The organism is Paenarthrobacter sp. TA1.8 (assembly GCF_048595705.1).
Classification (GTDB): Bacteria; Actinomycetota; Actinomycetes; order Actinomycetales; family Micrococcaceae; genus Arthrobacter; species Arthrobacter nitroguajacolicus.
In genome coordinates this window covers 1,886,839-2,001,436 of record NZ_CP184287.1, presented here as the reverse complement: position 1 = coordinate 2,001,436, position 114,598 = coordinate 1,886,839, and the positions used below count along the sequence as shown (strand labels likewise).

Sequence of the window (114,598 nt, the reverse complement as noted above, 5' to 3'; positions counted from 1 at the left end):
ATCGCATCTCGGACGATGGAGTTCCTCCGAACGCGAAAACTTTGGACTCAAATTTCTTCGGCTCGGCTCCCGTGGGATGGCTGAAGGTGACCCGCGACGAGGAACCCAGCCCTTTTCGCTCGCACGGTGTTCTCCGGAGCAACGGCGAGTCCGTTAGTTCCTCTGCACTAAGCGGCGACATCGTGGCCGCCATTGCACGTGGGATTGCGGAGATGCGCAGCGAGGACCTGGCCATGGAGTACACGCCCGAAGCACTCATGGTTGCCGCAGCGGAGGAAATAGGTGCCGACATTCTTGTCACCCGCCGGCAGGGGCTGCACTCACTGCGTTCTTCTTTCGTGCGCGGGCTCACGATTGTCGACGTGGCGGACGCTATATCGATAGGGGGACTGTTCCTCCGCTCTCGCGGCGAGTACTCGCGGGCGATCTTTCCGCAAATCACCGTCGATTCCAACAAGACAATATTCTACGAGTCTTCTGCCTCTCTGTTCCTTCCTCACCAATTAGAGATTCTCCGCCGGAGTCAACTCCTGGCAGCTGACCGCGAAGAGCCGGAATCGGTTCGCCTCGCCGCTGCTGCATTTCGCCGAATAAGCCGCAGCATCGAGCGGCGAGATCAGATCTGGCAGCTGATATGCGGCCTTCAGGACATTGACACTGCTGAAGACTTGCTTGCACTTTACGAAGCACTTCTCACGTCATTAATGGGTGCTATCGACGCAACGGCGCGACTCGCGAACACGATCTATCAGCTGCCTATACCCATGTACTTGGTCGCTTGGCAAAAGAAGGACTGGGCAAAAAAGCTAAAACTTAGCGCATCCCAACTTTGGAGTGCATACTACGAACATGCTGAACACGAGTCTGTATTAACCATGCTGCGGCTTCTCAGAAATACGATCCATGCTGAAGGTCTGGAATCCGTCGCTGTGAGCGAGAGGCACCGAGTCGTAGCCACTTGGATCGAAATCCCACCTAGCGAAGGAAAGGAAATCGCAGAAACTGCCTCTCGAACAGCGAATCCAAACGAATGGTCTATTCAGACCACAGATGGTGGCCGTTTCTATGCTGACCCCGGTCCTATGATGGACCGACTGATTCTGTCCGTATTGACGCTCCTAGCCGATGTGCAGTTAGTTCTTGTCGCGGATCTACGTAATCTTACAGTGACGCCTCCTATGAAGGATGATACATTTTTGGACGTTGAAGCCGTCGACCAAGCCCACCGTTGTCTCTTAGGACTTGGGCCTGTGTGAGAGCTATTCGCCAACCCTTCGTTCATATGTCTGAACATGATCCTCGATGGAGGTGGCCCTTCTTTCTGGTCGGCTGCTGAACACGGAATGCGGGGTGATGGTGACGTCGGAGGGCGGCCACAGTCACCGCGCAGCGCATATATTTCCATTTCATCATGTCCGATGCCAAGAACTCTGAAATGAACTGTCACGGCTAACAAACCGAATGGGCGGACTCACATGGACATGGAATTCTTCGAACCTGCTGAAGCCGCAGCCCTTATGCGCTGCAGCGAAGGATGGTTGCGCGATGGCGCGGCAGCTGGGCGCTTTCCGCACGCTTGCTGGGGCAAAGGAAAAATCGTGTTCACATCTGAACATATCGCAGAGATAGCCAGGCTCAGCGAGATCCTGCCAACTTCCCATCCGTCATCTACGTCGCACGGCGCCAGTACAACAAGCACCCGCCTCATCGGCACGCGCGCACGCAACCGCCTCGTCTCCTAAGAGACCAGAACAGCATCACCGCATAAACGCCGCGACCTGCCGCTCCGTCGCATCGGCCCCAACCTGCAGCGCCTCCGGCATGAGGTGCCCGTAGACCTGCTCAGTGGTCTTGATCGAAGCATGCCCAAGGCGCCGGGAAATCGTAAAGATCGGCACCCCGTCCTGGATCAGCCACGACGCATGTGTATGCCGCAGATCGTGGATACGAGGATCCTTCCTCAGCCCACGAACCTGCGCGGCCTTCACCGCGGGCACCCAGTAGTGGTGCCAGTAAAGCTTGTGCACGATCCGCTCCCCCTTTGGCGTCGTGAACAGCAGATCGCCGCTTGGCCGGCCAGCCACCAGCGGAATCAACAATTCCACCAGCGCAGGGTTCAACCCAATCGTCCGCTTACCAGCACCGGTCTTAGTCGGCCCAATGTAGAACTGATTCTGGCCATCCCGCTTCCAGGCCTTATTGATGCGGGCAGTCGCCGGCTTGCCCAGCAGATCAATGTCGGCAACCGTCAGGGCAGTAGCTTCCCCAAACCGCGTTCCAGTCATCACCAGGAAGTTCGTAAAGTCTCGGTACCGCTCCCCCATGTTCTCCATGATCAGGCTAAACTCCGCATGGGTGAGGAACATCATTTCGTCCTCGGCCTTCTCGACGCTCGGCAGCTGCACCCCGCGGCAAGGATTGCGCGTGATGTACCCGAGCATCTCAGCGGTGTTCATCGAGGCCGAGATGAGTCCATGCACATTCTTGATGGTTTTGGGCGACCGGCCCTTGACCATCATCGACTTCACCCAAAAGGCAATGGCGCGGTAGTCGAGCTTGTCGACCGGCAGCCCGCCGATGACCTTCTTCACATGCAGATCCAACATGGTCTGGTAGGTCTTCACGGTACCGCTGGATGGTCGAACCAGAAGGTCGATGTGTTCCTGGATAACCTCAGCAACCGTCGGCACGCGCTTGGCGTTCTCGAGGATCGCATGCTGCGCTACTTCGAAGTTTTGGCCATTGGCATCGAGCAACCGCTTGAGAGTCTCGGCTTCAGAATGAGAGACGAACGTGAGCCCTTGCGCCTTGCCAGTTTTGGGATCCCGCCAGCGGACCATGAAGGACTGGGAACCGTCCTTTTTGAGTCGGGTGGAGATGCTGGCCATAGATAAAACGCTACGCCGCTGTACACACTTTTAGGGGTTTTGTACACAGTCAGGGGCCATATAGGCCCCTGACCTGCAACAACATCGTGCCCGAGGTGGGACTCGAACCCACACACCTTTCGATACTGCATTTTGAGTGCAGCGCGTCTGCCAATTCCGCCACTCGGGCGCGGATTACCGGGAGGTTAAATCTCGCTGACTGCTCTCATTTCTGTGAGCAACGCGATCCTTTCCCAGCACGCGAAACTACTCTACATGCAGATAGGCTGATTCAAAGAACCGGGCGCGCTGATGCAACAAAAACCAGCCATCAAAGAGTCCACACTAAGATGGACATGAACCCGCCGAACCTTTTCAAGGAGATCCCGTGACCGAACAGACGGAGTCCACGTCCACAGCCCAGCCGGCCCGACGAGTTGTCGTAGCCGAGGATGAGACCCTCATCCGCCTGGACATTATCGAGATTTTGAAGGGCGAAGGGTACGACGTCGTAGGCGAGGCGGACAACGGCGAGAAGGCCGTGCAGCTGGCCGAGGAACTCAAGCCTGACCTTGTCCTCATGGACGTGAAGATGCCTGTCATGGACGGCATTTCGGCAGCTGAGAAGATCGTCAAGGCACGCATTGCACCTGTTGTGCTGCTGACCGCTTTCAGCCAGAAGGAACTGGTGGAGCGCGCACGCGACGCCGGCGCCATGGCTTACGTCGTCAAGCCCTTCTCCCCTGCAGACCTGATCCCGGCCATCGAGATCGCCCTCTCCCGTCACGAGGAGATCAAGGCGCTCGAGAACGAGGTTTCCGATCTCCAGGAGCAGTTCGCCACACGCAAGCTTGTAGAGCGCGCCAAGAGCCTCCTGACCACCAAGATGGGCCTGACGGAGCCGGAAGCTTTCCGCTGGATCCAGAAGACCTCCATGGACCGTCGCCTCAGCATGCGTGAGGTTGCCGAAACCATCATCAACCAGGTCAATTAACCCAAAGCAACACACGACGGCGGCCGCTCACCTCACGCGAGGTGGGCGGCCGCCGTCGTCATCACCACAAAACAAAGTGGGCCCCACCGCACGGCGGGACCCACTTCGCAAAACAAAACTGAAGAACTAGCTCTTGGCCTTGGACTTCTTTTCAGGCCACGGGCCAACGGGTTCCTTGCGTGAACCGTCGTCGGTCTTGGAGGTGTCGGCGAGGTCGCCTACCTTGTGGACCTTCAGCGAGTTCGTGGAACCGGCCTGTCCTGGAGGGGAACCGGCAGCGATGACCACCAAGTCGCCTTCGTCCACGAGATCCATTTCCAGCAGGCTCTTGTCCACCTGTGCAGTCATCTCGTCGGTGTGGCCCACGGAGGGAACCAGCACCGGCTGGATGCCCCAGGTGAGGGCCAGTTGGTTCCAGACGTGCTCAACCGGTGTGAACGCGAAGACCGGCTTGACCGGGCGCAGGCGCGAGAGGCGTCGTGCCGAGTCGCCGGACTGGGTGAAAGTACAGATGTACTTTGCGTCCAGCTGGTCGGCGATTTCGACGGCGGCACGGGTGATGGCGCCACCGCGGGTCTTGGGCTTGGTTCCCAGCGGGGGGACGCGCTCAAGGCCGTGGACTTCGGTGGATTCGATGATCCGGGCCATGACCTTGACGGTTTCGATGGGGTACTGGCCCACAGAGGTTTCGCCGGAGAGCATGACTGCATCGGCGCCGTCGAGAACTGCGTTGGCGCAGTCGGAAGCCTCGGCGCGCGTCGGACGCGGGTTGTCGATCATGGATTCCAGGACCTGGGTTGCCACGATGACCGGTTTGGCCCAACGGCGTGCCAGTTCAATGGCGCGCTTCTGGACGATCGGCACCTCTTCGAGCGGCAATTCAACACCGAGATCGCCACGGGCAACCATGATGGCATCGAAGGCGTCGATGATTTCGTGGAGCTGCTCCACGGCCTGCGGCTTTTCGATCTTGGCGATCACCGGCACACGGCGGCCTTCTTCATCCATGATCTCGTGGACGCGCTTGATGTCAGAGGCATCACGCACGAACGAGAGGGCAATGAGGTCGGCGCCGCGCTTGAGGGCCCAACGGAGGTCGTCCTCGTCCTTTTCGCTCAATGCGGGGACGTTGACGGCAACACCGGGCAGGTTGATGCCCTTGTTGTTGGAGACCTTGCCGCCAACCGTGACGGTGGTGACAACCTTGACGTCGTCAACCTCGAGGGCTCGCAGAGCCACCTTGCCGTCGTCAATGAGCAGGGCGTCGCCCACGTTGACGTCTTCGGTGAGGCTCTTCAGCGTGGTGGAGCAGATGTCCTTGGTGCCCGGGACGTCTTCGGTGGTGATGGTGAAAGTGTCGCCCACAGCCAGCTCGTGCGGGCCGTCAACAAAGCGACCCAAGCGGATCTTGGGTCCCTGGAGGTCGGCCATGATGGCCACGGGCTTGCCAAGCTGGGCGGCGGCCTTGCGGACGTTTTCGTAGGTGGTGTCATGCACGGAGTAGTCGCCGTGGCTCATGTTCATGCGAGCAACGTCAACGCCGGCCTCCAGCACCGCGAGGGTGTTCTCGAAGCTGGAGATTGCCGGGCCGAAAGTTGCCACAATTTTCGCGCGTCTCATATACCTACCCTAAGTAGTCATGCTGATTGAGTAAAAGAAGTGTTCCTGCCGGCGCTATAAGACCGCTATCGCCCGGTCGGTGGGGGCGACCGGTGCCGGGAGGATGGTGCTTCCCATCAGGAACCTGTCCACTGCAGCCGCGCACGCACGGCCTTCCGCAATGGCCCACACAATCAGTGACTGGCCACGTCCGGCATCACCGGCAACAAACACTCCCTCAGTGTTCGTCATGTAGTAGCCGTCGCGGGCAACGTTGCCCCGACCGTCGAATTCTGCACTGACCTGCTCCGTAATACCTGCCGGCTCAGCACCGGTAAAGCCCAGGCTCAAGAACACAAGGTCAGCTGGAATGATTCGTTCTGTACCGGCCTTGGGCAGGCGTTTGCCATCCACGAACTCGGTTTCAGCAACTTTAACGCCGGTGAGCTTGCCGTTTTCTCCAACGAACTCAACGGTTGATGCAAGGTAGGTACGTTCGCCGCCTTCTTCGTGGGCGCTGGCGACCTCGAAAAGGGTGGGGAACGTTGGCCACGGCTGGTGGGTGGCGCGTTCGGCGGGCGGCTGCTTGCCGATCGCGAGCGTGGTCACCGAGGCAGCCTGGTGGCGGTGGGCGGTGCCGATGCAGTCAGCACCGGTATCGCCACCACCAAGGATGACAACGTGCTTGCCGCGCGCATCGATGTGGTTCTCAGGGTTCTCCCCCGCCACCTTGCGGTTGGACGGAACAAGGTAATCCATGGCGAAGTGGACACCCTCAAGCTCACGGCCCGGGATGGGCAGGTCACGCGGGACGGTGGCGCCGGTGGCGACAACAACGGCGTCGTAACGGCGTCGCAGCTGCTCCCAGGTCACATCAGTACCCACAGCGACGCCGGTCCGGAAGCGCGTGCCTTCGGCCTTCATCTGTTCCAGGCGACGGTCAACCTGTTCCTTCTCCATTTTGAAGTCGGGGATACCGTAGCGGAGCAGGCCGCCGATCTTGTCGTCGCGCTCGTACACGGCAACAGTGTGGCCCACTCGGGTCAGCTGCTGTGCCACGGCCAAGCCGGCGGGACCGGAACCAACCACAGCCACCGTCTTGCCGGTGAGGCGTGTGGGCGGAAGGGGCTGAACCCAGTCGTTGTCGAAGGCCTGGTCGATGATCGAAACCTCAACCTGCTTGATGGTCACGGCAGGCTGGTTGATCCCCAGCACGCAGGACGCTTCGCAGGGTGCAGGGCAAAGACGGCCGGTGAACTCCGGGAAGTTGTTCGTGGCATGAAGGCGCTCAATAGCTTCTTCACCCTTGTCCCGCCACACGAGGTCGTTCCACTCGGGAATGAGGTTACCCAGCGGGCAACCCTGGTGGCAGAACGGTACGCCGCAGTCCATGCAGCGTCCCGCCTGGCTCTTCAGGACGCCCTTTTCCTGGGCTTCGTATACTTCTTTCCAGTCCATGATGCGGACGGGAACGGGACGGCGTGGCTGCGTCTCGCGCTGCCGGACTTTCAGAAATCCGCGTGGATCAGCCACCGGTTACCTCCAGGATTCGAGACCATACTTCTTCGCCATCGGGGTCAAGGCCCTCTTCGATGGCGTCGAGACGGGTTTGCAGGACTGCGGCGTAGTCGCGCGGCAGTACTTTGGTGATGCGGGCGGCGGTGTCGTCGAAGTTCTCGAGCAGACGGCCGGCCAGGACGGATTCGGTTTCCTCGACGTGCTTGGTCAGCAGGCCGTGAACGATGTCGCGGTCCTCGGCGTCGAGCTCCAGGAGCTGGAGTTCACCGGTATCGAGGGCCATCTTGTTGACGCGCTCAGGCTGCAGGTCCAGTACGTAGGCAGTACCACCGGACATGCCGGCACCGAAGTTGCGGCCGGTACGGCCGATGATCAGCGTCTGGCCACCGGTCATGTATTCGCAACCGTGATCGCCAATGCCTTCGACGACGGCGGTCGCACCGGAGTTGCGGACCAGGAACCGTTCGCCAACCTGGCCACGCAGGAACATTTCGCCGCTGGTGGCACCGTAGCCGATCACGTTGCCGGCAATGACGTTGCGTTCAGCCTGGAACACGTTGGTGCGGTCCGGACGGACGATAATGCGTCCACCGGAAAGGCCCTTGCCTACGTAGTCATTGGAGTCGCCGAACATGTGCAGCGTGATACCGGCAGGCAGGAAAGCCCCGAGGGACTGGCCAGCAGTACCGTTCAGCGTCACATCGATCGTATCGGTCGCCAGCACATCGGTGCTGAACGTCTTGGTCACCACGTGGCCGAGCATCGTACCCACGGAACGGTCCGTGTTGATGACGTCCAGGGTGATCTTGACGGGCATGCGGTCGCTGAGTGCTTCCTGCGCCATGGTGATCAGCCGCTGGTCAAAGTGCTTGTCCAGCTCGTGGTTCTGGCCGGTCATGTTGCGCAGCGGCACGTCGTCGTCGAACTCGAGCCCATGCAGGATGGGATCGAGGTCCAGCCCTTCGGCCTTCCAGTGGTTGATCGCTTCGCGGGTGTCCAGGACTTCGGCGTGGCCGATTGCCTCTTCCAAGCTGCGGAATCCGAGCTCGGCCAGGATTTCGCGGACTTCTTCTGCGAGGAACTCGAAGAAGTTGACCACGAACTCGGGCTTGCCGTTGAACCGGGAGCGAAGCTCGGGGTTCTGCGTGGCAACACCAACAGGGCAGGTGTCCAGATGGCAAACACGCATCATGATGCAGCCGGAAACAACCAGCGGTGCAGTCGCGAAGCCGTATTCCTCGCCACCCAGCAGGGCAGCAATGACAACGTCGCGTCCAGTCTTGAGCTGACCGTCAACCTGAACCACCACACGGTCGCGGAGACCGTTGAGCATGAGGGTCTGCTGGGTCTCGGCGAGGCCAAGTTCCCAGGGCACGCCCGCATGCTTCAGCGAGTTCAGCGGCGAGGCGCCGGTACCGCCGTCGTGACCTGAAACAAGCACGACGTCGGCCTTCGCCTTGGTGACGCCGGACGCCACCGTGCCGATCCCGACTTCCGAAACCAGCTTCACGTGCACGCGGGCCGAAGGGTTGGCGCGCTTGGCATCGTAGATGAGCTGCGCGAGGTCTTCGATCGAGTAGATGTCGTGGTGCGGGGGCGGCGAAATGAGACCGACGCCGGGTGTGGAGTGACGCGTCCGGGCTACCCAGGGGTAGACCTTCTGGGCCATCAGCTGGCCACCCTCGCCGGGCTTGGCACCCTGCGCCATCTTGATCTGGATGTCATCGGCGTTGGTCAAGTACAAGCTGGTGACACCGAAGCGGCCGGAAGCGATCTGTTTGATGGCAGAGCGGCGCTCCGGGTCCAGCAGGCGGTCAACGTCCTCGCCACCTTCACCGGTGTTGGACTTGGCGCCCAAACGGTTCATGGCAATTGCCAGGGTCTCGTGGGCTTCCTTCGAGATGGAGCCGTAGCTCATTGCACCCGTGGAGAAACGCTTCACGATGCTGGAGACAGGCTCCACTTCCTCGAGCGGAACAGCCGGACGGACACCGTCCTTGAACTTAAGGAGCCCGCGAAGGGTCATCAGGTTCTCGGACTGATCGTCAATGCCCTTGGTGTAGGACTTGAAGATGTCGTACCGGCGTTCGCGGGTGGCGTGCTGCAGGCGGAACACCGTCTCCGGGTTGAAGAGGTGGGGTTCGCCGTCGCGGCGCCACTGGTATTCGCCGCCTCCGAGCAACGGCTGGTGCGGGTGCTCGATGCCGCCTTCCGGGTACGCCATCTGGTGGCGTGCCGAAACTTCCGCGGCGATGACGTCCAGGCCGACGCCGCCCAGTTGGGAGTGCGTGCCGGAGAAGAATTCGTCCACGAGCTCCTGGGACAGGCCCAACGCTTCGAAGGTCTGGGCGCCCGTGTAGGAAGCCACAGTGGAGATACCCATCTTGGACATGATCTTCAGGACACCCTTGCCGAGGCCCTTGATGAGGTTGTAGACACCGTCTTCGGCAGTGACGCCTGTGACGTCGCCGTTGGAAATCAGCTGTTCAACCGATTCCATGGCCAGGTACGGGTTGACGGCAGATGCACCGTAACCAATGAGTACCGCCACGTGGTGCGTCTCGCGGACGTCGCCGGCCTCAACCACGAGCGCGGTCTTGGTTCGGTTGGCGCTGCGGAGCAGGTGGTGGTGGACTGCGCTGACCAGCAGGAGCGAAGGAATCGGAGCCCACTGCGCGTTGGAGTCACGGTCGGACAGCACAACGTACTGCACGCCACGGTTGATTGCACCGGAGACCTGCTCGCAGATCTCGGTCAGGCGTGCACGCAGTGCCGCCTCTCCACCCTCTGGGCGGTAAAGGCCACGGACCTTCATGGCGATGCGGTCGCCGTCGGGGCTTTCAATGTTCGCGATCTTGGCGAGCTGGTCGTTGTTGATCACGGGGAACGGCAGGGAGATCTGCGGCTGGCGGACCTGCTTGCCATCCAACAGGTTGCCGTTGGGACCGATGGCGCACTTCAGTGAGGTGACCAGCTCTTCGCGGATGGCATCAAGCGGCGGGTTGGTGACCTGGGCAAAGGACTGCACGAAGTAGTCGAACAACAGGCGCGGACGCTTGGAGAGCACAGCAACAGGAGTGTCTGAACCCATGGCGCCCAAGGGCTCAGCGCCGGTACGGGACATGGGCCCGAGCAGGATCTTCAGCTCTTCGGTGGTGTAGCCGAAGGTCCGCTGGCGAATGTTCACGGACGCAGCCGTGTGAACGACGTGCTCGCGCTCGGGGAGCTCGTTGATGTCGATCAGGTTGTCCTTGAGCCACTCAGCCCACGGGTTTGCTGCAGCGACCTCGGCCTTGACCTCGGTGTCGTCGATGATGCGTCCGGCCTCAGTGTCCACCAGGAACATCTTGCCGGGAGCAACGCGTCCCTTCTTGACCACGTTGGAAGGCTCCACCTCGATCACGCCAACTTCGGAGGCGAAGATGATGAGGCCGTCTTCGGTGATCCAGTACCGTCCCGGGCGCAGGCCGTTGCGGTCCAGCGTTGCGCCGACGAGGTTGCCGTCGGTGAAGGAGACAGCGGCCGGGCCATCCCACGGCTCCATGAGCAGTGAGTGGTACTCGTAAAACGCACGGCGGGCGGGATCCATGGTGGCGTGGTTCTCCCACGCTTCCGGGATCATCATCATGATGGAGTGCGTGATGGGGCGGCCGGACAGCCAGAGGAGCTCGGCTACCTCGTCGAAGGAAGCGGAGTCCGAGGCACCAGGGGTGCAGATCGGGTACAGCTCTTCGGGGACCGAGCCCAGCAGCGGGCTGGCCAGCTGGGACTGGCGGGCACGCATCCAGTTGCGGTTGCCCTTCACCGTGTTGATCTCACCGTTGTGGGCGATGGTGCGGAAAGGCTGCGCCAACGGCCATGACGGGAACGTGTTGGTGGAGAAGCGCGAGTGGACGATAGCGAGCTTCGTCTTGAAGCGCTTATCCGAAAGGTCCGGGTAGAACGGCTCCAGCTGGGCGGTGGTCAGCATGCCCTTGTACACAATGGTGCGCGAGGACAGGGACGGGAAGTACACGCCGAACTTGTTCTGGGCACGCTTGCGGATACGCCAGGCGCGGGAGTCCAGCTCGTTGTGCTCAAGCTGCTCACCGGTGGCGGAGGCAAAGAACGGCTGAGAGAAGTACGGCATACAGGCCCGTGCCATGGCGCCTACGAGGTCGGCGACCACGGGAACCTCACGCCAGCCGAGAACCGTCAGGCCCTCGTCAGCAGCAAGTGCTTCAATGCCGGCCTTCGCAGTCTCGGCTTCACGGGACTCAGCGGGAAGGAAGGCGGTGCCCACCACGTACTGGCCCGGGGCTGGCAGTTCGAATTCGGTGACGGCCCGGAAGAACTCGTCGGGAACCTGCATGAGCAGGCCTGCACCGTCGCCGGTACCTTCATCGGCGCCCACGGCGCCGCGGTGTTCGAGATTGCGGAGGGCGGTCAATGCCGCTTCCACGATGTCGTATCCCGGTTCCCCGCGGAGCGTGGCAATAATAGCCAGGCCGCAGGCGTCCTTCTCCTTGTCAGGGTTGTAAAGACCCTGAGCCTCCGGGAGCGCGGCAAAGCGCTTGAATGGAGACATGGCACCCTGAGGTTCGATATTTTCGGACCAACCGGGGTTATGAAGATGGGTCATGGGAGACGTCCTTCCTCGGAATCGTGCGTATGGAAGGGACAACGTTGGCCCCACCTTGCCTGCCCTGTGACGGGCACAACAAAGCGCTAGTAATTGGAATTGTAGGCCAGCCGATCCAGCGCAACGAACAGTTACGCAGACCTCTGGCCCCGGCTTGACCAGTGAACATCGGTATGCTGCGATCCGGTTTCCGGGGTGCCACGACGCTGTGGACTGGGCCCTACGAGCGGTGACTCTGTTGCCCCTTTACCGAACGCGACTACTTGGTGTCGTCTGCCTTCGGCGTGGATCCGGGGGCCTTCCTCGCGGCAGTAGCAGCAGATGTGGAACCGGTGCCGGACATGCTGTCCTTATCCCTGTCCCCTGCTGATTCCTGCGGCTCGTCAACGTGGCCCGGATCGCTTTGGTTATCTGGGAGATTACCACGCGAACCAGTATCTGAGACAGATGCGTCCACATCATGACTGGTGACGCTGGTCACCGCGGCAGGGTCTTCTTCCGCCTTCTTTTCCGGCTCCCGGCCCGGCAAATAAGGAGTGTCGGGCACCGGACGGCCCCGCCTGCCAAGGATGAAGAAGATCGCCAGCGCGCCAATAAAGACGAAGATGCTGGTCCACACATTGAGCCTGGTGGTGATGCCAAAAAGACTGATCTGTTCGGCATCGTCGATGCGCAGCGCTTCAATCCACACACGGCCCAGGGTGTAGTAGACCGCGTACAGCCAGAACAGGCGTCCGTGCCGGAACCTGAACTTGCGGTCCAGGAGAAGCAGGATGGCGACGCCAACGAGGTTCCACAGCATCTCGTACAGGAACGTCGGGTGGAAGAGCGTACCCGCAGCCATATCGGGTGGGAAGTTGGCATTCGCGGGATCGATTTCGAGTCCCCAGGGCAAGGTGGTGGGCGCACCGAAGAGTTCCTGGTTGAACCAGTTCCCCAAGCGGCCGATGGCCTGTGCCAGCAACAATCCAGGAGCAGCGGCGTCGAGGAAGGCAGTCAACTTGACGCCGGCCCGGCGGCAGCCGATCCAGGCACCTACCGCACCTAAGATGACGGCACCCCAAATGCCCAGGCCGCCACGTTGGATCTGAGGGATCAGGGAAAGGTCCCCCGTGCCGTCAAAACCCGGGCCGAAGTACGCATCCGGTGAGGAGAACACGTGGTAGAGGCGGCCACCGATGATGCCGAACGGGATAGCCCAGATGGCAATGTCCCACAGGCTGCCTTCGGGCGTCCCGCGGCGCTTCCAACGGGTGGAGGTCAACCACAAGCCCACGATGATGCCCGCCAGGATGCAGAGGGCGTAAGCGTGGATGCGCAACGTCCCCCACGGCAGCGGAATGTCGAAACCGGACCACGACGGGCTCGGGATACTCATGGGGACCATTGCCGCAGCGTGGAGGACGGTCTGCATTCGTTTCGCTGTTTCCTTTTCCTAGGCTTCTGCAGCTGCGCGGCCCAAGCCGGCGCTGAGGTTCTTGGTGAGTTGTCCAACGGCGTCCACGCCGCCATCGCGGAGGGCCGCCACCAAAGCGGTGCCGACGATCACGCCGTCCGCGTAGGCGGCGATTTCGCGGACGTGGTCCGGGTTGGAGACGCCCAATCCGACGCAAACGCGCTCGGCGCCGGCCGCATGGGCACGGGCCACCACATCTTCAGCACTGCTGCTGACGGAGGTGCGTGTTCCAGTAACACCCATGATGGATACGGCGTAGACGAAACCACGGCTTGCCTTGACCGTCATGTCCAGACGCTCCGGGGTGGACGAGGGCGCCACGAGGAACACCCGGTCCAAACCGTACTTGTCCGAAGCTTCGAACCATTCCTGGGCCTCGTCGGGTACCAGGTCCGGTGTGATGAGTCCTGCTCCCCCGGCTTCGGCCAGCCTTCGGGCAAACTCGTCGACGCCCATGCGCATGACAGGGTTCCAGTAGGTCATGACCAAAACTGCCGCATCAGTAGCGGCCGTAATGCCGGCAACCACGTCAAAGACATTGGCAACGCGGAAGCCGTTGGAGATCGCTTCTGTGGTAGCGGCCTGGATGACCGGTCCGTCCATTACGGGATCGGAGTACGGAATCCCGATTTCGATGAGGTCGGCACCGTTGCGTGCCAAGGCTATGCCGGCCTCAATGCTCTCCTGGACCGTGGGGTAGCCCGCGGGAAGGTAGCCCACCAGGGCAGCGCGTCCTTCTGCTTTGGCACGATCAATGGCGACGGCGGATTTGCTGGCGAATTCTTCAGTCATCAGTTCTGGTCCTCGTTGACGTCCACGGCTGCTTCGGACGTGCGCTCGGCCGGTCCTTTGGGCTTGCGTGTGGAGAGCGTAGTGCCCTTGACATGCCCTTCGTCGTCCAACATGTTGAACCAGGCAGCGGCAGTTTCCACGTCCTTGTCTCCACGTCCGGACAGGTTGACAATCACCGTCACGTCCGACGGCGTGTCCTTGCCTTCGGTGAGCCGCTTGCCGATCTTGATGGCACCGGCCAGGGCGTGGGAGGACTCAATGGCGGGGATGATGCCTTCAGTCCGGCACAGCAGGCTGAACGCATCCATGGCCTCGGTGTCAGTCACGGCCTCGTAGGTCACGCGCCCGATGTCGGCCAGGTACGAGTGCTCCGGACCAACACTGGGGTAGTCCAAGCCGGCCGAAATGGAGTGGGATTCGATGGTCTGGCCGTCTTCGTCCTGCATGAGGTACGAACGGGCACCGTGGAGTACGCCTGGACGGCCCAGGGAGATGGCTGCAGCGTGGCGGCCTGTCTCTACACCTTCGCCGCCGGCTTCAAAGCCGTAAATCTTCACGGAGGCGTCATCGAGGAACGCGTGGAACAATCCGATCGCGTTCGAGCCACCACCGATACATGCAGCGATGGCGTCGGGAAGCTTACCCGTTTGCTCCAGGATCTGGCTGCGTGCTTCTTCACCAATGACTTCGTGGAAGTAGCGGACCATGGCAGGGAACGGGTGCGCACCAGCTGCAGTGCCCAGAAGGTAGTGGGTGTGCTCCACGTTGGAGACCCAATCCCGGAGGGCATCGTTGATGGCGTCCTTGAGGGTTTGGGAACCGTTGGTCACCGGAACCACCGTGGCGCCGAGCAGCTGCATGCGGGCCACGTTCAAGGCCTGCCGACGGCAATCCTCAGCACCCATGTACACAACGCACTCGAGGCCCAGCAGGGCTGCGGCCGTGGCACTCGCAACGCCATGCTGACCGGCACCGGTCTCGGCGATAACGCGGGTCTTGCCCATGCGCTTCGCGAGGAGTGCCTGGCCCAGCACGTTGTTGATCTTGTGGGAGCCAGTGTGGTTGAGGTCCTCGCGCTTGAGGAAAATACGTGCTCCCCCGGCGTGCTCTGAGAAGCGCTTGGCTTCGGTCAGCAAGGAAGGCCTGCCGGAGTAGTTCTTGTTGAGGTCCTTCAGCTGCGCGATGAACTCGGGATCAGCTTTGGCCTTCTCAAAAGTGTCCTGGACCTCGTCAAGGGCGGCGATGAGCGACTCGGGCATCCAGCGTCCGCCATAGCTGCCAAAGTAGGGTCCCGATGCGTTCCGCAGCGAAGGGCCACCTTGCAGGAACGCGTCCGCCGCATTCTCTTCTGAGCCGGCTGTTGGCGCGTCGACCATCAGTCTCACCGTCCTGTTCCAGTTAGTTCATTGGGTAGTTCCACGTGCCACAAGGCAGCCGCAGGCTTATGCCCGGGCTGCCCTGCAACTATTCGCCGTGATTCAGTTACTGCCTCAGTTCCTGACGGCGATGGCGGCAGCTCCAGCTGCCTTGAATTCAGTGATGCGTTCGCGCGGTGTGGAGTCGCTGACCAGCGCCTCCCCCACCAGGATGGCGTTAGCGCCACCCGCGGCATAGTGCGAGACGTCCTCGGGACCCCTGACGCCGGATTCCGCCACGATGACGGACTCAGCCGGAATCAAACCGGCCAAAGATCCGAAAACGGAGCGGTCGACGTCGAGCGTCTTGAGGTTGCGGACGTTGATGCCGATGATCTTGGCCTGTGCCGCAACCGCGCGCTCGATCTCTTCCTCGGTGTGCGTTTCCACCAGCACGTTCATCCCGAGCTCGTGGCTCAGCGCACTGAAGTCGGCAAGCTCCGAGTCGGACAGTGCCGCTACGATCAGCAGGATGAGGTCGGCTCCGTGGGCACGGGCCTCCCAAATCTGGTACTCGTCAACGGTGAAGTCCTTGCGCAACAACGGAGTTTCGACGGCGGCGCGCACCGCATCAAGGTCCGCCAGCGAGCCGCCGAACCGGCGCTGTTCGGTGAGGACGCTGATGACGGAAGCCCCGCCGTCGGAATACTGCACAGCGAGCGACGCAGGATCGGCGATGGAGGCCAAGTCACCCTTGGAGGGGCTGCGGCGCTTGATTTCAGCGATGACTTTGAGGTCGTTGCGGATGGATGACGGGCCGCCAAGGGCCGCCCAGGCATCACGAGCGGGAGCAGCGTTTGCGGCGCGCGCCTTCAGCTCCGCGAGGGACACGAGGCCTCGGCGGGCCTCCATGTCCTCCTTGACTCCAACAATGATGTCATCAAGAACGGTCACGATTAGTGGCCGTTGTTCTGCAGCTTGCTGCCGCCAACTCCGTAGCCTGCCTTACGCATGACGAAGCCCACGATCAGGCCGATAACCATGACAACCAGTCCGCCGACGAAGATCGGGGTGCTGGCGATGACGAACGCGATGGAGGAAATCAGGGCACCGACCAGCATCACAAGTACGCACGTCCAGGCAGCCGGGCTGTTTCCGTGGCCGATGGCGTCAGCGTGGCTGGCCATGGTGGATTCCGCTTGGTTGTTGGACACTGTGGTTTTGCTCATGTGAAATCTCCTCAGGATGAATACTGCTTACATTCTGCCATTTATTGACGACGGCCGGGACATCGCCGGACGTCAGGACGGCCAGTGTCGGCTTTGTTGCACCGGACCTGCATAAAAGTCCGCTGTACTGCCTACGTCGGGTCTTCACCGCGCGAGAGGCTGTCCCAACTGTCGATCTCGTCCACGGGTTCGCTGCCGCTCTTCTTTACCCTCGCCGCGGCGTCGTACTTGGTTCGTGAGGTCCAGTGGCGTCCGGCCAGCGGTAAGACAATTGCGCAGACCGCCAGGAGGCAACCGGCAACGATGGCAACCACAGGGAACGCAGTTACTGCTGCGTCGGCTTGCCCGCCCGAGACTCCCGTGGCCGCAGCAATGGAACCTTGTGCGGCTCCCAGCGGATCGAGTATCACGGTGACAGCCGCGAGGACGATCCCCGCGGCAGACAACGTGATAAGGACAGCGATGATCCAGCGGGCGATCTTTCCGGCAATGGATGCGGCCAAACCGCCGGCCAGAGCGACGACGGCCAGCGCCGTGACTGCTGTGGCGGCCTTGCTGCCCTGGACATGGAGGTCGCTGTTCGAAGCACCGGCGGGGTCCAGGCGCACCTCGATCCAGGTCTGCGTCGTGGCTCCGAAAACAGCCAACGCAAGGATGGTGGTGGCAAGGACAATCGTGGATTTCCGCGCCCAACGCGGCGACTGCCTGACGGAAGGAGCTGATGCAGCCGTGCTCATGTGGCGGGAGTCCCGTCGTCGGAAGCGTCCGCGTTCCGCACGGTGTCCGCGGCGATGTTCTGCAGCGACCCTGCTGTGTGGACTGCCCTTAGCGGCGCTGCGGCCTTGTTCACCGTCTCCAACGCCTCGGAAGGCTTGTGCGAATCAGCCACGATTCCACCGCCGGCCTGCACGTAAGCGCGGCCTTCACGGAGAAGTGCGGACCGAATCGCAATGGCCATATCCATGTCGCCGGCAAAGTCCAGGTAGCCAACCACTCCACCGTAGATTCCGCGCCGGTGGGGCTCGAGTTCGTCCAGGAGCCTCAGCGCCCGGGGCTTGGGCGCTCCGGACAACGTACCGGCCGGGAAGGTCGCTTTGAGGACGTCGTAGGCCTTGGCATGGGGGGCGAGCTCGCCAACCACAGTGGACACGAGGTGCATGATGTGGCTGAACCGCTCCACTTCCATGAACTGCGTGACGTCAACCGTTCCGGCTACACACACCTTTGAGAGGTCGTTGCGCGAAAGATCAACCAGCATCAGGTGCTCGGCGCGCTCTTTCTGATCGGCCAGCAGTTCAGTAGCCAGGGCCTTATCGGCTTCAACAGTCTTACCGCGGGGGCGTGAACCGGCGATCGGGTGGGTGATGACTTCCTCACCGGTCACCGTCACCAGGGCTTCGGGTGATGAACCAACGATCGAGTACTCGCGGCCGTCCGCATCCTGCAGGCTGAAGAGGTACATGTACGGGCTTGGGTTGGTATTGCGCAGGACGCGGTAGACATCCAAGGGGTCGGCGGCGCACTCCATTTCGAAGCGCCGGGAGATCACTACCTGGAAAACCTCCCCGTCAACTATGGCTTCCTTGCCGCGATCAATAGCCTCCAAGTACTTGGCTTCATCCCAGCGTTCCTGCACGCTGGAGGCGAAATCCAAGGCTGCAGTTTCCAGCACGGAAACCGGCTGGGCAACGGGAGTGCTGATCTGGTCCAGCAACCCCTTCACCCGGGCTACGGCGTCGTGCCAGGCGTCATCCACACGCTCGGAACTGTCATCAAAGTTGATGGCATTGGCGATCAGGAGGACGGTACCGTCCACATTGTCGTGCACCGCCATGTCGGTGACCAGGTTCAGTGCCATCTCCGGCAACTGAAGGTCATCCTCGGGCGGGGAAGTCAGGCGCTCCCAGTGCCGCACGGCTTCCCAACCAAGGAAACCGACCAGGCCGGAGGTGAACGGCGGCAGGCCGTCGAAGCGGTCCGTCTGCAGCGCAGCAATGGTGTCTCGAACAGCTTCCACCGGGTTACCTGAAACCGGCACGCCGACGGGCGGCTCACCGATCCAGTGCGCTTCCCCGTCCTTGGTGGTCAGCGTTGCCCGGGATTTGGAACCAATGAAGGAATAGCGGGACCAGGCGCCGCCAACCGCTGCGGACTCCAGGAGGAAGGTACCCGGCTGCCCCTTGGCCAGCTTCCGGTACAGGCCAATGGGGGTCTCGGCGTCGGCCAAAACCTTGAGTCGGACAGGGATGACACGGCTGTGGACGGCGAGTTCGCGGAACTCTTCCAGGCCCGGGCTGATGATTCCAAGGTCCTGCATGGCTATGTTCTCCGCCTTATTGTCTGAGGTGGTGCGTCAGTGGAAAGTGGTGGGTGCCTTATTCGCGGTGGCCCGTAACGACGGTGAAGTCGCGACCATCGAAGCAGGTCCGGGTTCCGGTGTGGCAGGCTGCGCCGATCTGGTCCACGCGGATCAGGAGGGCATCGCCGTCGCAATCAAGGGCGACAGACTTCACGAACTGTACGTGTCCGGAGGTGTCGCCCTTGCGCCAGTACTCCTGGCGTGAGCGGGAGTAGAACGTGACCCTGCCGGACGTCATGGTGCGGTTGAGTGCCTCGTCATCCATCCAGCCGAGCATGAGGACCTCGTTGGTATCGTGCTGCTGAACGATCGCTGCGACAAGGCCGGAAGAATCCCGTTTGAGGGCGCTGGCGATCTCCTGCGGCAAGGGGCTCGCGGGGTCGCTGGAAAGCTCCGCGGCAGGAGTTGGGCTGGGGGCGGACTGCTCTGACATCAGATCAAGTCTAGTGCCTTCGGAGGGAGCAGGATTCTGCGGCGGTTCCAGTGCGCAAGAGTGCTCCGATCGTGCTAGTTTCACAAGTGATGCATTTCGTCGATCCTTCCCGAGAAGTACTGGCCGAAACCCTGCTGGCGGCCGGGCCTGACTCCCCCACGCTCTGCGAAGGGTGGTTGACCCGGGATCTTGCCGCGCACTTGTACCTGCGCGAACGGAAGATCGCCGTGGGCCTGGGGCTCCTGATCCCCAGCCTGGGCAAGGCCTCCGAAAAAGCCACCTCCAAACTCGCTGCCAAATTGAAGAGTTCGGACGCCTACGCGGACCTCATCAAGACGTTCCGTGCAGGTCCCCCGGCCCTTTCCCCCTTGAAGATCAAGGCGCTGGATGAGACGTCAAACCTCATTGAGTACTTTGTGCACACCGAGGACATTCGTCGCGCCGGCGACCGCTGGGCGCCCCGGGCCTTGGACGAAGCCTATTCGGACGCCCTTTGGGACGAACTGATCAAGCGTGCCGCGTTCCTGTACCGCGGCGTGGACCTCGGCATCGTGCTTGTGCGCCCCACCGGCCCCCGCCACGTAGCCAAGCGTGCCCCCGTCTCCGTTGCCATCGTTGGCGAACCTGGCGAACTGCTCATGCACGCCCACGGCCGCACCAGCCAGGCCCTGGTCACCTTTGAGGGCCAGCCGGACGCCGTCGCTCTTTTGCAGTCCGCGGACATTGGCCTCTAACCACTAATCGGGCTTAACAGCAAGGGAGGGTCACCTGCACGGTGCCCCTCCCTTGCTGTTAAGCCTGAAAGCTAGCGGACTTCGAACCCGGCGTCTCGAATCGCAGTCTTGACCTGGGCAATCATGTCGTCCGGGCCGAAGTGGAACACGGATGCCGCCAGTACTGCGTCGGCGCCTGCCTCCACAGCAGGCGGGAAGTGCGCAGGCACTCCTGCCCCACCCGAAGCGATGATCGGAATGTTCACCGCGGCACGAACCAGGCGAATCAATTCGAGATCGAATCCGTCCTTGGTGCCGTCCGCGTCGATCGAGTTGAGCAGGATTTCTCCCACACCCCGATCGGCTGCTTCCTTGGCCCAGGCAATGGCGTCGATTCCGGTCCCGGTGCGGCCACCGTGGGTGGTCACTTCGAAACCGGACGACGTCGGCTGGTCGCCTTCGCGCGTACGGCGCGCATCCACGGAGAGCACCAGCACCTGCGAGCCGAAGTGGCGGGTGATTTCGTCAATGACATCGGGCCGGGCAACGGCAGCGGTATTGATGGACGCCTTGTCCGCACCAAAGCGCAGGAGCTTGTCCACCTCGGCAACACCACGGACGCCTCCACCCACGGTCAGGGGAATGAAGACTTCCTCCGCTGTACGGCGGACGACGTCGAACGTGGTTTCGCGGTTTCCGGACGATGCTGTGACATCAAGGAACGTGAGTTCATCGGCCCCGCCATTGTCGTATCGGTGGGCAAGCTCCACCGGGTCTCCGGCGTCGCGGAGTCCTTCAAAGTTGACGCCCTTGACGACGCGGCCGGCGTCGACATCCAGGCAGGGTATGACGCGTACGGCTACAGCCATGTGCTGCTCCTCAGTTCTTTGTGCTCAGCTGTTGTTACGCGGCTCAAATACGGCAGGCGTGGATGCTGCTGACCAGGATGGCGCGCGCGCCAAGGTCGTACAGCTCGTCCATGATGCGGTTGGTTTCCTTCTTGGGAACCATGGACCGCACGGCAACCCACTCGGAATCGCGAAGCGGCGAGACCGTGGGTGACTCCAAACCAGGGGTCAGGGCTGCTGCGTCTTCCACAAGGTCCTTGCGGATGTCGTAATCCATCAGCACGTACTGGCGTGCCACAAGAACGCCCTGCAGGCGACGAATGAGGATCTCGATTTCCTTGGCCGTTCCGTTGGCGGCGCCACCGGAGCCGGAGCGGCGGATCAGCACGGCCTCGGACTTCAGGATGGGATCGCCAAAGATTTCCATACCGGCAGCCTTGAGGGTGTTGCCTGTTTCAACGACGTCGGCAATGGCATCCGCCACGCCGAGGCGCACGGAAGACTCCACGGCTCCGTCCAGGCGGACTACCTTGGCGTTGACGCCTCGCTCGGCGAGGTAGTCGCGCAGAAGTCCGTCATAGCTGGTGGCCAGGCGCTTGCCTTCAAGCTGCTCGACGCCGGTGAAGTCACCTACGGGACCAGCAAACCGGAACGTGGACGGGGCGAAGCCCAGGGGAAGCAGCTCTTCGGCTTCCACCTTGGCGTCAAGCAAGAGGTCGCGGCCAGTGATGCCGACGTCCAGGGTTCCCTGGCCTACGTAGACAGCGATGTCGCGGGGACGCAGGAAGAAGAACTCAATGTCGTTGTCGGGATCAACCATGACCAGTTCGCGGGTGTCGCGGCGCTGGCGGTAACCGGCCTCGGACAACATTGCCGAGGCGGCTTCGGACAGGGATCCCTTGTTGGGGACTGCTACACGGAGCATTGGGAGACTTTCTTTTTGGGATGGAGGTTTTCAGGCACGTTGGCCACGCAGGGGGCTCCGCAAAAGGCAGGCGGAGTGGCGTGGCTAGAGATGCTTGTAAACGTCCTCCAGGCTGAGGCCCTTGGCGAGCATGAGGACCTGCAGGTGGTAGAGCAACTGGGAAATTTCCTCAGCAGCGGCTTCGTCCGATTCGTACTCCGCGGCCATCCAGACTTCGGCGGCCTCTTCGACCACCTTTTTGCCGATGCCGTGGATTCCGGAGTCCAGTTCGGCAACCGTGCGCGAGCCTGCCGGGCGGGTCGCTGCTTTCTCACTCAGTTCTGCGAACAGCGTCTCGAAATTCTTCACGCCCTCCAGACTACTTGCTCGGGGGCGACCACCGCTTGTTGGGGCGTTGCATGACGAAGGGGATGTGAGTGAAGACACACCCACATCCCCTTCGAGCCAATGCTTCTAGCTGAACTGCTTGAGTGTCACAGCCGTGGCCAAGGCAGCGGTCACTGCTTCGTGGCCCTTGTCCTCCTTGGAACCGGGAAGGCCTGCACGGTCGATGCCCTGCTGCTCGGTGTCACAGGTGAGGACGCCGAACCCGACCGGTACGCCGGTGCGGACACTGACGTCGGTGAGGCCCGACGTCGCGGCCTGGCAGACGTAGTCGAAGTGCGGCGTTCCGCCGCGGATAACCACGCCAAGTGCTACGACGGCGTCAAAGTGCGGCGCGAGCCTGGCCGCAGCAACAGGAAGCTCAAAGCTGCCCGGAACCCGCAGCAGCGTGGGTTCGGCAATGCCGGCTTCCTTGGCTGCGCGCAGGGCGCCGTCAACCAATCCGTCCATGATCTGCGTGTGCCAGCTTGCCGCCACAATGGCGAGCTTCAGCTGCGAGGTTTCCTCGGGGTTGAGGGTGGTGAGGTCAATAGTGGGTGCGCCGTGGCCGCTCATGTTTGCTGTGAATCCGATCAGTCTTGGTTGTTGTCAAAGGGGTTGGGTGCCGGTGTCTTGCCATTGCTGACCGGCTCGACATCGAGCGTCAGCCGGTGGTCCATCCGGTCCTTCTTGGTCTGCAGGTAACGCAGGTTCTGTTCACGGGAAGGCACTTCGGTGGGCACCATCTCCACAACAGTTACCCCGGCCTTGTCCAAGCGGTGCTGCTTATCCGGGTTGTTACTCAGCAAACGGACTTCGTGGAGGCCCATCTCGGCCAGGATCTGACCTGCCGCAGCGTAGGAGCGCGCGTCAACCGGCAAACCCAGCTGCTCATTGGCTTCAACAGTGTCGAAGCCGGCTTCCTGCAGCGCGTATGCCTTGATCTTGTTGGCCAGCCCGATGCCACGGCCCTCCTGGCCGCGCAGGTAGAGCAGGGTTCCGCCCTCTGCGTGGATGAGTTCCAGTGCGAAAGCCAGCTGTTCTCCGCAGTCGCAGCGGTAGGAACCGAACACATCACCGGTAAGGCACTCGGAATGCAGCCGTACCAAGGGTGCGCGGCCTCCCGCGGGCGGGTTCGGGGAACTCACGGCAAGGTGCTCGTGCCCGGTTTCAAGGTCCGTCCACGCCTGTGCCACGAAGTCACCAAAAGCCGTAGGCAACTGCACAATCGGCCCACCGGACACAGGGTGCGGCGCGGGGCCGGTGTGGTCGCTGTTGCGTGTGGTCGATGCGGTCATCGCTTCTCCTCGTCCTCCTGTGAAACATGTGCCGACTGGGACTCTACCGCCTCAACATACGACACCAGGTCCTCGATCGAGATGAGGGGGCATCCATGTTCAGCGGCAAAATCTCGCAAGCTGTCCAGCCGCATCATTTCACCGTCGTCATGTACCAACTCTGCGATCACACCCACCGGAGCCAGCCCGGCAAGACGACACAGGTCCACGGCAGCTTCCGTGTGACCTGGACGTTCACGCACTCCCCCGTTAACTGCCCGCAACGGGAAAATATGCCCGGGGCGGGTGATCGATGCCGGAGTACTGCTTGGATCTGCCAGAATCCGGGCCGTCAAGGCGCGGTCAGTGGCTGAAATTCCGGTGCTGACTCCGATCGCGGCGTCGCAGGAAACGGTGTAGGCGGTTCCTTTGGCGTCCTCGTTGATCTCCACCATCGGCGGCAGGATCAGGGCGTCCGCACGTTCTCCGTCCAACGGAACACAGATGACGCCGGATGAATACCGGATGGTCCAGCCCATGAGGGCCGGAGTGGCATGTTCCGCTGCGAAGATAATGTCGCCTTCATTCTCGCGATCTTCGTTGTCCACCACGATCACGGCCTGCCCAGCGGCCATCGCCGCGATAGCGGATTCAACAGGATCGAGACCGGTACGATGCGTGCCGGCGGGAGTTGTCTTGGCGGGCGCGCTCATCGTGCGCCTCCCTGGACAGGCGCGAAGGACAGCAGTCGTTCGGTGTACTTGGCCAGAACATCAACTTCAAGGTTCACGCGGCCGCCCACCGCTTTGGCCCCCAAGCCTGTTTCTTCCAGCGTGGTGGGGATCAGTCCCACTTCAAACCACGGTGCCGTTTCGGCCGCAGGACTGACGGCGGTCACGGTGAGCGAAACACCGTCGACGGCGATCGAACCCTTTTCGGCGATGTACCGTGCCAGCGGGGCCGGCACTCCAAACCGCAGCCGGTCCCAGTTTCCCAGCGGCTCGCGCTCCAGCAATTCACCCACACCGTCCACATGGCCCTGGACAACGTGGCCATCCAGCCGCCCGCCGGCCGGAACGCAGCGTTCCAGGTTCACGGCATCTCCCTGCGCGAGCTCGCCGATGGTCGTCCGGACCAGGGTCTCCCCCATGACATCCACGCTGAAGTCCTGTCCGTCGATCCGGGTGGCTGTCAGGCAAACTCCGTTGACGGCGATGGAACCGCCCAAGGGCAATCCCTCCGCGGTGGTGGGCGCTTTCAGCCTCAACGTTGCGCTGGTATCGCCGTCGTGCTCAATGCCCAGCACAGTGCCTTGCTCAGCAACGATTCCCGTAAACATCAGTGTCCTCCCGTGACATATTCCGCAGCTTCACTGTGTGAAGCCAAATTCTTCTGCGGAACCGAATTCTTGATAGTGCTGGCGGCCCCTCGTGGGGACCGCAGATGGAGCCGAAGGTCATTGCCGAGGATGCGCACAGCGCCACCGCCGGCTTCATCCCAAGACCAGTGCTGGGCGTCCTCCAGCGTGGTGATACCGAGGTCGTTCAGAGCAGGAGTTCCGGATCCCAGCAGCGTCGGGGCCAGGTAGACGATCAGTTCGTCCACCAGGTCTGCGGCGAGGAACGTGCTCAGAATCGAAGAGCCGCCTTCCACCATGAGATGACGGACCCCCTGCTCGAACAGCATGCCCAACGCTTCCGCCGGATCCCGCGTGGGCAGGTGGACGAAACGCCCATCAGTTCCGCGGACCGCAGCGTCTTGGGGGACGTCCCGCAAGCCCATGACGGCTCGTATTGGCTGATGAGGTGAAAGTTCGCCGTCCGGGGTTCGGGCCGTGAGCCGCGGGTCGTCGACCAGCACGGTCCCGGTGCCCACCAGGATCGCGTCAATGAGTCCGCGCAGTCCATGGTTGTCGGCAAGCGACTCCGGACAGGAGATCCACTGGCTGGTGCCATCCACCGCTGCGATGCGGCTGTCCAGGGTCTGGGCGATATGCAAGGTGACGAACGGACGCTTGGCCGCGACGGCGTCGAACCAGTCACGGTTCAGGTCCAGCGCCTTTCCGCCTTCCAGTCCCGAGCTGACCTCAACACCGGCGGCCGTGAGCGTACGCGCACCGCCCGCGGCGGGGTCATGGGGATCGTCGACGGCGTAAATCACCTTAGCGATTCCCGCGGCAATGATCGCTTGGGCGCAGGGTCCGGTGCGACCCACATGGTTGCAGGGCTCCAGAGTGACCACCATGGTGGTTCCGACGGTGTCCATACCCTTCTTGCGGGCTTCGGAAATCGCGTCCGCTTCAGCATGGGCCGTTCCGGCTCCCCGGTGATAACCAGTTGCCAGATGCTCGCCCTCAGGACTGAGGATTACCGCCCCGACCAGCGGGTTGGCTCCACGGGGACCCGCCAGCGCCGCGGTCAATGCGGCCTCCATGGCCGCTTTTTCGGCGGCGGTATAAGGCGTGTTGGCGAAGCTCACAGGATCGCTCCCGCAGAAACGGCAGCTGCCGGGATGGCAGCGCGGACGGCGCGTTCACGCTTTTCTGCCCGCCACCATACGAAGAACCCCGTGAGGGTGAAGAAGCCGTAGAACAGGTACATCACCGCGCTGGCGTAGTAACCAGCGCTGAACAGGAGCGGCACGCCCACAATGTCTACGGCCACCCAGATCAGCCAAAACTCGGTCCATCCGCGGGCCATACCGTATGTTGCCAGCAAGGAGCCCATGAAGGTCCAAGCATCGGCCCAAACGGGCGGGTAGGAGCCAAGGGCGTCGAACAAGGGCGTCAATGCTGCCGTGCCGGCCACCATCGCACCAATCAGCGCGATGCGGACCTTATTGCTGGCCCAACCGGGGACGATGGCGCGCCCTTGGGTGCTTGATTGCCGGCCCTGCTGCCACCGGTACCAGCCATAGATGGCGACGGCGATGAACATGATTTGGCGTGCGGCTTGTCCCCACAAGGTGGCTGGCGCTGCTGCGCCGAAGACGTTGCCCAGGAAGACCGTGAGCAGGAGGATGTTACCGACGATGCCGATTGGCCAAGCCCAGACTTTGCGGCGCATACCGCCGAGGGCGCTGAGGAGCCCAAAGATGTTTCCAAGCACTTCGCGTAAGACAAGAGCAGATCCTCCAACGGGGATCTGTGCTTCGAAGAGCCATCGCAGAAAGTCCATGCCGTTCCTTCCCAGTAAGCCGCGATGACTCCGGGGGTGTACGACAGCGCAATGCCGGGCGTTCGCAAAAGGAACGCCCAAGGCATGACTGTACGTGCTTCTCCCATCCAGACTTTAACTGTCGGTACCGGAATTTCACCAGTTCAACCGTCCGCCACCGGATGCCCAATTTCTTGGAATCCAATGGCTCGCGGGTCGCGGACTATAACCGCCGGTTCGGACTTACACCGACCCCGGAGCACGTATGTGTGTTGTTATTCTGCCACAACTACCAAGATGTCCGGGCTATTCCCGGGCCATCTTCGTAACATATGGTGACGGTCGTCAGGCTTTCGTTGCGGAAGCAGCCTGGCCCGCAGCGCGGAGCCGGTCGATCGCTTCCGCAGGGTCCTGATGCCCATAAACTGCCGAGCCCGCAACGAATACGTTGGCCCCTGCCTCAGCGGCCCGAACAATGGTCTCCTCAGTGATGCCGCCATCCACCTGGATGGCAACGCCGATGCCCGAGCCTTCGATTGCCGCCCGGGCACGACGGATCTTGGGCAAGGTGATGTCCAGGAATGACTGTCCCCCGAATCCGGGCTCCACCGTCATGATCAGCAACATGTCCAGCTCGCTCAGCATGTCCAGGTAGGGCTCCACGGGCGTTGCCGGGCGCAGGGCCATACCTGCCTTGGACCCGCGGGCCCGTAGCTCGCGGGCCAGCTTGACCGGCGCCATGGCAGCTTCGGCATGGAAAGTCACTGAAGCAACACCTGCATCCGCGTAGGCAGGTGCCCAGCGGTCGGCGTCGGAAATCATCAAATGCGCGTCCAGCGGAACCGGGCTGACCGCTTGAATTCTCTGCACCACCGGCAGTCCAAGCGTCAGGTTGGGCACGAAGTGATTGTCCATGACGTCCACGTGAACGGCATCCGCATTGCTGATCCGATGGAGTTCCGCCTCAAGGTTGACGAAATCCGCTGAAAGGATGCTCGGGTTGATACAGCACTGAGACAAGGCAGCCCCCTCTGATGGAGTGATAGTCGAAAGCTCGGTGATGGTCTGAAGGTTGGTGGCTACGGCTTCTTACGGATGATCGCCATGAACATGGCATCCGTCTGGTGAACGTGCGGCCACAACTGGGCTGTGAGCTCGTGACCAGCGCCGAGGCTACCGGTAAGGCTGACATCGTCCAACGCTTGTCCGGCGTCGAGGAGTTCAAGGTCCCCGCGCTTGGCCAGCACGTCAGTAACAACAGCTGTGGTTTCGGCCGGATGTGGCGAACACGTCACGTAGGCCACCACGCCGCCGGGCTTGACGGCATCAAGCGCGGACTTCAACAAGTCCCGCTGCATCGGTCCGAGGTCGCCAATGTCCTTGGGTGAGCGGCGCCACCGCGATTCGGGCCGACGTCGAAGGGCCCCGAGACCACTGCAAGGTACGTCCACGAGCACACGGTCAAAAGTTCCGGGCTGCTCCGCACCCACTTCACGACCATCACCTGTCCGCACCGTCCAGGCCTCATTGGGAACAGCCGAGAGGGCTTGCTGAACAAGTTTGGCCCGGTGCGGTGCAGGCTCGTTGGCCAGGAGAGTTGCGCCGTCGCGGTAGGCCAGGGCAGCTAAGAGAGCAGCCTTACCTCCGGGGCCGGCGCACAAGTCCAACCATCGTTCACCTTGTGCAGGCGACTCCCCCAGCTCGACGCCGGCCAAAGCCCGAGCCACAAGTTGTGATCCGACGTCCTGGACACGCGTTGTTCCGCGCCGGACCGATTCGAAACGGCCGAGGTCTCCGCCAGCGGATAGAGCTGAATCTTCTACCAGCTCACCGGCGGTGGCTCCATTGTCGAAAGCTTCGTCGAGGTTTCCCAGTCCTGGCAAGGCCACCAAGTTGACCACCGGCGCGGCGTTATCTGCCTCCAGGAGGGCGTCGATTTCGGTTTTTGGGCGGCCATGGTTTACCAACGATTGGCGTAGCGCCCGGACAATCCATTCAGGGTGCGCATGGCGCAGGGCTGCGATTTTGGTTTCGTCGGATTCGTCATCCAGCAGGAGCTCAAGCCACTCGGCCATGCTGTGGGCAGTGACCTTGCGAAGTACGGCATTGATAAGGGCCGACGGGCCGGCGCCGATAACCGCGCGTGCCAGGCCGACGGTCTGGTCCAGCGCGGCATGGGCGGGAACGCGCATGGAGAGCAGCTGGTGCGCACCGATTCGCAGGGCATCCAGAATTGCAGGATCCAGTTGCTCCAAGGGGCGGTCCACGCAACGGGCAAGAATGGCATCGTAGGTACCCTGCCCGCGCAAGGCCCCGTAGCTCAATTCAGTGGCAAAGCCGGCATCCCGGCGGTCGAGGCGGTGTTCCCGGATGCGCGCCGGAAGCACAAGATTTGCGTAGGCATCTTCGGAAGCGACCGCGCGGAGCACTTCAAAAGCTACCAATCGGGCTGGATCTGCGCGGCGGGTGCGCTGCGACGGAGCGTTATTGGTGAAGCCCCTCTGCGGTCCCCTGTTTCGCTCGCGGCCCTGGGCGTTGCGCTTGCTCTCCCCACGGGCTCCACGGTTGCCCTGCGAGTCTCGGTTTCCCGCCCCGCTGCCGTCCCGGCTCCCGCTGTTGTTGGGGCCTCGGCGGCCGGACTCGCTCATTCGAATACCACTCTCTCGGGTGTTGCCAAGCCGCGGGCCCAGTCGGCCGACGACATCATTTTCTTACCTGCCGGTTGGATCCGGCCAAGCTCAACTGCATGGGAACCTGTACCCACCAGAACCGACTTGCCCTCCACCCGGATGTTTCCAGGAGGAAGGTCCATGATCCCGGGACGGAGAGTTACTGGCTCAAGTTTGACCCTTTGGCCTTCCAAAGTTGTCCATGCGCCGGGTTCAGGAGTAACTCCGCGCGCACGGCGGTTCAAAACAAGGGCCGGCTGCTGCCAGTCCAAGCGCCCGTCGTCGAGAGTCAGTTTGGGGGCAAGGGAGATCTCCCCGTTTTGAGGCTGCGGAGCAGCTTGACCCGCATCAATAGCGGAAAGGGTCTGGCTCAGCAAAACGGCGCCGCTGATGGACAGTCGCTCGAGGAGATCGCCCGCGGTATCTTCCGGACGAACTGTTTCGGTCAGTGTCCCGAACACAGGCCCGGTATCGAGGCCTTCTTCAAGCTGGAATGTAACGGCCCCGGTGACGTCGTCGCCCGCGATGATGGAACGCTGCACGGGGGCAGCACCGCGCCATGCCGGAAGCAGGGAGAAGTGCAGATTGACCCAGCCGTGCCTCGGGACACCCAAAGCAGCTTTGGGAACGATGCCGCCGTAGGCAACAATGGCGGCGACGTCGGGAGCGAACTCCGCGATTCCGGCCGTCGTGTCGGCATCGACCTTTGCCGCGCGAATGACCTCGATACCGAGTTCCATCGCCCGTGCAGCCACTGGCGAAGGAGTCAGGACACGTTTGCGGCCCACGGGCGCATCCGGCCGCGTTAGAACGGCCACGACGTCGAAGCCGGCCTTAACCAGCGCGTCCAACGACGGCACAGCCACAGCCGGTGTTCCGGCGAAGAGTACCCTCACTCGGGCGCCCCGAAGCTTCCGCCGCCAAAACTGGACCCGACGGAATTGGCGCGCTTGGACGTGGTTTGCTCGGTAATCGCGTGGTAGTTGGCGTTCCGGATAGCGCGGAGGGCGGCCTTACGGTCGTCGCCTTCCAGCCTGTCGGTGTACAGGACCCCATCAAGGTGATCTGTCTCGTGTTGGAAGCAACGTGCGAGCATGCCTTCAGCCTCCACCGAGACCGGATTGCCGTTCAGGTCCACGCCGGTTGCCCGGGTGGCCCGAAAGCGACGCACAGGGAAGCCCAGGCCGGGAATGGAAAGGCAACCCTCCACCTCGTCCGGCTGGAAGTCCTCACTGTTTTCCAGGACCGGGTTGATGATGTGGCCTTCCACTCCCCCGATGCGATAGGTAAACACGCGCTGGCTGACGCCCACCTGCGGCGCGGCGAGACCTGCACCCTCAACGTCCTCCATGGTTTCCGTCATGTCAGCTACCAGCTTGGCGAGCTCCGGACCGAAATCGGTGACGGGGTCAGCTACGGTGCGCAGCACCGGGTCCCCGATGATTCGGATACTCAAAATTGCCATCTGCTGTCAGTCCTCACGATCGTCAAACCAGGTTCCGGTTGTTGCGGAGCCTAAGCCAGTTTAGTTGAGGACAAGGCCGGTGTCGGTGCCGTCCCGGCTGACGCAAAGACCGGCGGAGCAACAGGAAGCAGTGGCTGCCCCGCAGCGACAACGTCCGCTGACATCTCCCATACCCGCCGCAAGGCGCAGAACTTCCACCAATGGTGCTTGAGGATGTCAGGGTTGGCCCGCTGCGGCCGGACTTCGGTCTCACCGATGGCCACCGCGAGCAGCATGGGGTTGTCCCCGTATTTCCACGGCTCCCATTCGCCCGCAACAGGATCCACCAGGCTTTCCTCGGCCTTCATCCCGGCCGCGAGTTGCATGACCACTTTGTCATCCAAAGCCTTGACTGTTCCGTCCCTGGTGGTTCCCTTGGTTTTGTAGTCAATCAGGCAGATGCGGCCGTTGATCCGGGCAACGAGATCCAACGTCCCGGCATAACCCACCGTCTTGTTCCATACAGTGATCTCGGGCGCGAGTGGCTCCACCCGGTAGAGGTCCCACCATTCGTCAAAGCGCGCAGCGAAGGCCTGTTCACCATGGGCAGCGAGGTCGTCCCTGCATTCCTGCATCCGGTGCGGACGACCCATCGCCCGCAACGCTACCTGTTCGCAGTAAGTGTGGACGCGGTCACCTCGTGCGGCCGCCGCATCCCGGTAAACCTCCGCGGCTTTGGAAGCTTTGTTGATTGCCTGACGGATTTTCGCCGGGCTTCCGAGAATCGAAGGAAGCTCCGGATCCGCGGCCAGGCTGCTCGCCCCCATGTAACTGAACCACCCGTCCAAGGCGTGCGCCTGTTGTCCGATCACCGTAGTAATGGACGGCACGGAAAATTGCTCAGTTGTGGATCGGGCGTACATCCGGCCGTAGTCAGTAGCGTGGGCAAGCAGTGGAGCAGTCATACAAAGACTGTGTCACAGAGGGCCGACAGAATTCATCCGCGGGAAGATCAGCGCCAGCTGCTCAGGGGGCAGCCGGGCGAGCTTGCCAGCGAGGATCGGGGCGGTCAGCGCGAGATCCGCGAAGGGCGTGGCAGGTTCTGTGGAGGCCGCGGCCTTGGCCGCAGGCAAGTCCGGGTCTTCTTGTTCGCGCATGCTGATGTGTGTAGCGTCCACGCAGTTCGTGACGCAGGAACCCGCAATCCGCCAAACAAGCCTGCTGCACAGAAAAACCCCGTCCGGACTGACTCAATCAGTCCAAACGGGGTTTAACCATTTGCAAACAGGTGGTGGGCGATACTGGGTTCGAACCAGTGACCTCTTCGGTGTGAACGAAGCGCGCTACCACTGCGCCAATCGCCCGGTGCATAGAAAACACTAACGGACCAGTGCCGGAATGCAAAACGGATCATGACCCCCGGCCTCACTTAGAACTACAAGAGTGGAATTACAGCCATGAAACTTACGGAATTCCGCGTAAATACAAGGATCCAGCGGGCTCCTCGATCAAAAGCAGGCTACCGATTTGGAGTTTGCAGGAACCTCCTATAGAGTTTTTACTCGTCGGAAAGCGACGGAATGCCTGCAGGGCTGCCCGCCGAAACGACACTGCGGACGTAGCTCAGCTGGTAGAGCACCACCTTGCCAAGGTGGATGTCGCGAGTTCGAATCTCGTCGTCCGCTCGCAAGGCACTGTCAAGGCAAGAATTCCTCGGAATCCTGCTTACACGGTGGGTTGGCCGAGAGGCGAGGCAGCGGCCTGCAAAGCCGTATACACGGGTTCGAATCCCGTACCCACCTCGGTGAAAACCATGTCTTCCAGCTGTTGGCTGGATGCATGGGCGATTGGCGCAGCGGTAGCGCGCTTCCCTGACACGGAAGAGGTCACTGGTTCGATCCCAGTATCGCCCACCAGAACAAGGCAACTTGTTTGTTGTTGAACGCCAGGCATCAGCCCGGCAGGCAACATGTGCGGACGTAGCTCAGCTGGTAGAGCACCACCTTGCCAAGGTGGATGTCGCGAGTTCGAATCTCGTCGTCCGCTCCAAATAGGGAAAGCAGCTCTTCGGAGCTGCTTTTTTTATGCCCGGATTCGGCCACAACCCAATTGATTAATGGAAGTAACCGATACCCCTCAGAAGAAGTCGCTTTATCTAATGTGATTCGGCTCGCATAATGTACTGCGAGCTCATCACCGTTCCACGCCTACCGGCAGGAGTACCCCCATGAACCAAATGACGGCTTCCAAGTCCGTCCTGCGGCGCAAGCCCATCGACGATATTGAGGAAGAGAACAAACACAGCGGACTTTTTAAGAGTCTTGGCCTCTGGCAACTGACAGCCATCGGCGTCGGCGGAATTATCGGCGTCGGCATCTTCTCGCTGGCCGGGCTGGTAGCCCACGGCAGCGAGAGCAACCCGGGCGTCGGCCCTGCCGTGCTCTTCTCGTTCCTCATCGCCGGTCTCGCTTCCGGTGCAGCAGCATTGTCCTACGCCGAATTCGCCGGCATGATCCCCCGAGCCGGATCGGCCTACACCTACGGCTACGTAGCCTTGGGAGAGATCATCGGCTGGTTCATCGGCTGGGATCTCCTCCTTGAGTACATCGCCATCGTGGCTGTGGTGGCCATCGGGATTTCCGGTTACTTCGACGCCTTCCTATCCGGCATCGGAATCCATATGCCCACGTGGATGACGTCCACCGCTGATGAGGGCAAGGGCGGCATCATCAACCTGCCGGCCATCTTCGTCTGCCTCCTGGTCACTTGGATCCTGAGCCGGGGCACCAAGGCATTCGGCCGGTTTGAACTGGTAGCCGTTGCCATCAAGGTCATCCTGATCCTGTTCATCATCGGCCTGGGTATTTTCTACATCAACACCGAGAACTACAACCCGTTCATGCCCAGTGGCTTCGGCCCGGTCCTGGCCGGTGCCGCCACCGTCTTCTTCGCCGTCTTCGGCTATGACGCCATGAGCACCGCCGCAGAAGAGGCCAAGGACGGCAAGAAGCACATGCCCAAGGCCATCATCCTCTCCCTCATCGTGGCCATGCTGCTCTACGTTGCCGCGACACTCGTGCTCACGGGCATGCAGAACTACAAGGACATTGATCCCACGGCCGGCTTCGCATCGGCGTTCCAAGGCGTCGGCCTGCCGGTCATCGCCACCATCATTTCGGTGTTCGCGGTCCTGTCCATCCTCACCGTTATGCTCACCTTCCTGCTGGGCGTCACCCGAGTGTGGTTCTCCATGAGCCGTGACGGCCTTCTCCCCGGTTGGTTCGCCAAGACTGACCGGCACGGCACTCCGCAGCGCGTCACGTGGATCGCAGGTGTTGCCTCGGCGTTCCTCGCTGGTGTCTTCCCCATCAAGGAAGTTGCCGACCTCACGAACATCGGCATCCTGGCAGCCTTTGTGGTGGTTTGCATTTCCGTGATCGTCTTCCGGTACACCAAGCCCAACGCTCCGCGCACGTTCCGTTTGCCGTTCATGCCGGTGGTCCCCGCGTTCGGTGTCCTGGCATCGGCGTTCCTGATGTTCCAGCTCCACTGGGAAACCTGGGTGCGGTTCGGGGCATGGCTGGTCATCGGCCTGATCATCTACTTCGCCTACGGCCGCAGGCACTCCCTCATGAATCCGGACAGCCCGCGCCACAAGGTCGAAAATAAGCCGTTGGCGTAGTTCGTCCACAGGCCGCCGCCGAACCCTTGGCACCCCGGAGGACTGGTGTTAGGGTCGGACGCGGAGGAGCGAACTGGCTCCGCGAATGGAAGGGAGGTGCCCGTGGGTTTAATTGACGACCTGAAGGGCAAGGCTCAGGGTCTCATTCAAGGCAACGAAGAAGCCATCAAGAATGGCATCGACAAGGCCGGGGATTTTGTGGACCAGAAGACGGGCGGCAAGTACGCCGGTCACGTCGACAAAGTCCAGAATGCCGCTTCCGATTTCGTGGCCAAGAACGACGGCAAGCCTGGACAGGCTCCCGTCACGGATGAGCCGAAGCAGCCGTAGCTGCCTGAGCCGCCGTACCAGATACGTCAAGGGGGCACCGGTCCCGCCGAGAGGCGCTACCGGTGCCCTTGGCGTTTAACGGGCAGCCGCTAAACCGGCTGGTCAGGTACGTTGGACGTTATGCCTTCAGCTTCCACTCCTGCCGTCCAAAGCCGCGCCGCCAAGGAGACGCTGGGACCACCCATCACGGCAGGCATCGTCACCGCCCTCGTGGGTTTCACCTCGTCATTCGCTGTGGTCCTGGCGGGTTTGAAGGCTGTCGGGGCGAACCAGGCACAAGCATCCAGCGGCCTATTAGCGCTGACGCTCACCTTTGGACTGGGAATCCTGTGGCTCTCGTGGCGGTCCCGGATGCCCGTAACTTTGGCGTGGTCCACGCCCGGCGCTGCGCTGCTCGCCTCCGCTGGAATGGTCGACGGCGGATGGCCGGCTGCTGTGGGTGCGTTCCTGATCGTCGGGGTGCTGATCGTCCTGACCGGGCTACTTCCCGTCCTGGGCAGGATCATGGCGACGATCCCCACCGCACTGGCGCAGGCAATGCTCGCCGGAGTGCTACTCCCGCTATGCCTCGCACCCTTCAAATCGTTGGGATCGGCTCCCCTGTTCATCGCACCAGTGGTGGTGTGCTGGGTGGTCCTGATGAAATTCGCACCACGTTGGTCGGTGCCGGCATCGCTGCTCGTCGCGCTGGCGGTAGTCGGCGTCCACATCGTGTCCAACGGCGTTCAGATTCCCGGCGGCGGCCTCCTGCCAAGGCTGGAGTGGACCACACCGGCATTTACCGTGGAAGCTGCGGTGGGTTTGGCACTGCCCCTCTTCATCGTCACCATGGCGTCACAGAACATTCCCGGCGTCGCGGTACTGAAGTCGTTCGGCTACACCACCCCCTGGCGGCCGTCGATGCTTGTGACCGGAGCGGGCACCATCGCGGGAGCGCCGTTTGGAGGCCATGCGATCAACCTGGCTGCCCTGAGCGCAGCCTTGGCGGCGGGTGAGGAGGCAGGCAAAGACCATGGCAGGCGGTGGATCGCGGCGTTCGTCTCAGGCTTTGCCTACCTGATCCTGGCCGCTGCCTCAGCGGCACTTGTCACCTTGGTGGCTGCAGCACCGCCCGGACTTCTCGAGACAGTGGCCGGACTCGCACTGCTGGGGACGCTGGCCTCGTCCATCTCGTCTGCACTGGCGGTTGCCGAGGAACGTATTCCCGCCTGCATCACCTTCCTGCTGGCAGCATCAGGCCTGAGCTTCGCCGGCGTTGGCGCTGCTTTCTGGGCATTGGCAGGCGGCATCCTGGTGCGGTGGATGCTGAAGAGCCGCGAACCTGTTCAGAAATCCTGAAGCAGGCAGTAACCCTGGATCAGGCAGGCTCGTGGTTTTGGGCCTCACGGGCCAGAGCCGTCAGCCTGGACACAGCACGGAAGTACTTCTTGGTGTAGCCACCGGTCATCATCTCTTCGGTAAAGAGCTGATCGAAAGGTACGCCACTGGCCAGGATCGGCACGTCTTTGTCATAGAGCCGGTCCGCAAGAACCACAAAGCGTAGGGCGACCGCCTGCTCGGTGATGGTTTCGACGTCGCTCCACACCACGGCCTCCACACCCGAGATAAGCTGCCGGTAACGGCTGGGGTGGACGGCGGCCAGATGGTTGACCAGAGTGCGGAAATCGTCCACAGCCACAGTCTTACCGTCGAACTCAGCACGCATACGGTGCTTTAGCTCTTCGGTCTTGAGCGGTGCGGGAACCGCGGGCAAACCGCGGTGGCGGAAGTCTTCGCCGTCGATCCTGACGACGTCGAACTGGTCGGCGAGAACCTGTATTTCGCGCTGGAAGTCCACTGCCGCGAAGCGTCCTTCACCCAAGGAACCGGGAAGCGTGTTGGACGTGGCCGCGAGCTTCACACCGGCGTCGGCGAGTTCGCGCATGAGCCGGGACATGAGCACGGTGTCTCCGGGATCATCAAGTTCGAATTCGTCGATGCACACCAGCTTGTAGCTGCTGAGGGCTTCCACGGTCTTGCGGAAGGACAGCGCACCCACGAGGTTGGTGTATTCCACAAACGTACCGAAGGCCTTCGGGCCCGGCGACCTGTGCCAAAGGGAAGCCAGGAGGTGGGTCTTACCCACACCAAAACCGCCGTCGAGGTAGATTCCTGCCCTCGTTGCAGGCGCCTTCTTGGCGAACAACTTCTTGAAGAGACCGCCACCGTCATCGGATCCCACGCCGTCGGCAAATGCGGAAAGCAGCTTCACTGCGTTTGCCTGGCTCGGCTGGGAAGGATCCGGCCGGTAGCTGTCGAACGATACCTCTCCGAATCGCGGAGACGGGTAGAAACCCTTGAGGAGTTCCTCCACGGAGACTGCCGGTGTGCGGGCAGCCAGTTGTTCGATCTTTACCACGGTGGTCCGTTCCTTCGGTATTAGGTCCCCAGCAAGAATACCGGCATTGGACACTCGGAAAACCGCCACGTGACCAAGCCCATGTTTCACCGTATGACCACAGGGAAGCATTCCTCGCTGCCCGTGGTTAGTGTTGGAGCACGCCCGGCCGGCACCTGCACCACCTTCCACGGCCTGGCTCCGACCGTTGTCAGTGAAAGGCCATCACCATGTCCTACCCAGTTGAACAGAACGAAAAGTTTGCATCGTATGCGAACCCCGAACGCCTTGTGTCCACTGAGTGGCTCGCGGCAGCCCTTGCAGACGGCGCCATTGCCGATGGCAAACTTGTGGTTGTCGAGTCCGACGAAGACGTTCTTCTCTACGAAACCGGCCACATCCCGGGCGCCGTCAAGATTGACTGGCACACCGACCTGAATGACGAGGTCACGCGCGACTACGTGGACGGCGCCGCTTTTGCCGCCCTCGCGGCCTCCAAGGGCATCTCCCGCGACAGCACCGTGGTCATCTACGGTGACAAGTCCAACTGGTGGGCTGCCTACGCGCTTTGGGTCTTTACGCTGTTCGGCCATGAGGATGTCCGCCTCCTCGATGGTGGCCGCGACAAGTGGATCGCCGAAGGACTCGAGCTGACCACCGACGTCACACAGCCCTCAGTGGGTGAATACCCGGAGGTGGAGCGCAATGATGCTCCGATCCGCGCGTTCAAGGAAGACGTCCTGGCACACTTGGGCAATCCCCTCATCGATGTCCGCTCCCCTGAGGAATACACGGGACAGCGCACGCACATGCCGGCCTACCCCGAAGAGGGCGCGCTGCGCGGGGGCCACATTCCCACCGCCGCGTCCATCCCCTGGGCACGCGCTGCGGCTGAAGACGGCACTTACCGGAGCCGTGAAGAGCTCGAAGCCCTGTACCTCGGCGAGGCTGGCTTGGAACCCGGCGATGACGTGGTGGCCTACTGCCGCATCGGCGAGCGTTCCAGCCACACCTGGTTCGCGCTGAAGTACCTGCTGGGCTTCGACACTGTCCGCAACTACGACGGCTCCTGGACCGAGTGGGGCAACGCTGTGCGGGTTCCCATCGTCAAGGGCGCCGAGCGCGGTTCCGTTCCTGCGTCCCTCGTCAGCAACTAGGGGCGCGGTCAGCACCAAGGCAGGGAATAAGGCATCCGTAGTGTTCGGCCACACAAGATGCATTGACCGCTGTTGTGCGTAAGCTGGAAGTGATGAGTACGAACACTTTGCCCACCGCCCTGGCGGAAATCGTCGATGACTTCCAGGCACTGACGGAGCCTGACCGCCTGCAACTCCTGCTCGAATTCTCGAGGGGCTTGCCGGAGCTTCCGGAGCGCTTGAAGGACCACCCTGAACTGCTGGAACAGGTTGTGGAGTGCCAGTCACCGTTGTTTCTCACTATTGAGTCCGAGAAAAATCCCGACGGCGGCGCCCGCGCCTACCGGCTCTTCTTCAAAGCTCCTCAGGAAGCGCCCACAACCCGCGGCTTCGCAGGGGTCCTGCACGAGGGCCTGGATGGATTGACTGCAGAGGAAATCCTTGCCGTGCCCGACGATATGCCGGAGTTGCTGGGCCTCACCCGGGCCATCACTCCCCTGCGCATGCGGGGAATGACCGCCATGCTGGGGCGTATCAAGCGGAAAGTCGCAGCCGCCAGCCGGCTGGAAAACTGACCCGCTGGAAAACTGAAGGGCACAACCACAGGTATGGCCAAGAAGATGGCTTCACAGGGAACGCCGGCTACTGCAGCACTTGCAGCGGCCGGCGTTCCCTTCGTGTTGCACCCCTATGCGCACGATCCGTCGGCGGCCAGTTACGGCATGGAGGCCTCGGAAGTCCTGGGCATTGAGCCTGAACGGGTTTTCAAGACCCTCATGGTGGAGGTTGAAGGCCGCCTGACAGTGGCCATCGTTCCAGTGTCCGGGAACCTCGACCTAAAGTCCGTCGCAGCAGCCCTCGGAGCCAAGAAGGCAGCAATGGCCGATCCCAAGGCCGCCGAACGGCGCACCGGATATGTGCTGGGAGGCATATCACCGCTGGGACAAAGGCAGGCCTCCCCCACAGTCCTTGACGAGTCTGCCTTGGACTTGGCTACCCTCCTTGTGTCCGGAGGCCGCCGTGGACTGGACATTGAGCTGGCTCCGGCCGATCTCATCCGGCTTACCAAGGCCATCACGGCTCCCATCGGCACTGCCTCTAGCATCAAGGGCTAACCGAAACCGAAGCCGCCTGGCCACCCGCAACTCCGGGTTTCCTCAGCCAGGCTGCCCGGTGGCGCCCGTCTGCCCGGGATTGTTTCGGGGAGCCAGTTGCCTCTGGAGCCAGGCGCGGACCAGGCGCTCCCAGCGTTCGGGGTCCACGTTCCACTCTTTGGTGTGCCGGGCGCCGTCGAACGGCTCAAAGGTGACCATCTCGGGGTTCTTCTCCGCAAGGCTCGCGGAAGGCCCGAAGGGCACGTAGTCGTCGTCCACGCTGTGGATCAGCAATGTGGGGGTCCGCAACTCGACTGCCCGCGCTTCCCAGTCCATGGCTTTCAGGTCCACAGGCGCAGATAGTCCGGTCAGCCTGCGCCCCAAGGGATGGCTCAGCATCATCTGTCCATACCGTCCTACGTTGTAGGGGATCCTGTTCATCTCGGCGTGGTGGGCCATGACATTAACCCAATTGATGACTGGGGCATCCAGTACCAACGCGCGGATGAGGTGGCGGTGCTTGGACAGGTCCGCTGTTTGCAGGCTGATCGCCCCGCCCATGGACCAGCCAAACAAAACTATTTCCTGCGCACCCTGATCCAGTGCGTATTCGATCGCGGCCTCAACGTCGCGCCATTCCGTGGAACCAAGGCCGTATCGTCCATCCGGCGCGGCGGGGGCAAGTCCGTCATTACGGTAGGAAATCAGCAGGCTGTCCATACCGAGTTCCCGTGCAGTGCGGACGGCACGAAGGCCTTCCAGGCGCGTGGCTCCGCGGCCGTGGACCATGATGGCGCAGACTGGCGCCGCAGCCGAAGCTTCGGCCCGGATCAGCCAGGCAGGTGCTTTCCCGCCGTCGATCTCTATGTCCACGTCCTCGGCCGCAAGGCCGATCGCGGCCGGGTCCGGGTACGTTGCGCCGCTCCACCAAGCACGGCGCGCCTCCGGGAGGTTGCCACTGTAAACTTCCTCCACCTCACGCAGCACGGTTTGCTCGGCGGGCGAATAGGACACAATCCGGCCGATCCTGGCATGTCCTTGGCCGCCGGAGAAGAAGAGGCTGAAGACGCCGTCGATGGTGGTATCAGGGGTGGCCGCAAGAATGACCTGAGGTCCCTTGTCACCGCGGATTACGGCAAGTACTTCCTGGTCCTCGTGCCGGGCTGCGGGCGTGATGACACGGCGGGCAAAATACACGGCGAGCGCCGAGGATCCCGCGCCTACCAGACCGGCTACGGTACCGCCGGCCAGGAATCCTGCGATGGCCCATTTGGTTCGGAGGGAGAGTTTCTTGTCTGCAGCGTCGCTCGCTGGCGGGGTAGTCGATGCCATGGTTCCATTGTTGCTGCTCAGCGGCGGTGCTTGGGGCAGGCGTGGACCGCGCGGCGCATCGGCCCGCGAATCCTGGCGCGTGAATCAGAGTCCCAAAAATCTGCGGACAGCGGTTCGCCGGGACTACGCTGTAGCCATGAGTGATCCCATCGTCATCCTGACTGAAGAGCCCCTCGGCCCCGACGACCGCGTTAATATAGCCAAATTGCTCGACGGCGGTGATGCGCCCCTTATTGTCTTGGTCCCCTCAAACACAGAGCGACATCTTCTGGTCGACTTCCTGGAAAACTTGTCGCTGCTTGATATCGCCAAGGCGTTCCGGGAGCTCACTGCACAGCATCCCGACCCTGAGGCTGAGCGTGCGGAGGCCTCTGAGGCGCTGGCTGCATCGCTGGCGGCGTTGGCCGGGTTGGGCGGTGGCGTCACCGGGGAGGTCGTCGACGGCGGTGCCGTGGCCGGCTTGGTGGCGAAGGTCCGTGCGGTGGACGCCGCGCAGGCGGTTGTCATTACCCGGCCCCATGCCATTTCGGACACGTTCCACACTGACTGGGCCAATAAGGCACAGGATCAGCTGGGTCTTCCGGTCCTCCACCTGTACGCGGGTTCGGGATTTATCGGCGACTCGTGAGCGTTGCATTAGACATGAACACTCCTGACAACACCAGCAAGACAACTTCTGTGCCCGTGGAAAAGAGCGATGCCCAGTGGCGGGAGGAGCTGACGCCCGAGGAATACCGTGTTCTTCGGCAGGCGGGAACCGAGCGGCCATACACGGGCGAGTACTGGGACACCCACACGGAAGGCGAGTACCAGTGTCGTGCTTGTGGCAGCCGGTTGTTCACCAGCCGGGAGAAATTTGATTCCCATTGTGGTTGGCCGTCGTTCTGGGCACCCTTGGCCGAAGGTACGGTCCGGTATCTCCATGACCGCACCATGGGAATGGATCGTGTTGAAGTCCGGTGCGCCAACTGTGACTCTCATCTGGGGCACGTTTTCGAGGGCGAGGGCTATGGCACGCCCACGGACCAGCGGTTCTGCATTAATTCCGTGTCGCTTCGCTTGGTGACGCCGGAAGAGAGCTAGGCAGTTCCGGACGGGCTGGCGCTTTGCCGGCCCGTCCGGGAACTCAGCGTTTTTTGGGGGCTCCCTATGGCGGGACCGAATCTCAACCCGCCTTCACGCACCCGATGGCCAAGACTTTCTTATGCTCAGGCCATTCTTGGATTAGCAACGCTTTTTGCTTGCTACGCTCGGCCCAGAAGCAAACACCACTTCGAAAGGGCCGGGCTCCATGACCACTATCACCACCACTATCCTGCCGCGTGTCACCGCCGACAACGCCGAATGGATGACCCTGAAGGCTGCAGCCACAGCACTGCAGGCACTCCAAGAGCAGGACGGCTCCATTGCCGATTCCGCAGTTCACTCCGAGGCGGCAAGCCTCGTTGCCACAGTGACTGACGCCATCGCAGCCCTGGCACCGCACTTCCCCCACGATGCCCGGTACCTGGAACTCCTGGTGGAAGACTTCGGCCGATGGGTCGAGGGCGGCTTCGGGGTGCCGGACTTCCTGGACTCCCTCCAGGCGTTCCAGCCCCAGGAGCAGCGCATTGACGGCCTCCAGCACCTGGTGGTTTTCCCCATGTACACGCAGAACGGCAGCACCAACAGGTTGGTCGAAGCCGTCCTGATCGAGGTTATCTGGCCGGAGTTCATTGGCGGCCTGGAGGCCGGCGAGTACTCCAACAAGCTCTTCGTCCCCATCCGCTTCGTGGATTTCACTCCCGGGTACGACACCAACTCGGCTGTACTCTTCCCCGAGACGGTGGCCGTCCGCGAGACCCCTACCTTTACTTGGGGCGCCATCTTCGCCGACCGCGAGGCCGCGCGTTTCCGCCGCGTCCTCAAGGCAGCTGCGGCCACCACGTCGCTGGAACTTCCCGAGGATGCAGCGCAGCTCATCGAGGACCAGGAACTGACTCAGCGAACCTTTGTCATGTGGGACCTGATCCACGACCGCACCCACATGCGCGGGGACCTGCCCTTCGATCCGTTCATGATCAAGCAGCGGATGCCGTTTTTCCTTTACTCGCTGGAGGAACTGCGCTGCGATCTGACCGCGTTCCGTGAGTCCGTACGCATTGAAAAAGACGAAGAAGCCGACCCCGATGCCCGCAAACATGCAAAACTCGTCCAGTATGCAGTGATCTTCGACCGGATTTTCCGTTTCGCCATCACGGGCAGCCGCGTCCGTAACTACGACGGCCTGGGTGGCCAGCTCCTGTTCGCATGGATGCACCAGCACCACGTGCTCCACTGGACGGACAGCAAGCTCTCCATCGACTGGGACGAAGCTGCCTCGGTTGTAGTGGAACTCGGTGCCAAAATCGAGGAGCTCTACTGGCGCTCGATCGACCGCCCGAAGGCTGCCCACTGGCTGGCAGCGTACGAGCTCATTTCGAGCACCGTGACTCCCCACCCGGCGTCGGTATGGGCCAAGGGCCCGGACGGGCTGCCCTTGGACGGTCCGCCCCGCGGCCTCACGGACCAGGTGCTGGATGACGAGTTCCCCCTGTCCATGTTCTACGAAGCACTGGAGAAGAAGATGCGCCCTGTCATCGAGTCCACCACCGGAATTACTGGCTCGACGGCGGCCTGATGACCACACTGACTATCCTTGTGACCGGCGGAAGCAGCGCATCGGGAATCGCCGTGGCGCGTGCGTTGGGGGCCGCCGGTCACAGGGTGCTCACCGTGGGTTCGGACGATGCCCGGATCAAAGCGGCCGCGGCTGAAGCCGGCAATGGGGCAACTCCCCTGGTTTCCGATCTCTCCAGCCTGGATTCCGTACGCGAACTTGCTGCCAGCTTCCGTGACCTCGGGATCGAGGGCATCGACGGTGTGATCCACTTGGTGGGCGGCTGGCGGGGCGCCAAGGGCATCGAAGACCAAACGGATGAGGACTGGGACTCGATGGAACGGAGCGCTGTGACCACACTCCGCAACGTCTCCCGGGTCTTCTACGGCCAGATTGAAGCATCCCCGCACGGCCGTTTAGCCATGGTGTCGTCAACCACCGCCGCTGCTCCAACAGCTGCAGCCGCCAGCTACGCGGCGGCAAAAGCAGCTGCAGAAGCTTGGACCTTGGCGGTAGCGGATGGTTTCCGGCGGGCGCAATCCGGAACAGCCGAAAACGCGGAAGCCCCCACCGGGCAGCACAGCGCGGCAGTAATTTTCGTGGTCAAAGCCCTCGTGGATCCAGCCATGCGGGAAGCCCATCCGGAAAGGCGATTCCCCGGCTTCACGGACGTTGAAGAACTGGCAGCTGCCGCCGTCGGACTCTTTGAACAACCCGCCGCCACCCTCAACGGCCAGCGCATCCTGCTGGCCCCATAGAATCCTGCCGGCCAAATAGACTTGAAAGCGTGAATGAACAAGTGACGAGCACAACAGAGGCAATCCACAGCGCCAACGAAACCCCCGGCGCGGGTCAACTGCATAACCCTGCGGTTCGTGGGTTCGCATCGGACAACTACTCCGGCGTACATCCGGAGATCCTCTCAGCACTGGCAACCGCCAACGGCGGGCATCAGGTGTCCTACGGTGAGGACGTCTACACGGCACGGCTGCAGGAGGTCCTGGAGCAGCAATTCGGCCCGGGCATCGAGACCTTCCCGGTCTTCAACGGAACCGGCGCCAACGTCCTTGCCCTGCAATCCCTCCTTCCCCGGTGGGGCGCGGTGATTTGCGCCTCCACAGCACACATCAATATGGACGAGAACGGTGCGCCGGAACGGGTGGGCGGGATCAAGCTCCTGCAAGTGCCCACCGAGGACGGCAAGCTCACGCCCGAGCTGATTGACCGTGAAGCCTGGGGCTGGGGCGACGAGCACCGCGCCCAGCCGCTGGTGGTGTCCATTACCCAAACCACTGAGCTCGGCACCTGCTACACGCCGAAAGAAGTGCGGGCCATCGCCGACCACGCTCACGCCAAAGGCATGAAGCTGCACATGGATGGCGCCAGGCTTGCGAACGCCGCAGCGCACCTGGACGTTCCCCTCCGCGCGTTCACCCGCGACGCCGGCGTGGACATCCTGTCCTTTGGCGGCACCAAGAATGGACTACTTTTTGGTGAAGTCGTGGTGGCCCTGAACCCGGAGGCGGCTGACGGCCTGAAGTTCCTGCGCAAGATGAACATGCAATTGGCATCGAAGATGCGCTTCATCTCGGCCCAGTTCATTGCCCTGCTGGAGGATGGCCTCTGGCTGCGTTCCGCCGCCCACGCCAACGCCATGGCCGCCCGCCTGCGAACGGCAGTGGAAGGACTCGACGGCGTGAAGCCAACCCAGGCAACGCAGTCCAACGGCGTCTTCGCCATCCTTCCCGAAGGCGTGGCAGACAAGCTGCGTGAATCCTTCGCCTTCTACGACTGGGATGCCGCCCGCCGCGAAGTTCGGTGGATGTGTTCGTTCGATACCACGGAGGAAGACATTGACGCTTTCGTGGCAGCAATTAAGCGCGAACTGGCCTAACGCGTAACAGGTGCAATCCGGGGCGGCGAGCCTGCACAGATTCGCTGCCCCGGACGCATAATCTGCGATGGTGAACGCCCTCGCACAGGTTCCCTCGGAATTTCTCTCCGCCTTGGGATCGCTACGAAAAGCACAATGCCGCAGCGAACTGCGGCTTGACGAGATCCCCGCTCCTGCCCGCCTGGCTCCCTACGCAGTCGCCCTGGGCGCCGAAGTTTTCAGCCCCACTGCGGCCACCCGCCAGGTTCCCGTCCATGGACCGGCCGCCAAGGCTTTCGCCGCAAACCAAGGCAGCACTTCCTCCAGCGAAGAGGACGACGAACTGGCCACTGGCCGCTTCATCCTCCTTTATGACCCCGACGGTTCTGCTGTCTGGGAGGGAGAGTTCCGAATCGTCACTTACATTCGGGCTCAAATGGACGCAGAGATGGGGAACGACTCCATGCTCGGCTCTGTTGCCTGGACCTGGCTCGTTGACGCCCTGGAGAACCGCGCCGCGCCCTATCGCGCTGCCGGCGGCACTGCCACCAGGATCCTGTCCGAAAGCTTCGGCACCTTGGCCGAACGGCCGGACACCATAGACATCGAGCTCCGGGCGTCCTGGACACCGGCCAGCCAGGATGTACAAGCCCACCTCGAAGCCTGGTCCGACATGGTATGCACCTTCGCAGGCCTGCCGCCCCTGCCGCCAGGGGTTACCGGACTACCCAACAGGAGACTCAATTGAGTGTGAGAAACGCGTCGGCGGGTACCCGCAAAGGACCTGAAACACCCCGCTGCGGCCGGAATCGGTAAGCTTAACCCACCATGACCCCTGAAAATCCGGAAAACACCACGGCCGGCGATCCGGTTGCTGATCCCACCACCCACATCAAGGTAGACGGCTTCGATAGCCACGTCCCTGAAATCATCGATCTCGATACTCCCCGCGAAGGCGTACCCCTGGTCATCGACACCCCGTCCGGGCTGGAGCGGTGCGCAACCGCAATCGCCGCCGGAACAGGACCTGCCGGAGTGGACGCAGAACGCGCTTCCGGCTTCCGCTACGGGCAGCGGGCTTTCCTGGTACAGATCCGCCGCGAGGGCGCCGGAACCTGGCTGATCGATCCCGAACCATTCGAGAACCTGGACATCATCAATGACGCCCTCCGCGGCGTCGAATGGATCCTTCACGCGGCGTCACAGGACCTCCCTTGCCTTTCGGAGCTCGGCATGTGGCCGGACAAGCTCTTCGATACCGAACTTGCCGCCCGCCTCGCGGGACTCCCCCGCGTCGGTCTTGCGGCCGTCATTGAACAACTCCTCGGATTCGGCCTCGCGAAAGAACACTCCGCTGCCGACTGGTCCACACGCCCCCTGCCGGAACCCTGGCTGCGATACGCAGCGCTCGACGTCGAAGTCCTCGCAGAACTCCGCGAGGAACTCATCGAGTTGCTGGAGGCTGACGGCAAGCTTGAATACGCCGAACAGGAGTTTGCAGGCATCCTCGCGGCAGGCCTTTCCGCCCCGCGCGTGGATCCCTGGCGGAAGACCTCCGGACTCCACCAGATACGCGACCGCCGCCAATTGGCAGCTGTACGTGAGCTGTGGCTTGAGCGGGACCAATTGGCTCGCAAACGGGACGTAGCTCCCGGCCGGCTCATCCCCGACTCGGCGCTGGTGGCTGCAGCCAAAGCCATGCCCACCACCGTGCCGCAGCTCCTGGCCACCAAGGGATTCCACGGCCGGTCCGCCCAGAGGGAAGCCCCGCGCTGGCTCCGCTGCATCACCAACGCCCGGACACTCACGGATCTCCCACCCCTGCACTTACCCACCAACGCCCCGCCTCCGCCACGGGTCTGGGCGGACAGGGATCCCGAGGCCGCAGCACGCCTTGCCACCGCCAGGCCGGCCCTGCAGGCAAAGGCAGATGAGCTGAAGCTGCCAGTGGAGAACCTGCTGACACCGGATTATTTGCGACGGGTTGCCTGGCGCCCTCCGGCTGATGTTTCCCTGGAGTCCGTCGCTGCAGAGTTGCGGTCCCTGGGTGCGCGTGAGTGGCAAATCTCCTTCGCCGCTCCGATACTCACCGAAGCGTGCTTGAACCCGGCTCCGCTTCCCGGCAAAGAGTCCAAGGGGAAGGAAGTCCAAGCGTCCAAGGACGTGCTACCTTCCGGTAATGCCGGCTGAGCTCCCGCCCGCTTTGAGGCCTGTCACCCGAACTGAGGTTCGTGGGGCAGGCCTTTCGCGTCCCCGGGGACGGGTGGGTAACGCCTGGGTCGCGGGCCTTGCAAGCTAAGTTACCCACGAGTAACATTGGACCCAATGCCAGCCGAAGCACCCGCGACGCGGGATTCGGCGCCATGTCTCAACGAGGAGTTATTACATGAGTCCATCACGCAGTGCTCAGAGGAACGTCCGCGACGTCGTCTTCGTGGACGGTGTGCGCACCCCCTTCGGAAAGGCGGGCGAAAAAGGCATATATGCGGGCACCCGCGCCGATGACCTCGTGGTGAAGTGCATCCGCGAACTGATGCGCCGGAATCCCTCACTGCCCGCGGACCGGATCGACGAAGTTGCCATCGCTGCCACCACCCAGACCGGAGATCAAGGCCTCACCATAGGCCGCACAGCGGCGCTGTTGTCCGGGCTCCCCCGCACGGTGCCCGGCTTCGCCATCGACCGCATGTGCGCTGGTGCCATGACTGCAGTAACGACGACGGCGAGCGGCATCGGTTTCGGTGCCTACGACGTCGTCATTGCAGGCGGCGTGGAGCACATGGGCAACCACCCCATGGGTGCAGGCGCCGATCCCAATCCGCGGTTCATGTCCGAAAGACTGGTGGACCCCGCGGCCCTGAACATGGGCAACACAGCAGAGAACCTGCACGACCGCTTCCCCGCGATCACCAAGGACCGCACGGACACCTATGCAGCGGCCTCCCAGGCCAAGCTCGCCGCAGCTTACTCCAACGAACAAATCCAGCATGACCTGGTCCCCGTAGCCACCATGAAGCCCGGCCAGGGCTGGGCCCTGCACACCGCGGACGAGCCGCCGCGGCCCGGCACCACTGTTGCCGACCTGGCCGAATTGCGGACACCGTTCCGCGCCCATGGTCGCGTCACCGCCGGCAACGCTGCAGGATTGAACGACGGCGCCACAGCCGCGGTTCTCGCTTCGGCCGAAGCTGCTGAAGAACTTGGCCTCTCAGTCAAGATGCGCTTGGTCTCCTACGCTTTCGCCGGCGTCGAACCCGAGGTTATGGGAATCGGACCGGTTCCCGCCACGGAAAAGGCCCTGAAGAACGCGGGACTGGGTATCGAGGACATTGGACTCTTCGAAATCAACGAGGCCTTCGCCGTCCAGGTCCTCAGCTTCCTGGACCACTTCGGCATCGCCGATGACGATCCCCGGGTCAACCGCTATGGCGGTGCGATCGCCGTCGGACACCCCCTTGCTTCCTCGGGCGTCCGCCTGATGAACCAGCTCGCGCGGCAGTTCGAGGAAGACCACTCTGTTCGTTACGGCATTACCACCATGTGCATTGGATTGGGCATGGGCGCCACGGTGATCTGGGAAAACCCGCACCATGCAGCCTACGAAGTGTTCGCCAATGACCAGGGCACCACCGAAGCCACCACCGAAGGAGCCGCCGCATGAGCGCCGCCGAATTCCAGAAGCTCGCCGCACTTTTCCCTGATGAGGTTGTCACGCACTCCTATGTGCAGGACATCAAGCTGCCGGGGGGCGCCGGGACCTTCGCGCTGATCACCTTGGATAATGGCCTCGACCACTCCAAGCCCACCACACTGGGGCCCAATACGCTCGTTGAACTCGGCGGGGTCTTGGAGAAGCTCAAGGAGCGGGCCTCGCGGGGAGAAATCGTTGGCGTCGGCGTCACCGGAAAGCCGTACTTCCTGGTGGCCGGGGCCGACCTTTCGGCCGTAAAAACACTCAAGGAACGCGAGCACGGGCTCTGGATGGCGCAGCTTGGCCACGCCGTCTACAGCACGCTCGCCGACCTGGGTGTTCCGAGCTTCGCCTTCATCAATGGCCTGGCCCTGGGCGGCGGGCTGGAGATCGCCCTGCAGTCCACGTATCGGACCGTCTCCACGGGTGCCGGCGCGCTGGCCTTGCCTGAAGCGTTCATCGGCCTCGTACCGGGTTGGGGCGGCGTCTACATCCTGCCCCGCCTCATCGGTCCCGAGAATGCCGTCAAGGTGATGATCGAGAATCCCCTCAGCAACAACCGCACGCTCACCGGACCCCAGGCGTTCGAACTCGGCGTGGCCGATGCCATGTTCGAACCTGCCGACTTTGTGGAGCAGTCGCTCGCGTGGGCGGCCCGGGTCATTTCCGGCGAGGTGACGCCTGAGCGGAAGAACTCCGTTGATGCCACCGATGACGCAGTCACCGCCCGTTGGGCAGCTGCGGTAGCCGCAGGTCGGGCTTTCGTGGAGTCCAAGACCTCCAACGCCTCCCCTGCCCCGGGCAAGGTCCTGGATGTCATGGAGGCCAACCGCACCATGACCCAAGCCGAGTCGGCTGAACTCGAGTGCGAGACCCTCGCCGGGCTCATGCAAACCGACGAGTTCCGCTCCACCGTGTACGCGTTCCTGGACCTCGTCCAAAAGCGCTCCAAGCGTCCCGCGGGCGCCCCCGATCGTAAGCTTGCCCGCCCCGTCACCAAGATCGGCGTTGTGGGTGCAGGGCTCATGGCAAGCCAGCTGGCATTGTTGTTCGCCCGGCAGCTGAAAGTCCCGGTGGTCATGACCGATATCGATCAGGCACGGGTGGACAAGGGCGTCGCCTATGTCCACGCCGAAGTCGACAAGATGCTTGCCAAGAAGCGGATCAAGCAGGACGCCGCCAACAGGACCAAAGCGCTCATTACGGGTTCCGTCTCCAAGGAAGCCTTCGCCGATGCCGACTTCGTCATCGAAGCCGTCTTCGAAGAACTGCACATCAAGAAGCAGGTCTTCGCCGAGGTGGAAGCGATCGTTTCTCCCGAGTGCATTCTGGCCACGAACACGTCCTCACTGTCCGTCACTGCCATGGCCGAAGATTTGAAGCACCCCGAACGCCTGGTGGGCTTCCACTTCTTCAACCCGGTGGCTGTCATGCCGTTGTTGGAGATCGTTCGGGCACCAAAGACCGACGACGCCGTCCTGGCCACCGCGTTCGAGCTCGCCAAGGGACTCAAGAAGACTGCCGTCCTGGTCAAGGATGCCGCAGCCTTCGTGGTCAACCGCATCCTGCTTCGCCTCATGGGCGAGGTTATCGCGGCGTTCGACGAAGGAACCCCGGCGGAGGTGGCAGACAGCGCACTGCGTCCCATGGGGCTGCCAATGTCGCCGTTCACCTTGAGTGCAATGGTTGGCCTGCCGGTCGCCCAGCATGTCCAGGAGTCCCTGCACGCCGCGTTCGGCCACCGGTTCCCGGTCTCGCAAAACCTGCAGAAACTCATCGACAACGGAGTGAAGAGCCTCTGGGTTCCGGGCCCTGACGGAACTCCCGTCATCCCGGCGGAGACGCTGGCCATCATGTCCTTCGGCAACACCCCGTCCACTGGCGAAGAAGTCCTCCGGCGCACCCAGGATGCCCTGGCCGAGGAGATCGGACTGATGCTCGAAGAAGGTGTCGTGGCCGGACCCGAAGACATCGACCTTTGCGTCATCATGGGCGCAGGGTGGCCGATGTTCCTGGGCGGCATTACGCCGTACCTGGACCGGGTGGGCGCATCGGAGCGTGTCAACGGCAAGAGGTTTCTCGCCCCTGGCGTTGCATCAGCGCCTGCCTAACCCATCCCTCTCTCAGATCCCGCGGCCTAAACCGGAACGCTCTCTCATATCCGCCGCTTAAACCGGAACGCTCTCTCACCTTGGTGGGAGAGCGTTCCGGTTTAAGGGCTGTTATGTGAGAGAGGGACGCCTGTCAGTGGGTGGGATGTGAGAGAGGGTTAGAAGAGTGCCACCTTCGGCGCCCGCGGGAAGATCTCGTCCAGTTCCTCGCGATCCTCCTGCGTGGGGACCCAGCACACGGCTTCGGCGTTCTCACGGATCTGCTCCGGACGGGTGGCACCAGCGATGACGCTGCTGACGCCGGGCTGCGCGGCCAACCATGAGAAAGCCAACTGAAGCTCGCTGATGTCCCGTTCCTTGGCGAACTGGCCGAAGCGGCCAAGCTGCTCCCAGTCGGCGTCGTGTACGAGGTTGGTGCGGGTGTGGCTCAATCGTGAGCCTTCCGGGGCTTTCCCTGCGGAGTACTTTCCGGTGAGCAGCCCGTTGGCCAAGGGGAAGTACGGCAGGACACCCAAGGAGAAGGCCCCGGCTGCGGGAAGCACTTCGAGTTCGGCGCGCCGATCCAGGAGGTTGTAATGGTTCTGCGTCGAGATGAAGCGGACGCCACCTGATGGTGATTGTCGTGCTACATACTCAGCCTCGGCTATCTGCCAGCCGGCAAAGTTGGAATGGCCGATGTACCGCACCTTGCCGCTGGACACCAGGTCATCCAGGGCTGCCAGGGTCTCCTCGATGGGAGTCCGCGGATCCGGGGTGTGGAACTGGTAGAGGTCGATCCAGTCGGTGTCCAAGCGGCGGAGAGAAGCTTCGACGGCTTTGACAATGTATCGACGCGAACCCCGGGCGTCGAAGTCCCTGCCGTTGGCTCCGCGCATGTCCATACCGAACTTGGTTCCGACGACCACGTCATCACGGCGGCCTTTCAGCGCCTTGCCCAGCATGACCTCACTCAGGCCTGGCTCACGACCGTAAACATCGGCGACGTCGAAGAACGTTACCCCGGCATCAATCGCGGCGTGGACAACAGCGTCCGTGCCTTCCTGGGACTCAGTGGGAGTATTGGCGCGGCCCAGGTTGTTGCAGCCCAGCCCCACAGCTGAGACGGTCAGTCCGGAACGGCCAAGGCGTCGGTATTCAGTCATGAATTCAGCCTATACGGGGCGCGGGGACCAGTTGGTCACCCGAGGCAACAAAAGCACTCCAAGCTAACGGGCGCCGTAGGAGATACCTGATTCCTCCATGGCATCCTCAAGCTGCGCTATGGCTACCGGGCCCATGCCGTGGAGCTTGGAAAGTTTCAGCTCGCCGAACTCGGCCAGCTGCTCCAGCGTCTCTATCCCTTCGTGGGCCAGAGCCCGTTTCGCCGGCGCAGCGAGACCTTTGGGCAGCGGCGTATGTCCGGGCCAGTTGCTCTTGGACGACATGGAGATCCCTCCTGATGCGTTGGGTGCTACTTAGAGAGTAAAGCCCACACCCTGCTTGGGCGAGTGCTTCACCCGGAATGCCGTGGGGTCGCTGTGTGGCGCTGCTGCGACCGTGAGCTTGGTGAAGTCCAGATCCTCACCGCGGACGCAGATCTTGATGGCGTTCACAGCCTTATTGACGTCCGGGCAGAGGCAGAAGATGTTCAGATGACCGTTGCCGATTTCCGAACGGTCCACCACGCCCAGCCCACGCCACGCCAGCTCACCGGTGAGGGCGGCTTTGGCTTTCCGCTCAAGATGCCGGTCACGTTCGGTGCCGTCCTTGGTTTTCAAGGCGATTTGGGCAACTACCCAGAACTGTTCGGACTCGGGAATCTCGGCGTAGCCGTCTTCCTCGCATTGCGCGGCAAACGCGGCCATCAGGCCTTCCACGGCAGATTCGTCGTCAACGTTGGCTTCGTCGGTCTTGCTCTGGTGGCCCACTACACCGTGGTTGACCACGAACTGCTGGTCTTCGTCGTCGTACCAGGCCTCCCGGAAGTGAAGCACTCCTTCGTCGTCGCGCTTGTACGCGCGGATGATGCCGCTCATGCTCGTCCTTTCCTGAACCACTCGGCGCTGGTGCTGGTGGCTCCATTGACGTCGAAAGGTGCTTTCATGGTGTCCACTGCCTCGAAGAGGGCTGCGCATTCTGCGCGCATTGCGTCCACCGTCTGTTGCGGATAGCCCATGGCCATCCGATGCTGCTCAAACTCGTCTTCATCGTCCACGAATACCCCGTGCCTGGTGGAACGGATGACGTCCAGATCCATGTCGATCATGTGGAACTCTGTCACACCCGGCTTGAGGGGGTTCCAAGCGTGGGCTGTGGCGAGGTCCACGTAGATCCTGAAGTCGCCCGGATAGCTGTCGTCATAGAACGTCGCAACAAACTCACCGGTCCGCGGGACCAGCAAGACAGCATCAGACGCCGTATAGAAAGCCGCGCCCGGGCGTGCGCAAAACTCCCCCGCTCCCTGAAATATCCACCAACCGTGAATGTCCTCACCAAGGTAGCGGCCAGGCACCACCCAGTGGGCTTTGCCGTCCCACTTCCTGTTCCTCGACACCACGAGGTCGCCGGGCTGCAATGCGCCCGGCACGCGCTCGTCCGTCACAGGGTTGGCAGGCTGCCGGTGGTGGGGTGTTCCTGGCCCGGGAGGGGCCTGGCAAACGGGACCTTCGTCCCCAAAACCTGGGCTACGACGTCGTGGGTTATTTTCTGGGCGGTGAGGCCCACGCGTTCCAGTACCTGGCTGCGGGAGCCGTGCACCAGGAATTCAACGGGCAAGCCCACCTCGTTCAGTGCGGTGTCTACACCGGCAGCCCGCATTTCCTGCCGTATACGCGAGCCCACGCCACCTGCCCGGACGCCGTCTTCGATGCAGATCACCAAGCGGTGACGGGCGGCAAGGGCGATGATCGATTTCCGTACAGGGAGGACCCACCGGGGATCCACCACAGTGGAGCTGATGCCCTGGGCACCCAAGCGGGTAGCAACATCGAGTGCGAGTTCGGACATGGCACCGACGCTGACAATCAACACATCGTTCTCGGTAGAGCCCTCCGGGCGCCGCGCGAGAATGTCAACGCCGTCATGAAGCCTCTCGATAGCTTCAACCTCTGAACCGACGCTGCCCTTGGAGAACCGCACCACAGTGGGGGCATCGTTGATCGCCACCGCCTCACGCAGTTCTTCGCGGAGCCGGGTGGCATCGCGGGGAGCAGCCAGATGGAGCCCGGGCACGATCTGGACCATCGCCATATCCCACATCCCGTGATGGCTGGGTCCGTCCGGGCCCGTCACTCCGGCACGGTCCAGGACTATAGTGACACCGGCTTTGTGCAGCGCGACATCCATGAGGAGCTGGTCAAAGGCGCGGTTCAAGAAGGTTGCGTAAACGGCCACCACCGGGTGGAGGCCACCGAACGCCATTCCTGCGGCGGACGTCAGCGCATGCTGCTCCGCAATGCCGACGTCGATCACCCGCTCCGGATGGCGCTCAGCGAACTTGTGCAATCCCACAGGGATGAGCATGGCGCCGGTGATGCCCACAATGTCGGGGCGCTCATCAGCAATATCCGCGATTTCTTCAGCGAATACCGAGGTCCAGGACCGCGCTCCAGGCATTTCGGTGGGCTCGCCCGTTTCAGGGTCGATGATTCCTACGGCGTGGAATTGGTCTGCTTCATTGGCGAGAGCGGGAGCATAGCCGTGGCCCTTTTCCGTCATGGCGTGCACAATGACGGGTCCGCCATAAGCCTTGGCGGTGTTGAGGGCATGCTCCATGGCCTGGAGGTTATGCCCGTCAACCGGGCCGATGTACTTCATGCCAAGGTCCTCGAACATGCCCTGCGGGGCCCACCAGTCCTTGATGCCCTTCTTCATGGCATGCAGGCTCTTGTAGGTGAACTGGCCGGCGGGGCCGCCGTTCTGGAGCTTCTTCTTCCACCAGTCCAGCATCCGCTCGTAGGCCGGGGTGGTGCGGAGGGAGTCGATGGTGGGACGCAGGGAGGCAAGGTAGTCAGCAAAACCGCCCACAGTGGGAGCATAGGAGCGTCCATTGTCGTTGACAACTATCACGACGCGACGCCGCTTATCCGCGGCAATGTTGTTGATGGCTTCCCATGCCATTCCACCGGTCAGCGCGCCATCGCCAACAACGGCGACGACGAACCGGTCGCCCTCGCCGGTCAACTGCCGGGCACGCGAAATGCCATCTGCCCAGGACAGGGAGGAGGACGCATGTGAACTTTCCACGATGTCGTGCTCGGACTCCGCGCGGTCCGGATAACCGGACAGGCCTCCTTGCTGGCGAAGGGTGGTGAAGTCCTGGCGTCCCGTCAGCAGCTTGTGGACATAGGACTGGTGCCCGGTATCGAACACCACGCTGTCCCGCGGGGATTCGAAATTCCGGTGGACAGCGAGCGTGAGTTCAACAACGCCCAGGTTGGGACCAAGGTGTCCACCCGTTGCGGCTACGTTGGTGATCAGGAATTCCCTGATTTCGCCGGCCAGTTGTTCCAGCTCCGTGCCGGACAGTTTGGCCAGGTCCCGTGGATCCTTGACGGTTTCCAAAAGTCCCAACGGCCCTCCTTAGGGTGAATGACGTGCTTGTTAACTCTAGCGCGTGCCCGGGCCCACGCGTTGCGCTCTGGATCCGAGCCCCGGCATTGTTCTTCCTGGCAGGGTCCCGGGACGCCAACAGCCCCGGCTGGTCAGGCGACCAGCCGGGGCTGTCCGGCTTCTGGATCAGCTGGAAACCAGCCGGTCCGCTATGCCGAGATCTGGCGCAGGACGTACTGCAGGATGCCGCCGTTGCGGTAGTAGTCCGCTTCACCCGGTGTATCGATGCGCAGAACGGCATCGAAGGACTTGGCGGTACCGTCTTCAGCCGTGGCCGTTACCTTGAGCGTCTTCGGCGTGGTGCCGTTGTTGAGCTCGGTGACGCCTTCCACCGCGAAGGTCTCCGTACCCGTCAGCCCCAGCGTTGCTGCGGACTCTCCGGCAGGGTACTGCAACGGAAGGACGCCCATGCCAATGAGGTTGGAGCGGTGGATGCGCTCGTAGCTTTCAGCGACGACGGCCTTGACGCCCAGGAGCGCGGTGCCCTTGGCCGCCCAGTCACGGGACGAACCCGAACCGTATTCCTTGCCTGCCAGGACAACCAGGGGCGTTCCCGCTGCCTGGTAGTTCTGGGCTGCATCGTAGACGTAAGCCTGGGGCGCACCTTCCTGGCTGAAGTCGCGGGTGAAGCCACCCTCGACGTTGTCCAGGAGCTGGTTCTTGATGCGGATGTTGGCAAACGTACCGCGGATCATGACTTCGTGGTTGCCACGGCGTGAACCGTAGGAGTTGAAGTCCTTGCGCTCCACACCGTTGGCCAGGAGGTACTGGCCCGCGGGGGTGTCCGACTTGAAGGAACCGGCCGGGGAGATGTGGTCCGTGGTGACGGAATCGCCAAGCTTCAAGAGCACACGGGCGCCCGAGATGTCCTTGACGGGATCCGGCTGGGCCTTCATGCCCTCGAAGTATGGGGGCTTCCGCACGTAGGTGGAATCTTCGGCCCACGCGAAGGTGTCACCGGCAGGGGTGTCGAGTGCCTTCCAGCGCTCGTCGCCGTCGAAGACGCCCTCGTAACCCTTGGCGAACATAGCCTCGTCGATGGAGGAGTCGATGACTTCCTGCACCTCGATGGGGTTCGGCCAGATGTCCTTCAGGAAGACTTCGTTGCCTTCGGAGTCGGTGCCCAGGGCATCGGTATCGAAGTCGAAGTCCATGGTGCCAGCCAGTGCGTAGGCGATGACCAGTGGCGGCGAGGCCAGGTAGTTCATCTTCACGTCCGGGTTGATGCGGCCTTCGAAGTTGCGGTTACCCGAGAGGACAGCGGTGACGGAGAGGTCGTTGGCCTGGATGGCCTCGGAGATTTCCGGCTCCAGCGGTCCGGAGTTACCGATGCAGGTGGCGCAGCCGTAACCCACGATGTAGAAGCCAAGCTTCTCCAAGTAAGGGGTCAGACCGGACTTTTCGTAGTAGTCCGTGACGACCTTCGAACCCGGGGCAACAGAGGTCTTGACCCACGGCTTGGAGGTCAGGCCCTTGTCCACGGCGTTGCGTGCAAGGAGGGCCGCAGCCAGCATGACGGACGGGTTGGACGTGTTGGTGCAGGACGTGATCGAAGCGATCGACACTGCTCCGTGGTCCAGCTCGAACTCGCGGCCGTCGGCAGTGGTGACCTTGACCGGCGAAGAGGGGCGGCCATGCGCACCGTTGGCGGCGGATGCAACGCGTGCCGTCTCCGTGGTGTGCGAATCAGCATGTGTGAAGGACGGCGAATCGGAAGCCGGGAACGACTCATCCAGGGCCTCGTCCACGCTGCCGTCTTCGATGGCGACGTAGTTGTGGATGTCCTTGCGGAACTGTTCCTTGGCATCCGTGAGCTCAATGCGGTCCTGGGGACGCTTGGGGCCCGAGATGGAGGGAACAACGGTGGACAGGTCCAGCTCGAGGAACTCGGAGAACCGCAGTTCGCGGGAGGGATCGTGCCAGAGGCCCTGTTCCTTGCTGTATGCCTCCACGAGGGCGACATTCGCTTCGGAGCGGCCGGTCAGGCGCAAGTAGTCCAGGGTGACGTCGTCGATCGGGAACATGGCAGCCGTGGAACCGAACTCCGGGCTCATGTTGCCGATGGTTGCACGGTTGGCCAGCGGCACAGCTGCGACGCCCTCACCGTAGAACTCAACGAACTTGCCAACAACACCGTGCTTGCGCAGCATTTCGGTGATGGTCAGCACCACGTCAGTCGCGGTAGCGCCTGCGGGGATGCTGCCCTTGAGCTTGAAGCCGACAACGCGGGGAATCAGCATGGAGACGGGCTGGCCGAGCATTGCAGCTTCGGCTTCGATACCGCCAACGCCCCAACCCAGGATGCCCAGGCCGTTGACCATGGTGGTGTGCGAATCGGTGCCAACACAAGTGTCCGGGTAGGCGCGGACAACACCGTCTACCTCGCGGGTCATGACCGTGCGTGCCAGATACTCGATGTTGACCTGGTGTACGATGCCGGTTCCCGGGGGAACAACCTTGAAGTCATCGAATGCGGTCTGGCCCCAGCGAAGGAACTGGTAGCGCTCACCGTTGCGCTGGTATTCGATCTCCATGTTGCGCTCCAGTGCGCCGGAGTTTCCGAAGGCATCGATCTGGACGGAGTGGTCGATGACCATTTCTGCAGGCGCCAACGGGTTGACGCGCTTGGGGTCACCGCCGAGCTCCTTGACGGCTTCACGCATGGTAGCCAGGTCCACGACGCAGGGAACGCCGGTGAAGTCCTGCATGATGACGCGGGCGGGGGTGAACTGGATTTCCGTGTCGGGCTCCGCATTGGGATCCCAACCGGCCAGGGCGCGGACATGGTCAGCCGTAATATTGGCGCCATCCTCAGTCCGCAGGAGGTTTTCAAGCAATACCTTAAGGCTGAACGGAAGGCTGTCTGCGCCCTCTACGGAGTTCAACCGGAAAATTTCATAGTCGGTGCCGGCTACATTCAGTACGCCTTTGGAACCGAAGCTGTCCACAGTGCTCATGGCAGGACTCCTCTCGCAACAGTTTCATCTTTGTCGCGTGGTTGGCCGCTAGCCAGTTAGGCGCACCTTACTTAGCCGGGCGGCATCTCTCGTGGTCACCCCGGTCCGCGGCGTTGAATACTGCGGACCGGGGCTACTACAGCCATCGTAGTGGCATACTCCGGCGTTGCGTCACTGATCAGGCATCGCGACGGAAACAGGCTGTTCCTCCTTCTGCACCATGGCAGTCGGGCGGTCCGTCGGCTAAGCGGCGGGGACGATCAGCCCTACCGTTTCCAAATGATGGGTGTTCGGGTACAAATCGAAGGCGCGCAGCGACTCGAGTCGCCAACCACCTTGATGGAAGTAACCCAGATCACGTGCGAAGGATGCCGGATCACACGACACATAGGCGATTGCGCGGGGCCCGGTGGCCATCAGTTGCTTGACCACAGCCTTGCCGGCTCCGGCGCGGGGTGGATCCAGCACCAGCGAGTCGAAGCTGCGGGAGCGTTGGTGCAGGACCCGCTCAACACGTCCCTGAACGATTTCCACCTGGGCTTCACCGTGCAGGTTTTTGCGGGCGTCGCGGCTGGTGCCCGGAGCGCCCTCCACGGAAAGTACCGAACCGGTCACTCCGACGGCGTCCGCCAGAGGTGCCGTAAACAGGCCCGCACCGGCGTAGAGGTCGGCAACTGCGGCGCCGGGCTGCAAGTACCCGCCGTTGGAAAGATAGCCCGTTACAGCGTCCACCAGCGTGTCCGGGGCGTCCTTATGGATCTGCCAAAAACCCTCACCGGTCACACGGTATTCATGCCCTGCCGCACTCTCCTGCACCCAGGTTCTCCCCCGCAGCTGCAGGACCTCGCCCTTGCTGGGATCGAAGCTCGCAACCGAGACGTCGTGCGGCAACTGCGACAGGATGCTGTGCAATCTCTTGGGGCTCGTGGATTCTTCCGGAGCCAGCAGGATCAGGGGCCGCGAACCGTTGGCGGGCACCGCGACCTCCACGCGGGCAATGCCGGACAAGTCAAGGTCCCACAGCTTCAGCTCATTGACTCCTGCAAGCGCCAACGGCATCTCCTTGATCGGAAGCACGACGTTTGAACGGTGCGCATGCATCCCCAACCGACCCTTGGGGGTCACCGCGAAGCTGGCGCGCGTACGCCAGCCGAGTCCGCCGTCGTGATTGTCTCCCACAGCTTCCACCTCTGTGGCCAGGTCCAAGCCGGCAAGCCGCTTGAGCTGTTCGGAAAGCACCTCGGCTTTCAGGGCCCGTTGGCGCTGGAGGGAAATGTGCCCGAGCTCGGCGCCGCCCACCGGCGGAGCCCCGCGGCTCCATGAGCCCAGCGAATCGGCCTGCTTCCAGAAGTGCGGAATGCGGTCAGGTGAAGCCTCCAGGACCTCGACGACGTCGGCACGCCAGAAGCGCGACGAGTCGCCGGAGTCAGTCAACCGGACACGGACCTTCTCCCCCGGGATCGCATGCCGGACGAAGATGACGCGCCCTTCGTGCCTGGCGACGAAGTGCCCTCCATGGGCTATGGGGCCGACATCGACCACCAGTTCAGTGGGGGCTGCACCTTGGTCTCCGGTGCGTTGGGGTTGGGGGGTATTGCTGTGGGAAGTCATTAAGTATCCTGCAGTGCCTTTGCTTCTTCGGAGGACTTCAGCTGCCACGGAACGCTGGCAACCATGACTCCGGATTCGAAATGGAGCCTTGTCTTGATTCTGAGTGCTGTTTGGTTGTGGACGAGTTGTTCCCACCATTTACCCACCACATATTCGGGGATGTACACCACGATCAGGTCCCGCGGTGAGTCGCGGCGCACGTTCTTGATGTAGTCCATGATGGGGGTCACGGTTTCGCGGTACGGGCTGGCCAGTACGGTCAGGGGGACGGGAATTTCCAGCTTTTCCCAATCCCGGACAGTTTGCTCGGTCTCTTCCGTGTTGATATCCACCGTCACTGCATCCAGGCGCGATGGCCGGGACGCCCGGGCATAAGCCAGCGCACGAAGCACCGGTTTGCGGACGTGCGAGACAAGAAGTACCGCGTGCACCCGCGTGGGAAGTGCCCGCGGTGACGAATCCTCGTCCACGGCCAATTCCTTGGCCACATTGTCATAGTGGGCGCGGATGCTCCACATGATGAGGAAGAGGACAAACATGGCCAGCAACGCTATCCAGGCGCCCTGCTCAAATTTGGTGATGAGGACGATGACGAGGACCAGCGCCGTCATGCCAAAACCCACCATGTTGATAGTGCGCGACTTGAAGATCCGGCGACGGACAGCTTTATCCCTGGCCAGTTTCAGCTCTCGCCCCCAGTGCCGGACCATGCCGAGCTGACTGGCCGTGAAAGAGATGAAGACGCCCACAATGTACAGCTGGATCAACTTGGTGACATCTGCGTTGAACGCGAGAATCAGGACCAGCGCCCCGGCTGCCAACGCAAGGACGCCGTTGCTGAACGCAAGCCTGTCACCGCGAGTGCGGAGCTGGCGTGGAAGGTAGCCGTCCTGGGCAAGGATCGAGCCCAGCACGGGGAAACCGTTGAAAGCTGTGTTGGAAGCGAACACCAGGATGATGCCGGTGGCCGCAACCACGATATAGAAAAGGATGGAGCCGGAACCGAAAATAGTGTCTGCTATCTGGCTGATGGCAGGGGTCTGGATGTAGTCCTCCGGAAGCGGCTTGCCGTCCACCAGAAATTCCCGGGCCGGATCGAGGACGATGTGGACCTCTGTAGCGTTAGCCAGAAAAATGATGCCCGCAAGCATGGCCGAGGCAATAACGCCCAGAAGCAGCAGCGTGGTGGCGGCGTTCTTGCTCTTCGGCTTCTTGAAATTCGGCACCCCGTTGCTGATGGCTTCGACGCCGGTCAGCGCCGCCGCCCCCGATGAAAAGGCACGCAGAAGCAGGAAGGCCCCGGCCAGCCCTACCAGGCCCTCATCGAATCCGGGCTCAGGAACGATGGTGAAGTTGGCGGAAGGCGCCTCCCCCAAGGTGCCGGTGGCAGCCTGGAAGATGCCCACCGCGGTCATTCCAAGGATGGACGCCATGAAGATGTACGTAGGGACAGCGAAGAGCGTCCCGGCTTCCTTGACCCCGCGAAGATTGACCAGGGCCAGGATGATCACGCCAATGGTGGCAATCATTGCCTGCTGGCCATGCAGCGCCGGGATGGCGGTAGTCAGGTAAGTCGCCGCTGATGACATGGACACTGCAACAGTGAGGACGTAGTCCACCAGCAGCGCAGAAGCGACCGTGAGACCGGCGTACTTGCCGAGGTTGACGTTGGCAATCTCGTAGTCGCCGCCGCCGGAGGGATAGGCGTGCACGTTCTGGCGGTAGGAAGCCACTACTGTGAGCAAAACCACCATGACGGCGAGGCCCACCAGCGGGGAGAACGCCACTGCGCTCACGCCCGCAAGGGCAAGCGTCAGGAGGATTTCATCCGGGGCGTATGCCACCGAGGACAAAGCGTCCGAGGCGAAGACGGGCAAAGCGATGCGTTTGGGCAATAAGGTGTGGGACAGGCGGTCATTCCGGACTGGCCGGCCCACCAGCACCCGCTTCGCGGCATTCAAAATTGTCAGCACTCCGCAAAGCTACTCTGAATCCACAGGGATGTCATGACGGTTGTCGCCGGCTTACCCGCGCTGCACCGGTAAAGTCATACCGAGCGGGATGGACAACACACATAAGGAGACACGGTGGCTCACTTCGTGATCATGGGTTGCGGCCGTGTTGGCGCAACCCTGGCACACACTTTGGAGGATGCAGGCCACTCAGTGGCCATCATCGACCAGGACGAGCGGGCCTTCCGCCGGCTCCGCAACACCTTCACGGGTCGCAAAGTCACCGGGGTCGGCTTCGACCGGGACACCCTGAAGCAAGCAGGAGTGGAAGAGGCCTACGCCTTCGCCGCCGTTTCCAGCGGCGACAACTCCAACATCCTGGCCACACGCGTAGCCCGCGAAACATTCCATGTTGCCCATGTGGTGGCACGCATCTATGATCCCGGCCGCGCCGAAATCTACCAGCGGCTCGGCATCCCCACCGTCGCAGCCGTCCGCTGGAGTGCCGACCAGGTCCTGCGCCGAATACTCCCCGAGCAGCACCTTGCCGGTGACTATCGCGAGCCCTCAGGCCGCCTGGTACTGGCCGAAGTGGATCTGCACGAGGATTGGATCGGACACAGCATGGAGTCCATCGAGTCCGCCGCCGGAATCCGTATCGCGTACCTCACCAGGTTTGGTGAAGGCCTGTTGCCGCAAGCCGGCACCGCCTACCAGGAGGGCGATACCGTCCACGCGATGGTGAGCCTGGACAGAACCTCCGAGATCAGCCGGATTCTCGCCAAAGCACCCGCCAAGGAGTCTTAGTGAAAGTTGTCATTGTTGGCGCAGGCAGCGTCGGCTCGTCCATCGCGCGTGAATTGCTCGCCCACAAACACGAGATTCTCCTCATTGACCTGAAGCCCGAAGTCATTGGGCGCAGCGGGCTTCGAGGTGCCCGCTGGCTGGTGGGCGACGCCTGCGAACTCAGCACCCTGCAGGACGCCAAACTCGAGGACGCCGACGTCGTGGTTTCTGCCACAGGTGACGACAAAGTGAATCTGGTGGTATCCCTGCTTGCCAAAACCGAATTCGGCGTGGGGCGGACCGTGGGGCGCGTCAACAACCCCAAGAACGACTGGATGTTCAATGACTCCTGGGGCGTAGACGTGGCCGTCAACACCCCGCAGCTCATGACGGCCCTCGTGGAAGAGGCTGTTGAGATTGGCGACATCGTGCGCCTGTTGACCCTGCAGACAGGGGTGGCCTCAATCGTTGAGTTCACTGTTCCGCATGATTCCCACGTCATTGGCAGCACGGTAGGCGGCATCGACTGGCCGGAAGATGCGACGTTGGTGGCAATCCTGCGCGACCACGCCCCCATCACGCCTACGCGTGATGACGTCCTGGATGGCGGCGACGAACTCTTCTTCGTCACCACCATCGCGGCCGAGGACGGCCTGAGGGCGCTGTTGTCACCAGGTTCCGACGACGGCCGGGAACCCCGTGACGATGCTGCCGAAGCAGCCGATCAATCAGCTGAGGACGACGGTTTCGACGGCTGAGGTGCCGGCTCGCCAGCAGGCTTAGTGACAAGCCACGCCACCCAGAGGCCCAGGATGTACAGCGGAGCTCCCATCAACAACCTGGTGGTTGCCAACGCCGTCAGTCCTGGCTCCCCCATGAAGTACAACGGCACCTGAACCACCAGGCGGAGGGCAAGCACCGCCACTACGATCCACGTACCCAGGCTGTAGGCGCGGAGCCTTTCGGGGTCCTTTCGCCACTCAAGTCCCTCGTTGCGCACGAAACCGAACAAAAGCCCCGCAACCGGCCACTTGAGCACGATGGAAAGCACCATGCCCGCGATATAAGCGATGTTGGTGAAGAATCCGAGGACGTAGAAGTCCTCTGCCTTACCTGTGGTGTTGGCCAGCCAAGCGGAAATGCCCACGCCCACTACGCCTGCCAGCGCCTGCGTCAAAGGACGCCGCTGGATCAGCCGCACCACGGTGAAGACGGCGGCGGTAGCCAGCGCTGCGATGAGGGACAGTGTGAGATCGCGGGTGATGGTGAAGGCGACCAGGAAGACAAGTCCGGGGAGGATGCTCTCGGCGATACCCTGGACGCCGCCCGCTGACTTCAGCATATCCACGTGCCCCGCGCTGTTCCGGTGCAGACCGGCTTTTTCGGCATAACCCGCAGCGAGTTCAGACACACTCGGTGAGTCAGCACCGGGGCTGGCAGCACCTGGCTTGGCCTCTCCGGGCTTGGCAGCACCTGGCTTGGCCTCTCCGGGCAACGAAACTTCTTCCTGCGGCGGCGTCGGGCGCCCTGTGTCCTTCGGTTCTGATCCGTTGGCCACGGTCATAGGTGCTCCTGACGGGAAAGTATTTCGTATCGGGGATTGAACATGGCCGGAAGGCCATCAACCTGGGTTACCATGCCGTTCAAGCGAAGTTCCACACCGGCTTCAATGCCGGGGACCCGCGTCCTGCCCAGCCAGATCACGCGGAGACGGTCATAGGGCTTTTTTCCCCCGGAAGCGCGCTGGTCTCCCTGCCTCAGGGTATCCACCACCACAGCAGAGAAGAACGGCTGTTCGCTGGGCGGCTGATGAGTCACGGACTCGATGAAACCGGTACAAACGGCCCTGCCCCGCGCAGGAAGATCCCGAACTCCCTGCTCCGGGGGCCTCTGACCGGATGTTCCGCTGTGCCCGGAGGAATCAACCAATCTGGGTAATCTCCGGCCCTCGCTCCGGCTGCTGCATTGCGGGCTCTTCCGGGGGAACGGCGCCTTGGGGAGCGCCGGCCTGGCCCGGTACCGCAGCATCCTTGGGCAGGCGCAGCTGCAGCAATTCGCGGGGAGGCATCGGATTATCGCCACGGACCACCACGACCTTGCGGAACAGATCTTCCAGACCTGCTGCGGCATCGCGTTCCAAGGCAGCCTGCCCGCCAAGGACACCACGGAGGAACCATCGTGGCCCGTCCACGCCCATGAAGCGGGCAGCACGGAAGCCACGGCTGCCGTCAGTAGCTTCAGCGGGCAGTTTGGCTACCAGCTCCGTGCCGAAAGCTCCGGAAACCTCTTCGGTTTCTCCGCCTTGGCTCGCTACAGACTGATTAATCTGTTCACGGATCTCGTCCCAAAGGCCTTCGGAACGCGGTGCCGCAAACGCCTGGAGCTGCAAGCTGGAGCCGTTGAGGTCCATGGTCACAGCGACCACGCGTTGGGTGGCTTCTTCCACCTCAAGCCGCAACTGGAGACCTTCGGCCGGTGCGATCAGCAGTGCACCGAGGTCAACGTAGCCATCGCGGCTTTCGATCTCGTCTATGTCCAAGGGACCTTTGCCGAGCCGGAAGTCACCGGGTGTGCCGGACCCGCCTGATACGGAGTCTTGTGCCTCGGCACCCGACTCATCGACGGTGCCGGCGGTGTCCGACCGCTCGTCCTTGGACTTCTTGCCGCGCCCAAAAAGCATTGGGTTTTCTCCTTAGTAGTGGTCTATCCCCAAGTAAACCGCAACCACGTTAAACCGCGCTAAACCGCGCCAATGCGTCAGGCGTTGGTCTGCGGCACACTCCGGTTCCAGTAGTTTCTTAGGCCTTCGGTGCGTTGAAGCCGCCCGTGGACCCGAAGCCGCCGGTTCCCCGAACGGAATCGGACAGTTGGTCAACAGATACGAACCGCGCGTACTCGACGCGCTGAATCACCATTTGTGCAATTCTATCGCCGCGTTTGAGGTCAATCGCATTTTTTTGGTCGGTGTTCAGGAGCGTGACCGCGATCTCGCCGCGGTAACCGGCGTCCACAGTGCCAGGAGCATTGACCACCGTGAGGCCATGCTTGGTTGCCAGTCCGGACCGGGGATGGATCAGGGCCACGAATCCGTCCGGCAGCGCTATGGAGACACCGGTTGGAACCAGTTTTCTTTCGCCGGGGGCAAGGTGCACGTCCTCGCGGGCACGGAGATCGGCACCCGCATCGCCAGGGTGCGCGTAGGACGGTGCTTCCAACCCGGCGTCGAGCATTTTCAGCTGCACCTCCAAAGTGGGGGCGCCGTACGCTGCCGTGCTTTCGCCATTATCCGCGACTGCGGAGGTTGCCTCTGTACTGAATACTGCGGTCTCGTTGCTCACAGTGATTCATTCTACTGGGACCTTCCGGTACAAGGCCCGGTCGGTCCGGGGCGAAGCCCGTTGCCGATGCCCGATAAGCTGGACCCATGCCTACGCCTGACCAGTCTTCCCCTGTGCCTGCCCGGAACACCCCTTCGGCCTCAGAGGTCCTGTACACCGAGAAGCTGTGGCCGTCCGTTTGGATCTGGGTTGTGGTTGTGGGCCTCTCCGGCGCAGGCGTCCTGATGTTTGGTCCCATCAGCGCGGCAGCCGGCATCACCGCCGCCTTGGTGCTGCTGGCCATCATGACCATCATGTTGGTGCTCTCTACGCCAACCATCACGGTCACCGCTGACACCGTCAGGGTGGGTCGTGCGAGCATCGACCGGAAGTACGTAGGTTCCGTCCAGGCGTTCAAAAAAGGCGAAGCCACCGCTGAGCGGGGTCCACGCCTGAATGGACTCGCCTACATGTGCTTCCGCGGCTGGATCGATCCGGTCGTCAAGATTGAAATCACGGACCCTGCAGACCGGACCCCATACTGGCTGGCATCCTCGCGCCGGCCCGATGAGCTCGTTTCGGCACTCACCACGCCACGGGTCTGACACCGGGACGCTGCGCCTAGCTTTCGCACTCGGTGCAGTACTGGTGCCCGTCCCGTTCAGCGGCTATCTGGGACCTGTGCTTCACCAGGAAACAGTTGAAACACGTAAATTCGTCAGGCTGGGGTGGCATGACCTGAATGAGCAGCTCTTCACCGGAAAGATCCGCGCCCGGCAACTCGAAGCCATCGGCAAGGTCGGTCTCATCGACGTCCACCGCGGAGGACTGCTTCCCCGACTGGCGCGTCTTGAGCTCTTCCAGCGAATCCTCGCTGACGTCTTCCTCGGTCTTTCGAGGGGCATCGTAGTCCGTGGCCATGGTCCTTCTTCGTCCTCCGTACCTTTTCCGGGATGGAAACCCGGCCGCAGGAACTTCCCTGTCGCCGGCTTATGGGTGCAAACGCCGGACGCCCCGGATTTGTGCCCGATCTCGGCCAGATTGTCCTCCCGCAGGCCCGAAATGTCCATAGATGCACTTTTGCTGTGGATTCGGTTGAAAAGCCTTCCGGAATGAACCGGGTTTCAGCGGAATATCACGGCACGCCCTTTGCCCTAGTAGGAAAAGCCCCCCGCGAGTGGCAGAGTTTCGAATGTCAGTTATGCCATGTGGTGGAGGGTGTTATGCAGGATCTACGACTGGTAGGCGTCCACGACGACGGCGGGCATCTGCTCTTGAGCGGCCCCGGTGGTGCGATGTTCCAGCTTCCGATCGACGAGGCCTTGAGGGCCGCGGCGAGCCGTACCCCTGCCCAGGTGGCCGCTCGCGCCTCCAACACGCCGATTTCCATGTCGCCCCGCGATATTCAGGCCCGGATCCGCAGCGGAGCCACGGCCATGGAAGTTGCAGAGCTTTCCGGCCTCCCCCTTGCCAACGTCCAACGTTATGAAGGCCCTGTGCTTGCAGAGCGTGAGTACGTAGTGCGACAGGCCCGAAACATCGAAGTTGCCGCCCCTGCTCCCGGGCATGACATCTACCGCTCCGCTTTCGGCGACAACCCGGCCACACTTGGCGAGATGGTTGATTACCGGCTTTCAGCGCACGGTATTGATTCCTCCTCCGTGGATTGGGATTCCTGGCGCCGCCCGGACGGTACCTGGACCGTCGTCGCACGCTTCGAAGCTGTCCCCGGCGCTCACGGAAGCATTGGCGAAGAACCGCCTGCCATGTGGACCTTCAGTCCCCAGCGCAAGTCGCTGCAGAATGCCAACCGTTGGGCCCAGCAACTCAGCGAACTTGAGCCGATGGACGGCCCGGTCCCGGCCCGGCGGCTTGCTGCCGTCTCGGACAGGCCGTTCGATTTCGAGAACGACGCCGAAACAGCAGCACGCGCGTCCGCGAAAGAATCCGACAGCCTGCTGGAAATGCTCCGTTCGCGGCGCGGACAGCGCCTTGGCGTGGATGAAGACGGCGACGACGCCTTGGCAGTCCTCTTGAGCAACGTTCCCGCAGCACACCCGCGACCCGGTGAGGAAATAGACGAGGCCGAGGCACCTGGTGTAACGGATGTCGAGCCGGTGGCTCCTGCTGCGGAAGAGCCCACACGTAAAGACGGGCGTCCTTCGATGATGTCCAGGCTAAGCCTCGCTCCGCGGCACTTCGAGTCGCCCGACGACGGCGACGACTCACTGAAGCTCCACAACGGAGTCAGCACAGACACGCGTGAAATTACGGTGGTAGCCAGCCCGCTTCGACCTGTGACTTCACTGGCAGGACGCAAGCCTGCAGGACTTGACGAACTCCTCGGCGGCAGCGGTAACCCGCAACCCCGCGCAGAAGACGAAGCCGACCGTGCGCAATCTTCCCAGGACGCCCGTCAGGACGAAATGCCTGCAGAGGACCAGAACGACGCTGACGTGCGTAAGGATGTGGATGCCCCTGCGGAACGCCAGCCGTCCCGCCCCAAGCGGTCCAGCATCCCGAGCTGGGACGAGATAGTTTTTGGGGCCCGCGGCGACTAGCCGCGCCTAAGGGCCCCTGCACCGGGCCAGAGGCACGCATCGACGTCGAACGGCAGCGGCTGGTCTGCGCCGGCCATCAGGTTGGCGCCATGAGCTGTGACACGCCTCATGTAGTGCCGGCGGCACAACGTCTCGTAACCCACTGCGTCAGCAGGACCTGCTTCTGCGGGCGGACTCCCAGCGGATGCACCCTCCGCAGGCCCGGCTTCGTCGCCGCTGTTTTGCGGGGCAACGTCGCCCACCATCACCTGGTCGCCCTCCACCACCATGATGCCGTTTACGGTGCGGGCGTTCTGCGTTGCCCGGCGGCCGCACCAGCACAAAGCTTCGACCTGCAGGACCTGCACTTTGTCAGCGAGTTCGATGAGCCGCTGCGAGCCAGGGAACAGTCTGGTCCGGAAGTCGGAAGTGATGCCGAACGCAAAGACGTCCACCTCCATCTCATCCACAACCCGCGCCAATTGCTCCACTTGGGTGGGCGAGTAGAACTGGGCCTCATCACAAATGAGGTAGTCCACCCGCAGTCCGTTGGTTCGCCGGGCCACCACTTCGTCCCAGAAATCGGTGTCGCCCACAACCTCCACGGCGTCGGTTTGCAGGCCCAGCCTGCTGGAGATCCTTGAATCACCTGCGCGGTCGTTGCAGCTGAACCGAACACCTCCGCGACCGCGTGCACGGTGGTTATGGTCCATTTGGAGGGCCAGGGTGGACTTGCCACAGTCCATGGTGCCTGAGAAGAAGACCAGCTCAGCCACGTTTGCCCTTCTTGCCGGCAGCGGCGAAGCACAGCAGTGGTACTTCGCGTTCGGCCTTGGTCAGTGAACCGTGCTGCCCTACAACCTCCAGGGCTGCCGGGCGGGCCCTCCGCGTGTCATAGAGGGCCAACGTGTCACGTGCGGCAATCATGACGTCGCCAATGCGCGGAGCCACCTCAGGGCGAACTGTGCCGAACAGCCCTGCATCCACGGCTTGCTCCCGCGTAAAGGCCCAGATCCTTTCGCCAAAGCGGTGACGCCATGCCTCAATCAGGGATTCCCGGTGGGCCGGAGTGGCATCCGGTTCAAGATAGAGGTGGACCATGCGCGGCTCCCCGGCAGTGTGGCGGACTCCTGCTACCAGCTTTTCATCAGCGGAGTAGTCGATTCTTTGGGATTCCGGGACGTCCAACATGCCGTGATCGCCGGTCACCAGAATGGTGGTGCCGGCGGGCAGCGTGGCAGACAGCCTCTTGACCGTAGAGTCGAGCTCTTCGAGTTGGTGCTCCCAACGATCCGACTGGCAGCCGTAGCGGTGGCCTGCTTTGTCCAACTCGTTGGCGTAGAAGTACATAAGGGAACGTCCACCACCGGACATAGCCTCAGCGGCGGCGGCGGTGCGGGCATGCAGCGTGGTGCCGCCGACGAAGCGGCTTCCCCGGAGGGCAGCCTGTGTCATCGGGGAATTTCCGAACTGAGGCAGGCTGACGGTCACGACGTCCAGCTCTCCGGCAAGCCGCTCAAAGACCGTCGGGTGAGGCTGCCACTGTGCAGGGTCCACTTGGGAATCCCAATTGCCCAGGAGGTTCACTACTTTGTCCTGGTCGGGATCGAGGACGTCATAGCCCACCATTCCGTGCTGGCCGGCCGGCAAACCGGTGCCGAGGCTCGCGAGGGATGCCGCAGTGGTGCTGGGGAAGGCGGCGTCTACCCACGTGGGAACGTTGCGTTGTCCCCCGGCCATGACTGTCCGGAGGAAAGGCGTGTGGGAGGACTTCTGCTTCAAGAGGGCACGGCCGAGGCCGTCGGCAAGGACCACGCAGACACGCTGCGCTGGCGGCAGCTGCAGGTGGTTGGTGAAGCCCGGCATGCCCAGGGATGCGGCAGCGCTGGTCAGGACTTCCGCTATGGACTTGCTTCCGAAAAGCGGGGGCGATGGGAGGTCAGCGGCCGGGTTGGTCCCCGAAGACGTGCTCACCGGGTTCTGTGCGGTTTCCCTCAACGCTGGTGTCCGCGGCTGAGGCGGTTGCTGAAGACGCCCGAACGCGGCCTCGGTGCAGGGATGCTGGCGTGTTGGGCCGGGGAAGGATTGCCCGTGTTGACCGCACGCAGCGCACGGGCAAAAATCTTGGCGTCCTGGACCGCTTGGAGTCCGTCCGCCTCAGCGCTGATCCGCAGGACGATATCTTCCTGGGCGATGGTTCCGCTGTAGCCATGATCGGCCTCGCACTGGGGATCCCCGCAGCTCGCCGGCCCCATGTCCAGGCGCTGCCCGCCGGACCATGCTATGGACAAGGTCATCTCCCGGACAGGATCGGACGGCTTGTAGTCCTGGGGTTGCGAATACATGTAGCTAAGGACCACCGAGCGGATCTGGGCCACGGGTACAGACTCAGTGGAGACTTGGGCAACGATCTGCTCTCCGGCCTCATCCAGCTGCTGGTCATCAACGTGAGTGATCACCAGCATGTCCTCCGTGAGCACCAGCACAGTGATGTGCCTGCGGACCTCGGCACGGTCGAAATGGGTCTCCAAGTGGACCAGGTGGGAGAGGCACTCCCGGCCATCCAGGGCGTCATCGACGACGTCGGCCACCAGCCGTGGGTAGAAACCTGCCTGCTGCAGCGCCTGGTCCAGGCTCTGTCCCTGCGAGCTGTGATGATGGGAGGTGTGGTGCCCGGCGTTGGACGGACGGGATTGAGGCGTCGGAGACTGGGTGCTCATTCCCCCATTTTCACAGATCGCTTGGTGACTACCTAACCGCGAGGTCCAGTCCTGTGGCTAACCCCGCATCGCGCGCCGGGCACTGTCCGTGCGCTGTGCCGCATTGCCGATCCATACATCCGCGCCAAGGATGGTGGCACCCGAGGGCCCCGCCAGTACGGGGTTGAATTCCACCAACGCGATTCCTGGATGATCATCTTTTAGCTTGGCGAGCCGGGCCGCAATGTCCTCCAGAGCTTCAACATCCACGGCGGGCAGGCCTTGGTAGCCGAACAGTTTTCGGGACGCCCGTGGCGAGCGGATGACATCGTGCAGGTCCGCAGCTGATAGCGGCGGGACCCGATGCGCCCAGTCGTCCAGCAGGTTCACGGCATCCCCGGCCAAGCCGAACGACAGGACCGGCCCCAGCAAGGGGTCCTCCATGGCACGGAAGGTGCAGGCCTGCCCCACCGGCGCCATGGCCTGCACCTCAAGCGAGGGCGATCCATAAGGTTCCAAAGCACGGCGCATTTGGGCGATGTTTTGACGAAGGGATTCGGCGTCCTGAATATCCAGCCGAACGCCTCCGAGGTCCAGCCGGTGCCGCAATGCGGGATCCGTGGTCTTGAGGACCACGGGCCATCCCACAGTCTCCGCGGCCTGCACCGCCTCGTCAGGGGTACCAAATCCGAGAGTCGGCACCACATCAATCCCGTAGCCCGACAGCAGTGCGGCGGCTGCACCAGCGTCGAGCTTCCTGATCTTTTCGCCCGTGACGCCGGCCAGCATCGCGTTCAGCGTTTCCCTGGTGCCGTCGACATCGCAGCCGTCGGGCTCCACGAAAAGCCCTTGGTCACGGTCGCGCCACTGCGCGTAACGGACGATCGCCGCCAGGGCCGCCACGGCGGCACCGGCATTGGAGTAGCACGGCAGCACAGGCTTGCCCGCTCCGCCCACCATGCCCTCGACTTGCACGGAGGGATCCAGGATTCCGGTGAAGGCCGCCACCACAGGCTTTCCAGCCTCGGCAGCGCATTCGGCGAGGACGCCCGCGAGTGATTCCACGGTAAGCCCGCGGGCCGGGAGGAGGGCCGCCACAACGGCGTGCACGGAGTCGTCCGCGAGGCTTTCCTGCAGACTTGCCCGAAGTGCAGGAAGCGCCAATGACATACCGGCGTCCAGATCAATGTCCGTCACAAGGCGGCCCACATCCAACCCAAGGGGTCCGGCACTGTCGGCCACCACTTTGGCCAGCGCGACGGAATTTGAGTAGACGGCTACGCCCGGTCCTTTGGGCAGCTCCTGGGAGGACGCGATCTGGGCAATGTCCATGAGTTGTTCGATGGTCTCAACCCGGATCACGCCTGCCTGCCGCATCATCGCGTCCACTGCCGCGGATGGCGCCTGGGTGGTGCGAACCTCGTGCCCGGGCGGCAGGCTGAGGCCGGTGACATCGGACTTGGCAACGATCACGGGTTTGTTGCGGGACAATCTGCGCGCCAAGCGGGAGAACTTGCGGGGGTTGCCGATGGACTCAAGGTAGAGGCCCACGGCGGAGGTATCGGCGTCGTCCTCCCAGTACTGCATGACGTCGTTGCCGGAAACGTCGGCGCGGTTTCCTGCGGACAGGAACGATGACAACCCCAGCCGGCGGCGGCTGGCGGCTGCATAAACCGCCACACCCACGGCAGCCGATTGGCTGAACAAGCCCAGGCTGCCCCTCGGGGGCATCGCGGGGGCCATCGAAGCGTTTAATGAGACCGCCGGGTGCGTATTCAGGATCCCGAGGGATTCCGGGCCAATGACGCGCATTCCGTTCGCCCTGGCCCGCCGCACCAACTCGTGCTGGCGGGCGAGTCCCCGCTCGCCGTCGTCGGCAAATCCGGCGGTGGCCACCACGATGCCTTTGACGCCCGCAGCGGCGCAGTCGTCCACTACCTTGGGCACTTCCTCGTAGGGAACAGCGACGATGGCCAGTTGCACCGGCCCCGGGATCTCGGACAAGTTTCCGAACGAGATCATCCCGGCGAGTTCGAATGCCTCCGGGTTGACGGCGTAGACCGGACCTTTGAAGCCGCCTTCAATAATGTGCTCCAGGAGCTGGTAGCCCACCGTCCCCCACTTGCGGCTGGCACCGATGACAGCCACCGACGACGGCGACAACAGGTCCCGCACGCTGCGCGCCTCCGCGCGGTGCTCGCGGGACTCCATGACGGCCCGCGATTTCTCCGTGGGATCGATGTTGAATTCAACGCTCACAACGCCGTCGTCGAATTGTCGTTTGACGTCGTAGCCGGCGTCGGCAAAGACCATCAGCATCTTACGGTTGTCCGGCAGGACCTCGGCCGTGAAGCGGCGGATGCCGTTTTCCCGGGCGGCAACCGCCAAATGCTCCAAGAGGATGGAGCCGATTCCACGTCCCTGGTGTGCATCGGAAATGTTGAAGGCAACCTCGGCCTCGGTGGGATCTTCAAGCCTGTCGTAGCGGCCAATCCCCATGATTTCGCCGCCGATGGTGATGACGAACGCCACGCGGTTGATGTGGTCCACTTCCGTGAAGCGCCGAACCTCCTTGCCGGAGAGCTTTGGCTTGAAAGAGAAGAACCTCATGTAGATGGAGGCCTGCGACTGACCCGCGTGGAACGCCTGCAAAGCATCGGCATCTTCGGGTCGTATTGGCCGAAGGTGGGCTGTCCCGCCGTCGCGCAGCACGACATCAGCTTCCCAATATTCCGGATAAATGCCGACGCCGGGCTGATCCACCATAGGCTTAGCCTAGCTAAAACATCCGCAGTACATCTTTAAGGATCCACCGACCCCATGGCCCGCAGCCAAAAATCCGCACGCACAGCCGAGCCCCTCGGCGATTTCACCGAGAACATCGTCGACATCGACGTCACGTCCGAGATGGAAGGCTCCTTCCTGGAGTACGCCTACTCGGTGATTTACTCGCGTGCCCTCCCGGACGCCCGCGACGGACTGAAGCCCGTTCAACGGCGCATCCTGTACATGATGTCCGACATGGGCCTCCGCCCGGATCGAGGACACGTCAAGAGCGCCCGCGTGGTGGGCGAAGTCATGGGTAAGCTCCACCCGCACGGCGACACCGCCATATACGACGCCATGGTGCGCATGGCGCAGGATTTTTCCCTGCGCCTGCCCCTCATCGATGGTCACGGCAACTTCGGATCGCTCGACGACGGCCCGGCAGCACCGCGTTACACAGAGGCACGCTTGGCGGCCGCCGCGTTGACCATGACGGACCACCTGGACGAAGACGTGGTGGACTTTGTCCCCAACTACGACAACCAGCTGACGCAGCCGGATGTGCTCCCCGCCGCTTTCCCCAACCTGCTGGTCAACGGCACCACGGGCATCGCTGTTGGTATGGCCACGAATATGCCTCCGCACAACCTGGTGGAGGTCATCGCCGCTGCTCGTCACCTGATCGCCAACCCCGGTGCCACGTTGGACGAGATCATGCGGTTCATCCCGGGGCCCGACCTCCCCACAGGTGGCCGCATCGTGGGATTGGACGGAATCCGTGACGCTTACGCCACGGGGCGTGGATCCTTCAAGACCCGCGCCAAGGTTGAAGTGGAACAGCTGTCCGCCCGCCGCACCGGCCTGGTGGTCACTGAGCTCCCCTACATGGTGGGCCCGGAAAAGGTCATCGAGAAGATCAAGGATGCCGTCAACTCCAAGAAGCTGACCGGCATCAGCGACGTCGTTGACCTCACGGACCGCAATCACGGCCTCCGCCTGGTCATCGAGTTGAAGAACGGCTTCAATCCCAACGCCGTCCTCCAGCAGCTGTACCGCTACTCGCCCATGGAAGATTCCTTCGGCATCAACAACGTCACCCTGGTGGACGGCCAGCCGCAGACGCTGGGCCTCCTGCAGCTGCTGCAGGTGTACGTTGAACACCGCCTCAATGTGGTGCGCCGCCGCACGTCCTTCCGCCTGGGCAAGAAGAAGGACCGCCTCCACTTGGTGGAGGGCTTGTTGATCGCGATTGTGGACATCGACGAAGTCATCCAGATCATCCGTTCTTCGGACGAGGCTTCGGCCGCGCGTGAACGCCTCATGTCCATCTACGACCTCACCGAAATCCAGGCCAACTACATCCTGGAACTGCGCCTGAGGCAGTTGACCAAGTACTCCCGCCTTGAGCTGGAGAAGGAACAGGACGAACTCCGCCGCGAGATCGAGGCCCTGGAGGCCATCCTGGCTTCGGATGAACTGCTCCGCGATCTTGTCTCCGGTGAGTTGGCCGTGGTCGCCGAAAAGTACGGCACCCCCCGCCGCACGGTCCTCTTGGAGTCAGAAGCCGTCTCCCCCACGGTGGCTGCGGCCCTGGCAGCGTCAGTACCCGGGCCGAAGGGCAAAGCCGCAGCGCTACCCTTGGAAATTCCGGACGACCCCTGCTGGGCCCTGCTGAGTGTCTCCGGACAGATCGCCCGGACGTCCAACCAGGAACCGCTGGCCGAATCGGGCCCCCGGACCAAGCACGATGTCTTCCGCTCAGTGGTCAAGACCACTGCCAGGGGAGAAATTGGTGCGGTCACATCCCAAGGCCGCATGCTGCGGCTCCAAGTGATGGACATGCCCGTGTTGCCTCCGGTCTCCGGTCTCCCCAACTTGGCCGGCGGCGTCCCCGCCAAGGACTTCATCACCTTGCTCAAGGGTGAAACCCTGGTTGCCTTCGTCCCCCTGGACTCCGTCCTCGCCATCGGTACGGTCCAGGGCGTGGTCAAGCGTGTTCAGCCGGACTACCCGCTGAACCGTGAAGACTGGGAGATCATCGCCCTGAAGGACAAGGACTCGGTGCTCGCGGTGGAACCGGCGCAGGAGGACAACGTCGACCTTGTCTTCGTGACACGGCAGGCCCAATTGCTTCGATTCAGTGCCTCCAATGTCCGCCCCCAAGGACGTACGGCCGGTGGCATGGCCGGCATCAAGCTTGCGGCCGGCGACGAAGTGATCCACTTCGGTACCGTTCGCGCGGACGACCCTGCCGCCGTCGTGGTGACCATTGCCGGAACGAACGGCGCCTTGCCGGGGACGGCACCGGGAACTGCGAAGGTGACCGCTTTCGAGGAGTACCCCGTGAAGGGCCGGGCCACCGGCGGGGTGCGGGTCCACCGTTTCCTCAAAGGCGAGGACACACTGCTCCTGGCCTGGGCAGGTCATGGTCCGGCGAAGGCTTCCTCAACAGCGGGCGTCGCAAGGGCACTTCCCCACGAACATGGCCGCAGGGATGGATCCGGCGTTCCGTTGTCCCAGCCCGTGGAAGCCATCGGTCCGAGCATGGCATGGGCTGACGCCGCGGAATAACGCGGAATAATCACGGGGTACCCGAACTGCACGGCAAAGGCCGGGGGTTACAGACCTCCGGCCTTTGTGCTGCCGTGGCTGTGAAGCCACCGCACGGGCTAGCCGGTTTGGTTGATGCTCAGTATGTTTCCCTCACTGTCGAGGAACCATGCTGCGGCGCTTCCATCAGGCATCGTAGCGATGCCGTCTTCAGTCTTCAGGCCCGGGAAGTCGTAGTCTTCGAACTTGACTCCCTTGCCGCGCAGCTCCTGCACTGTGGCCCGGACATCGCTGACCGTCCAGCCCATCTGGGTATTCTTGGCAGTCCCTGCATTGGACGTCTGATAGACAAAGAATCCGGTTCCATCGCCACACCTGTACTGGAGGTTGTCGTCGTCGTCCGGATTTTCGGGTTCCAGTCCGAGTTTTTCGCTGTAATACGCGCGTGCCCGGGCTATGTCCTGTGCCGGTAGGACGGCACCAACCTGCTGATCCTTGAGCATTGTTTTCTCTTTCCGGCTCTCCCCCCGGAACGAACTTTACTCTTGGCAGGGTCCGTAAGTAATTGAAAAACGACACCATATTTCGTGGGCTGTAGAGGGGCCCGCGCAGGTTCAGCTTAGACTGGCCGCATGCCGATCATCCCCGATGAAAAAGACTGGACCTGGGTGCTCTCACAGCCCTGCCCCGAGTGCGGTTTCGACCCCGCAACGGTGACCCCTTCCACGGTGCCCGGCACCGTCCTGAACATGCTTCCCCGGTGGCGGGCCGTGCTGCGCCGGGAGGATGTAGCAACACGTCCCAACGACCACACATGGTCCAACCTGGAGTACGCCTGCCACGTCCGGGACGTCTTCAGCCTCTTCGATCAGCGCCTGAACCTGATGCTCACCGAGGATGACGCCCGGTTTGCCAATTGGGACCAGGACCAGGCCGCGATCGACGGTGAGTACGGTTCCGCTGATCCCCGCACGGTGGCCGACGAACTGGCGGCAGAGGGCAACGAGATTGCCGAGTCCTTCGCCCGCGTCACTGAGGATGATTGGCAACGCACCGGAACGCGCAGCAACGGATCCTCATTCACCGTGCTGACGTTCTCCCAGTACTTCCTCCACGACGTTGTGCATCACCTTCATGATGTGGACGGCTAAAAACTAGAGCATCTTCTCCCACGTCATACTGCGGTTTACTGGCGCATAACCCATGCCCAAGTAGAGTTCCAACGCCCCCGTGGGGTTGGCCGAGTCCACGTCCAGTGAGGCCACGTCCATTCCCGCCGAGACGTAGCGCTGCATGGCATCGGCGAGCAGTGCTTGGGCTATGCCCCGACCGCGATAGGCCCGCCGCACGCCAAGGAGCTCTGTGTAGCCTTCCTTGAAACCGCGATCGGCGGCAGAGTCGGGATCAAAGCTGGTTAGCTGGTATCCGGCCACCTCCCCCGTGCCGGAATCAATAACCACCGCACTGAGATCGTGCCGGGCCGTCGGTTCCTCAATGGTGAAGCGCCACGCTTCTTCATCCCGTGGCTCGCTCCCCCAGTGGTCCCTGAACGCATCGTTATGGGCTTGGCGCACGGGTTCAAAGAGCGATGGATCCAGCGTCCTGAGCTCAAGTCCCGCACTCAGGGGCGCCACGGGCAGTTGCTGGGACAGGGGCCGGTGCATTTCGTTGAACCAGCGCACAGCACCGTAGCCGTGACCCATCAGGAGTGTTGCCTGGTGCTCGTGCTGTTCCTCCGTCTGGATGCGGAGACGCGGCGGTGCTGTGGTGTGTCCGGCAGCTTGATCGGACTCGAACCGGGAGCGTACTTGTCCTTCCTGCCACATCAGCACTGCAGAGCCGATGCCCCGTTGTTGCCATTCCGGGTCAACGCACGCCATTCCGGTGGCTTTGTCGCCCTCGGGATTCTTGGCGATTCGGCCGTAGGCACGCGCCACACCGTCGGAGTCGATGCCCAGCAGCGTGCTCGTTTCCGCCGGGTTCTTGGTCGACTCCAGGATGTGGACCAGGTCGCCGCGCTTTTCGTACCAGACGGGATGTTCGACGGCGGCCGTCCGGGCAATCAGGCCCGCCCAGTTCCCGAGGTCTTCCATGGTGGCTGGTCGCCAGCTCAGGCCGGTTGCAACGGCGTCGGGCATGACTTGGCGTGCGGTTTCGAAAGGCATGCCAACAGGCTACTGAGGAGTAGACCTTCCCACCAGTTCCGCCGCGCCCGGGCTTCGCTTCCCGGCACCCTGGGTTGCAGGCAACTCCAGCCGCCCATCTGCCGGATCAATATCGTCCGGATTATGCGTGACCAGGACAACGGTGACGTCCTTGAGTCCATTGCGCAGAATGGCCATCATTTCCCGCGCCGAGCCCGCATCCAAGTGGGCCGTAGGTTCGTCAAGCAACAAGACGGTGGCTCCGGTCAGGAGCGTCCTGGCCATGGCAAGCCGCTGACGTTCGCCGCCGCTCAGGAAAGAACCGCCAGGGCCGATACGGGCATCGAGCCCTTCCGGCAGTGCCGCCACGACTGAATCAAGCCCGACGTCGGCCAGCGCATTGCGCATCTCTGACTCGCTGGGCTTCGCTGCAGCCGGGCGGCTCAGCAGGAGGTTGCCGCGGATAGTGGAGTCGAACAGGTGTGCCTCCTGGGGGCACCACGCAGCTTTGCCGGCGAGCTTCACAGTTCCTTCTGTCAGGGGCAGGAATCCGAGAAGTACCGAGAGGAGCGTGGACTTCCCTGCACCGGAGGGGCCGGTCACGGCAAGCCATCGGCCGGGCTCGGCAACAGCATTCACACCGGAAAAGACGTTCGGGCCACCCGGCCAGGACGCTGACGCACCCCGCAACTCCAGTCCCGCCCGGCCGGGCCGATCAGGCAGGCGACGCGTGCCGCCGTCGTGCTCTTCCGCTTGGCTCCCTGGGGTGGGGGTGTCCAAAGCGCCGGATGCTGCCACGCGGCCGAGCACGGCTGCGAGCGCCGGGGCTTGGCGCACAGCGGACACGATGCCACCAAAGGGTTCAACCAGGGCTAGTTGCATGAGGACAATGACAGCTGCCAGTTCCGCTGCGACAGTGCCGTTCAGTACGGCGGGTGCACTCAGGACGCCCGCCCACAAGGCGGCCATCGAGCAAGCCAGGACAATCACTGCCTGGCCGAGCCCTTCAGCCCATGCCGACCGTTGTGCAGAGAGGGTGGCGGTGCGGTCTTTGTCGCGCAGTGCACCGAGGACAGGCTCCCCCACCCCGTTGGCACTCAGTTCCGCACGGGCATCGAGGGCTGCGGCCACTCCCCGAAGCACCACTGAACGCATCTGCTGTTCAGCCTTGGCGGCGTTCCTGTCAGCCAGGACCGCAAGGGTCGGGGCAAGGACCAGGCCGACGACGGCGGCTGCCACCACCGCCGGCAGGGCAGCCGGCAAAACGATTGCTGTAGCGAGGATCGACGCGGCCCCGACTCCAAGGGCAGTTACGGGAGGGAGGACAACCCTGGGCAGAAGATCGCGGAGGGTGTCCACGTCGTCCACGATGGAGCCCAACACGTTGCCGCCTTGGAGGAGGCGCCGGAGGGACAGCGCCCTGCGGCTCAGCGATGCCCACAGAGCACCGCGGAGCCGGGTCATCGCAGCGAAGACAGCATCATGGGTCAAGAGCCGCTCGCAATAACGCAGAACGGCCCTTCCTATACCGAAGAACCTGACTCCGACGATCGCGCCGAGCAGGTAGAGAATGGGCGGTTGTTCGCTGGCGCGGATAATCAGCCACCCGGACAGACCTGACAGTGCCACTGCGAAGAGGGCGGCCAGGACGGCCACGACACCTGCGGCAAGGAACTTCCAACGTACGGGTCGCAGAGCCCGCAGGAGACCATGCAGGCTGCTGGTCGTGGGAGCGGGCGGGAGGCCGCGTTGGGGACTGGCTTCCTTCGCTGGGACTGTAACAACCCCGCCACGGGTACCGCGCGGACTGCTCGCCCCGGCCACTATGGGCACCGAGGTCCCCTGGCGGTGCTGGTGCTGCTGCCCTACGGGTACCAGGTGGTCGGCGAGCGCCCGGGTGGCGGCGTCGTGGGCCACCAGGATCACGGTGACGTTGCCACGAAGCGACTCTATGGCGCGACGGACCACGCTGGCGGAGTATTGGTCCAGATGGGCGGTGGGCTCGTCGAGCAACAGGACCGTAGCGCCTGCTTCCACGCGGGCCAGTCCACGGGCGAGGGCGATCCGCCGCAGCTCTCCGGGGCTTAGTTCCGCTGGGTTCCTGGCAGCCAGGTGCTCTGCAGAGGCCTTCCGAAGGACACGGGTGACGGCCTCGGAGAAGTTCCCCTTGTACCCGTCAAGATAGAGTTCAATCTCTTTCTGCACAGTTTCGGTGGCCATGACAGGGTGTTGCGGAACCCACGCCACTGTCCCTGGGTCCGCACCGGTGATGGTCCCTGTGACCGAGGCGCCCGGCCCTTGGCCGATGAGCCCGGCGAGGACACCCAGGACTGTGCTCTTCCCGGAGCCGCTGTCGCCGTCGAGGGCCGTAACGCGCCCGGGCGCGGCAGTGAAGCTGAGGGGCCCGACGGCGGCTGCTGACCTTCCGTGGTACGTCACGGACAATCCGCTCACAACTACCCCGGCCTGCGCAGTGTTGGAAGGCTCATGATCCTGCAGGCGCTCGTGTGCGGGGGCATCCAGTACGGCGTTGGTGGTTTCGAGGGCTGCCCTGCCGTCATCGCTTGCGTGGTGGGCGGTGCCGAGTTCCCGCAGCGGAAGGTAGCAATCCGGGGCCAGGATCAGTGCCAGGAGACCGGCTTCAAGGGCCATGTCGCCATGCACCAGCCGTACGCCGATGAATACAGCCACTACGGCCACGGAGATCGTCGCTATGAGTTCCAGGGCCAGCGCGGAAAGGAACGCCGTGCGAAGTGTGCCCATGGTCCGGGTCCGGTATTGCTCGGAGATATCTTCCAGGGCTGCGCGCTGTTCGGTGGCACGTCCCAGACCCACCAGGACGGGAAGGCCTTTGGCGAGTTCAAGGATGTGGCCGGACAGTTTCCGGAGCGTGCTTTGCGCCTCCCGGACGGTGTCTTCGGTGTGCCTGCCGATGAGGACCATGAACAGCGGCACCAGTGGAACCGTCAGGACGATCACCACAGCACTTACCCAGTCGGCGAAGAGGATCCGGGCTCCGATCAGGAGCGGGACCGTAGCGCAGTTCACGATCGCAGGCAGGTATTGGGTGTAGTAGTCGTCCAGTGCGTCCAGGCCCCGCGTGGCAAGGATCGCCAGGCCGCCGTCGTTCATTCCAGCTACGGGCGACGAAACGCCGTCGGACAGCGAGCGCCTCAACAGCCGTGCCCGCAGTTCCTCTTTGACGCCCAGCGCAGCCCGTCTGGAGGCAACGCCTTGGCCCCACACCGTCAGCGACCTGAGGACCGCTCCCACCGCGCCCCAGATCAGCCCGTTGTTCCAGTCCGCCGGGCCGGAGTTCCCTGCCCCGGACGTTAGTCCGGCCAGCATCCCCGCCACAGCCTGGGCCATGAGCACCAGGGACAGTGCTTTGAGGGTGGACATCAGGCCAAGGGCGTAGAGCGCCGATCGCGTGGCTGGGCCGGTAGGGAACACGGGTTTCATGGGGCGGCTATTCTCCCGATTTGCGTGGTGTGGCCGGCGAGCTGTCCTTGGGGATCATCACCTTGGCGGCGATGGCTGGCAGGAACCCGTGGGCTTCGGGGATGTGGGCCGCGCTTACGCGCCTCCGGAACACCCAGTACGTCCATGACTGGTAGGCAATCACGAGTGGCAGGCCAACGGCTGCAACGATGCTCATGAGGCCCAGCGTGTAGTCCGAGGACGAGGCATTGGAGATGGTCAAGTTGAAGGCGGGATCGATCGTGGAGGGGATGACCACCGGGAAGGCAGCTCCGAAGATCGAGGCAGTGGCGCACACAATGAACGCGCCGAGGGCGCTGAAGGCGCGTCCTTCAGACCCGGCTCGGGCCAGCCGCCACGCCAGGACCACTGCGACGATAGCTGCTGCCACCAAGGCCCAGGTCCAGGGCTTGCCGCTCAGGAACTGGACGACCACCATCCAGCCGAACATCGGCAACACCGCGAACGGCACCAGTCGAATGAACCAGCGGCGGGCGCGATGCCGCACGTCGCCGTCGGTCTTAAGGGCAAGGAACGCCAGTGCGTGTACCAGGGCAAACGCCACCACACCGAAACCGCCAAGGAGTGCGTAGCCGCTGAACCAGGACATTGGGCCACCGACGCGGTCCCCATTGGCATTCAAGGGCAGGCCCGTGGTGGTGAGCGCCAAGGCTGCGCCGATGCCGAAGGCAGCCCCGAAGGATCCGATCGCGATCGCCCAGTCCCAGCGGTTGCGCCACCGCTCGGAGTCCACCTTGCCCCTGTATTCGAAAGCGACTGCCCGGAAGATCAAGGCGGCCAGGACAGCCAGTAGCGGGAGGTAGAGGCTGGAGAATAGCGAGGCGTACCAGAGAGGGAAGGCTGCGAAGGTGGCACCGGCTGCGGTGAGCAGCCACACCTCATTGCCGTCCCATACCGGGCCGATGGTGTTTAGCAGCACGCGGCGGTCGGTGTTGTGGCGGGCAAACAGCTTCATGAGCATGCCGACGCCGAGGTCGAAACCCTCCAGGAAGAGATAACCGGTCCACAACACGGCGATGGCCACGAACCAGATGGTTGGCAACAGTTCCATTGTCAGTACCCCTTAGCCTTTAGTAGGCGAATGCCAGGACGTCGTCGCCGGACTTGTCCGGTCCGGTGCCGTCGTCGTTCTTGTCATGTTGGTCGTCGGAGTCCTGCGCGTGGCCCAGTTCGGGCATCGCCGAGGCCACGCCGCCGCGGATGTACTTGACCAGGAGCTTCACCTCCACCACCAGCAGCACGGCATAGATGGCGGTGAGGACTACCAGCGAGGTCATGAGCTCTCCTGCGCTGACCCCCGGAGATACCGCGGCAGCGGTGAACATGAAGACCTGGTCGATTCCGTTCATGTCAGGGTTGGGGGCCACCACGAACGGCTGCCTGCCCATTTCGGTGAAGATCCAGCCTGCGGCGTTGGCGCCGAACGGTGCGAGGATCCCCAGGACGGCAAGACGCATGAGCCATTTTGACTCGGGAACCACGCCCTTGCGGGTGACCCAGAGGGCCAACAGTGCGGCGAATGCGGCGAGGCCACCGAAGCCGATCATCATGCGGAAGCCCCAGTAGGTCACTTCCATGACAGGCACGTATTGGATTTCCTGTCCGGCGCGCTCACCGTACAGGGGGTTGTCCGGCAGGTGGGTGCCGTACTTCTCCTTGTACTCACCCAGCAGGCTGTTCACGCCCTTGACCTCGGTGGTGAAGTCGCCCTTGGCCAGGAAGGAGAGGATGCCGGGTACTTCGATGACAGCCACGATGTCGTCGCAGTTGGTGGCACCGAGGTTGCCGACGCTCAGGACCGAGAAGCCCGTGCCGTCATGGCAGGCAGCTTCCGCTGCGGCCATCTTCATGGGCTGCTGCTCGAACATCAGTTTGCCCTGGAGGTCACCTGTGATGGCCGTTCCTGCGAAGGAGATCATGGCCACCACTGCGCCAATTCGCAAGGATGTCATCCATACGGTGTAGTCGGCTTTGTCACGGCCCGGGATTGCGGCCTTGCCGGGAACCAGCTTGCCGTCCTTGCCCACCACATCAATGCCATCGTGGCGGCGGCGCCAGAGGTGGTACCAGGCGATACCCAACAGGAAGGCGCCCGCGACAGCCAGTGCACCGAACAGTGTGTGGGGCACCGCAACCAGTGCCGTGTTGTTGGTGAATACAGCCCAGGCATCGGTCATCACGGGCCGGCCATCCACCATCTCAACGCCCACGGGGTGTTGCATCCAGGAGTTGGCCACGATGATGAAGTATGCGGAGAAGACTGAACCAATCACGGCGATCCACAAGCACGCCAGATGGACGCCGCGCTTGAGTTGCTTCCAGCCAAAGATCCACAGTCCCAGGAAGGTGGATTCAACGAAGAAGGCCAACAGTGCTTCGAGGGCCAGGGGCGCACCAAAAACATCCCCGACGAAACGGCTGTACTCACTCCACGCCATGCCGAACTGGAATTCCTGGACGATGCCGGTGGCTACGCCCATGATGAAGTTGATGAGGAAGAGCTTTCCCCAGAACTTGGTCATCCGCAGGTACTCGGGCTTGCCGGTGCGGTACCAAATGGTCTGGATGATGGCCACTACCAGGCCGAGGCCAATGGTGAGCGGCACCATCATGAAGTGGTAGACGGTAGTGATACCAAACTGCCAGCGTGCGATTTCCAAGGCGTCCATGGCTGTCCTTTGTGCGGTGGACCGAAGTACGATGACCTTACTTCTACGTCACGTAGAAAACTTCTCTTCTACACAGTGTAGAACAAATGGAGGGAGACGAAACCCATTCTTCAAGTGGCGTAACCCACGCGCAAGGGATCGCTCATGGGCGCGGCGCGCCGATAGTTCTACCTCACGTAGAATGAAGCTCTGAAAAGCGGTAGATTTATTGTGGAATGTTGGATCATCGCTCCCGGCAGCAGCCACCCTGCACCGGGAAGCGGAAGGTAGGGACGTATAAATGGCAAGTCTTGGGGAACTGGAACGGGCAGTGATGGATCTGCTCTGGGCAGGCCAGGAGGCTGCAACCGCCAACACACTGCGCGATCTCCTGGCGCAGGATTCCGAGGCCGGTGACGGCACCGCGGGTCATCAAGGCAAGGATCTGGCCGTAACCACGGTCCTCACTGTGCTCTCACGCCTGGAAAAGAAGGGCCTGGTGGAGCGCGAACGCGGAACGCGGCCACACCGCTACCAAGCCGTCTCCAGCCGCGCCGATCACACCGCCGAACTCATGCACGAGGTCCTGGGCTCGGCTCCGGACCGCGAGGCCGTCCTGGCACGCTTCATTGGTTCCGTCACCGAAAGTGAAGCCGCTACCCTGCGCAAACTGCTCGGCTACAATTAGCCACTATGTTCTGGACCTCATACCTGCTTGCGGTCCTGGCAATCATTCTGGCGTGGCCAGTACCCGTACTCCTGTCGCGCGCACAGTGGCCGGCACGATCCCCCTTCACCGCCATGGTGCTGTGGCAAGCGATCGCCCTCGCTGGTGGCTTGTCCATGATCGGGGCCATGCTCGTTTACGGACTCGAGCCCATCGGGGACAACCTCATTGCGGGACTCAAGAGCCTGGCCGGGATGGTCTTCAACAACGAACCCACTACGGCGCTGGGCTTTTGGCACCTTTTTGCGCTCTCCGCAGCGGCACTGTTGACCGCCCACCTGGTCTTCACCCTGCTGCTGACCTATTACAAGATTGAACGCCAGCGGCGACGCCACCGCGAGCTGCTGGCCCTCCTGGCGTCACCGTCGGACGACGGCCCCGGCACCGTGGTGATCAACCACGACTCCCCCGTCGCCTACTGCCTCCCTGGCGGCGCCCGATCCGTAACGGTACTCTCCGACGGTCTGATGGCAGCACTTGAACCAGCTGAACTCCGGGCTGTACTGATCCACGAGAACGCGCACCTGTCCCAGCGCCACGATCTCCTCCTTTGGGCCTTTGCTGCCTGGCGTCAGGCCCTGCCATGGTTCCCCACCACCCGGCTGGCCCAGACCGCGGTGAACTCCCTGATCGAAATGCTGGCCGACGACGTCGCCCTCCGAACCGAAAGTAAGGGCACCCTGATCAAGGCCATCGCCATCGTCGCCAGCGGCACCACACAGCCCGCCCTGGACGGGCAGTCCGTCAGCGGGCGTCAGGCACTGGCCGGCAGCCAGGCACTCAGCGCAGGGGGCGCCGTCGTCGAGGGCAATGCAGTCAGCGCCACCGGCGGTGCCGACTCCCCACGCACGACGGCGTCACGCGTCAGCCGCCTGCTCTCACCCAAGCCTCCACTCACCAGGGCTGCGCGGGCACTGGTCCTGGCCGCCTCCGCCTTGCTGCTTGCGGTGCCCACTGCACTGTTGATCGTTCCGGGACTACTGGGCTGACGGATTGCCTGGCTTGACCGGCTACTGGGGCAGCGTCGCCTCGTACACCAAGGAGGCGTAGCCTTCCAAGGCCTCGGCACAGCGAGCCAGGTGCTCTGAGGCAACAGCCGCCTGCGGCAAATGAAGCACATCGCGCGACTTCAACTCCCTGTACCAGCGTCTCAAACGCTCCAGGCTTTGTTCTTCTTCCTCCAGTTCGGCGAAAGTGAACTTCTCCCTCGAGATCTCTTTGGCTATCTCCTGCTCAAATTTGCCGCAATCGGCCGTGAACTCGTTCCACTCCTCCAGCCGGGCAGCTTCGAATGCGCTGCGGAACGTGTCCGCGCCTGCGCCCCGGGGCGCAGCGTCCACCAACGTCCAGGAACCATCGCCCTTTGCCACCAGTGCCGAAGCTCGCGCGAGGCCTTCATCGAAGGCCGGATGGGCAGGCAGAACCCAAGTACCCGGCGACAAAGGAACAGCCCCGATCCGGCGCAGTTCGCGCCACACTGCCACCCTGTGCCGGGATGGCTGCGCAGGAACCTGCACCAAAATCAACAACCACTGTTCTTCGATCACAGTTACGAATGTAGCAGCTGTTACATTCGTACTGTGAAAGCCACGAACACTCTTAGACCTTCCGGTGCAGCCAGCCAGCGTTGGCCCCTCTACGCCGCGGGATTTACCACCGCCTTTGGCGCCCATGCTGTCGCAGCGGGCCTTGGGGCGGAAAGCGCGGACATCGGTTTGAGTTTGCTTGCCCTGGGCGTTCTGCTGGCTTTGTACGACATCGCGGAAGTGTTCCTCAAACCCGTTTTCGGCGCCCTCAGCGATCGCATCGGGCCCAAGCCGGTCATTGTGGGTGGGCTGGTGGCTTTCTCCGCGGCCTCCCTGATTGGATTATGGGCGGATCAGCCCGCCATGCTCGCCGCCGCGCGACTTGGCCAAGGGATGGCAGCTTCAGCCTTCTCCCCGGCTTCGTCCGCTAGCGTTGCCCGGCTGGCAGGCGGCAAGACCGGGCACTACTTTGGCCGCTACGGCTCCTGGAAAGGACTCGGATACGCTATCGGACCGCTGCTCGGAGCCTTGGCCATCATCACCGGCGGATTCAGCCTGCTGTTCGGGATCCTGGCGGCCCTGGGCCTGGCAGTGGCAGTGTGGGCCCTTGCTTCAGTGCCCCGCCTGCAGCCGCTTCCCCGCCCCCGGTACACCATCGTCGATGTTTGGCGACAAAGCACCCAGCGGTCGTTTCTTGGACCAACCCTGGTGTTGGCCGCTGCCACGGGAGCACTGGGTGCCGCCGTCGGCTTCCTCCCTGCGCTGGCAGCACGGGAAGGGCTTGGCACGGCCGGCAGCGTTGCCGTAGTCACAGTGCTCGCAGTAGCTTCCGCGCTGATACAGCCCCGCGTCGGCCAGCTGCGGGACCAAGGAAGAATCGCCGACAGGCCCGGCATGGTGGCCGGCCTCCTCGCCATCTCCATTGGCACCCTGATAGCCGGCTTGTTGCCGGGAGCAGCGGGGATCTACGTCGCGGCCGTGCTCATCGGTACGGGAATCGGCGTGTCCACACCTCTCGCATTCGCCCACCTGGCCGATGCAACACCGGCCGAACGCCTCGGTAGAACCATGGGCTCAGCCGAGCTGGGCCGTGAACTTGGCGACGCCGGTGGGCCGCTGCTGGTGGGAGGCGTTGCCGTAGCGGCCGGGCTGCCCTGGGGTCTGGGCGCCTTGGCCTTGGTGGTGGGAGCGGCTACGTTCGCCGCCCCGGGCGCCCCCACGCCACAGGCCGCTGATGGCGCCCCGGTTCCGTCAAAGCCGAGCTAGGCGTCGATGCGCTCCCGGTCCAGGGTGGCCGCGCCGGCAATAATGAACTCCTTACGCGGCGCCACGTCCGAGCCCATCAAAAGATCGAAGACTTCCTCGGCACGTTGGGCGCTATCGATGCCCACCTTCCGGAGGGTCCGGTGTCGTGGATCCATAGTGGTCTCGGCCAGTTGCTGAGCGTCCATTTCGCCCAGACCCTTATACCGCTGGATAGGTTCCTTGTAGCGTTTGCCCTCCTTGGCAAGGTTGGAGAGAAGCACGTGAAGCTCAGCCTCTGAGTAGGTGTAGATCATCTCATTGGCCTTCTGGCCGGGGTTGATCACTTCCACGCGGTGCAGGGGCGGGACAGCGGCAAACACGCGGCCGGCCTCGACCATGGGACGCATGTATCGGAAGAACAGGGTGAGCAGCAGTGTGCGGATGTGCGCACCGTCAACGTCGGCGTCAGTCATGAGGATGACCTTGCCGTAACGGGCAGCGTCAATATCGAAGCTTCGACCCGAGCCGGCGCCCACAACCTGGATCAACGCCGCGCACTCAGCGTTGGACAACATGTCGCCTACGGATGCTTTCTGGACGTTCAGGATCTTGCCGCGGATGGGCAGCAGTGCCTGAAAGTCGGATGAGCGGGCAAGTTTGGCAGTACCGAGCGCCGAGTCACCCTCCACGATGAACAGTTCAGAGCGCGCGACGTCATCAGTACGGCAGTCTGCAAGCTTGGTGGGCATTGACGAAGTTTCCAGGGCGTTCTTGCGGCGCTGGGTTTCCTTGTGCACGCGGGCAGAGATGCGCGACTTCATCTCGGCGACCATCTTCTCCAGGAGGAGCGCCGACTGGGCTTTGTCGTTGCGGTTGGCCGAGTTCAGCCTTGTAGTTATTTCCTTCTCAACCACTTTGGCCACGATTGCCCGTACCGCCGAGGTACCAAGGATCTCCTTGGTCTGTCCCTCGAACTGCGGCTCCGCAAGCCGGACAGTCAGGACGGCAGTCAGCCCGGCGAGAATGTCGTCTTTCTCAATCTTGTCGTTGCCGGCTTTGAGCTTGCGCGCGTTCGTCTCCACGGCCTTGCGGAAGGTCTTCAGCAGGGCGGCCTCAAAACCGGACTGGTGCGTTCCGCCCTTGGGCGTTGCGATGATGTTGACGAAGCTGCGCATAGTGGTCTCGTAACCGACGCCCCAACGCAGGGCGATGTCCACCTCGCAGTCACGTTCAACTTCCGCGATCTTGCTGTGCCCGTTCTCATCGAGGACCGGAACGGTTTCCTTGAATTTTCCAGAACCGTGAAGGCGCCAGACATCCGTCACTCCGGAATCGGCAGCGAGGAACTCGACAAACTCGGAGATGCCGCCATCGTGATGGAACACTTCCTCATGGACACCGGCCTCTCCAGGTGTTCCGGCCAGCTTGCGCTCGTCGCGCACGGTGATTTTCAGGCCGGGCACAAGGAACGATGTTTGGCGGGCCCGTGCTGCCAGGTCGTCGTAGGAGAACTTGGCGTCAGGGGTGAAAATTTGACGGTCTGCCCAATAACGCACGCGAGTTCCCGTGACGCCACGCTTTGCCTTGCCCACAACATCCAGCACCGAGTTCTCAACGAACGGCTCGAAGGGTGCATTGGGGCTTGGTTTTGCACCGGAATCCACGAAGCGTCCCGGCTCGCCGCGGCGGAACGACATCTGGTAGGTCTTGCTGCCCCGGTCCACCTGGACATCAAGGCGGCTGGACAAAGCGTTCACCACTGAAGCTCCGACGCCATGCAAACCGCCCGAGGCTGTGTACGAACCGCCGCCGAACTTACCGCCCGCGTGCAGTTTGGTGAACACGACTTCGACGCCGGAGAGGCCTGTCTTGGGCTCTACGTCCACGGGGATACCGCGGCCGTCGTCGTGGATTTCCACGGAGTTGTCGGCATGCAGGATGACTTTAATGTCATGTCCAAAGCCTGCAAGAGCCTCATCCACGGCGTTGTCGATGATTTCCCATAGGCAGTGCATGAGGCCGCGCGAGTCAGTGGAGCCGATGTACATGCCCGGGCGCTTGCGAACGGCTTCCAGGCCCTCAAGGACAGACAGATGCCGGGCGTTGTATTCAGAACTCGGTGCCACTCGCGGTGTGCTCCTTCGGGGTATATCTCCGGGTGCTTCCCAGCCGTGTGTTGACTGGTAATTCAAGGCAAACACTGCCCGTACAAGCGTAGCCGGGGAAGTCATCAGGCGCCGTTTGCCACTCCAGCGCGGGCGCTGCCTGCCTGGTTACGTTACGCACATGTGATACGCGGACAGCGAAAGTGACCCATCCTTGCCATGGATCTGCCTCGAATGCTGGTTATATGGATGTACAGAACTACTAAGGAGGCCGACATGACAACAGCAGTTGCAGACCGCACGCTGAACGCAGCTGACCGCTGTGACCGTTGCGGAGCCCAGGCGTACGTACGCGTTGTACTCGAGTCCTCCGGTGGTGAGCTGCTCTTCTGCGGCCACCACGCACGTGCAGTTGAAGCTACGCTTCGGCCAATGACTTCCGGCTGGCACGATGAGACCGAGCGCCTCAACGAGAAGGCTCCCGTCCCCGTCGACTAGGCAGTCCGGTTATCCGGAAACCCTTTTTGATTACATGACAAGGCTCCTCCCACACGGGAGGGGCCTTGTTGCGTTGAAAGTGTTGTGGCCAACAGGAAAAAGCGGCCCAGCCGGAAATTCCGACTGGGCCGCTCTCAACACCGGTTCTGGATGCTATTAGTCCAGGTAGTCCCGCAGGACCTGCGAGCGGGACGGGTGCCGCAGCTTGGACATGGTCTTGGATTCGATCTGGCGGATACGCTCGCGCGTGACGCCGTAGACCTTGCCGATTTCGTCTAAAGTCTTCGGCTGGCCGTCGGTCAGGCCGAAGCGCATTGCCACAACTCCGGCTTCGCGCTCGGACAGGGTGTCCAAAACGGAGTGCAGCTGCTCCTGCAGGAGCGTAAAGCTCACGGCGTCGGCAGGGACCACAGCCTCGGAGTCCTCAATCAGGTCACCGAACTCCGAGTCACCGTCCTCACCCAGCGGGGTGTGGAGCGAAATCGGCTCGCGGCCGTACTTCTGGACCTCGACAACCTTCTCAGGCGTCATGTCCAGCTCGAGTGCCAGCTCTTCAGGCGTCGGTTCGCGGCCGAGGTCCTGAAGCATTTGGCGCTGTACGCGGGCCAGCTTGTTGATGACTTCCACCATGTGCACCGGAATACGGATGGTGCGGGCCTGGTCTGCCATGGCGCGGGTAATCGCCTGACGGATCCACCAGGTTGCGTAGGTGGAGAACTTGAAGCCCTTGGTGTAGTCGAACTTCTCAACTGCACGGATAAGGCCCAGGTTGCCTTCCTGGATCAGGTCCAGGAAGAGCATGCCGCGGCCGGTGTAGCGCTTGGCCAAGGAAACGACCAGGCGCAGGTTGGCTTCGAGCAGGTGGTTCTTGGCACGCTTGCCATCGTGAATGACGAATTCAAGCTCACGCTTGAGCTTGGGATCCATGGATCCGTCGTCAGCGTTGATCTTTTCCTCGGCAAAGAGGCCGGCCTCGATCCGAAGGGCGAGGTCAACTTCCTGCTCTGCGTTCAGCAGTGCGACCTTGCCGATTTGCTTCAGGTAATCCTTGACGGGGTCGGCAGTAGCACCGGCCGACATGACCTGCTGGACAGGAGCGTCGTCGTCGTCGGCATCGGAGTAGACGAATCCCGTACCTGAGGGAGCAGCCTTGTCCTTGGTAGCCGTGGCGCCGTCCTCGACGTCATCTTCTCCGACTTCGACTTCCTCGGCAGCTGCGGGATCAAAGTCTTCATCCTCGCCGCTGGAATCCTCAGCGTCGGATCCTGAGGACTTGTTCGCGGCCTCAGCGGCGGCCTTCGCGCCGGGCTTGGGTCCACGCTTCTTGGGTGCCGGCTTGTCAGAGTCGCCCTCTGAGGCCTTGTTGGCAGCACGTGTCGCTGCGCGCTTTGCCGATGTTGCCGCCTTCTTTTCCTCAGCGGACAATTCGGCCTGGGCGGCGGGTTCCTTCTCGACGGAAGACGGGGTCACAGAAAACCTTTCTAGCGGCGGTCTGTGGAATCACCATACGGGCAACACCACTATGACCCTGTCAAGTCCGCGATCAATTTCAAATGCGATCGCCGCCTGCAGAGTCTCTATAGAGAACTCCCGACGACACTGTTTTGTTCCCGATGAAGGGGCCAATTCAGGCATTCGAACGCGGACCCAACCGGGTCTCGGCATCCATTGTCTCACGGTTTTGCGAAACGCATGCCTAGGGAAATTTCAAACCCCCTAGGCCACCGTGTCCTTGAACCCGCGCCATGCGGTCTCGGAGCTCCGCGCCCACGTGCAAATGGTCCCCTGTCCCAGAAGGTCCATGAGCAGTTCGGCCAGTCGGTATCCCGGTTGCGCAGCCTCCGCCCGGCCAAGGCAGGCGTGCGCAACGGATCCACGCCCCTTGCACCAGGAAATCCAGCCCTGAAGGGTCAGTGCCGCCGCAGGCACTACGCCGGATTCGTCGTCGACACATAGCCCGGAAAGAACCTGTTGCAATGCGTCAAGGGTGTTCCAACAAGGCATGTAGGGTTGCATGCCCAGTAGGACATCTCCGTAGGTGAAGACGTCCCCCGACGTATCGGGCTCATAATGAACTTTGGCAACCGGAACGGCCGAGGCCGGTATGCCGAGTTCTTGTGGGTCGAAAGGCGTGCCCGCGTCGTCTTCGATGAAAAGTCCGAACGCCGCAGCACCGGACTTTGCGGACTCCATGCCTGCTGCCGCCATGACAACCACAGCGTCCCGCCACGCAGGGACTCTCAGGGTGGTTCTGAGGAAGCCCAGGATTTCCGCGTCAACCCCGGGCTGCAGCGGATCATCCGCTTCGCATCTCTTAAGCACGTGGTGCCACACGGCAAGGACGGCGTCCAGACACCGCTCGCTCCGCCACCCACCGAGAATCTGCTTCCCGTAGCGTGTCTCTGCTGCCAGCACCAGAGGGTCCAACGTCCCCGGACTTGAAAGCCGGGGCTGTCCGGGCCCGCTCCTCGGCGACGGCCCGATGGAGCTCCCCCGGTACACGAGTTCTGCACTGAGCCTGCTGTTCTTGATGCGATCAACAGGCAATCCCGGCACCGGGCAACATTGAAGATCTGTGCAGTAGGCGCTGCGCCAGTACTCGGAGCCAACCAGCCACGCGTCCCGGACCGATAAATCAACCTCGTCCAGACTCCGCTGGAGGGCTTCGAGCAGCGGAATTGCCTGCCGGACCACGTCGCCGTCCTCCCATCCGGAGTCGGTGTAGAGGGCAAGCACCACCCCGTTGGCGTCCTCATCGGCGATCAGGAAATTGCGGATCTGGTCCGCGAAACCCGAGCGGGCTTGTGGTGAATCAAGGTTCGGCAGGTCCACCCGCAGTGTGGCGCCAAGGACCTTCCCTTGCATGGTGATGGCCACAAGGCTGTCCTCGGGCCAGTAACCCAGCATGTGGGGAATGTAGCCAAGAATGTCTTCGGGTTGGTGGATGCTAAGTGTTCTGTTGGAAGTCATGGTTCCACCCTGCTCAAGTCCTGCCGGAGGAGACAGTAACCATCACGCCTATGTGGAAAAGCTGCCGCAGCAGCGCGGACCGCCTAGTGCTCGTCCGGAGAAACGGTTCGTGCGGCACGTCGCCGCTCGATCCGTTCCCGACGCTGCCTGGCAAGGGCGGCCAGCAGCGGCTGCACGTGAATCCCCTGGGATGCCATCTGGCGTCGCACCTTCCGCCGTGTTACCAGGATGAGCACCGTACCAAGGCCAAGAAGAACGAACTGAACACTGAGGGCAATACGGAACGGCGCAAGCCCGTACAAATCACCGCCGGAGAAGCCACTGGCGTACAGGAGGTCGAGTACCAGACCGATGAGGTAAATGGCGACGAGCGCCGCAATAAAACCGCCAACGTTGACGATGCCTGTTGCCGTGCCGATTCGATGCGAAGGATTGAATGTCCTGGCGAAGTCGAATCCGATCATGGACCCGGGCCCACCCACAGCCAGTACCACCACCAAGACGGCCAGGAGCCACAGCGGGGCGCGCTCAGGAAGAACCAGCACGGCGGCCCAGGCCATGGCTGTAGCCAACGCAATCAGCAGGACCATGGCGGATCTTCGCATGGGATGTTTAGAGACGAACCGGCCAAAACCAGGGCCGGCAACGATCGCCGTCGCAACAAATAGTGCCATGAGGCCGGAGACGGTCCCGGCATCGAGTCCCTGCGCGGACAACAGGAAGGGATAGCCCCATGTCATGGCAAACAGGTTCCCGCTGAACTGCACTGTGAAGTGGCTCCAGAGACCCAGCCGGGTGCCGGGCTGTTTCCACGCGCGGGACAGCGAGATACCGGTGGCACGGAGGCCCTGGCCGGTGTCCCGGGGCGGGTGCCCGGGTGGTGCGTCCCGAAGCACTGCGAGCACGAGGACTACTGCCAATACGGACATGGCTGCCAGGGTGAGGAACGCGGGCGTCCATCCGGCCGAGTGAAGAAGCAGCGCGAACGGAACCACACTGAAGAGTTGGCCGAGCTGGCCGCACATGCCAGTCAGTTGAGTGACCAGCGGAACCTTGGCAGGAGCGAACCACAACGGGACCAGGCGGATCACCGAAATGAAGGTCATCGCATCGCCTGCTCCCACCAGGACGCGGCCCAGGACGCCACCGGGAACACTGTCCGCAAAGGCCAACTGCAACTGCCCCAGTCCCATGAGCACGGCACCACCTGCCACCATGGCCCGCGAACCGAACCTGTCCACCAGAACACCGACGGGGATCTGCAGCCCTGCATAGACCAGGAGTTGAAGCACCGTGAAGAAAGAGATGGCAGCGGCGCTGGCATGGAACCGCTCAGTAGCTTCCAGCCCCGCGACGCCAAACGAGGTTCTCTGCGCCACCGCCACCAGGTAGGCGAACACGCCGATCGTCCAGATGAGCCAGGCGCGGGGAGCATTCACCCAACAATTATGCCTGCCGGCAACTCAAAGCTGATTTATTGAGGCGAGTCTTTACGCGCCAGATAGGCCTCTACGGCAGCTCCAATATCCTCGGCGTTAGGCAGCTCATCATTCTCATCTGCCAGCAGCGAGCGGCGGACGATGCCCTCGGATTTCTCGTCATAGCGCGTCTCGAGATTTGTGACTACTGCCTGGACTTCTTCAGAAGCCTCGATCTGCTCCGCGATCTGGCGGCCCACTTCACGCCCCGCTTCCCGGAGCCTGTCCGTTGGCAGCATGAGGGAGGTTGCCGCCCCCAGGTATTCCAATCCGGCGACGGCGGCCGGCGGGTACTCCGATTCAGACAGGTAATGCGGGACATGGATGACGTAGCCGGCCACATTGCGTTCCGCTTCGGTGAGCCGGAGTTCCAGGATGTGTCCAATGGCAGCAGGAACATCTACCGTGGGTTTCCAACTTGAGATTCCCTCAATGAGTTCAGGCATGTTGCCATGAACCGTCACTCCAACGGGCCGCGTGTGCGGGACGGGCATGGGGATGGAATGGATCCAGGTCACCAGGTTGACGTCCAGCTCTTCAACAATTCCGACGACGGCCCTCGAGAAGCGCTCCCACTGCAGGTCTGGTTCAAAGCCGGCAAGCAGCAGGAACGGCTGGCCAAGGCCGTCATTCAGCTTGTAAAGGCCAAGCTTTGGCGCTTGGTAGTCCTGCAGGTGGTCTTCCACGAAGCTGATGTGGGGCCGCCTCGAACGGTAGTCGATGAGTTGGTCGGCATCGAACATGGCCACCACCTCCGCACCCAGTTCGTCCAACAGTTCCGCGTTGATCTGCCGGACTACGTGACCGGCATCGGCAAAGCCCGTGAACCCCATGACCATGTTCAGGCCGCGAAGCTCGGGGCTGTGGAAGGTCTCAATGTTTCGCGCGTACAGCGATTCGGGGTCCAGGAGGGAGCCGGATATCCGTTCAAACACGGCGTGTTCCTTTCGCAATGACAAAGTTAGGGGAAGTCCCGGGCGCCAACCACATGGCACATGGCCCATGACACCCAGCGATATGGGCACGCCGGGCACCATTGTTTGGCTGCGGGACTCTATTAATCCATACAACGCTCCACGCCATGACGGCATTCCTGCCCCCGATGTGCCGCAGCTCTCATTTAATTGCCGTCCGCAGCGTTCAAGAGACTACGATCGAAGCGGGCCGACGTCCTTTTGCGACGCTGGACCTGAAGACCAAGGCCGCCGTAGCAGAAAGACGTCGGGCGCGTACCGGGGCAGGCCGCCAAACATGCGGGCCGCCATGCAATGCAGAGAGAAGTGAGGACACATCCTCGTGGTCAAGACTACTGACATCATCCTGGGCATCATCGCCAAGGACCTGAAAAAGTCCCCCAGCGACGCACTTGTGATTGGCGTTGCCCAAGGCGCGGACGGGCCGGTACTGCTGTCCAACCCGTTGAGTGCGAAAGCCGCCGAATCCGTTGCGGGCTCCCTGCAGCTTCTGGGGATCACCGGGGCCGCGGACCAGGTTCACCGGCTTCCGGGCCTGCCGGAAACAGGCTCGGGGATTCTTGTCCTTGCAGGCGTAGGAAAGCTGTCCGATGCGGGCAGCCTCAGCGAAGAAGCGCTCCGGCGTGCTGCAGGATCCGCTGTTCGCCAGCTTGCCGGAGCCTCTTCAGTCACTTTGGCCTTCCCGACGGCGACCCTCACCGACGTCGCCGCGGTCGCCGAAGGAGCCGCCCTGGGCGCTTACTCCTACACGGAGCACCGATCCAGCAAGGATGGGCTGAAGGCCCCAGTGGCCAAGGCCTTCATTTTCTCGGATGTCGATGCCAAGTCCGCCCAGCCCGCACTGGACCGGGCAATTGTGCTCGCCCGCGCGGTCAACGCGACCCGCACCTTGGTCAACCAGCCCCCGAGCCACCTGTACCCCGAGTCGTTCGCCGAGTCCGCCAAGGAACTCGCCAAGGGCCTTCCGGTAAAGATCACGGTCTGGGATGAAAAGCGCCTGGAAAAGGAAGGCTTCGGAGGCATCCTCGGCGTCGGCAAGGGCTCTACCCGCCAGCCCCGCCTCGTCAAGGTGGAATACGCTCCCGCGAAAGCCACGCAGAAGATCGCCCTCGTCGGCAAAGGCATCACGTTCGACACCGGAGGCATCTCCATTAAGCCGGCCCTCGGCATGGGTGACATGAAGAGCGACATGGCGGGCGCCGCCGTCGTGCTTAATACCGTCCTGGCCATCGCCTCACTCGGCCTGCCGCTCAAGGCCACCGCCTGGCTCTGCATCGCGGAGAACATGCCCTCGGGCGCCGCAGCGCGGCCCGCGGACGTCTTCACTATCTACGGGGGCAAGACTGTTGAGGTTCTGAACACGGACGCTGAAGGGCGTTTGGTGATGGCCGACGGCATCGTCGCTGCGAGCATGGAGAAGCCCGACGCCATCATTGACGTGGCAACACTGACCGGTGCACAGCTGATCGCCCTGGGCCTGCGTACTGCCGGCGTCATGGGATCGGATTCAGTCACGGCAGCGCTGAAATCCGCGGCCGACAGGGCCGGCGAGCTGGTCTGGCCAATGCCGCTGCCTGAGGAACTCCGGCCGAGCCTGGACTCGCAGGTGGCAGACCTCGCCAACATCGGTGAACGTAACGGTGGCATGATGACCGCAGCAGTCTTCCTTCGTGAGTTCGTGGGCAAGAACGGCGACGGCCAGCAGATCCCGTGGGCACACGTGGACATCGCCGGTCCCTCGTTCAACAACGGCGCCCCGTATGGTTACACGCCCAAGCAGGGAACCGGATGCACCGTCCGCACCCTGGTTGCCTACGCCGAGGATCTCTTGGCGGTCTCCGCCTAGCACCACTCCCCCACGCCCCTCGGGGTTGCGCAGGTCCCTGACGAACGCCGTCCAGGGCCTGCGCAACCCCGGAATTATGCGGGGTGTAGCGCTGTGTCACAAGTGAACGTGAGTCTCGACACAAGCGCTCCACAAACGCCCGCAGAGGGTGGAGCATGGGTAGGTGGTTCGCTAAGGTGAACTCGATAGTCACAAATGCAAGAGAACTTAGGTGCTGGCATAATCACGGCAGAACAAGTTCCAAAGACCAGATGGCACGCAGTCCCGTGTCATCATTCACGCGAGGGAGCGTTTTAGTGGCCGATCAGGCAACTGCGCAAGAATTCGACATCCTGGTACTCGGTGGCGGCAGCGGCGGCTACGCCACTGCCCTGCGGGCCGTACAGCTTGGGTTCACCGTTGGCCTTGTGGAAAAGGCAAAGCTCGGCGGAACCTGCCTGCACAACGGCTGTATCCCCACCAAGGCACTCCTGCACTCGGCCGAACTGGCCGACCATGCACGCGATTCCGCCAAGTATGGCGTGAACGTCACGCTCGACAGCATCGACATGTCTGCCGTGAACGCGTACAAGGACGGCATCATTGCCGGTAAGTTCAAGGGCCTCCAGGGACTCATTAAGTCCAAGGGCATCACCGTCATCGAGGGTGAAGGCAAGCTCCAGGGCAACAACACCGTCGTCGTGAACGGCACCTCTTACACGGGCAAGAACATTGTCCTGGCCACGGGTTCCTACTCCCGTTCACTCCCCGGCCTGGAAATCGGCGGCAAGGTCATCACCTCGGACCAGGCCCTCACCATGGACTACATCCCCAAGAGCGCCATCGTCTTGGGCGGGGGCGTCATCGGTGTCGAGTTTGCGTCCGTCTGGAAGTCCTTCGGCGTGGATGTCACCATCATCGAAGGCCTCCCCTCCCTGGTTCCGAACGAGGACGCCTCGATCGTCAAGAACCTTGAGCGCGCCTTCAAGAAGCGCGGCATCAAGTTCACCACCGGCATCTTCTTCCAGGGCGTTGAGCAGAACGACGACGGCGTCAAGGTCACCTTGGTTGATGGCCAGACGTTCGAAGCCGACCTCCTGCTCGTAGCCGTTGGCCGCGGTCCGGTGACCGCCAACCTTGGCTACGAAGAAGCAGGCATCACCATCGACCGTGGCTTCGTCATCACCAACGAACGCCTCCACACCGGCGTTGGCAACATCTACGCTGTCGGCGACATCGTCCCCGGCGTCCAGCTCGCACACCGCGGCTACCAGCAGGGCATCTTCGTCGCCGAGGAAATCGCCGGCCTGAACCCGGCAATCGTCGAGGACATCAACATCCCCAAGGTCACCTACTGCGAACCTGAAATCGCCACGGTGGGCTACACAGAAAAAGCCGCCAAGGAAAAGTTCGGCGACGACCAGGTGCAGACCCAGGAATACAACCTTGCCGGCAACGGCAAGAGCTCAATCCTCGGCACCGGTGGCATCGTCAAGCTTGTTCGCCAGAAGGATGGCCCCGTGGTGGGCATCCACATGATCGGCTCCCGCATGGGCGAGCAGATCGGTGAGGCCCAGCTGATCGTGAACTGGGAAGCCTACCCGGAGGACGTGGCCCAGCTGGTCCACGCCCACCCCACCCAGAACGAAAGCCTGGGCGAAGCCCACCTTGCCCTCGCGGGCAAGGCCCTCCACGGCTAAGTCTTACCAAGACCCACGGAGCGGGTGCATGCAGCGGAATCTGCCGCATGCACCCGATCCGAACCAGCAGAATTCATCCGCACAAAGATCAATAAGGAGAACGGGGACGACATGTCTGAATCCGTTAACTTGCCCGCCCTCGGTGAGAGTGTCACCGAAGGAACCGTCACCCGCTGGCTCAAGCAGGTTGGTGACCGGGTGGAGATCGACGAGCCGTTGCTCGAGGTTTCAACCGACAAAGTAGACACCGAAATCCCTTCTCCGATCTCAGGCGTCATCGAAGAAATCCTCGTCGCTGAAGACGAGACGGCCGAAGTAGGCGCCCCCTTGGTCCGAATCGGCGACGGTTCCGGCTCCGCCGCTCCCGCGGCTGAGTCCGCACCGGCTGAGAAAGCTCCTGCCGCGCCCGCAGAGCAGGCAGCACCGGCCGAAGAGGCTCCTGCCGCACCCGCCGCTGAAGAAGCACCGGCGGCTGAAGCACCCGCCGCTTCAGGCGAGGGCCATGAAGTAACCCTCCCCGCATTGGGCGAGAGCGTCACCGAGGGTACTGTCACCCGCTGGCTCAAGGCTGTTGGCGATACCGTTGAGGTGGACGAACCCCTCCTCGAGGTTTCCACCGACAAGGTAGACACCGAAATTCCTTCTCCGGTTGCCGGCACCCTGCAGGAGATCCGCGTCAGCGAGGACGAAACAGCAGAGGTAGGCTCCGTGCTTGCCATCATCGGTTCCGGCGCAGCTGCTCCTGCATCGGCTCCCGCTCCGGCTGCAGCGCCTGCCGCCGAGGCTCCGGCTGCTCCCGCTGCTGCACCGGCACCCGCCGCCGCACCCGCAGCTGCACCGGCACCCGCCGCCGCACCCGCTGCTGCACCGGCACCCGCTGCCGCACCCGCGGCTCCGGCCGCTGCACCCGCACCCGCACCCGCCGAGGCTCCAGCTGCGCCTGCGGCTGAAGGGTCCTCGGAGTCCGGATATGTCACTCCCCTGGTCCGTAAGCTTGCCAACCAGCACGGTGTAGACATCTCATCGGTCTCCGGCACCGGTGTCGGTGGCCGCATCCGCAAGCAGGATGTTCTGGCTGCTGCGGAAGCAAAGCAGGCAGCCGCAGCCCCCGCTGCAGCTGCTCCGGCCGCAGCTCCCGCAGCCAAGGCCGCCGCCCCCGTGGTCGCATCCTCCCTGCGGGGAACCACCGAGAAGGCTCCTCGCATCCGGCAGGTCATTGCACGCCGCATGCGCGAGTCCCTTGAGGTCTCCACTCAGCTGACCCAGGTGCACGAGGTCGACATGACCAAGATCGCCAAGCTCCGCCTCAAGGCCAAGAACTCGTTCCAGGCCCAGAACGGCGTCAAGCTGACCTTCCTCCCGTTCATCGCCAAGGCTGTAGCCGAAGCCTTGAAGCAGCACCCCAAGCTGAATGCTGCTTACGACGAAGCCAAGCAGGAAATCACGTACCACAACGCCGAGCACCTGGCGATCGCAGTGGATACTGACAAGGGCCTTCTGGTACCTGTCATTTCCGACGCCGGCAACCTGAACCTCGCCGGCTTGGCCAGCAAAATCGCCGATGTCGCAGGCCGTACCCGCGACGGCAAGATCGGCCCGGACGAGCTTTCCGGCGGAACGTTCAGCATCACCAACATCGGTTCCGTTGGTGCACTGTTTGATACCCCGATCATCAACCAGCCCCAGGTGGGCATCCTCGGAACCGGTGCCATCGTCAAGCGCGCCGTCGTGGTTGCCGACGAAAACGGCGACGACTCGATCGCTATCCGCTCCATGATGTACCTGTCCCTCACGTACGACCACCGCCTGGTGGACGGCGCGGATGCCGGCCGCTTCCTGCAGACCCTCAAGGCTCGCCTTGAAGAAGGCGCTTTCGAAGCAGACCTCGGTCTCTAAGGGCATGCGTCTCTAAGCACGCTTTCCAAGCAGAAGGGCAGGTTACCGGGAAACCGGTAACCTGCCCTTCTGCTTGCCCGCCCGCTGGCATCCAAGCACGTCATGGTGTCAGCGTGGCTTTGCTACGGGACGTAGAACCAACTGGATAAGCTTGGGCCATGAGTATTCTCTTCAACATTTTGGTGTTCTTGCACATCGTCGGCGCAGCCATGATCGTGGGCTACTGGATCGCCACCCTCAAGGAGCCAACCGTCCACCCGCGCCAGCGTGACGGCGCCTTCCTCCAGCTCCTCACGGGCATTGCCATGATGGGTGTGTTCCCCTTGCTGCCCGACGCCGATCCCAACTATTTCAAGCTCGGCGTGAAGTTCGCCATCGGTGTGGCAGTAGCCGTTCTGGCAGTTATCGGCACACGTAAGGTGAAGAAGGGCGAGCCGGTCTCTACCGGCCTGGCCCACGGCGTTGGTGGCCTGGCTTTGATCAACATCGCCATCGCGACCCTCTGGAACTAATCCGGGCAGGCGATCACTCCTGGGCTATGCAAAACTCGTTCCCCTCGGGATCCTGCATGACGTCCCAATGGAAGTCGCCGACATCTTGCCCCTCGACGAAAGTAGCCCCCAGCGTCTCAGCCTTGCGCCGCAGCGCTGAGGGGTCGGCGTCGTGAAGGTCCAAATGCAGGCGGCGCCTCCCTTCAGTGGGTGCGGCGACCTGTTGAAAGGCCAACTGGGGAAGGCCCGGCTCAGCTGGCCGAAGCCAGATGAAACCTTCATGTTCCGCTGCAACGGGCATGTCCAGCAGCTCGGACCAGAAAGCTGACAGGCGGGCGGCGTCAGTGGCGTTTACCATGATGGACGCGATTCTGGGTCCCTGGTTGCGCTTGGCAGGCACAAGTTCTTCAGTATCCATTTCGCCAGTCTAGGGTCACAATCCACTGTCAGCGGAATGGCCGTGCGGTCCGGCAGGCAAATCCATAGGATTGATCCCGATGGCACCTGCCGACGGCTGGTTGCCGACTCACAACGACCCCAAGGAGTGGACATGGCAGCAACACGCACCGCACACACGGTTTGGAACGGCAACCTGATTGAAGGCGCCGGCAACACTACGCTGGACAGTTCAGGACTGGGCACGTTCGATGTCACCTGGAAGGCACGCACGGAGCAGTCCGGCGGCAAAACCAGCCCCGAAGAGCTGATTGCCGCTGCCCACTCCGCTTGCTTCTCCATGGCTTTCAGCCACGCTCTTGCCGGCGAAGGATTCACGGCTGAAGAAGTTCAGACCAAAGCTGACGTTACCTTCGTTCCCGGCACAGGCATCACTGGCAGCCACCTGACCATGACCGCTAAGGTTCCGGGCCTGTCCGAAGAGGACTTCCGCCGTATCTCGGAAGATGCAAAAACGGGCTGCCCCGTTTCCGGCGCTCTGGCCAGCATCGAGATCACCCTGGATGCCACCCTCGCGCAGTAACACCACCTTCAAAACGCAGAAGAGCCCCGCCACTCCCCTGAGGAAGTGGCGGGGCTCTTCTGTACTTGCCTGCTTATTTAGCCTTTTGGGGACGCGAGGGTAATGGGGCCGGTCGGACCTTGCGGTAGCCCTCGCGCATTGGAGGCCGATCGGTGGGCAGCTCCTGGATCATTTCCTTGAGCGCGCCAATTCCGTACTCCAGCTGCGGGTCCGTCCCGGCTGCGTAGGCGTGCGGCGGGAACAGCACCTCGATGTCCGGCTCCACGCCACGGTTTTCCACGTCCCAGCCGATCCCGCCACTGAACCATGTGGCGTATCGCGGCTGGGTGACCCCGGTGCCGTCAGCAAGCGAAAAGCGATTGTCGATGCCCACCACACCACCCCAAGTGCGCGTTCCGATGACGGGGCCAATGCCCCTCAGCTTGGACACTTGGGTAATGATGTCGCCATCGGATCCCGCGAATTCATCCGCGAGGATGATCACGGGTCCACGTGGTGCGTGGTGCGGGTATGTCCTCGGCTTTTCACCGCGCGGCATGCTCCAACCTGTGACCTTGCGCCCGATCAGTTCTGCAACCAACTGGGATGTGTGTCCGCCGCGGTTGCGCCGCACATCCACAATAAGGCCGTCCAAAGCAGTCTCCGTATCCAAGTCGCGGTGAAGCTGCGCCCAGCCGTTGGCCATCATGTCCGGGACATGCAGGTAACCGAATTTGCCGTCCGAGGCCTCACGGACTGTACGCCGGTTGGCCCGGACCCAGTCCTGGTACCGCAGCCGCTCCTCATCGCGGACAGGAACCACGGCAACGCGCCGCTGGACACCCGCAGCGTCGCCATGACCGTCACCGTTCAAGAGGGTGAGCTCCACGGTCCTGCCTGCAGAACCCACCAGTTGCATTGCCGGCGTCAAGACCGCGGAAAGCTCGACGCCGTCGATCGCCAGCAGCACGTCACCCACCTTGGCGTCCGCGCCCGGACGGGTCAAGGGTGAAGTAGCCAGCGGATCGGAAGACTCACCTGCAAGGATCCGGGTAATTTCCCATCCGTTGGTGCCGAGCTGGAACTCAGCTCCAAGCCTGCCCTGGCCGTGTCGTCCGGGCTCCGCAACAGCGGCCGGCTTGACGTAGGCATGCGACGTTCCCAGCTCGCCGTGGATTTCCCACAGCAGGTCAACCAGGTCATCGTGGGAACCAAGCCGGTCCACGATGGGACGGTAGCGCTTGTAGACAGAGTCCCAATCCTGGCCTGCCATGTCGGCGGTCCAGAAGAAGTCCCGCTGCAGCCTCCAGGCCTCGTCGAATGCCTGGCCCCAAGCGGCCACGGGGTCCAAGATGACCCGGACCCTGTTGAGCTCCACCTTCACGAGGTCCGCGGAGTCCTCCTCCACCTTGTTGTCAGCGGGAACGGACGTGATTTGCTTGTCGTGCACGTAGATGATGCGGCTAAGGTCACCCGACAAGCGGTAGCTGTCCACTGCCTTGACGAGCGTGGCCTGCTTGCGCTTGGCAAGGTCATACCGGACCAAGGACGGCGCCGTTTTCTTGTCCTGAAGGGTGCCTCGCCCATCGCCCATGACACCGGAAAGCTCAGTATCGAGCCACAACAGTGCACCGTCACCAACAGCCAGGTCTGAGTAGTTCCCCTGAGGTACGGGGACAGCGATAACCCTGTGGGCAAGTCCCTCCGGGTCAACGCGCACGGCTGGCGCTTCGCCGTCGTCGGACTTTGTCGCGGCGGGTGACGCGTCCTCCAGCGCGTCTACGGAAGGGCCAAACGGCGAGGACGTGTCCGCTGCCAAAGCAACCAGGTACGGCTTGATGGGGCTCGGGAAGGACAGGTCGAACGAGTGACCGTCGTAGACGGGGTCGAAGCTCCTGTTGGACAGGAACGCCAGAAATTTTCCGTCAGGGGTGAACTTCGGGGACTCGTCGCAGAAGCGGCCGTCGGTCACATCGATGATTCCTGACTCAGGCTCTGCCGGGCGGGCGATCCTCAGCTTGCTCCGCGAACCGAAGGACGTTACCGGCTCGGACCAGACGAGCCACTGGGAGTCGCTGGACCACGCCAGTTCGTCGATGCTGCCTTCACCGACGCTGACAAGCCGCGTCAGCTTGCCGGCCGTGGTGTCCGCAACGAAGACATCGCCGAAAGACGTGCCCACGGCAAGCCAGCGGCCATCCGGGCTGGCTTCCAAAGCACTCGTCCGGGTAGAGGCGGGAAATTCAAGGCGGAGATCCGCTGATTCTTCCGCCGATGCGGAAACCGCGGTTGTCTTTGTGCCTCCCGCGGTGTCTGCGGATGGCTCACCGTTGACCGGCTCCACCGATGTTGTCCGGGTTTGGTCTTCGGACGCCCGTGTGACACTGGTGCCCGCCTGCGCGGAAGCGGTTCCCTGTCCCACCACGTTCGACGCCGAGACCGGCTTGGGAAGCGGAGCTGATTCTTCGGTAGCTGCGGCGGGCTGTTCAACAGCGATTTTGGGAATCTCCACCACGGCCGAAAGGCGGGCGGCGATGCGCTTGATATACAGCGCTTCCACTCCCCCACGATCGGCGACGTAAGCTATCCGGCCGTCAGTAAGTGGCCGGGGCAGGCGGGCGCGGACGCCTGGTGTTGCCTCAACCACGCGGGAAGGTCCGTCCTTGTGCCGGAGCCAGTGGATGGTGCCATGCGATTCCACTGCACTGGCCGTACCGGTGACGTTGGGGAAGACATCCCCCAAGTGGGCGGAAGCCTTGAGCGGTGCGGGGCGACGGCCCGGTGATGCCGACCCAAGAGTGATGTTTAATTTGACGGGCTCAGCATCCGCGTCCAGTGACGGGAGCATCCAGATCTCGCCTGCCGATTCAAAGACCACCCGGGTGCCGTCCGTGCTTGCGTGCCGGACGTAGAAGTCCTCGTGGTCCGTATGCCGGCGCAGTCCGGAACCATCAGGAAGCACAGAATAAAGGTTTCCGTAGCCCTCGTGGTCCGACAGGAAGGCAATTCGTCCTTGAATCCACAATGGGTCGGTGAGGTTTCCGTCGATCTCCGCCACCAGCCGCTCGAACTCCCCGTTGCCGTCGGCATCGATCCAGAGCTTCCCGGCGGTGCCTCCGCGGTAGCGCTTCCACCAGGCGGGCTCACGTGAGAGAACGCTTGCCAGGACTACCGGCTTCTCGTCACCGATTTCCGGACCAAAAGCAACAGCCTCAACCGGGCCGAACGGAAGTTCGACGGCGGCGCCGCCGTCCAGCGGGAGGCTGTAAGCGTACGTGTGACGGCTTTCGGCTTGTTGGAACGCGCTCGTTACCACCACGTTCCCTGATGGCGTGAAGCCTTTGACCTTAGTGGTGCTGTGCCCGAAGTAACTCAGCTGCCTGTACCCGCCGCCGTCGACGTTGGCTATGACCACCTCCGGTGACGTGCCCACCACAGTAGTCCACACCAGCGCCTTGCCGTCCGGAGTGAACCGTGGGTTCCTCGCCGGCAGTTGCTGGGAGGATACCCGCCAGGCGCGGCCTCCTGAAAGGGGTGCGATCCAGATGTCGTCTTCGGCCACAAAGGTGACCAGATCGCCGTGCACATGCGGGAAACGGAGGTAGCTGGAGGAGGTCATTGTTCGATCATAGTCAAGAGGCACCCTTCAGTTGCGGCATCCGCTGTCGTTTCCACCACAAGCGTTCGCCATGGTGAGATGGGTCATGAGAATCGTGATGTCCGGAGCTTCGGGAATGATCGGAACGGCCCTGTCCGAGCAGCTGGTTGCTGACGGTAATGAGGTCATCCGGCTGGTGCGGCGCCCAGCCGCGTCAGCGCTTGAATGGACGTGGGACCCAGCCAAGGGTGAGCTGGATGAGGCTGTCCTGGACGGTGCAGACGCCGTGGTCAACCTCTCGGGGGCAGGCATAGGCGATCGTCCATGGACAGAACGCCGGATCCAGGTCCTCACGGAATCCCGTCTCCGGACCACTCAAACCCTGACCGCCGCCATGCGACGACTTGGCAAACCGCCCGCAGCATTCATCAGCCAATCCGCTTCCGGCTACTACGGCGCCTCACGCGATGGGGCGCTTAGGGAGGATGCCGGGCCCGGCGACGGCGTGTTAGGCCGCCTGTCCATTGAGTGGGAGCGCATGGCACGGACTGCTCCGGCCGGCGTTCGGGTGGTGACGCCCCGGACAGGCGTCGTGCTCAGCACCTCCGGTGGTGCACTCGGGCCGCTGTTCCCCTTGTTGAAGCTCGGTCTGGGTGGACCTTTTGGGAACGGCCGCCAGTATTGGCCGTGGATCACTTTGGCCGACGAAGCCAGGGCCCTCGCGTACCTCCTTAAAGCACAAATTGACGGTCCGGTGAATGTCTGCGCCCCGGAGAGCGCAGATGTGAACACGATAGTCGCGGGCCTCGCCAAAGCATTCAACCGGCCGGCCTTCTTCCGTGTACCCCGACCCGCCCTGCGACTGGTTCTCGGTGGCCTTGCCGATGAACTCGTGATGGCCAACCAGCGAATGGTGCCCGCGCGGTTACAGGAAGCCGGCTTCCACTGGCTGCACCCGTCCCTCCCCGATGCCATGGCATGGCTGCGCCAGGAAAAGGCCCTCTGAAGATGTGCTTGGCTTCAGCGGCCCCCTTACCCGGCCGGACCGGCGTCGCGAATTCCGGAGATCCGCCACCGCCCGTCCGAACGAACCAGGTCCAGCCGAAGCTGCTGCGGTGTCCCGGCGGCCCCGGTCCTGACAACTGCCCCTGACACTAGGCGTTCCTCATAGCCGGACGTGGCGGCAGTAACCTCCACCAGCACATGATCGGACTGCGCGGGTCCTTCCACGGTCAGGGCTGTCAACGCTGTATGGAGTCCAACAAACGCTGTTCCAGCGTCCCGCAGGTAATCGCTCACCTGTTTGTCGGTCGCTTCGGCCTGCGAACCAGGCGCGTTGACCAAATCCAGAAGGTCAAGGCGCCGTTCTCCCAAGGCGATGTCACGCACGGCGGACAGCGCGGACACGGCTACTAAGGGATCCTCTGATTGGAGCCCGGTGGCGAGTGCAGCCGGCAGATCCTGTGCGTCCGTTTGATCCAGGCCATGTGTGGCTTCCGTCGCCTCACCGGGGTCGGCAACGCCGCTTTCCATCGCCGCTTGCTGCAGCATCGCCGTCGTCGTGCTGTTCTGCTGCCAAAGAATCCAGGATGCAGCGCCAATCAGTACGCCCATCACTGCCAAAAGAACCCACCGGCGGCCAAGCCCACCACCGGGCCTGCGGCTCCGGCGATGCCCAGGCTCGGCTGTTGGCAGCGACCGCGCGCGCGTGAACGGCAGCAATGTCCACCAGATCTTCAACCAACGGGTAGTCCGGCTTAAAGAACGGGTTGCGCGCCGCGGTGAACGTCCCAATATCTCGCGCCGGGTCAGCAATTCAGGAATAACGGAGGAATGCACGGCACCTGATAAATCCAGGGCTTCGGGAGCAGCACTCCTGAAGATCGCAGTGCCTAGCTCCTTGGCCGACGGACGCTTCCGAGGATCTGCGCTTAGAGCAGCTTCCAAGGCTGCGGCCAGGGCTTTGGGAACCTCCGGGACCAGCAGTGACAGGGGTGGACGATCCTGTTCCTGCTCCGGCGTGGTCCCGGTCAGGCAGTACCAGCCGACCGCGCCGAGGGCATAGACGTCCCGCTGCGGTTGGATGGTGTCCCGGGAAATATCGCCGTTCACTGGCGATTCAGATCCTGGCTCCATGAATCCGGGCGTTCCGACGCCCAGGTCGTGTGGTTTGTCGCCTACCTTGGCGGCGACGCCAAAGTCCGCCAGCAATGGCATCCCGACGGCTGTAAACAAGACGTTTCCGGGTGACACATCTCCGTGTTCCGTGCCGTTGGCGTGCAGATAATCCAATGCCTGGGCAATGGGAGTCAGGATCGTCACAGCTTCTCCGACCGTGAGCTTCCCCCTCGCGGACATCAGGTTGGCCAGCGAACCTCCCGCTGCATAATCCATGACGATCCCCAGTGTTCCCTCAGCCGCGCCTTCCATGTGGAGGATTTCGTGAACACGTATGAGGTGCTTGTGCTTGAGTTGGGAGAGGAGCCTCATCTCACGGTTTGCGTCGGCAAGAACTTCGGCTCGTGACGTTGCCAGGCCGCCAGCGGCACCGGCTTTGGCACATTTGACCGCGAACCGGGCACCGTCCTTATCCCTCGTGGCAAGCCAAACGGTAGAACTACTGCCCTGGCCCAGTGGGCGGGATATTACGTAGCCCGGGATGTGGGGAGCCACTGCTGCGGGAATGTCCAGAGTTTCCATAAACAAGGTGTACCCGACTGCCGGATTTTCCGCAGAAGTTATCCACAGGCAGTGTCATGACCACTCCCCGCTTCAACAGGTCGGGATGCGACTGAGAGCTTCACCACAAAACCATGGCCAGTCTCCTGCTGGGTCTAAGCTTGAACCCATGACTCTTGAGTTTTCACAACTGGGTCTTGCCCCGGATTTCGTAGATTACATGCAGGGCTGGGACCTGCAGCGCGAAATCCACAACAAAGTTGTTGCGGGCGAGAAGAACAGCACCGTCTTGGTCCTTGAGCACGCCGCCGTCTACACGGCCGGCAAACTCACGGAGGACCACGAGCGACCCTTTGACGGCACTCCCGTTGTTCCCGTGGACCGCGGCGGGAAACTGACGTGGCATGGCCCAGGGCAGCTCATCGCCTATCCCATCCTCAAACTCAAGAACCGTGCCGGTATCCGCGACTACGTGGAACGGCTTGAGGCCATCATGATCGCCGTCATGCAGGACTACGGCATCAAGGCCGTCACCGTGAAGGGCCGGGCCGGAGTCTGGATCCTTGCCGATGACAAAGGACCCGACCGTAAGATTGCCGCGATCGGCATTCGGGTCCTGGACGGCGTAACCATGCACGGCGTGGCCATCAACTGCAGCAATGACCTCGCGCCCTATGCGCAGATCATCGCCTGTGGCATCACCGACGCCAGCGTCACCACCATGTCGCTGGAAACCGGCCGGACCATCAACCCCGCCGACATCGTTGACCGCTTCGTTGAAGAATTCAGCAAGCACGAAGAAGCACTCGTTTCCACACCCGAAGGAGCACTCCAGTGACCTTGGCACCTGAAGGCCGTAAGTTGCTGCGCGTTGAGCAGCGTAACTCGGCGGTCCCGGTTGAACGTAAGCCTGAGTGGATCAAGGCCAAGGTCCAGATGGGGCCGGAGTTCGTCCAGCTCAAGAACCTGGTGAAGAAGGAAGGCCTGCACACGGTGTGTGAAGAGGCCGGCTGCCCGAACATTTTTGAGTGCTGGGAAGACAAGGAAGCGACGTTCCTGATCGGCGGGTCCGAGTGCACCCGGCGCTGTGATTTCTGCCAGATCGACACCGGCAAACCCTCCCCGGTGGACATGTTCGAACCCACCAAGGTGGCCCGGAGCGTGCAGGCGATGCAGCTGCGCTACGCGACCGTGACCGGGGTGGCCCGTGATGACCTGGCCGATGAGGGTGTGTGGTTGTACGCCGAAACGGTCCGCAAGATCCATGAACTGAACCCGGGCACCGGGGTGGAGTTGCTGATCCCTGATTTCTCCGGCAAGCCCGAGCACATCGCGGCGATCTGTGATTCAAAGCCCGAGGTATTCGCGCACAACGTCGAGACCGTGCCGAGGATTTTCAAGCGGATCCGTCCGGCGTTCCGGTACGAGCGGTCCCTGGATGTCATCACCCAAGGCCGGGACCTTGGCATGGTGACCAAGTCCAACCTGATCCTGGGCATGGGTGAGACCCGCGAGGAAATTTCCGAAGCGCTGCGGGATCTGCACGCTGCCGGGTGTGACCTGATCACGATCACCCAGTACCTGCGTCCGTCCGAGCGGCACTTGCCGGTGGATCGGTGGGTCAAGCCGCAGGAGTTCGTGGACCTCCAGCACGAGGCCGAAGAGATCGGGTTCCTCGGCGTCATGTCCGGCCCGTTGGTGCGCTCCTCCTACCGGGCAGGGCGTTTGTGGGCCACCGCGATGCGGAAGAAGGGCTGGGAAATCCCGGCCGCCCTGGCCCACATCGAGTCCTCCGGCACCACCCGCCAGGAAGCCTCCACCATCCTCGCCGCCCACGGCTAAGCACCACGCACAGCATCACCAAGAAGCACTACCAGTCAGTACTGAAGGACCGGATGCCACCTGCGTAACGGCGTCCGGTCCTTCTGCGTACATCACGTAGAATTAAGGCACTATGGCGAACTCCTCTGATTCCAGCAATTCGACCCCCTCGGCCGACGCACCCAAGCGTGGGCTGTTCCAGCGCAAGCCCAAGGAAGCCAAGGCCAAGAAGCCGAGCCAGCTGAAGCAGATCGCTGAAGTCTTCAAGATGACCCGGCGAAATGATCCACAGGTTGTCTGGATCATGGTGCTGGCATTCCTTGCAGTGGTTGCTGTGGCCTTCCTCATTGGCTTCTTGCTGGAGAACTGGGTTACCGGCCTGATCATTGGTATCCCGCTTGGCCTGCTAGCCGCCGTCTTTATTCTTTCCCGCAGAGCTGAGAAAGCCGCCTTCGCGCAAATCGAAAACCAGCCCGGCGCTTCCGGCGCAGCGCTTGGTACGCTCCGCCGCGGTTGGGTGACCCAGGATCAGCCTGTTGCCGTCAACCCCCGCACCCAGGACGCTGTGTTCATGGCCATTGGCCGCCCCGGCGTCGTTCTGGTCAGTGAAGGTCCCACGCACCGCGTCAAGCCTTTGGTGGACGCCGAGCGCAAGCGCCTGGCGCGCATCCTGCCCAACGTAACCATCCACGTTCTGGAATCCGGTCGCGGCGAGGGTCAAGTGCCCCTGAATAAATTGGCCAAGACCATGGGCAAGCTGAAGAATGAACTCACCAAGGTGGAGGTCAATGCGGTCTCCAAGCGCATCAACTCCCTTGGAAACCGTCTGCCGATCCCCAAGGGCATCGATCCCTACAAGGCCCGCCCGGACCGCAAGGCCGCACGCGGACGCTGATCCCGAAGAGAAAACCGCCCCTGTCGCTTGTTGGAGACAGGGGCGGTTTTTCGTTTGATGGCGCGAAGGCAGAGAAAACTACATCCTGATGAGGATGGTGTTCATTGCCTTGTCGTGCAGGCCTCGCTGGTCGGGATCGAAGACGACCGCAGGGATGACAAGGCACAGTAGGAGGGTCCGCACCACGGCGGCCAACGGACCAGCGGGGCCGCCACCCAGCCGGACCACGTGGATTCCGGCAATCCTGTGACCGATGCTGTAACCCAACGTGCCGATCAGCAGAATCTGTTCCACGGCAAAAATGGCCAACGTTGCCCAAGGGTTGCCACCGAAGGCAAAATTGCTGATCACGAGGGCGATGGTCCAGTCCACCATGATGCCCAGGATGCGCCTTCCGGCGCGTGCCATGGAACCTGGCCCGGATTCGGGCAACCCGAGCCGTTCACCAGGATATTTGGAGATTCCGGAAGTGTCCGGCCCGCTCAGCCAAGAGCCAATGTCTTTACGATCTACCACCCTCCAAGCCTAACGGCTGGCATGCCTGGCGGCCGACCGCAGGCGGATCGATCTTGGTCGCTTAGCGCCCGGATCTTCGCTCCGGTGTTCGCCCACCGGACCGACATGGACCGGACACCGGGAAGCCGACTACCGTTTACACAACAGATGATTCTGTAACCTGCCGGAAACAATACCGACACCCCCGGGAAATCCCATCTCCCTATGGTGGTATGAGTTGCCAGCCACCATGGCACGGGGAACTTTTTGTGTCTCCGGACCCTTGGAATGGGCTGCACCACGCGGCCTGCCGGGCCTGTTACTTGATATGCATAAGGAGCATAGATGTTCAAGACTGCGGACGAAGTCCTCAAGTTCATCAAAGACGAAGACGTCAAATTCGTCGATATCCGCTTCACCGACCTCCCTGGTGTCCAGCAGCACTTCAACGTGCCGGCCAAGAGTGTCGACCTCGATTTCTTCGTCCACGGCCAGCTCTTCGACGGATCTTCCATCCGCGGCTTCCAGGGCATCGCCGAGTCCGACATGCAGCTCATCCCGGATGTGACCTCGGCCTTCATCGACACGTTCCGCATCGAGAAGACGCTTGCGCTGAACTTCTCCATCGTGAACCCCCGCACGGGTGACCCCTACCACCGCGACCCCCGCGGCGTGGCAGAGAAGGCTGAAGCGTACCTGGCATCCACCGGCATCGCAGACACCGCATTCTTCGCTCCCGAAGCCGAGTTCTTCGTCTTCGACAACGTCCAGTACGAGTCCTCCCCGCAGGGCAGCTTCTACAAGATCGACTCTGAGGAAGCACACTGGAACACCGGCCGCAAGGAAGAGGGCGGAAACCTCGGTTACAAGACCCCCGTCAAGGGCGGTTACTTCCCGGTCTCCCCCACCGACAAGCAGGCCGACCTGCGCGATGCCATGTGCATCGAACTGGACAAGGCCGGCCTTGAGGTCGAGCGCTCCCACCACGAAGTTGGGTCCGCCGGCCAGGCTGAGATCAACTACAAGTTCACCACGCTGACCGCGGCTGCTGATGACCTGCAGAAGTTCAAGTACATCATCAAGAACACCGCAGATGCCTGGGGCAAGTCCGTTACCTTCATGCCGAAGCCTGTCTTCGGTGACAACGGCTCGGGCATGCACTGCCACCAGTCGCTGTGGAGCAACGGCGACCCCCTGTTCTATGACGAGAAGGGCTACGCAGGCCTCTCCGACACCGCTCGCTGGTACATCGGCGGCCTGCTGAAGCACTCTTCAGCAGTCCTGGCCTTCACCAACCCGACGGTCAACTCCTACCGCCGCCTGGTCAAGGGCTTCGAAGCTCCTGTGAACATGGTCTACTCGCAGGGCAACCGCTCCGCCGGTATCCGTATCCCGATCACGGGCACCAACCCGAAGGCCAAGCGCATCGAGTTCCGCGCTCCGGACCCCTCGTCCAACCCGTACCTGGCGTTCGCCGCCCAGCTGATGGCCGGCATCGACGGCATCCGTAACCGCATTGAACCCCCGGCTCCCATCGACAAGGACCTCTACGAGCTCCCGGCCGAGGAAGCCAAGGACATCCCCAAGGCTCCGGGGTCCCTGGAAGAAGCTCTTGAGGCCCTGCGCGAGGACAACGAGTTCCTGCAGGCCGGCGGCGTCTTCACCCAGGACCTCATCGACACTTGGATCGACTACAAGTACGAGAACGAGATCCGTCCGCTGTCGCTGCGCCCGAACCCGTACGAGTTCGAGCTCTACTACGGCGTCTAATACCG

General features: G+C 62.6%; 100 protein-coding genes, 6 tRNA genes and 1 riboswitch (1 of these 107 cut by a window edge). Of the genes, 43 read left to right on the top strand and 63 right to left on the bottom strand.

Annotation, left to right across the window (positions count from 1 at the left end; translation table 11 throughout):
• Positions 1-1,256, top strand: partial view of a hypothetical protein gene (locus ACNAOT_RS09350; protein WP_420180818.1) — the 3' portion only. It extends 169 nt beyond the left edge of the window; the window shows 1,256 of its 1,425 coding nt (coding positions 170-1,425); its start codon lies beyond the left edge, outside the window; the stop codon is at positions 1,254-1,256.
• A gap of 219 nt (positions 1,257-1,475) precedes the next feature.
• On the top strand, positions 1,476-1,742 hold the full coding sequence (locus tag ACNAOT_RS09345; RefSeq protein ID WP_420180817.1) for a hypothetical protein: 267 nt from the start codon (positions 1,476-1,478) through the stop codon (positions 1,740-1,742).
• A gap of 15 nt (positions 1,743-1,757) precedes the next feature.
• Here the strand turns inward: ACNAOT_RS09345 and ACNAOT_RS09340 are convergent, their stop codons facing one another.
• Positions 1,758-2,888, bottom strand: a complete 1,131-nt coding sequence (locus ACNAOT_RS09340; RefSeq protein ID WP_420180816.1) for a tyrosine-type recombinase/integrase — start codon at positions 2,886-2,888, stop codon at positions 1,758-1,760.
• An 87-nt stretch (positions 2,889-2,975) separates the two neighbouring features.
• Positions 2,976-3,057: transfer RNA gene (locus tag ACNAOT_RS09335), tRNA-Leu, on the bottom strand.
• Between the two features lie 198 nt (positions 3,058-3,255).
• On the opposite strand from ACNAOT_RS09335, the gene ACNAOT_RS09330 reads away from it, so the two are divergent.
• Entirely contained in the window at positions 3,256-3,861 is a 606-nt protein-coding gene (locus ACNAOT_RS09330) for an ANTAR domain-containing response regulator (RefSeq protein ID WP_011774540.1), read from the top strand.
• A gap of 126 nt (positions 3,862-3,987) precedes the next feature.
• Here the strand turns inward: ACNAOT_RS09330 and pyk are convergent, their stop codons facing one another.
• The 11 genes from pyk to hisI all read right to left on the bottom strand — a co-directional run bounded on the left by pyk (position 3,988) and on the right by hisI (position 19,223).
• On the bottom strand, positions 3,988-5,481 hold the full coding sequence (pyk, locus tag ACNAOT_RS09325) for a pyruvate kinase (RefSeq protein WP_420180815.1): 1,494 nt from the start codon (positions 5,479-5,481) through the stop codon (positions 3,988-3,990).
• 54 nt (positions 5,482-5,535) lie between these two features.
• Positions 5,536-6,993 carry a glutamate synthase subunit beta gene (locus ACNAOT_RS09320; protein ID WP_091466800.1) on the bottom strand — a complete coding sequence of 486 codons (1,458 nt, stop codon included), beginning with the start codon at positions 6,991-6,993 and terminating at the stop codon, positions 5,536-5,538.
• Positions 6,986-11,599 carry a glutamate synthase large subunit gene (gene gltB, locus ACNAOT_RS09315; protein ID WP_420180814.1) on the bottom strand — a complete coding sequence of 1,538 codons (4,614 nt, stop codon included), beginning with the start codon at positions 11,597-11,599 and terminating at the stop codon, positions 6,986-6,988. The genes ACNAOT_RS09320 and gltB overlap by 8 nt, the downstream gene beginning before the upstream one ends.
• Before the next feature lie 259 nt (positions 11,600-11,858).
• Positions 11,859-13,013, bottom strand: coding sequence for a prolipoprotein diacylglyceryl transferase (gene lgt / locus ACNAOT_RS09310; RefSeq protein WP_420180813.1), 1,155 nt, complete (start codon positions 13,011-13,013; stop codon positions 11,859-11,861).
• A 21-nt stretch (positions 13,014-13,034) separates the two neighbouring features.
• The gene (gene trpA, locus ACNAOT_RS09305; RefSeq protein ID WP_091466796.1) at positions 13,035-13,847 is read right to left on the bottom strand and encodes a tryptophan synthase subunit alpha; all 813 of its coding nucleotides are present in this window, start codon (positions 13,845-13,847) and stop codon (positions 13,035-13,037) included.
• Entirely contained in the window at positions 13,847-15,223 is a 1,377-nt protein-coding gene (gene trpB / locus ACNAOT_RS09300; RefSeq protein ID WP_420180812.1) for a tryptophan synthase subunit beta, read from the bottom strand. The genes trpA and trpB overlap by 1 nt, the downstream gene beginning before the upstream one ends.
• A 114-nt stretch (positions 15,224-15,337) precedes the next feature.
• Positions 15,338-16,156, bottom strand: coding sequence for an indole-3-glycerol phosphate synthase TrpC (trpC, locus tag ACNAOT_RS09295; RefSeq protein ID WP_420180811.1), 819 nt, complete (start codon positions 16,154-16,156; stop codon positions 15,338-15,340).
• A gap of 2 nt (positions 16,157-16,158) precedes the next feature.
• Positions 16,159-16,431 (bottom strand): HGxxPAAW family protein, encoded by a 273-nt coding sequence (locus ACNAOT_RS09290; RefSeq protein WP_011774532.1) that lies wholly within the window; start codon positions 16,429-16,431, stop codon positions 16,159-16,161.
• Between the two features lie 131 nt (positions 16,432-16,562).
• Positions 16,563-17,168, bottom strand: coding sequence for a Trp biosynthesis-associated membrane protein (locus ACNAOT_RS09285; RefSeq protein WP_420180810.1), 606 nt, complete (start codon positions 17,166-17,168; stop codon positions 16,563-16,565).
• On the bottom strand, positions 17,165-18,748 hold the full coding sequence (locus ACNAOT_RS09280) for an anthranilate synthase component I (RefSeq protein ID WP_420180809.1): 1,584 nt from the start codon (positions 18,746-18,748) through the stop codon (positions 17,165-17,167). The genes ACNAOT_RS09285 and ACNAOT_RS09280 overlap by 4 nt, the downstream gene beginning before the upstream one ends.
• A 58-nt stretch (positions 18,749-18,806) precedes the next feature.
• Complete coding sequence (hisI, locus tag ACNAOT_RS09275) at positions 18,807-19,223, bottom strand: phosphoribosyl-AMP cyclohydrolase (protein ID WP_017197407.1); 417 nt, start codon at positions 19,221-19,223, stop codon at positions 18,807-18,809.
• Positions 19,224-19,312: 89 nt separating this feature from the next.
• Between hisI and ACNAOT_RS09270 the strand changes: the two genes are divergently transcribed.
• On the top strand, positions 19,313-19,957 hold the full coding sequence (locus ACNAOT_RS09270) for a TIGR03085 family metal-binding protein (protein WP_402937575.1): 645 nt from the start codon (positions 19,313-19,315) through the stop codon (positions 19,955-19,957).
• Positions 19,958-20,028: 71 nt separating this feature from the next.
• Here the strand turns inward: ACNAOT_RS09270 and hisF are convergent, their stop codons facing one another.
• The 16 genes from hisF to ACNAOT_RS09190 all read right to left on the bottom strand — a co-directional run bounded on the left by hisF (position 20,029) and on the right by ACNAOT_RS09190 (position 31,981).
• Positions 20,029-20,805 (bottom strand): imidazole glycerol phosphate synthase subunit HisF, encoded by a 777-nt coding sequence (gene hisF / locus ACNAOT_RS09265; protein ID WP_091466787.1) that lies wholly within the window; start codon positions 20,803-20,805, stop codon positions 20,029-20,031.
• Positions 20,806-20,848: 43 nt separating this feature from the next.
• Complete coding sequence (gene hisG / locus ACNAOT_RS09260) at positions 20,849-21,709, bottom strand: ATP phosphoribosyltransferase (protein ID WP_017197405.1); 861 nt, start codon at positions 21,707-21,709, stop codon at positions 20,849-20,851.
• Positions 21,710-21,793: 84 nt separating this feature from the next.
• Positions 21,794-22,057: a phosphoribosyl-ATP diphosphatase gene (locus tag ACNAOT_RS09255; protein ID WP_018778638.1), complete on the bottom strand. Its 264-nt coding sequence runs from the start codon at positions 22,055-22,057 to the stop codon at positions 21,794-21,796.
• 105 nt (positions 22,058-22,162) lie between these two features.
• Positions 22,163-22,648 (bottom strand): 6,7-dimethyl-8-ribityllumazine synthase, encoded by a 486-nt coding sequence (gene ribH / locus ACNAOT_RS09250; RefSeq protein WP_014921429.1) that lies wholly within the window; start codon positions 22,646-22,648, stop codon positions 22,163-22,165.
• Between the two features lie 17 nt (positions 22,649-22,665).
• The gene (gene ribA, locus ACNAOT_RS09245) at positions 22,666-23,370 is read right to left on the bottom strand and encodes a GTP cyclohydrolase II (RefSeq protein ID WP_178995464.1); all 705 of its coding nucleotides are present in this window, start codon (positions 23,368-23,370) and stop codon (positions 22,666-22,668) included.
• Positions 23,367-24,062: a 3,4-dihydroxy-2-butanone-4-phosphate synthase gene (gene ribB, locus ACNAOT_RS09240; protein ID WP_420180808.1), complete on the bottom strand. Its 696-nt coding sequence runs from the start codon at positions 24,060-24,062 to the stop codon at positions 23,367-23,369. Before ribB ends, ribA begins: the two co-directional genes overlap by 4 nt.
• Entirely contained in the window at positions 24,059-24,688 is a 630-nt protein-coding gene (locus ACNAOT_RS09235; protein ID WP_420180807.1) for a riboflavin synthase, read from the bottom strand. Before ACNAOT_RS09235 ends, ribB begins: the two co-directional genes overlap by 4 nt.
• Complete coding sequence (gene ribD, locus ACNAOT_RS09230; protein ID WP_420180806.1) at positions 24,688-25,827, bottom strand: bifunctional diaminohydroxyphosphoribosylaminopyrimidine deaminase/5-amino-6-(5-phosphoribosylamino)uracil reductase RibD; 1,140 nt, start codon at positions 25,825-25,827, stop codon at positions 24,688-24,690. The genes ACNAOT_RS09235 and ribD overlap by 1 nt, the downstream gene beginning before the upstream one ends.
• Entirely contained in the window at positions 25,824-26,525 is a 702-nt protein-coding gene (pnuC, locus tag ACNAOT_RS09225; RefSeq protein WP_420180805.1) for a nicotinamide riboside transporter PnuC, read from the bottom strand. Before pnuC ends, ribD begins: the two co-directional genes overlap by 4 nt.
• A 90-nt stretch (positions 26,526-26,615) precedes the next feature.
• Positions 26,616-26,771, bottom strand: a riboswitch (FMN riboswitch).
• Between the two features lie 78 nt (positions 26,772-26,849).
• Positions 26,850-27,524 (bottom strand): ribulose-phosphate 3-epimerase, encoded by a 675-nt coding sequence (gene rpe, locus ACNAOT_RS09220; RefSeq protein ID WP_420180804.1) that lies wholly within the window; start codon positions 27,522-27,524, stop codon positions 26,850-26,852.
• A 59-nt stretch (positions 27,525-27,583) separates the two neighbouring features.
• On the bottom strand, positions 27,584-29,152 hold the full coding sequence (locus ACNAOT_RS09215; protein WP_420180803.1) for an RsmB/NOP family class I SAM-dependent RNA methyltransferase: 1,569 nt from the start codon (positions 29,150-29,152) through the stop codon (positions 27,584-27,586).
• Positions 29,149-30,069 carry a methionyl-tRNA formyltransferase gene (gene fmt, locus ACNAOT_RS09210; RefSeq protein WP_420180802.1) on the bottom strand — a complete coding sequence of 307 codons (921 nt, stop codon included), beginning with the start codon at positions 30,067-30,069 and terminating at the stop codon, positions 29,149-29,151. The genes ACNAOT_RS09215 and fmt overlap by 4 nt, the downstream gene beginning before the upstream one ends.
• On the bottom strand, positions 30,066-30,638 hold the full coding sequence (def, locus tag ACNAOT_RS09205) for a peptide deformylase (RefSeq protein WP_178995478.1): 573 nt from the start codon (positions 30,636-30,638) through the stop codon (positions 30,066-30,068). Before def ends, fmt begins: the two co-directional genes overlap by 4 nt.
• Before the next feature lie 50 nt (positions 30,639-30,688).
• Positions 30,689-31,582 carry a cytochrome gene (locus tag ACNAOT_RS09200; protein WP_420180801.1) on the bottom strand — a complete coding sequence of 298 codons (894 nt, stop codon included), beginning with the start codon at positions 31,580-31,582 and terminating at the stop codon, positions 30,689-30,691.
• A gap of 12 nt (positions 31,583-31,594) precedes the next feature.
• Positions 31,595-31,774, bottom strand: coding sequence for a hypothetical protein (locus tag ACNAOT_RS09195; RefSeq protein ID WP_420180800.1), 180 nt, complete (start codon positions 31,772-31,774; stop codon positions 31,595-31,597).
• 132 nt (positions 31,775-31,906) lie between these two features.
• Positions 31,907-31,981, bottom strand: a tRNA-Val gene (locus ACNAOT_RS09190).
• Positions 31,982-32,229: 248 nt separating this feature from the next.
• Between ACNAOT_RS09190 and ACNAOT_RS09185 the strand changes: the two genes are divergently transcribed.
• The 7 genes from ACNAOT_RS09185 to ACNAOT_RS09155 all read left to right on the top strand — a co-directional run bounded on the left by ACNAOT_RS09185 (position 32,230) and on the right by ACNAOT_RS09155 (position 35,967).
• Positions 32,230-32,302 (top strand) — tRNA-Gly (locus tag ACNAOT_RS09185).
• Between the two features lie 46 nt (positions 32,303-32,348).
• Positions 32,349-32,419: transfer RNA gene (locus tag ACNAOT_RS09180), tRNA-Cys, on the top strand.
• 39 nt (positions 32,420-32,458) lie between these two features.
• Positions 32,459-32,533 (top strand) — tRNA-Val (locus tag ACNAOT_RS09175).
• Between the two features lie 57 nt (positions 32,534-32,590).
• A tRNA-Gly gene (locus ACNAOT_RS09170) sits at positions 32,591-32,666 on the top strand.
• Between the two features lie 178 nt (positions 32,667-32,844).
• Positions 32,845-34,299, top strand: coding sequence for an amino acid permease (locus ACNAOT_RS09165; RefSeq protein ID WP_179017340.1), 1,455 nt, complete (start codon positions 32,845-32,847; stop codon positions 34,297-34,299).
• A 96-nt stretch (positions 34,300-34,395) separates the two neighbouring features.
• Complete coding sequence (locus tag ACNAOT_RS09160) at positions 34,396-34,629, top strand: antitoxin (protein ID WP_091466768.1); 234 nt, start codon at positions 34,396-34,398, stop codon at positions 34,627-34,629.
• 120 nt (positions 34,630-34,749) lie between these two features.
• A complete protein-coding gene (locus ACNAOT_RS09155; protein ID WP_420180799.1) occupies positions 34,750-35,967 on the top strand; it encodes a benzoate/H(+) symporter BenE family transporter in 1,218 nt (405 codons plus the stop codon).
• A gap of 19 nt (positions 35,968-35,986) precedes the next feature.
• On the opposite strand, the gene zapE is transcribed toward ACNAOT_RS09155, so the two are convergent.
• Positions 35,987-37,027, bottom strand: a complete 1,041-nt coding sequence (zapE, locus tag ACNAOT_RS09150; RefSeq protein ID WP_420180798.1) for a cell division protein ZapE — start codon at positions 37,025-37,027, stop codon at positions 35,987-35,989.
• A gap of 209 nt (positions 37,028-37,236) precedes the next feature.
• Here zapE and ACNAOT_RS09145 point away from each other — a divergent pair, with 209 nt between their 5' ends.
• From ACNAOT_RS09145 to ybaK, 3 genes are all read left to right on the top strand, one after another.
• Entirely contained in the window at positions 37,237-38,163 is a 927-nt protein-coding gene (locus ACNAOT_RS09145) for a sulfurtransferase (protein WP_420180797.1), read from the top strand.
• Positions 38,164-38,255: 92 nt separating this feature from the next.
• Positions 38,256-38,717 carry a SufE family protein gene (locus tag ACNAOT_RS09140; protein ID WP_178995486.1) on the top strand — a complete coding sequence of 154 codons (462 nt, stop codon included), beginning with the start codon at positions 38,256-38,258 and terminating at the stop codon, positions 38,715-38,717.
• 33 nt (positions 38,718-38,750) lie between these two features.
• Positions 38,751-39,257, top strand: coding sequence for a Cys-tRNA(Pro) deacylase (gene ybaK, locus ACNAOT_RS09135; protein WP_420180796.1), 507 nt, complete (start codon positions 38,751-38,753; stop codon positions 39,255-39,257).
• Positions 39,258-39,299: 42 nt separating this feature from the next.
• Here the strand turns inward: ybaK and ACNAOT_RS09130 are convergent, their stop codons facing one another.
• The gene (locus ACNAOT_RS09130; RefSeq protein WP_091466760.1) at positions 39,300-40,568 is read right to left on the bottom strand and encodes an alpha/beta hydrolase family protein; all 1,269 of its coding nucleotides are present in this window, start codon (positions 40,566-40,568) and stop codon (positions 39,300-39,302) included.
• A gap of 136 nt (positions 40,569-40,704) precedes the next feature.
• On the opposite strand from ACNAOT_RS09130, the gene ACNAOT_RS09125 reads away from it, so the two are divergent.
• From ACNAOT_RS09125 to ACNAOT_RS09085, 9 genes are all read left to right on the top strand, one after another.
• Positions 40,705-41,196, top strand: a complete 492-nt coding sequence (locus tag ACNAOT_RS09125) for a hypothetical protein (RefSeq protein WP_420180795.1) — start codon at positions 40,705-40,707, stop codon at positions 41,194-41,196.
• A gap of 14 nt (positions 41,197-41,210) precedes the next feature.
• Complete coding sequence (gene msrB / locus ACNAOT_RS09120) at positions 41,211-41,651, top strand: peptide-methionine (R)-S-oxide reductase MsrB (protein WP_091467647.1); 441 nt, start codon at positions 41,211-41,213, stop codon at positions 41,649-41,651.
• A 208-nt stretch (positions 41,652-41,859) separates the two neighbouring features.
• On the top strand, positions 41,860-43,227 hold the full coding sequence (locus ACNAOT_RS09115) for a DUF6421 family protein (RefSeq protein WP_420180794.1): 1,368 nt from the start codon (positions 41,860-41,862) through the stop codon (positions 43,225-43,227).
• Positions 43,227-43,964: an SDR family NAD(P)-dependent oxidoreductase gene (locus ACNAOT_RS09110; protein WP_420180793.1), complete on the top strand. Its 738-nt coding sequence runs from the start codon at positions 43,227-43,229 to the stop codon at positions 43,962-43,964. The genes ACNAOT_RS09115 and ACNAOT_RS09110 overlap by 1 nt, the downstream gene beginning before the upstream one ends.
• Positions 43,965-44,005: 41 nt before the next feature.
• Positions 44,006-45,100, top strand: coding sequence for a threonine aldolase family protein (locus ACNAOT_RS09105; protein ID WP_420180792.1), 1,095 nt, complete (start codon positions 44,006-44,008; stop codon positions 45,098-45,100).
• A 67-nt stretch (positions 45,101-45,167) separates the two neighbouring features.
• On the top strand, positions 45,168-45,827 hold the full coding sequence (locus ACNAOT_RS09100) for a DUF3000 domain-containing protein (RefSeq protein WP_420180791.1): 660 nt from the start codon (positions 45,168-45,170) through the stop codon (positions 45,825-45,827).
• An 80-nt stretch (positions 45,828-45,907) separates the two neighbouring features.
• On the top strand, positions 45,908-47,269 hold the full coding sequence (locus tag ACNAOT_RS09095) for an HRDC domain-containing protein (protein WP_364309441.1): 1,362 nt from the start codon (positions 45,908-45,910) through the stop codon (positions 47,267-47,269).
• Between the two features lie 196 nt (positions 47,270-47,465).
• Positions 47,466-48,740, top strand: coding sequence for a thiolase family protein (locus ACNAOT_RS09090; protein ID WP_420180790.1), 1,275 nt, complete (start codon positions 47,466-47,468; stop codon positions 48,738-48,740).
• Complete coding sequence (locus ACNAOT_RS09085; protein WP_420180789.1) at positions 48,737-50,881, top strand: 3-hydroxyacyl-CoA dehydrogenase NAD-binding domain-containing protein; 2,145 nt, start codon at positions 48,737-48,739, stop codon at positions 50,879-50,881. Before ACNAOT_RS09090 ends, ACNAOT_RS09085 begins: the two co-directional genes overlap by 4 nt.
• Positions 50,882-51,039: 158 nt before the next feature.
• On the opposite strand, the gene ACNAOT_RS09080 is transcribed toward ACNAOT_RS09085, so the two are convergent.
• The 8 genes from ACNAOT_RS09080 to ACNAOT_RS09045 all read right to left on the bottom strand — a co-directional run bounded on the left by ACNAOT_RS09080 (position 51,040) and on the right by ACNAOT_RS09045 (position 62,012).
• Complete coding sequence (locus ACNAOT_RS09080) at positions 51,040-52,023, bottom strand: aldo/keto reductase (RefSeq protein WP_420180788.1); 984 nt, start codon at positions 52,021-52,023, stop codon at positions 51,040-51,042.
• A gap of 63 nt (positions 52,024-52,086) precedes the next feature.
• Complete coding sequence (locus ACNAOT_RS09075; protein ID WP_091466748.1) at positions 52,087-52,305, bottom strand: hypothetical protein; 219 nt, start codon at positions 52,303-52,305, stop codon at positions 52,087-52,089.
• Between the two features lie 30 nt (positions 52,306-52,335).
• Entirely contained in the window at positions 52,336-52,896 is a 561-nt protein-coding gene (locus ACNAOT_RS09070) for a hypothetical protein (protein WP_091466746.1), read from the bottom strand.
• Positions 52,893-53,462, bottom strand: a complete 570-nt coding sequence (locus tag ACNAOT_RS09065; RefSeq protein ID WP_420180787.1) for a DUF402 domain-containing protein — start codon at positions 53,460-53,462, stop codon at positions 52,893-52,895. The genes ACNAOT_RS09070 and ACNAOT_RS09065 overlap by 4 nt, the downstream gene beginning before the upstream one ends.
• On the bottom strand, positions 53,459-55,432 hold the full coding sequence (dxs, locus tag ACNAOT_RS09060; protein WP_420180786.1) for a 1-deoxy-D-xylulose-5-phosphate synthase: 1,974 nt from the start codon (positions 55,430-55,432) through the stop codon (positions 53,459-53,461). Before dxs ends, ACNAOT_RS09065 begins: the two co-directional genes overlap by 4 nt.
• A gap of 188 nt (positions 55,433-55,620) precedes the next feature.
• On the bottom strand, positions 55,621-58,428 hold the full coding sequence (gene acnA, locus ACNAOT_RS09055) for an aconitate hydratase AcnA (protein ID WP_091466740.1): 2,808 nt from the start codon (positions 58,426-58,428) through the stop codon (positions 55,621-55,623).
• A gap of 243 nt (positions 58,429-58,671) precedes the next feature.
• Entirely contained in the window at positions 58,672-60,039 is a 1,368-nt protein-coding gene (locus tag ACNAOT_RS09050; protein WP_420180785.1) for a class I SAM-dependent RNA methyltransferase, read from the bottom strand.
• A complete protein-coding gene (locus ACNAOT_RS09045) occupies positions 60,039-62,012 on the bottom strand; it encodes an APC family permease (RefSeq protein WP_420180784.1) in 1,974 nt (657 codons plus the stop codon). Before ACNAOT_RS09045 ends, ACNAOT_RS09050 begins: the two co-directional genes overlap by 1 nt.
• Positions 62,013-62,126: 114 nt before the next feature.
• Between ACNAOT_RS09045 and ACNAOT_RS09040 the strand changes: the two genes are divergently transcribed.
• Positions 62,127-62,798: a potassium channel family protein gene (locus tag ACNAOT_RS09040; protein ID WP_091466734.1), complete on the top strand. Its 672-nt coding sequence runs from the start codon at positions 62,127-62,129 to the stop codon at positions 62,796-62,798.
• Positions 62,798-63,535 carry a potassium channel family protein gene (locus tag ACNAOT_RS09035; protein WP_017198904.1) on the top strand — a complete coding sequence of 246 codons (738 nt, stop codon included), beginning with the start codon at positions 62,798-62,800 and terminating at the stop codon, positions 63,533-63,535. The genes ACNAOT_RS09040 and ACNAOT_RS09035 overlap by 1 nt, the downstream gene beginning before the upstream one ends.
• Here ACNAOT_RS09035 and ACNAOT_RS09030 read toward each other — a convergent pair.
• The 4 genes from ACNAOT_RS09030 to dut all read right to left on the bottom strand — a co-directional run bounded on the left by ACNAOT_RS09030 (position 63,502) and on the right by dut (position 66,115).
• Complete coding sequence (locus ACNAOT_RS09030) at positions 63,502-64,341, bottom strand: DUF3159 domain-containing protein (RefSeq protein ID WP_420180783.1); 840 nt, start codon at positions 64,339-64,341, stop codon at positions 63,502-63,504. The two genes, ACNAOT_RS09035 and ACNAOT_RS09030, sit on opposite strands and share 34 nt — an antisense overlap.
• Positions 64,338-64,595, bottom strand: a complete 258-nt coding sequence (locus ACNAOT_RS09025; RefSeq protein ID WP_091467644.1) for a hypothetical protein — start codon at positions 64,593-64,595, stop codon at positions 64,338-64,340. Before ACNAOT_RS09025 ends, ACNAOT_RS09030 begins: the two co-directional genes overlap by 4 nt.
• Positions 64,596-64,698: 103 nt before the next feature.
• Positions 64,699-65,457, bottom strand: a complete 759-nt coding sequence (locus ACNAOT_RS09020) for a DUF3710 domain-containing protein (RefSeq protein ID WP_420180782.1) — start codon at positions 65,455-65,457, stop codon at positions 64,699-64,701.
• A gap of 118 nt (positions 65,458-65,575) precedes the next feature.
• A complete protein-coding gene (gene dut / locus ACNAOT_RS09015) occupies positions 65,576-66,115 on the bottom strand; it encodes a dUTP diphosphatase (RefSeq protein WP_091466729.1) in 540 nt (179 codons plus the stop codon).
• An 86-nt stretch (positions 66,116-66,201) separates the two neighbouring features.
• On the opposite strand from dut, the gene ACNAOT_RS09010 reads away from it, so the two are divergent.
• The gene (locus ACNAOT_RS09010; RefSeq protein ID WP_178995522.1) at positions 66,202-66,699 is read left to right on the top strand and encodes a DUF3093 domain-containing protein; all 498 of its coding nucleotides are present in this window, start codon (positions 66,202-66,204) and stop codon (positions 66,697-66,699) included.
• Positions 66,700-66,715: 16 nt separating this feature from the next.
• On the opposite strand, the gene ACNAOT_RS09005 is transcribed toward ACNAOT_RS09010, so the two are convergent.
• The gene (locus tag ACNAOT_RS09005) at positions 66,716-67,015 is read right to left on the bottom strand and encodes a DUF4193 domain-containing protein (RefSeq protein ID WP_017198899.1); all 300 of its coding nucleotides are present in this window, start codon (positions 67,013-67,015) and stop codon (positions 66,716-66,718) included.
• Positions 67,016-67,317: 302 nt separating this feature from the next.
• Here ACNAOT_RS09005 and sepH point away from each other — a divergent pair, with 302 nt between their 5' ends.
• A complete protein-coding gene (gene sepH, locus ACNAOT_RS09000) occupies positions 67,318-68,655 on the top strand; it encodes a septation protein SepH (RefSeq protein WP_420180781.1) in 1,338 nt (445 codons plus the stop codon).
• On the opposite strand, the gene ACNAOT_RS08995 is transcribed toward sepH, so the two are convergent.
• The 4 genes from ACNAOT_RS08995 to ACNAOT_RS08980 are packed head-to-tail and all read right to left on the bottom strand — an operon-like array spanning position 68,652 to position 74,099.
• On the bottom strand, positions 68,652-69,410 hold the full coding sequence (locus tag ACNAOT_RS08995) for a thymidine kinase (RefSeq protein ID WP_091466724.1): 759 nt from the start codon (positions 69,408-69,410) through the stop codon (positions 68,652-68,654). The genes sepH and ACNAOT_RS08995 overlap by 4 nt on opposite strands.
• Positions 69,403-70,632: an alkaline phosphatase family protein gene (locus ACNAOT_RS08990; protein WP_420180780.1), complete on the bottom strand. Its 1,230-nt coding sequence runs from the start codon at positions 70,630-70,632 to the stop codon at positions 69,403-69,405. The genes ACNAOT_RS08995 and ACNAOT_RS08990 overlap by 8 nt, the downstream gene beginning before the upstream one ends.
• Complete coding sequence (locus ACNAOT_RS08985) at positions 70,629-71,354, bottom strand: DUF5998 family protein (protein WP_017198895.1); 726 nt, start codon at positions 71,352-71,354, stop codon at positions 70,629-70,631. Before ACNAOT_RS08985 ends, ACNAOT_RS08990 begins: the two co-directional genes overlap by 4 nt.
• A 57-nt stretch (positions 71,355-71,411) precedes the next feature.
• The gene (locus ACNAOT_RS08980; protein WP_091466721.1) at positions 71,412-74,099 is read right to left on the bottom strand and encodes a bifunctional GNAT family N-acetyltransferase/acetate--CoA ligase family protein; all 2,688 of its coding nucleotides are present in this window, start codon (positions 74,097-74,099) and stop codon (positions 71,412-71,414) included.
• A 54-nt stretch (positions 74,100-74,153) separates the two neighbouring features.
• On the opposite strand from ACNAOT_RS08980, the gene ACNAOT_RS08975 reads away from it, so the two are divergent.
• Positions 74,154-76,670 carry a DNA gyrase/topoisomerase IV subunit A gene (locus ACNAOT_RS08975; protein ID WP_091466719.1) on the top strand — a complete coding sequence of 839 codons (2,517 nt, stop codon included), beginning with the start codon at positions 74,154-74,156 and terminating at the stop codon, positions 76,668-76,670.
• A gap of 98 nt (positions 76,671-76,768) precedes the next feature.
• Here ACNAOT_RS08975 and ACNAOT_RS08970 read toward each other — a convergent pair whose 3' ends face one another.
• Positions 76,769-77,152: a VOC family protein gene (locus ACNAOT_RS08970; RefSeq protein WP_091466718.1), complete on the bottom strand. Its 384-nt coding sequence runs from the start codon at positions 77,150-77,152 to the stop codon at positions 76,769-76,771.
• Between the two features lie 129 nt (positions 77,153-77,281).
• On the opposite strand from ACNAOT_RS08970, the gene ACNAOT_RS08965 reads away from it, so the two are divergent.
• On the top strand, positions 77,282-77,800 hold the full coding sequence (locus tag ACNAOT_RS08965; RefSeq protein WP_420180779.1) for a DinB family protein: 519 nt from the start codon (positions 77,282-77,284) through the stop codon (positions 77,798-77,800).
• 3 nt (positions 77,801-77,803) lie between these two features.
• Here the strand turns inward: ACNAOT_RS08965 and ACNAOT_RS08960 are convergent, their stop codons facing one another.
• Genes ACNAOT_RS08960 through ACNAOT_RS08945 form a run of 4 tightly spaced genes read right to left on the bottom strand, consistent with a single transcriptional unit; the run spans position 77,804 to position 84,963 of the window.
• Positions 77,804-78,814 carry a GNAT family N-acetyltransferase gene (locus ACNAOT_RS08960; protein ID WP_420180778.1) on the bottom strand — a complete coding sequence of 337 codons (1,011 nt, stop codon included), beginning with the start codon at positions 78,812-78,814 and terminating at the stop codon, positions 77,804-77,806.
• 9 nt (positions 78,815-78,823) lie between these two features.
• Positions 78,824-82,255, bottom strand: a complete 3,432-nt coding sequence (gene cydD, locus ACNAOT_RS08955; protein WP_420180777.1) for a thiol reductant ABC exporter subunit CydD — start codon at positions 82,253-82,255, stop codon at positions 78,824-78,826.
• A gap of 7 nt (positions 82,256-82,262) precedes the next feature.
• Positions 82,263-83,345: a cytochrome d ubiquinol oxidase subunit II gene (gene cydB, locus ACNAOT_RS08950; protein ID WP_420180776.1), complete on the bottom strand. Its 1,083-nt coding sequence runs from the start codon at positions 83,343-83,345 to the stop codon at positions 82,263-82,265.
• A gap of 19 nt (positions 83,346-83,364) precedes the next feature.
• Complete coding sequence (locus ACNAOT_RS08945) at positions 83,365-84,963, bottom strand: cytochrome ubiquinol oxidase subunit I (RefSeq protein WP_420180775.1); 1,599 nt, start codon at positions 84,961-84,963, stop codon at positions 83,365-83,367.
• 280 nt (positions 84,964-85,243) lie between these two features.
• Here ACNAOT_RS08945 and ACNAOT_RS08940 point away from each other — a divergent pair, with 280 nt between their 5' ends.
• On the top strand, positions 85,244-85,630 hold the full coding sequence (locus ACNAOT_RS08940; protein ID WP_011774471.1) for a BlaI/MecI/CopY family transcriptional regulator: 387 nt from the start codon (positions 85,244-85,246) through the stop codon (positions 85,628-85,630).
• 5 nt (positions 85,631-85,635) lie between these two features.
• Positions 85,636-86,658 carry a M56 family metallopeptidase gene (locus ACNAOT_RS08935; RefSeq protein ID WP_420180774.1) on the top strand — a complete coding sequence of 341 codons (1,023 nt, stop codon included), beginning with the start codon at positions 85,636-85,638 and terminating at the stop codon, positions 86,656-86,658.
• Between the two features lie 21 nt (positions 86,659-86,679).
• Here the strand turns inward: ACNAOT_RS08935 and ACNAOT_RS08930 are convergent, their stop codons facing one another.
• Positions 86,680-87,216 (bottom strand): Chromate resistance protein ChrB, encoded by a 537-nt coding sequence (locus tag ACNAOT_RS08930; RefSeq protein WP_420180773.1) that lies wholly within the window; start codon positions 87,214-87,216, stop codon positions 86,680-86,682.
• 33 nt (positions 87,217-87,249) lie between these two features.
• On the opposite strand from ACNAOT_RS08930, the gene ACNAOT_RS08925 reads away from it, so the two are divergent.
• Positions 87,250-88,461, top strand: coding sequence for an MFS transporter (locus ACNAOT_RS08925; RefSeq protein ID WP_420180772.1), 1,212 nt, complete (start codon positions 87,250-87,252; stop codon positions 88,459-88,461).
• Here the strand turns inward: ACNAOT_RS08925 and ACNAOT_RS08920 are convergent.
• Positions 88,458-90,566 carry a DNA gyrase/topoisomerase IV subunit B gene (locus ACNAOT_RS08920; RefSeq protein ID WP_420180771.1) on the bottom strand — a complete coding sequence of 703 codons (2,109 nt, stop codon included), beginning with the start codon at positions 90,564-90,566 and terminating at the stop codon, positions 88,458-88,460. The genes ACNAOT_RS08925 and ACNAOT_RS08920 overlap by 4 nt on opposite strands.
• 255 nt (positions 90,567-90,821) lie before the next feature.
• On the opposite strand from ACNAOT_RS08920, the gene ACNAOT_RS08915 reads away from it, so the two are divergent.
• Positions 90,822-91,043: a DUF7455 domain-containing protein gene (locus ACNAOT_RS08915; protein ID WP_054809363.1), complete on the top strand. Its 222-nt coding sequence runs from the start codon at positions 90,822-90,824 to the stop codon at positions 91,041-91,043.
• Positions 91,044-91,199: 156 nt separating this feature from the next.
• Here the strand turns inward: ACNAOT_RS08915 and ACNAOT_RS08910 are convergent, their stop codons facing one another.
• The 4 genes from ACNAOT_RS08910 to ACNAOT_RS08895 all read right to left on the bottom strand — a co-directional run bounded on the left by ACNAOT_RS08910 (position 91,200) and on the right by ACNAOT_RS08895 (position 96,426).
• Positions 91,200-92,513: an RNA polymerase sigma factor gene (locus ACNAOT_RS08910; RefSeq protein ID WP_091466703.1), complete on the bottom strand. Its 1,314-nt coding sequence runs from the start codon at positions 92,511-92,513 to the stop codon at positions 91,200-91,202.
• Positions 92,514-92,759: 246 nt separating this feature from the next.
• Positions 92,760-94,013: a DUF4192 domain-containing protein gene (locus tag ACNAOT_RS08905; RefSeq protein WP_420180770.1), complete on the bottom strand. Its 1,254-nt coding sequence runs from the start codon at positions 94,011-94,013 to the stop codon at positions 92,760-92,762.
• Between the two features lie 83 nt (positions 94,014-94,096).
• Positions 94,097-95,452, bottom strand: a complete 1,356-nt coding sequence (locus ACNAOT_RS08900; protein WP_420180769.1) for an MFS transporter — start codon at positions 95,450-95,452, stop codon at positions 94,097-94,099.
• Between the two features lie 35 nt (positions 95,453-95,487).
• Positions 95,488-96,426: a proteasome assembly chaperone family protein gene (locus ACNAOT_RS08895; protein ID WP_420180768.1), complete on the bottom strand. Its 939-nt coding sequence runs from the start codon at positions 96,424-96,426 to the stop codon at positions 95,488-95,490.
• Between the two features lie 361 nt (positions 96,427-96,787).
• On the opposite strand from ACNAOT_RS08895, the gene ACNAOT_RS08890 reads away from it, so the two are divergent.
• The 4 genes from ACNAOT_RS08890 to ACNAOT_RS08875 all read left to right on the top strand — a co-directional run bounded on the left by ACNAOT_RS08890 (position 96,788) and on the right by ACNAOT_RS08875 (position 102,398).
• Entirely contained in the window at positions 96,788-98,311 is a 1,524-nt protein-coding gene (locus ACNAOT_RS08890) for a leucyl aminopeptidase (protein ID WP_091466695.1), read from the top strand.
• A gap of 296 nt (positions 98,312-98,607) precedes the next feature.
• A complete protein-coding gene (lpdA, locus tag ACNAOT_RS08885; protein WP_026005508.1) occupies positions 98,608-99,990 on the top strand; it encodes a dihydrolipoyl dehydrogenase in 1,383 nt (460 codons plus the stop codon).
• A 111-nt stretch (positions 99,991-100,101) separates the two neighbouring features.
• On the top strand, positions 100,102-101,886 hold the full coding sequence (gene sucB / locus ACNAOT_RS08880) for a 2-oxoglutarate dehydrogenase, E2 component, dihydrolipoamide succinyltransferase (RefSeq protein ID WP_420180767.1): 1,785 nt from the start codon (positions 100,102-100,104) through the stop codon (positions 101,884-101,886).
• Between the two features lie 158 nt (positions 101,887-102,044).
• A complete protein-coding gene (locus tag ACNAOT_RS08875) occupies positions 102,045-102,398 on the top strand; it encodes a hypothetical protein (protein ID WP_178995552.1) in 354 nt (117 codons plus the stop codon).
• Positions 102,399-102,411: 13 nt separating this feature from the next.
• Here the strand turns inward: ACNAOT_RS08875 and ACNAOT_RS08870 are convergent, their stop codons facing one another.
• Positions 102,412-102,795 carry a VOC family protein gene (locus ACNAOT_RS08870; RefSeq protein ID WP_091466692.1) on the bottom strand — a complete coding sequence of 128 codons (384 nt, stop codon included), beginning with the start codon at positions 102,793-102,795 and terminating at the stop codon, positions 102,412-102,414.
• 132 nt (positions 102,796-102,927) lie between these two features.
• Between ACNAOT_RS08870 and ACNAOT_RS08865 the strand changes: the two genes are divergently transcribed.
• The gene (locus ACNAOT_RS08865) at positions 102,928-103,356 is read left to right on the top strand and encodes an OsmC family protein (protein WP_026005506.1); all 429 of its coding nucleotides are present in this window, start codon (positions 102,928-102,930) and stop codon (positions 103,354-103,356) included.
• 73 nt (positions 103,357-103,429) lie between these two features.
• Here ACNAOT_RS08865 and ACNAOT_RS08860 read toward each other — a convergent pair whose 3' ends face one another.
• Entirely contained in the window at positions 103,430-106,954 is a 3,525-nt protein-coding gene (locus ACNAOT_RS08860) for a S41 family peptidase (RefSeq protein ID WP_420180766.1), read from the bottom strand.
• An 85-nt stretch (positions 106,955-107,039) separates the two neighbouring features.
• Between ACNAOT_RS08860 and ACNAOT_RS08855 the strand changes: the two genes are divergently transcribed.
• Positions 107,040-107,939 (top strand): TIGR01777 family oxidoreductase, encoded by a 900-nt coding sequence (locus tag ACNAOT_RS08855; protein ID WP_420180765.1) that lies wholly within the window; start codon positions 107,040-107,042, stop codon positions 107,937-107,939.
• A gap of 26 nt (positions 107,940-107,965) precedes the next feature.
• Here the strand turns inward: ACNAOT_RS08855 and ACNAOT_RS08850 are convergent, their stop codons facing one another.
• Positions 107,966-109,633 carry a serine/threonine protein kinase gene (locus ACNAOT_RS08850; RefSeq protein ID WP_420180764.1) on the bottom strand — a complete coding sequence of 556 codons (1,668 nt, stop codon included), beginning with the start codon at positions 109,631-109,633 and terminating at the stop codon, positions 107,966-107,968.
• 148 nt (positions 109,634-109,781) lie between these two features.
• Here ACNAOT_RS08850 and lipB point away from each other — a divergent pair, with 148 nt between their 5' ends.
• From lipB to ACNAOT_RS08835, 3 genes are all read left to right on the top strand, one after another.
• Positions 109,782-110,450, top strand: a complete 669-nt coding sequence (lipB, locus tag ACNAOT_RS08845) for a lipoyl(octanoyl) transferase LipB (protein WP_178995561.1) — start codon at positions 109,782-109,784, stop codon at positions 110,448-110,450.
• Positions 110,447-111,454: a lipoyl synthase gene (gene lipA / locus ACNAOT_RS08840; RefSeq protein WP_011774451.1), complete on the top strand. Its 1,008-nt coding sequence runs from the start codon at positions 110,447-110,449 to the stop codon at positions 111,452-111,454. The genes lipB and lipA overlap by 4 nt, the downstream gene beginning before the upstream one ends.
• A gap of 112 nt (positions 111,455-111,566) precedes the next feature.
• Positions 111,567-112,328 carry a DUF4191 domain-containing protein gene (locus ACNAOT_RS08835; protein WP_017200871.1) on the top strand — a complete coding sequence of 254 codons (762 nt, stop codon included), beginning with the start codon at positions 111,567-111,569 and terminating at the stop codon, positions 112,326-112,328.
• Positions 112,329-112,406: 78 nt separating this feature from the next.
• Here the strand turns inward: ACNAOT_RS08835 and ACNAOT_RS08830 are convergent, their stop codons facing one another.
• Positions 112,407-112,844 carry an RDD family protein gene (locus ACNAOT_RS08830; protein WP_091466684.1) on the bottom strand — a complete coding sequence of 146 codons (438 nt, stop codon included), beginning with the start codon at positions 112,842-112,844 and terminating at the stop codon, positions 112,407-112,409.
• Positions 112,845-113,168: 324 nt separating this feature from the next.
• Here ACNAOT_RS08830 and glnA point away from each other — a divergent pair, with 324 nt between their 5' ends.
• Entirely contained in the window at positions 113,169-114,593 is a 1,425-nt protein-coding gene (glnA, locus tag ACNAOT_RS08825) for a type I glutamate--ammonia ligase (protein ID WP_091466683.1), read from the top strand.
• Positions 114,594-114,598: the final 5 nt, after the last annotated feature.

What these genes read in the sequence shown, in the direction of transcription:
- ACNAOT_RS09345 (WP_420180817.1), top strand. Translation starts at nt 1,476, where the DNA reads ATGGACATGGAATTCTTCGAACCTGCTGAAGCCGCAGCCCTTATGCGC.
- ACNAOT_RS09340 (WP_420180816.1), bottom strand. Translation starts at nt 2,888, where the DNA reads ATGGCCAGCATCTCCACCCGACTCAAAAAGGACGGTTCCCAGTCCTTC.
- pyk (WP_420180815.1), bottom strand. Translation starts at nt 5,481, where the DNA reads ATGAGACGCGCGAAAATTGTGGCAACTTTCGGCCCGGCAATCTCCAGC.
- gltB (WP_420180814.1), bottom strand. Translation starts at nt 11,599, where the DNA reads ATGACCCATCTTCATAACCCCGGTTGGTCCGAAAATATCGAACCTCAG.
- lgt (WP_420180813.1), bottom strand. Translation starts at nt 13,013, where the DNA reads ATGCAGACCGTCCTCCACGCTGCGGCAATGGTCCCCATGAGTATCCCG.
- trpA (WP_091466796.1), bottom strand. Translation starts at nt 13,847, where the DNA reads ATGACTGAAGAATTCGCCAGCAAATCCGCCGTCGCCATTGATCGTGCC.
- trpB (WP_420180812.1), bottom strand. Translation starts at nt 15,223, where the DNA reads ATGGTCGACGCGCCAACAGCCGGCTCAGAAGAGAATGCGGCGGACGCG.
- ACNAOT_RS09290 (WP_011774532.1), bottom strand. Translation starts at nt 16,431, where the DNA reads ATGAGCAAAACCACAGTGTCCAACAACCAAGCGGAATCCACCATGGCC.
- ACNAOT_RS09285 (WP_420180810.1), bottom strand. Translation starts at nt 17,168, where the DNA reads ATGAGCACGGCTGCATCAGCTCCTTCCGTCAGGCAGTCGCCGCGTTGG.
- ACNAOT_RS09280 (WP_420180809.1), bottom strand. Translation starts at nt 18,748, where the DNA reads ATGCAGGACCTTGGAATCATCAGCCCGGGCCTGGAAGAGTTCCGCGAA.
- hisI (WP_017197407.1), bottom strand. Translation starts at nt 19,223, where the DNA reads ATGTCAGAGCAGTCCGCCCCCAGCCCAACTCCTGCCGCGGAGCTTTCC.
- ACNAOT_RS09270 (WP_402937575.1), top strand. Translation starts at nt 19,313, where the DNA reads ATGCATTTCGTCGATCCTTCCCGAGAAGTACTGGCCGAAACCCTGCTG.
- hisF (WP_091466787.1), bottom strand. Translation starts at nt 20,805, where the DNA reads ATGGCTGTAGCCGTACGCGTCATACCCTGCCTGGATGTCGACGCCGGC.
- hisG (WP_017197405.1), bottom strand. Translation starts at nt 21,709, where the DNA reads ATGCTCCGTGTAGCAGTCCCCAACAAGGGATCCCTGTCCGAAGCCGCC.
- ribH (WP_014921429.1), bottom strand. Translation starts at nt 22,648, where the DNA reads ATGAGCGGCCACGGCGCACCCACTATTGACCTCACCACCCTCAACCCC.
- ribA (WP_178995464.1), bottom strand. Translation starts at nt 23,370, where the DNA reads ATGACCGCATCGACCACACGCAACAGCGACCACACCGGCCCCGCGCCG.
- ribB (WP_420180808.1), bottom strand. Translation starts at nt 24,062, where the DNA reads ATGAGCGCGCCCGCCAAGACAACTCCCGCCGGCACGCATCGTACCGGT.
- ACNAOT_RS09235 (WP_420180807.1), bottom strand. Translation starts at nt 24,688, where the DNA reads ATGTTTACGGGAATCGTTGCTGAGCAAGGCACTGTGCTGGGCATTGAG.
- pnuC (WP_420180805.1), bottom strand. Translation starts at nt 26,525, where the DNA reads ATGGACTTTCTGCGATGGCTCTTCGAAGCACAGATCCCCGTTGGAGGA.
- ACNAOT_RS09215 (WP_420180803.1), bottom strand. Translation starts at nt 29,152, where the DNA reads ATGAGCGAGTCCGGCCGCCGAGGCCCCAACAACAGCGGGAGCCGGGAC.
- def (WP_178995478.1), bottom strand. Translation starts at nt 30,638, where the DNA reads ATGGCAATTTTGAGTATCCGAATCATCGGGGACCCGGTGCTGCGCACC.
- ACNAOT_RS09200 (WP_420180801.1), bottom strand. Translation starts at nt 31,582, where the DNA reads ATGACTGCTCCACTGCTTGCCCACGCTACTGACTACGGCCGGATGTAC.
- ACNAOT_RS09195 (WP_420180800.1), bottom strand. Translation starts at nt 31,774, where the DNA reads ATGCGCGAACAAGAAGACCCGGACTTGCCTGCGGCCAAGGCCGCGGCC.
- ACNAOT_RS09165 (WP_179017340.1), top strand. Translation starts at nt 32,845, where the DNA reads ATGAACCAAATGACGGCTTCCAAGTCCGTCCTGCGGCGCAAGCCCATC.
- ACNAOT_RS09155 (WP_420180799.1), top strand. Translation starts at nt 34,750, where the DNA reads ATGCCTTCAGCTTCCACTCCTGCCGTCCAAAGCCGCGCCGCCAAGGAG.
- ACNAOT_RS09145 (WP_420180797.1), top strand. Translation starts at nt 37,237, where the DNA reads ATGTCCTACCCAGTTGAACAGAACGAAAAGTTTGCATCGTATGCGAAC.
- ACNAOT_RS09140 (WP_178995486.1), top strand. Translation starts at nt 38,256, where the DNA reads ATGAGTACGAACACTTTGCCCACCGCCCTGGCGGAAATCGTCGATGAC.
- ybaK (WP_420180796.1), top strand. Translation starts at nt 38,751, where the DNA reads ATGGCCAAGAAGATGGCTTCACAGGGAACGCCGGCTACTGCAGCACTT.
- ACNAOT_RS09130 (WP_091466760.1), bottom strand. Translation starts at nt 40,568, where the DNA reads ATGGCATCGACTACCCCGCCAGCGAGCGACGCTGCAGACAAGAAACTC.
- ACNAOT_RS09125 (WP_420180795.1), top strand. Translation starts at nt 40,705, where the DNA reads ATGAGTGATCCCATCGTCATCCTGACTGAAGAGCCCCTCGGCCCCGAC.
- msrB (WP_091467647.1), top strand. Translation starts at nt 41,211, where the DNA reads ATGAACACTCCTGACAACACCAGCAAGACAACTTCTGTGCCCGTGGAA.
- ACNAOT_RS09115 (WP_420180794.1), top strand. Translation starts at nt 41,860, where the DNA reads ATGACCACTATCACCACCACTATCCTGCCGCGTGTCACCGCCGACAAC.
- ACNAOT_RS09110 (WP_420180793.1), top strand. Translation starts at nt 43,227, where the DNA reads ATGACCACACTGACTATCCTTGTGACCGGCGGAAGCAGCGCATCGGGA.
- ACNAOT_RS09100 (WP_420180791.1), top strand. Translation starts at nt 45,168, where the DNA reads ATGGTGAACGCCCTCGCACAGGTTCCCTCGGAATTTCTCTCCGCCTTG.
- ACNAOT_RS09095 (WP_364309441.1), top strand. Translation starts at nt 45,908, where the DNA reads ATGACCCCTGAAAATCCGGAAAACACCACGGCCGGCGATCCGGTTGCT.
- ACNAOT_RS09090 (WP_420180790.1), top strand. Translation starts at nt 47,466, where the DNA reads ATGAGTCCATCACGCAGTGCTCAGAGGAACGTCCGCGACGTCGTCTTC.
- ACNAOT_RS09085 (WP_420180789.1), top strand. Translation starts at nt 48,737, where the DNA reads ATGAGCGCCGCCGAATTCCAGAAGCTCGCCGCACTTTTCCCTGATGAG.
- ACNAOT_RS09080 (WP_420180788.1), bottom strand. Translation starts at nt 52,023, where the DNA reads ATGACTGAATACCGACGCCTTGGCCGTTCCGGACTGACCGTCTCAGCT.
- ACNAOT_RS09075 (WP_091466748.1), bottom strand. Translation starts at nt 52,305, where the DNA reads ATGTCGTCCAAGAGCAACTGGCCCGGACATACGCCGCTGCCCAAAGGT.
- ACNAOT_RS09070 (WP_091466746.1), bottom strand. Translation starts at nt 52,896, where the DNA reads ATGAGCGGCATCATCCGCGCGTACAAGCGCGACGACGAAGGAGTGCTT.
- acnA (WP_091466740.1), bottom strand. Translation starts at nt 58,428, where the DNA reads ATGAGCACTGTGGACAGCTTCGGTTCCAAAGGCGTACTGAATGTAGCC.
- ACNAOT_RS09050 (WP_420180785.1), bottom strand. Translation starts at nt 60,039, where the DNA reads ATGACTTCCCACAGCAATACCCCCCAACCCCAACGCACCGGAGACCAA.
- ACNAOT_RS09030 (WP_420180783.1), bottom strand. Translation starts at nt 64,341, where the DNA reads ATGACCGTGGCCAACGGATCAGAACCGAAGGACACAGGGCGCCCGACG.
- ACNAOT_RS09020 (WP_420180782.1), bottom strand. Translation starts at nt 65,457, where the DNA reads ATGCTTTTTGGGCGCGGCAAGAAGTCCAAGGACGAGCGGTCGGACACC.
- ACNAOT_RS09010 (WP_178995522.1), top strand. Translation starts at nt 66,202, where the DNA reads ATGCCTACGCCTGACCAGTCTTCCCCTGTGCCTGCCCGGAACACCCCT.
- ACNAOT_RS09005 (WP_017198899.1), bottom strand. Translation starts at nt 67,015, where the DNA reads ATGGCCACGGACTACGATGCCCCTCGAAAGACCGAGGAAGACGTCAGC.
- sepH (WP_420180781.1), top strand. Translation starts at nt 67,318, where the DNA reads ATGCAGGATCTACGACTGGTAGGCGTCCACGACGACGGCGGGCATCTG.
- ACNAOT_RS08985 (WP_017198895.1), bottom strand. Translation starts at nt 71,354, where the DNA reads ATGAGCACCCAGTCTCCGACGCCTCAATCCCGTCCGTCCAACGCCGGG.
- ACNAOT_RS08980 (WP_091466721.1), bottom strand. Translation starts at nt 74,099, where the DNA reads ATGGTGGATCAGCCCGGCGTCGGCATTTATCCGGAATATTGGGAAGCT.
- ACNAOT_RS08975 (WP_091466719.1), top strand. Translation starts at nt 74,154, where the DNA reads ATGGCCCGCAGCCAAAAATCCGCACGCACAGCCGAGCCCCTCGGCGAT.
- ACNAOT_RS08970 (WP_091466718.1), bottom strand. Translation starts at nt 77,152, where the DNA reads ATGCTCAAGGATCAGCAGGTTGGTGCCGTCCTACCGGCACAGGACATA.
- ACNAOT_RS08965 (WP_420180779.1), top strand. Translation starts at nt 77,282, where the DNA reads ATGCCGATCATCCCCGATGAAAAAGACTGGACCTGGGTGCTCTCACAG.
- ACNAOT_RS08960 (WP_420180778.1), bottom strand. Translation starts at nt 78,814, where the DNA reads ATGCCTTTCGAAACCGCACGCCAAGTCATGCCCGACGCCGTTGCAACC.
- cydD (WP_420180777.1), bottom strand. Translation starts at nt 82,255, where the DNA reads ATGAAACCCGTGTTCCCTACCGGCCCAGCCACGCGATCGGCGCTCTAC.
- cydB (WP_420180776.1), bottom strand. Translation starts at nt 83,345, where the DNA reads ATGGAACTGTTGCCAACCATCTGGTTCGTGGCCATCGCCGTGTTGTGG.
- ACNAOT_RS08945 (WP_420180775.1), bottom strand. Translation starts at nt 84,963, where the DNA reads ATGGACGCCTTGGAAATCGCACGCTGGCAGTTTGGTATCACTACCGTC.
- ACNAOT_RS08940 (WP_011774471.1), top strand. Translation starts at nt 85,244, where the DNA reads ATGGCAAGTCTTGGGGAACTGGAACGGGCAGTGATGGATCTGCTCTGG.
- ACNAOT_RS08935 (WP_420180774.1), top strand. Translation starts at nt 85,636, where the DNA reads ATGTTCTGGACCTCATACCTGCTTGCGGTCCTGGCAATCATTCTGGCG.
- ACNAOT_RS08915 (WP_054809363.1), top strand. Translation starts at nt 90,822, where the DNA reads ATGACAACAGCAGTTGCAGACCGCACGCTGAACGCAGCTGACCGCTGT.
- ACNAOT_RS08905 (WP_420180770.1), bottom strand. Translation starts at nt 94,013, where the DNA reads ATGACTTCCAACAGAACACTTAGCATCCACCAACCCGAAGACATTCTT.
- sucB (WP_420180767.1), top strand. Translation starts at nt 100,102, where the DNA reads ATGTCTGAATCCGTTAACTTGCCCGCCCTCGGTGAGAGTGTCACCGAA.
- ACNAOT_RS08875 (WP_178995552.1), top strand. Translation starts at nt 102,045, where the DNA reads ATGAGTATTCTCTTCAACATTTTGGTGTTCTTGCACATCGTCGGCGCA.
- ACNAOT_RS08870 (WP_091466692.1), bottom strand. Translation starts at nt 102,795, where the DNA reads ATGGATACTGAAGAACTTGTGCCTGCCAAGCGCAACCAGGGACCCAGA.
- ACNAOT_RS08865 (WP_026005506.1), top strand. Translation starts at nt 102,928, where the DNA reads ATGGCAGCAACACGCACCGCACACACGGTTTGGAACGGCAACCTGATT.
- ACNAOT_RS08860 (WP_420180766.1), bottom strand. Translation starts at nt 106,954, where the DNA reads ATGACCTCCTCCAGCTACCTCCGTTTCCCGCATGTGCACGGCGATCTG.
- ACNAOT_RS08855 (WP_420180765.1), top strand. Translation starts at nt 107,040, where the DNA reads ATGAGAATCGTGATGTCCGGAGCTTCGGGAATGATCGGAACGGCCCTG.
- ACNAOT_RS08850 (WP_420180764.1), bottom strand. Translation starts at nt 109,633, where the DNA reads ATGGAAACTCTGGACATTCCCGCAGCAGTGGCTCCCCACATCCCGGGC.
- lipB (WP_178995561.1), top strand. Translation starts at nt 109,782, where the DNA reads ATGACTCTTGAGTTTTCACAACTGGGTCTTGCCCCGGATTTCGTAGAT.
- ACNAOT_RS08835 (WP_017200871.1), top strand. Translation starts at nt 111,567, where the DNA reads ATGGCGAACTCCTCTGATTCCAGCAATTCGACCCCCTCGGCCGACGCA.
- glnA (WP_091466683.1), top strand. Translation starts at nt 113,169, where the DNA reads ATGTTCAAGACTGCGGACGAAGTCCTCAAGTTCATCAAAGACGAAGAC.